Genomic DNA, 109,170 nt, shown 5'->3' with positions numbered 1-109,170 from the left:
CGAGAGCCAGGGTGGCGAACGCGACCGGAACGCGTCGTGCGATCACTACTCGTGCAGCCCCTCGTTCAACTTGGCAAACGTCGTGCTGTGGGCATCTTCGGTTTCGCGGTAGTTCTTGCGCGCGATCACCATGGCCTCGCGAGCCTGCTCGACACCGTCTCGCATCTTTTCGAGGTTGGGGATCAGCGACTCCGGATCGCCGTTGGCCACCTGCACGTTGAAGTCTGCGACAGCCTTGGCGTAGTTGCTGCCACCCATCTGGGCCGGATTGGCCAGCTTGTAGACGTTGGTGATCATGTCGGTGAAGCCGTCGATGAAGAAATCACAGGCTTTGATGTACGCCTGGAACCCCTCCTCGTTCACCGCGAACTGGCCGCTCTGCGCGAGGGACTTCAGGTGACGACCGCCTTCGCCGACCTGCTTGGCGGCCTGGTCGTCCACCTGTCCGGTGAGCAGCCCCGACAGGAAGTTCGAACCCGCGTCCCCCGCCGCGTCCGGTGGGGGTGTGAACGAGCCCGGTGCGCCGAACTGCGAACCGCTCATGACGCCCTCCCCGTCGTCCGGCACCACCCTGCGTGGTCCCTTCGCACTGTACTAGTGACGAACGGCCGACGTCAGTGGTTCCTGCCACGCTCCAGCAGCCACGTCCGCAGGTGAGAACCATCCGATGGGGTGAACGTGACCCGGGACGAACCGTCCGGTAGCGGCTCCGTCGACATCAAGAAGCGGCCGCCGTCGTTGTCGATGAACGTCACCGTTCCCGCGGGGCGCAGGGAGTCGTGGCGGATCGACAGCTCCACCGTGCCGTAGCGGTGCAGGGGCCACGCGGAGAACTCCGCTGCCAGCTCGGCGTCGGCGGGCGAGCCGGGGGTGACGAACGTCAGCTCCGCCAGCGGGACCGGGCCGTACGCCGGCAGCATGCCGACCACCAGGTCGACCAGGCGGTCCGGCCGCGTCTGCGCGAACAGGACCTCCTCGCCGGCCAGCTCCGAAAACACCCCGAGGCCGTGGCCGATCGCCGCGCGGTAGAAGACCTGGCGGGTGTCCTCCGCCGCTCTCACGACGATCAGCACGTCCGGCTGGGTCCACGCGCGGAGGGTCTGCTCCACCTCGATGTCCAGCTTGTCCGGGCCGGCCAGGCCGCGCGCCCGCATCGACTCCCAGGCCGCCGCCGCGATGCGCTCGTTCTCCGCCAGCGTGCGGCCCGGGCTGCGGATTTCGAACGGGTGCCAGCTCGCCGGGAGACCGGTGCGCCGGACCGCGGTGTCGACCTCCGTCAGGCCCAGTGAGAATTCCTCCGGCACGTCCCCGAGCGTAGCGGAATCGCCACCCGCCGCTTCAGATGTCGAGCTGGCGCACGCCCGTCTCGCGCAACGCCACCCGGCCGGCCGTCGCCCGTCCGCGCAGGCGGACGATCTCGTGCGGCTGCAAGCCGATCGCGATGCCGAACGCCTCCACGTCGGGGAAGCCGCCCTGCCGCTGACGCAGCTCCAACGCCGTCGTCACCCGCGACGGTGACAGCCCCGGCAACGACGCCAGCTCCGGGCCGGACGCCGTGTTCACGTCCACCGCCGCCGGAGCGGGCGCAGGCGGCGGGGCCAACGGGGCCAACGGGGCCAACGGAGCCACCGCAGCCGGTACGTAAGCCTCGATCAGGTCGTTCTCCCGCAGGTCCCGCGTCGCCAGCCCGACCGTGAACACCCGCGTCCCCGCGCTGGTCCGCACCGCCACGCCGTCCCGCGCCAGCGACAGGATCCGCAGGTCCGCGGAAACGACCGTGCTCCGCTCGTTGAACGTCGTCCCGATCGGCCGCAGCACCCGCGCCGGCGACCCGGTCGTGAACGCCGCGCCGCGCCCCTCCGGCACCTCGACCGCCGCCACCACCGAGCCGTTGCCCAGGTCGGTGACGCCGTGCACCACCACGGACCCCTCGCGCCGCTCCAGGAAGTCGTGCGCGGGCTCCTGGAACGCCACCAGTGCGTCGCCGGCCAGCGGCGGCACCTCGCACTGGAAGCCCAGCAACACGGTCCCCGGCGGCCCGGGCGGCAGCTCCTCGAGCGGGCCCGCCGGGCCGAACAGCCCGAGCACCCGCATCGGCTCGCCGGCCGGGCGCCCGCCCCGCACGAGCGAGACCAGCGCCCCGAAGCGCAGCACCCCTTCGCGAACGCCCACCGAAGCGTGGAACCCGGTCAGCTGGTCGAAACCCGGCGCCAGCACCGCACCGACGCCGTCCTGGCGGCTGGTGTCCGGGCCGACGGTGTCGTCGGTGTACAGCTCCAGCGAGTCGCCCTTCGCGAGGTCGCGCCGCCCGACGGCGACGAAGACGTCCTTGAGGAACCCGGCGTCCGTGACCGCCTCGACGTCGCTGGAGAAGAACTTCTTCCGCACCATGATCCCGAGGCGCAGGTTGTCCGCGAGGACGTGGTCGCCGCGCCGCAGCCGCGCGCGGGCGCCGCGGACCGCCCGGCCCGCGCTGACCTGGCCGCCCGGGAGCTCGCCGAGGCCGGGGAGGGTGACGGAGTCGTTGAGCGCCTTGCCGAACTCGATCAGCCCGACCCTGACCTCGGTCACGACGTGGCGGCCAGCGTGACGCTGATCGACTGGTCGGCGTTCACCCGCTCGGACTCGACGACCATCCCGGTCGACGCCGCGCGGGCCTTCAGCCGCGCGAGCACCGCCTGCTGCACCTGTGCGGCGTACGCCTCGTCGACCGACAGCACCAGCCGCTGCGCTTCGGCCTCGGCCAGCCCCGGTCCGTCGACGTGCGCCACCTGGACGCCTTCGGGGCCGTAGCCGAACGTGATCCGCCGTCCCTCCCACGCGGCGACGACGGAGTTGCCGTCGTCGGTGACCTGCGCCCGCAGCCCGGTGAGCGCGCGGGCGAGCAGGTCGCGGTGCCGCATCCGGGTCCGCACGGTGACGACGCCCGGCTGCGCCTGCGTGTGCGCGGCGATCGTCGCGGCGTTGAGCTGGGCCAGTGCCTCGCTGCGCAGTTTGAGCGTGACGCTCATCGGTAGTCCCCTTCGAGCAGCGCTTCCAGTACTTCGGTGGTGGCGAACCCGTTCACTTCGATCCCGCCGTCCACCCCGATCGTCAGTTCCAAGCGGTTCGGCGTCGTGAAGATCGATTCGTCGTAGCGGTCGGTCAGGAAGTGGAACCGCTGGTTGACCGACCCCACCCACGGCCGCGCGGTCTCCGGCCGGTCCGCCAGGAAAGGCCCGTCCACCAGCAGGTCCGTCGAGTCGAGCAGCTTCGAGGGCGGCAGGTCCTCCAGGACGTGCCCGGTGAACGTCATCACCGAAAGCCCGGCTTGGCGCACGGCGGAAGCGAAGTGACCCAGCGGCCCGGGCTGGTCGAACGGCTCGCCGCCGAGCAGCGTGACGCCCTCGATGCCGCGGATTGCCAGCACGTGCGAAACCAGGTCCGGCCAAGGCATGAGCGTCCCGCCGCGGGTCGTCCACGTCTGCGGGTTGAAGCAGCCCGGGCAGCGCACCGAGCACCCCTGCGTCCACACCGCGCACCGCACACCGGGACCTTCGGCCGCGGTGACGTCGACGATCCGGTGCAGGTTCAGGAGTTCCATTGCTGCTGCGACGCCGTGTTCTCGACCTCGGCGGACGTCCGGCGGTAGTCCTCGGTGAACTCCGACGACACCGTTTCCGCGCCGAGCAGGTCCTCGAGCAGCGGGATGTAGTCGAGGCACTTGGACCCGGTCACGCCGTGCGTCTCGGCGCTGATCGAGCCGTCCTTCGCGATGGTGACGGTCACCCGGTGCGTCATACGTCGATCGTCCTTCCCCTCGGGGACTCCGGCGGCGCCGGAACACGGGCCGCGGTGCCGGCTTCGGCCGTGGTGTCCGTCGCCGCGACGGCCCGGGTCTCGGCCCAGTTCCGGATGGCCAGGATCTCGTCGGCCTGGGTGACCGACAGCGGCACGGTCGACTTCACCGCGCGCACGAGGTCGTCGCGGCGCAGCGGCCGCTTCTCGGCGAACGCGTCGACCAGCCCGGACAGCACGGCCTGCTCGATCTCGGCGCCGCTGTAGCCGGCGCTGACCTCGGCGAGCTCGGCGAACAACGCGTCCTCAAGCCGCAGCTCACTGGCGACGAACGCGTCGGTGACGCGCTTGGCCAGGTGGATCCGCCAGATCGCGGCGCGCTCGGGCGCCGAAGGCAGGTCGACGAAGAAGATTTCGTCGAAGCGGCCCTTGCGCAGGAACTCCGGCGGCAGCGAGCCGACCTGGTTCGCGGTCGCCATCACGAACACCGGCGCCGACTTCTCCTGCATCCACGACAGGAACGTGCCGAACACGCGCCGCGCGGTGCCGCCGTCACCCCCGCCGCCCGCGCCCGCGAGGCCCTTCTCGATCTCGTCGACCCACAGCACGCAGGGCGCGATGCCTTCCGCGGTGCGGATGACCGTGCGGATGTTCTTCTCACTGGAGCCGACGAGCCCGGCGAAGACGCGCCCGAGGTCCAGCCGCAGCAGCGGCAGCCGCCACATGTTCGCGACGCAGACCGCGGACAGGCTCTTGCCGCAGCCGGGGACGCCGGTCAGCAGCAGGCCCTTCGGCGCCGCGAGGTTGTACGCCGACGCGGCGGGCGTCCACGTGCCGGTGCGCTTGGTCAGCCAGCGCTTGAGCCGGTCCAGCCCGCCGACGGCGTCGAAGCTCGTCTCGGCGGGCACGATGTCGAGCATCCCGGACCGCCGGACGGCCTGGCGCTTCTCGGCGAGGATCAGCTCGAGGTCGCTGGGGTCGAGCCCGCCGCCTTCGACGAGCGCCCTGGCGAACGCGTTCTCGGCCTCGGGCAGCGTGAGGCCCCGCGCGGCGGCGACGATCATGTCCCGGTCGTCGCGGTCGATGCTGATCCGCACGTTCTGCCGGTGCGCGGCGACCATGCCGTCCAGCAGCTCGCCGATCTGGCGCTGGTCGGGCAGCGGGAAGTCGACGACGGTCGCGTCGTGCTCCAGCTCCGGCGGCACCGGCAGGGACGGCGACACGAGGATCAGGCTCAGCGGCACGGGCCGGGTCTTGAACGTGGCCGCGAGCTCCCGCAGCCGCCGCACGACGTCCGGGTCGGGCCGGTGCCCGCCCTCGGAGACCAGCGACGGGTGCAGGTCGGCGAAGACGAAGACGGCGGGCTCGCTCCAGCCGTAGATCCGCTCGAGCGCGGCGGCCGCGGTGCGGGTGTCGCTGATCGGCGGCCCGCCCGCGGGCGCGAGCCCGGTGGTCGACGACCAGACGTACACCCGCCGCGGCGTCCGCAGCCGCTGCTGGTCTTCCGCGACCGCGCGGATCTCCCGCAGCACCCGCTGCTCTTCGTGCGTCTCGACGACCAGCAGCGGGTAGCGCGCCTGCAGCAACTGGGTCAGCTCGTCGCGAAACCCCTGGCCGGCCATCGATCGCCCCCTCGAAGTCCGTCCGGACCCTACCAGTCAGGCGCCGACGAGAAGGACCTCGTAGGTCGGGCTGGTGGGCGGGTAGCCGCTGAAGATGTGGGAGTTGACGACGGCGAGCCGGTCGCCGATCTTCACCGCCGAAACCGGCTGGTCGAACAGCGGATCGGTGATCGTGCCGGCCGCGGTGCCATGGCTCAGGTCGCCGTCGAGGCACCACCGGCTGATCGTGTCGTCGAGCTGCACCGCCCAGAGCCGGCGGCCTTCCAGCACGAGACTGACGACGCTGGGCGCGGCCACCCCCGCGACCTCCGCGCTGACCCCGGTGACCGGGTCGATCCGGTACACCTTGCCGGGCGTCGTGGCGGCCACGAGCAGGGTGTCGCCGGCCGGCGTGGCGATGATGTCGTTCATGAAGAAGGTGTCGGGTGAGCCGCCCGCGCCCGGCCCGCTCAGCGGCAGGGTGCGCGGCGCGCCGAGGACGCCGGCCACGACCGGCACGAAGAACAGTTGCGGGTGGTAGGAGTCGGTGAACCAGGCGCCCTGCGGGGTCACGGCCACGTCGTTGACGTAGGACGTCTGCGGGTCGCCGAAGGTGAAGTCCGCGACCTTCGCCTTCGTGCGCACGTTGTAGACGTAGGCTTTGCCGCCCATCCCGCCGGCGACGAACAGCAGGTCGTGGCGCCGGTCGAGGTCCACCCCGGCCGCCATCGCCCCGGGTGGCGCCTCGATGAAGCGCTCGGCGGTGCCGCGCTTGACGTCCTCGCGGAAGATCGTGCCGGCGACGAGGTCGCCGGTGTAGTAGGTGCCGCCGCCGGCCGGGGTGATCCCTTCGGCGGACCTGGCGCCGGGCAGCACGATCACGCGGGTCGCGGCCGACGCCGGCACGGCCGGCACGAGCAGCAGGATCGCCGCGGTCAGAGCCAGGATTCTTCGCATCGGGTTCCCTCCCTCTTCCGAGGGAAATCCTGCCACCGATCGGGGCCGCCGTAACGGAATTTCCCGGCGACTGGCTACCGGGTACGGCGGTTCTTAGACTCGGCGCCAGTCACCGCCGACCTCAGGAGGCACCATGCCTGACGCGCCCGCTCTGCCGAGCTATGCCTCGGGGACGTCCGAGGTCCCGCTGCTCGGGGACACGATCGGGGACAACTTCGACCGGACGGTGGCCGCGTTCGGGGACCGCGACGCCCTGGTCGACCGGGCCGCCGGGCGCCGGTGGACCTACCGCGAACTCGCCGCCGAGGTCGACGCGCTGGCGCTGGGGCTGGTCGCGCGGGGTATCGGCAAGGGTGACCGGGTGGGGATCTGGTCGCCGAACCGGGCGGAGTGGACGTTCCTGCAGTACGCGACGGCGAAGATCGGCGCGATCCTGGTCAACATCAACCCCGCCTACCGGTCTCACGAGCTGGAGTACGTGCTGAACCAGGCCGGGATCCGGCTGCTGGTGGCTTCGGACGCGTTCAAGACGTCCGACTACCCCGCGATGGTCGAGGAAGTCCGCGAGAAGTGCGCGGCGCTGGAGCACGTGGTGATCCTCGGCAGCGACACCTGGCAGGCGTTGCTGGAGGCGGGCCGCGGCGGCGATCGGGAGCGGCTGGCGCACCTGCAGGCGGGGTTGTCGGCGGATGATCCGATCAACATCCAGTACACCTCCGGGACCACGGGCTTCCCGAAGGGCGCGACACTGTCGCACCACAACATCCTCAACAACGGCTACTTCGTCGGCGAGCTCTGCAATTACACCGAAGCGGACCGGGTGTGCATCCCGGTGCCCTTCTACCACTGCTTCGGGATGGTGATGGGCAATCTGGCGTGCACCAGCCACGGCGCCTGCATGGTCATCCCCGCCCCGGCGTTCGACCCGAAGGCGACGCTGGAGGCGGTCGCGGCCGAGCGGTGCACCTCCCTCTACGGCGTGCCGACGATGTTCATCGCGGAACTGAACCACCCGGACTTCGGCGAGTTCGACCTGTCGTCGCTGCGGACCGGGATCATGGCCGGGTCGCCGTGTCCGGTCGAGGTGATGAAGCAGGTCATCGACCGGATGGGCATGGCCGAGGTGTCGATCTGTTACGGCATGACCGAAACGTCGCCGGTGTCGACGCAGACCCGTGCCGACGATTCGATCGAGCGCCGGGTCTCGACGGTGGGGCGGGTGGGGCCGCACCTGGAGGTGAAGGTCGTCGACCCGGAGACGGGGTTGACGGTGCCGCGCGGGGAGCCGGGGGAGCTGTGCACCCGGGGGTATTCGGTGATGCTCGGCTACTGGGAGCAGGCCGACAAGACGGCGGAGGCGATCGACGCCGCGCGGTGGATGCACACCGGCGACCTGGCGGTCATGGACGGCGACGGGTACGTCAACATCACCGGCCGGATCAAGGACATGGTGATCCGCGGCGGCGAAAACCTGTACCCGCGGGAGATCGAGGAGTTCCTCTACACCCACCCGGACGTCCTGGACGCGCAGGTGATCGGCGTCCCGGACGAGAAGTACGGCGAAGAGCTGATGGCGTGGGTCCGGATGCGGGACGGCGCCGAGCCGCTGACGACCGAGAAGGTGCGGGAGTTCTGCGAGGGCAAGCTGGCCCGGTACAAGATCCCGCGGTACGTCCACGTCGTCGAGGAGTTCCCGATGACCGTGACCGGGAAGGTCCGCAAGGTCGAGATGCGGGAGAAGTCGATCACCTTGCTGGGCTTGGAAAACGCGGCCGCCGCGAAGCACGCCTAAACCGGGCCGGGCGGCCGGGCGTGGTCCCGGCGCGGCGGAGGGGGCGCTTCCGGACGGGAGCGACGGGACACCGCCGCCGAGGGGGAGCCATGCCGTCCGGCTGGAAGAAAACGCTCACCGCGGGGACGCTGCTCGCGTCGGCCGCGCTCGGCCTGCCCGGGGTCGCCACCGCGGCCACCGGCGGGCCCGTCGACCTGGGCACCCTGCCGGGGGACGAGTACAGCTTCGTGGCCGCGATCAACGCCGGCGGCACGATGGTCGGCGACTCGTACCCGCGTGACGTGCGCCTGCGCTACCACGCGGCGAAGTGGGACGCCCAGGGCCGGATCAGCGCCCTGCCGACGCTCGGCGGCGAGCTGGGTGACGCGATCGCCGTCAACGACGCCGGTGTCGCCGTCGGCTGGGCGGAGGACGCGGCCGGCGACCGGCACGCGGTCCGGTGGGCGCCGGACGGCTCGGTCACCGCGCTGCAGTGGGCCGGGCCGTCCGACGCGGTCGCGATCAGCGGGACCGGCGTGGTCGCCGGCGGCGCCCTCGGCCCGCAGGGCACCCGCGTCGCGGTGCGCTGGGCCCCGGACGGGACGGTCACCGAACTCGCGTCGCTGCCGGGCGGCGGGCAGGTCACCGTCACCGGGATCACCGCGGACGGCACGCTGGTCAGCGGCACCGCCGAGGACTCCGCGGGCACCCGGCACGCGGTCCGCTGGAACGGCGCCACCGGCGTGGTCACCGATCTTTCGCCGGGCAACGCGGGTGCTTCGGCGGTCGCGATCAACGACTTCGGCGTGATCGCCGGGACCATCACCGAGGCCGGCCAGGAAGTCCCGGTCGCCTGGCAGCGCGACGGCCGCCTGGTGCGGCTCGGCTGGGCCGCCCCGCCGGCTTCGGCGCGGCCGCGGGCGATCAACCGCGCCGGGGTGGTCGTGGGCAGCGGGTACGTCGAGTTCGCCCAGGACCGGGCGGTGCGCTGGACCGACCGCGGCGCGACCGTGCTGGAAGACGCGCGGCGCTCGGAGGCCGTGGCGCTGAACGCCGCCGGCACGGCGGTCGGCACCGTCGACTCGGTGGCGGCCCGCTGGGCCCCCGACGGCACGCTGACGAACCTCGGCACCCTGCCGGACGGCTACTACAGCCAGGCCACCGGGATCGCACCCGGTGGCACGATCATCGGCCAGGCCACGACGTCCGGCGGCGCGGGCCAGCACGCGGTCTACTGGCCGGCGAGCTGACCGCGGCGAGTTCGTGACGGCCACCTCGAAGTTCGTCGAGGTGGCCGTCACGGACTCGGGTCAGCCGACGGCGGCCGCGGCCTCGGCGATCGCCTTCGCGTCTTCTTCGCCGAACGTCTCCTCGAGGTGCTCCGGCGAGTAGTCGAGGTCGATCTGCTCCACCGGCATCCCCCGCGCCGACTCGATCGCGCCCAGCCGGCGTTGGGCCCGGTCCGCCGCGTACTGGATGATCTCCTGCGGGTCGTTGTCGAACGGCAGTTCCTCGAACTGGTCCTGCACCCACTGGATCATGCTGAGCGCGTGCGGGAGCAGCTCGCCCATCCGCTGCTGCACCGCGTCCCACAGCGAGTCGTCCGCGGCGACGTGGCGGCGGCAGGTGAACGTGCCCCACGCCATGTGGCGGCGCTCGTCGTCGCCGATGCGGCGGACGAGTTCCTGCATGCCCGGCAGGATGTCGTGCTGGGTGCAGATCAGCTGCCACGAGTAGTAGCCCGTCAGTGCGAGACTGCCTTCGATCACGTGGTTGTACGTCACGCTCGCGCGGATCTGGTTGAGCGGGCTGGGATCGTCCTCCAGCGCGCGCAGCGACTGCGGGAGCTCCTCGTAGAACAGCTTGCGGTAGTGCGGGTTCTCCGCGACGTACGGGTGGAGGTCCTGCGTCAGCCCGACGGCGTCCATCCACCGCCGGAACACTTCCGTGTGTTTGGCTTCCTCGAAGCAGAACTGCGTCAGGTACATCTCGTCGCCGAAGCGGCCGGTCGCCGACATCGCGCGCATGAACGGCTGGATGTCCTCGGTGACGGCCTCTTCGCCGGCGATGAACTGCGCGACCAGGTACGTCGTGCTTCGCTGCTGCTCGGGGTTGAGCGTGTCCCAGCCTTCGCGCTCGCGGCTGAAGTCGATGTCGGCGGGGTTCCAGAACTTCTTGTTGCCCTTGACGAACAGCCGCAGCGGGAACGAGTCCCAGTTGAGCCCGCCCTTGCGCAGCGAGGAAAAGCCGGTCCGCAGCTCGGGCAGCGTTTCGGTCATCGTGTCACTCCATTGTGGACGAATTGGCGGATGGCGGGTTCCAGCACGGCGGTGACGGCGTCGGCCGCCTCCGTCGCCGAGTGCGTCGAGAGCACCAGGTGCGACAGCGAAAGCCGCACGACGGTCTCCGCGAGCAGGGCCGCGGACTCCGCCGAGAGGCCGGGCTCGAACTCCCGGTACTGCTCGGCGGCGAGGTCGGCGGCCGCGGTGAGGATGGGCTCGCCCCTGGTCGTGAGCAGCGGCAGCAGGTCCTCGCCCGCTTCGGTGCCGAGCGCCGCCGCGACCAGGCGGTTCTCCCGCGCGTGCTCGATCGTGTAGACGACGGCGTGGTGGATGCCCGCGAGGAGCCCGTCCGCCGTTTCGAACCGCCGCCGGATCCCGTCGAGGAACTCCGACGCGGTGCGCAGCGCCACCGCCTGGGTCAGCGCCGCCTTGTTGCCGAACTCGTTGTAGACGGTTTGCCTGCTCACCCCGGCCTTGGCCGCCACGTCGGCCATCCGCAGCCCCGCGTAGCCGGCCTCCGGCAGCAGGTCCGCGGCGGCGTCGAGCAGGGCTTCCCGGAGGGACGCCTTCGTCCGGTCAGTGAAGCTGGTCACACCTCACCTTGACACAGATCGCCTCGCTGTCAAGACGCTGTACATGATCAGCTGACGTGTAAAACTGTCGGTGGTCCCGGCTAACGTGTCGGTCGTGGGCATCACGGTGGGGTTCGACCTCGACATGACACTGATCGACGCGCGGCCGGGCATGGCCGCGGCGATGAACGCGCTCGGCGCCGAATCCGGCCTGCCGCTGGACGGTGCCGCGTTCGCGGCCAACCTCGGCCCGCCGCTCGACGACATCCTGCGCGGCTTCGAGGCGCCGGAGGAACGCATCCCGGGGCTCGTCGACCGGTTCCGCGCGCTGTACCCGGACATGGTGGTGCCCAGCACGGTCGCGCTGCCGGGCGCGGTCGAGTCGCTGCGCGCGGTGCGGGAAGCCGGTGGGCGCACGCTGGTCGTCACCGGCAAGTACGGGCCCAACGCACAACTGCACGTGGACGCGCTCGGCCTGGACGTCGACGAGGTCGTCGGCGAGCTGTGGTCGACGCAGAAGGCCGAAGCGCTTCTAGCGCACGACGCGCGCGTGTATGTCGGAGATCACGCCGGCGACATCCGCGGCGCGCTGGCCGCCGGCGCGATCGCCGTCGGCGTCACGACGGGGCCGTGTGACCGCGCGCTCCTGCTGAGCGAAGGAGCGGAGGTGGTGTTCGAGTCGCTGACGGAGTTCCCGGACTGGTTCGAGAAGACGTTCGCGGCCGTGTCCTAGTTCTTGGCGCGCGCCTCGCGGACCAGCGCGATCAGGGACAGCGCCAGCCCGAGCGAGGTGATGACCCCGGCGGCGGCGGAAAGCCAGACCGGCAGGTTCTCCAGGCCGGCGGCGAACATGATGAACACCGTCAGCACGGCGAGCATGCCGATGCCGAACAAGCCGATGCCGACGCGCATCAGGAACGGTTTGCCGGTGGCGGCCACGGCGGCCTCCTTCGTCGCCTCACTCATGACTGAGAGGGTATCCGCCGGTATCGACTTCTCCCCAGGGCATGTGGCGAGATACCCTTTACCCAGCGCGCCCTGGGTACGCCCCCGGGCGCGTTCGTCGTGAGCGGGACAGCAGAAGGATTGGTGAGGGAAGTGCCGACCGGCAAGGTCAAGTGGTACGACGCGGAGAAGGGGTTCGGGTTCGTCACGCAGGACGGTGGCGCCGACGTCTACATCCGCAAGGCCGCGCTGCCGCAGGGCGTCGAGGGGCTCAAGGCCGGTCAGCGGCTGGAGTTCGGCGTCGCCGACGGCCGCCGTGGTCCGCAAGCGCTTTCCGTCCGGCTGCTCGACCCGCCGCCGTCCGTCGTCGAGGCGCGCCGCCGTCCCGCCGAGGAACTGCACGGCCTGATCGAGGACATGATCAAGCTCCTCGAGCTGAAGGTGCAGCCGGACCTGCGGCGCAACCGCTACCCGGACCGCAAGCACACCAAGCAGATCGGCGAGATCATGCGCGCGGTGGCGCGGGACCTGGACCCCTAAGCCTCGAGCCGCAGGCCCCACACGTCGCTGGGCAGCAGCCCGGACTCACCGGTGCTGGAGTTCAGCACGGCCGTGTACTTCTGCACGTCGACCGCCGAGATGCGGTCGGCGGGCGTCGGCGGCGTGACCGTGTACGCGTAGCGGTCCAGCGACGTGAACGGGATCGGGTCGCTCTGCTTGTACTCGCCCTGCGGGGTGACGTACTCGTAGACGATCTGCCACGGCGCGTCGGCGACCTCGCCGGGCACGGAGATCTGCACGGGCTTGCCCGGGCGGACCTTCAGCGTCTTCGTGTCGCCCTTGGCGCTGCACGGCTGCGCGAGCTGCTGCGAGTAGTCGCAGGAGAGCACCGGCGCGGTGTTGACCGTGTGGCCGTCGGCGTAGAACGTGACCTCGGCCGGGCCGGGCGCCGAGCAGCCGGCCACCGCGAACCCACCGGCCGCAAGCAGGGCCACCACCCGGGAACGTCGCATGGGCTCAGACCCTACCGGCGGGGTGCCGCGTCCCTGGGCAGGCCCTGGGCCGGGAAGCTGCCGGTCGGTTCGGGGCGCAGCGGCCGGTCGCCGCCGAGGCCCGGCACGAGCGAACCGCCGCGGCGCACCAGGTACGTCTGCGTCAGGCCGACCGCGAGCACGACCGTGATGACCAGGAAGCCGATCCAGTACGTCGGCGGCAGCAGCAGGCCCGCGCCGCCACCGAGGCACCACGCCAGCTGCAGCACGGTCTCCGAGCGGCCGAACGCCGACGCGCGCGACTCTTCCGGCAGGTCTTCCTGGATGACGGCGTCGAGGCTGATCTTCGCGAGCGCGCTGGCCGTCGCGCCGACCAGGCCGACGATCGCGGCCGTGGCCAGGCCGGGCAGCACCGTCGCGACCAGCGCGGCCAGCACGCAGCTCGCCACGCACCCGACGATCACCTGGTCCGGGCTGCCGAAGTGCAGGCGCGAACCCAGCGCGTTGCCGAGGAAGCCGCCGGCCCCCGCCGCGGCGCCGATCACGCCGAGCAGGAGCAGCTGCATGAACGGCGTCTGCCCGGTGCCTTCGGTCTGCGCCTTGACCGCGAACGCGGCGAACATCATGAGGAAGCCGGTGAGCACGCGGACCGACCCGTTGCCCCACAGCGCGACGACGATGTGGCGCCCCATCGGCTGGCGGCGCTTCTTCTCGGTCGGGTGGGCGGAAAGCGACGTCGGGACCTCGCCCTCGGTCGCCTCGACCCAGGCCGGGATCCGCATCGACTGCACGGCGGCGGCGACGCAGATCAGCGCCGTGAACCACAGCGCGCCCGCGGAGCCGGAGATCGCGTTGATGCCGCTGGCCAGCGCGCCGAACGCGCCCGCGGCGACCAGGCCGAACGTCGTCAGCCGGGCGTTGGTCTTGGACAGCGTGATCTCGGACGGCAGCACCCGGGGCGTCACGGCGGCCTTGAGCACGGTGAACGACTTGGAGAGCACCATCATCCCGAGCGCGGCCGGGTAGAGCAGCCAGTCGTCGAAGTGCAGTGCCATCACCACGGCCATCAGGCCCTGGCCGACCGAAGACGCGCACATCGCGAGCCGGCGGCCGCGCTGCACCTTGTCGAGCGCGGGGCCGATCACCGGCGCGACCAGCGCGAACGGCGCGATCGTGATGAGCAGGTAGAGCGCGACCTTGCCCTTGCTCTCGCCGCTGGTGGCGGCGAAGAAGAGCGTGTTGGCCAGCGCGATCGCCATCGCCGCGTCGCTGGCGTAGTTCAGCATCACGGCGTAGGTCAGCGAGGTGAGGCCGGACTTCTCGGCGCCGTCGGCCTTCGTCGCGCGCTGGAAGGCGCCGACGGCCTGGCCGGTCAGCTGGCGGCTGCGCATCGCCGCCACCCGCGTGACGGTGATCTTCTTCGGCAGCTTCGGCGTGCCGCCCGGCGTCCGCGGTTCTTCGCGCGGCGGCAGCGGTTCGGCCTCCGGCGGCCGCGGCTCGCCGGCGTAGCCACCGGTGTCGTAGTGCTCGTACTCGCCGCTGCCGGGGTACCGCTCGCCCTGGTAGAAGCCGCCGGGCTCGCGGCGGACGGGCTCGGTGCGGTGCGGGTCGTGCGGCGGGTACGGCCGCGCCCCGCGTGGAGGAGGAGGCGGCGGCCGGTGGCCCGCCGGTGCGGCGGCGGTCGGTGCCTCGTTCGCGTCCGGCGCGCCGTAGTACCCGCCGCGCGGGGCCGCGGGCCGTTCGGCGCGGAGGGGCGGCGGCGCGCTGCGGTGCTCGACGCGGGTGTGCTCCGCGCGGCCGGCGGGCGGCGGCGGGCTCGGGGGAGGGTGCTCGACGCGGGTGGGCGGCGGCGGGTTGCGGGCGGCCTCGCGCCAGGACCGCGCTTCGGTGGCGCCCGGCTCCGGCGTCCAGCGTCGCTTCGACTTGCGGCCGCGCGGCTGCGAGCCGGAGCCGTCGGAGCGGGAGCCGAAGAGTGCCACGCCTCAATCCTGCCTTACCGGGGGCCGGTTCCGCCTGCTCATCCGTGCTTTCACGCCCGGACCGGGACGAACCTCACCCGGAACGTGACCGGCCACTGCTTCCCGGTGAGGAGGAAATCACCGGTCCCGGGGACGGCGGCGATACCGTTGAGCACGTCTTCGGCGCCGGCCGGGTTCACCTTGGCACGCAGCTGACCTGCGTCGATGGTCGCGGTGACGTGTCCGGTGGCGGCGTCGACGCGCAGGATCGTGTCGGTGTGCCAAACGTTTGCGTAGACGTCCCCGCCGACGCATTCGAGTTCGTTGAGCTGGTCGCGCCCGACGTCGACGCTCCCGGTCACGGCGAAGGTCTTCGGATCGCGGAAGGTCAGGCGCGCGGATCCGTCGCTCATGACGAGCCGCCCGTCGGCCTGGTGGCACAGCCCCCAGCCTTCGCCCTGGTAGGGCACCCGGCGCAGCTCGGCGAGGGTCTTGGCGTCGCGTTCGATGGCGACGCCGTCCTGCCAGGTGAGCTGCCAGAGCGTCGGCCCGAGCACGGTGACGCCTTCGCCGAACAACGGCGACGGCAGCGTGGCCTTCACGGACGGCGGCCCCCCGAGGGGCCCGGCGGTGAGCGTCGACTGGCCGGCGAGCCCGGTGCTTTCGTAGAGCGTGTCGCCGGCGAACTCGAGGCCTTCGGTGAACGCGGCGGGGTCGTGCGCCGAGGTCGAGACCACTTCGACGGTGAGCTGTGACGGGCCGGCCGGCTGTTCGGGAGCACCGGCGCAGCCGCCGAGCGCGGCGGCCAGCAGCAGGGTGGTGAGGATCGGCGTGCGCACGTTGAACAGCCTGGCACGGGCGCCGCGGATGCGTGCGGCACAATTGGCCGCATGACTCTGCTGCTGACCCTGGACGACGGTTCCGTGCAGCGCAAACTCGCCGACGCGGTGGAGTTCGCGCGAGCTGCGGTGCTGGACGAAGCGCCCGAGGACCAGCTCGGCGCCCACGTGGGGGTCACCCGCGAAGACGCGGTCACGGCGAGTCACCTGTTCGAGGCCCAGGTACCGGGCTACGGCGGCTGGCGCTGGTCGGTGACGGTCGCCTTGGCGGGCGACGAAGAGCCGGTGACGGTCAGCGAGGTCGTCCTGGTGCCCGGTCCGGACGCGCTGATCGCCCCGCCGTGGGTCCCGTGGGAGCGCCGGGTGCGCGCGGGCGACCTGGGCGTCGGCGACATCTTCCCGACGGACGAGAACGACCCCCGCCTGGCCCCGGCCTACCTCCAGTCCGACGACCCGGCGGTGGAGGAGGTCTCCCGCGACGCGGGCCTCGGCCGGGTCCACGTGCTGTCCCGCTACGGCCGCACGGAGGCGGCGACCCGCTGGCACAGCGGCGAGTTCGGCCCCAGGTCCGACATGGCGCGCAGCGCCCCGGACGTGTGCGGAACGTGCGGCTTCTTCGTCCAGCTGGCGGGTTCGCTGAGCGGCGTGTTCGGGGTGTGCAGCAACGACATCGCCCCGGCGGACGGCCACGTGGTCGACGTGGAGTACGGGTGCGGAGCGCACTCGGAGATCGAGGTCGAGGTGACGTCCTCGGTCCCGGTGGCAGAGCTGGTGTACGACGATTCGCTGCTGGACTTCACGCCGGCCCCGGAGCCGGTGGCGGAGACCCCGGAGACTGTGGCTGAGCCGGTTGAGCCGGTGGCGGAGACGTCGGCGGTGGATCCGGAGGCGGAGACCCCGGCGGAGGCAGAGCTGGCGGTGGCGGAGCCGGTGGTCGAGACGTCGGCGGCGGAGCCGGAGACGGCGGTCGCGGAGTCGGACGTGTCACCGGCGGAGGTCGAGCCGGAGGCGGCCGAGGCCGCGACGGTGGTCGAGGCTGAGGCGGCCGGTGCGGTCGCGGAGCCGGTCCAAGCCGACGTGACCGAGGCGGTTGCCGAGCCGGAGGAGGTGGCTGAGGGCGAGCCGGTGGTTGCCGAGGTTGCTGCCCCGGCGGAGGCGGAGCCGACTCAGGCTGAGGTGACGGATGCGGTTGTGGAGCCGGAAGCGGCTGACGCGGTCGCCGAGCCCACCCAGGCTGAGGTCCCCGATGCGGTTGCCGAACCGGCAGTCGCGGAGCCGGCTCAGGCCGAGGTGGCTGAGGGCGAGCCCGTGGTTGCCGAGGTTGCCGCTCCCGCGGAGGCGGAGCCGACCCAGGCCGAGGTGACGGATGCGGTTGCCGAGCCGGTGGCGGCGGAGGCCGAGCAGGCGGTTGCCGAGCCGGCCCAGGCCGAGGTGACTGGCGCTGCTGCCGAGCCGGTGGTTGAGGCTGACGTGACCGGTGCGGTTGCCGCGCCAAAGGCTGCTGCAGCGGAGCAGGCCGAGGCCGTCGAGGAAGTTGACCTGCCGGAAGCCGTGCTCGCCGACAATGTGGTCACCGAGGAGCCCGTGAGCCGGGCTCGGATCGATGGTGCTGGTGAGCAGTCTGAGCACTGAGCCGGGTGGGGACGATGCCTTCGGCACCGGGCGGCTTCGTGAGGCGACTTTGCGCGCTTGGCGGGACTCGCCGACTCGGCTGATCGAAGACACCAACGTCGAGTGCGACCTGCGGGTCGGGGCCTATCGGGATCGGCTCTTCGTCGAGCTCGCCCAGAACGCCGCCGATGCCGCCATGGCCGCTCAGCGGCCTGGGCGGGTTCGGGCGTCCCTTGTGGACGGACGGGAACTCCGGTTCGCCAACACCGGGGCGCCGCTTGACGCTCGGGGCGTTGCTTCGCTTGCCTCGCTGCGGGCTTCCGGGAAGACCGGCGAGACCGTCGGGCGGTTCGGGGTCGGCTTTGCCGCCGTGCGGACCGTTTCTGACGAACCTCGGGTCGTTTCCCGCACCGGTGGGGTTGCCTTTTCCGCTCAGCTGACCCGGGAAGCCGCCGGGATCGAGGGGGATGTTCCCGTTCTGCGGCTGCCGTGGCCGGTGGACGAAGAAGTTCCGGACGGCTTCGACACCGAAGTCCGGCTTCCGTTGCGGGACGACGTCGATGGTGGCGCTCTCCTCGAAGAGCTCGCGCGTGACGTCGCCGACCTGTTGCTCGCCTTGCCGTGGCTGGCCGAGTTCGAGGTCGGGGGTCGCGTTTGGACTCGGTCTGCCGAAGGGGACGTCGTCGAAATTCGGGGACCCGCGGGGGAAACTCGCTGGCTGACCCACCGTGGTGACGTCGTCTGGGCGGTTCCGGTCGGTCGGGACGGTGCGCCCGAGCCGCTGAAGGAAGACGTTCTGCGTGCTCCTACGCCCACCGATGACGCGTTGTCGTTGCCCGCGCGGCTGCTCGCTTCCGTTCCGGTCGAACCTTCGCGCCGCCGGGTGTTGCCCGGGCCTGAATTGACCGAGGCGCTGGAGAAGGCTGCTGCCGAGTACGTCGGGCTTGTGCGGTTGCTGCCGGCCGAGCACCGGTTCGCGCTCGTTCCGACGCCCGGGTTTCCGAAGTCCACTGTGGACGCCAAATTGAGTGACGAAGTGCTTTCCGTGCTCGGCAACGAAACTTGGGTGTCCACTCAGGACAAGAAGGAGATTTCCGGGCGGCAGGCGAGGGTTCTCGACGTCGATGTGCCCGGGCTGCCGGAACTGCTCGCCGACTTCGTGCCGGGTCTGGTCAAGGGGAACGTGCCGGCGCAAGCGCTGAAAGCTGTTTCCGGGCAGGTTGTCGGCATCGAAGAGGTGCTGGAAACGCTTACCGGCGTCAGCCGGGATCCCGGCTGGTGGCGCGAGGTCTACGCCGCGCTCGCGATCGCCGTCGACTCGCACGCCGTCGCCGCGGAGAAGCTGGACGGGTTGCCCGTTCCGCTGTCGGACGGCCGGACCTTGCCGGGCGCTCGGGGCTGCTTGCTCGTCGAGGGGTCGGCGGAGCTGCTCGAACTGCTGTCCGATGTGGACATCCCGGGACTCCGGCTGGTGCACCCCGCCGCGTCGCACCCGTTGCTGGAACGGTTGGGGGCCAAGCACGCCGACGCGCGGGAGCTGCTCAACGCCGATCAGCTGCGGGACGCCGTCGAGCGCAGTGTCGAGGACGTGCGGTCCGGATTGGACGGTACGACGCTCGCCGGTGCCGTGCTCCGGCTGATTGCCGACTGCGGGGACGACGCGCCGCGGTGGGTCGGGGCGCTTGCCTTGCCCGCCAACGATTCCTGGCGCCGCGCCGACGAACTCGTACTGCCGGCGTCGCCGCTGATCGACGTCTTCGACGAAGAGGTCTTCGAGGAGGACGGTGCGCTCGACGTCCTCGATGAGGACTTCGCCGAGGACTGGCCGGCCGACACGCTGAAGGCCGCGGGAGTGCTCGACTCGTTCGCGCTGGTCGTCGACGACGAGCCGCACGAACCCGACCACGACCTGCCCGACGAAGAATCCTGGTGGGACTCGCTGCCGGAGCCGCCGTCGACGCTCGTCGCGATCCGGGACCTCGACCTCGTCGCCGACGACTCCTGGCCCGCCGCGCTGCGGCTGCTCGCCGCGCGGCCCGAAACCTGGCACGCCCTGCGTGCGCCGCGGGGCCACGCTGCCTGGTGGATCGCGCAGTACGCCGTGCTCGACGGGTTCGCGCCGAACGAGTGGCGCCTGCCGGACGCCGACCTGGCCGGGCTCTACGACGTGGTGCCCGACCTCGGCCTCGGCGAGCAGCTCCTCGCGGCCGCCGGGGTGCGGGCGGACCTCGCGCTGTCCACAGTGGAGGAAGCGGACGACCTCCTTGGCCGGCTCGCCGACCCGGATCGCGTGGTCTCGGCCGGGCTGATCGCTCGCGCTTACGACGCCGTCGTCGAGTCGGGGCTCGAACCGCGGGCGCCGCGGGGTGTGCGGGCCGCGGACGGGACCGTCGTGACCGACGCGCTCGTGCTGGACGTGCCGTGGGTGGCCGGGGCGCTCGAACCCGATCAGTACGTGGTCGCCCCGGAAGACCCGGAGCGGCTCGCCGACCTGCTCGACCTGCCGCTCGCGAGCACCGCGGCCGCCGAGGTCACCAGCCGAGGTGAGTACGCGCCCTGGGCCGAGCTGCCCGCGTTGAAGCTCGTCGCCGACCAGCTCGGCGTGCGGCTGCCCGACGGCGGTGTCCTGGTGCACGACCCGCTGACCGTGTCGATCCAGGGCGCGGAGCACGACGTCCAGTGGTGGTCCGACGGCCGGCTGCACGCGGCCGACACGTCCGAGGGCCTGGCCCGCGCGTTCGCCTGGGCGGCCGGGCGCTGGCCCGACCGGCACCTGATCACCGCGCTGCTCGACGACCCGTCACCGCGGACGCTGCTCGCTTAGCCTCAGAGCCGCTGGGCCGACTTCGAGCCGCGGCGGGCGGCGGCGCGCTGCCAGCCGATGATCGCCATGCCGACGAAGCCGAGCGCGAAGCCGGACAGCGCCGTCTGCACCCACAGCCCCGGACTCGTGAAGAAGAGCACCACCAGCGCGACAGCCCAGATCGAGGTGCCTACGATCACCACCGGCGTCAGGTCGGTCAGCTTCTTGGGCAGCTCCGGCGTGTGCCGCAACGAGCCCGTAACCTCCGGTGGATTGATCGGTTCACTCACGAGGTGCAGGGTACTCCGCAGCAGCGAGAGAATGGGCAGGCGAATGGCGGAGCAGGAGACGACCCGCGAGGGGACGTCCACACTGGACCGGTTCTTCAAGATCACCGAGCGGGGTTCGACGGTGCCGCGCGAGCTGCGCGGCGGCTTGGTCACCTTCGTCACGATGGCCTACATCGTGGTGCTGAACCCGCTCATCATCGGCAGCTTCTCGGCCGACGACGCGGGCGCGCACAAGGACCTCCTCGGCGGCATCCTGCCCGTCTCGCAGGTGGCCGCGGTGACCGCGCTCGTCGCCGGCGTGATGACGATCCTGATGGGCCTGGTCGCGAACTACCCGTTCGCCATCGCGACCGGCCTCGGCATCAACAGCCTGGTCGCGGTCACCATCGCCCCGCAGATGACCTGGCCCGAGGCGATGGGCCTGGTGGTCATCGAGGGCGTGATCATCGTCCTGCTCGTGCTCACCGGGTTCCGCACCGCGGTGTTCAAGGCCGTGCCGGCCGCGCTGAAGTCCGCGATCGCCGTCGGCATCGGCGTGTTCATCTGCCTGATCGGCCTGGTCGACGCCGGGTTCGTGCGCCGGCTGCCGGACGCCGCGCACACCACCGTCCCGGTCGGCCTTGGCATCAACGGCTCGATCGCCTCCTGGCCGACCGCGGTGTTCGTCGTCGGCCTGCTGCTCACCGGCATCCTCGTGGTGCGGAAGGTCAAGGGCGCGATCCTCATCGGCGTGCTGGCGTCGACGGTGCTGGCCATCGTCGTCGAGGCGATCGTCAAGGCCGGGCCGTCGCAGGGCACGAACCCGAAGGGCTGGAACCTCGGCTACCCGGCGCTGCCGGACCAGGTGCTCGGCCTGCCCAACCTCTCGCTGGTCGGCGACGTCTCCTTCGGCGCCTGGACGCGGCTGCCGATCATCACCGTCTGCCTGCTGGTGTTCACCCTGGTGCTCGCCGACTTCTTCGACGCCATGGGCACCATGACCGGCCTCGCGAAGGAAGCCGACCTGCTGCCGAAGGACGGCCAGCTGCCCAACGTCGGCAAGGCGCTGTTCGTCGAGGGCCTCGCGGGCGCGGCCGGCGGGTTCGGCTCGGCCAGCTCGAACACGGTGTTCGTCGAGTCGGCGTCGGGCATCGCGGAGGGCGCGCGGACCGGCTTGGCCAACGTCGTCACCGGCGTGCTGTTCATCGCCGCCATGTTCCTGACCCCGCTCTACCAGGTCGTGCCGGTCGAAGCGGCCGCGCCGGCGCTGGTCGTGGTCGGCGCGATGCTGATGGCGCAGGTGCGCGACATCGACTTCACCGACTACTCGATCGCGCTGCCCGCGTTCCTGACCATCGTCGTCATGCCGTTCACGTACTCGATCGCGAACGGCATCGGCGCCGGCTTCGTCAGCTACGTCGTGATCCGCGCGGCCACCGGCAAGGCCCGCCAGGTGCACCCCCTCATGTGGGTGATCGCGCTGGCCTTCGTGGCGTACTTCGCGGTCGGGCCGATCCAGGCCGCGTTCAGTTCCTGATCTTCAGCGCTTCGTCGAAGACGCCCCGGTCGCGCTCGAAGTCGGCGGCCGGGGCGTCGAACCGGACGGTCACCAAGGCTTCGCCGGCGCCGAGGCCGACCACCGTCACCCGCCGCGGCGTGCCGTCGCGGTCGTAGGTGAAGTTCCATTCCGCGGCGTCGAAGTCGGCGATCGGGGCGTGCCCGGCGACCGTGCCACCCTGCCGGCCGGCGACCGCCTTGAGCCCGCTCAGCGCGTCTTCCTGCGTGATCGGCACCCGGTCGGTCTCGAGCAGGAGCTCACCCCGGCGGTAGCTCGCCCGCTCTCCGTCGCGGTTCACGGCCCAGTCCGCCGGCACCGGGATCTCGATCGCCTGGCCGGGACCGTCCGCGAGCCGGTAGACCTCCAGCCCGCCGGAGACGATCGAGGGTGCGGGCGATGGCGGCGGGGCGGCCGCCGGGGCGGCGTCCGGGCCGCTGCTCAGGAACTGCGCCGCCACGATCGCCAGTACCGCCGCGCCGACCACGGCCGAGCCCACCAGCTTCTTGTTCATCCGACCCCCCGGGGTTTCCCTCGTGAGGACGCGTGACCGTGTTCCAGGTTGCCGCTTGACGGAGATCACCCGTGCGGCCGAAGTTTCGTAAGGTATGCTAACTATATGTCCGGCGACACGCACGAACGCTCTTTGGCGAGCCGTCTGCGTCTCGCGGTGGTCCGGCTCAACCGCCGGCTGCGGGCACAGCGCGTCGGGGACGACCTCACGCTCACGCAGGTCGCTGCGCTGTCCACCTTGCACAAGTGCGGCGCGCTGACCCCGGGGCAGCTCGCCGCGAAGGAAGGCGTCCAGCCGCCCTCGATGACGAGGGTGATCGCCGCGCTCGAAGAGATGAAGTTCGTCGAGCGGCGCCCGCACCCGACCGATGGCAGGCAAGCCATCGTCGAGCTGTCCGAGAGCGGACTCGCCTACGTGCGGCGGGCCATCTCGGTGCGAGAGGCGTGGCTGGACCGGCAATTGGCGGAACTCGGCGACGAAGAGCGCGAAGTGCTCTCCAAAGCCGCCGAAATCATCGACAGGATGGCGGGGAACTAACCACGGTGACGGCCACGGGTAGCGAAACGAAGCGTTCCACCGAGACCACTGCTACCCGGGAGACGGCGCCACCGCCGTCCGCTTCGCCACCGTCCCCGTCCAAGCGCGGCAGCATGTTCGCCTCGCTGCGGGTCCGCAACTACCGGCTGTTCTTCACCGGCCAGGTCATCTCGAACATCGGCACCTGGATGCAGCGCATCGCCCAGGACTGGCTGGTGTTCACCCTCAGCGGCAACAACCCGATCGCCCTCGGCATGGCCGTCGCGCTGCAGTTCGCGCCGACGCTGTTCCTCTCGCTGTGGGCGGGCGTCCTCGCCGACCGCGTCGACAAGCGGCGGCTGCTCACCTGGATCCAAGTCGCCGCGTGCGCGCAGGCCGTCGTCCTCGGGGTGCTCGACATCAGCGGGATCGTCGCGCTGTGGCAGGTCTACGTCCTGTGCTTCACGCTCGGCATCACGGCGTCGCTCGAAGTGCCGACGCGGCAGTCGTTCGTCGCCGAGATGGTGGGCCGCGACCAGATCGCGAACGCCGTCGCGCTCAACTCGTCGATCTTCAACATGGCGCGGATCGTCGGCCCGGCCATCGCCGGCTTCGCGATCACCTGGATCGGCACCGGCTGGCTGTTCATCGCGAACGCGGTCAGCACGGTCGCGGTGATCATCGGCCTGGTCCTGATGAACCCGGACAAGCTGTTCCGCGTCGCGGCGGTGCCGCGCGAGAAGGGACAGCTCGTCGAGGGCCTCCGGTACGTCCGGCGGCGCTCCGACCTGATGACCGTGATGGTGCTGGTGCTGTTCGTCAGCACGTTCGGCATCACGTACTTCAGCTCGCTGCCGATCGTCGCCGCGAACGTGTTCCACACGGCCGCCGACGGCTACGGCCTCCTTTCCACGCTGGTCGCGGTCGGCACGTTCACCGGCGCGGTGATGTCCGCCCGGCGCGGCACCAAGGGACGGCCGCGGGTGCGGCTGATGCTGGTGTCGGCCTTCTTCCTGGGCGTGTTCGAACTGCTCACGGCGTTCATGCCGACGTACCTGACGTTCGGCCTCGGCCTGATCCCGCTCGGCTTCGCGACGATGACGTTCCTCAACACGGCGAACGCGCTGGTGCAGACGTCGGTCAGCCCGGAGATGCGGGGCCGGGTGATGGGCCTGTACGTGCTGGTCCTGATCGGCGGCAACCCGATCGGCGGACCGATGGTCGGCTGGATGGCGGACGCCTTCGGCGGGCGGTCTCCCTTCTACATCGGCGGCGCGGTTTCGGCGCTGGCCGCGGTCGTGTGCGCGGTGGTGCTGATCCGGCGGGGTGGCGTTTCGTGGCCGGTGCAGCGGGGGTTCGGGCTTCGAGTTTTGAAGCGGTCGAAGGTCTAGCTGCTGCGTTGGCTGGCCGGGGTGGGAGGTTGTGCTCCCGCCATTAGGCGGGCGAAGTGGACCCGGCAGCCTTCCGAGCGGTGGGCGGGCGGGGTTTCGCGTTTCCGGGATCAGACGACCTTGACGTCCGAGACGAATTCCGTCGCTCCTGCCTTCCAGGGGCCTCCTCTTTGCCGGCACCAGGCGAGCGCGTCAGGGATCGCGAGCATGGGCTCTTCGTGAGCGCGATGGTGGCGGTACTCCAGTGCCTCGCAGCCGTGCAGCCGGGTCGACCGCTGCCGCCTGCGCTCGTGTGCCGAGCCGTCGTAGATCGTGACCGCCGGATGCAACTCCGCGATGGGGTCGAGGATCTGCTTGCGTCGGTTGTCGCTCTTGTGGATGAAGTGCAACCGCCGCGCTTACTTTCGTCGACGGAGACATGAGCGGTCACCCCCGGCGTTAGCCGCAGTCGTGTGAAGCGGTCGAAGGTCTAGCTGCCGCGCAAGCGCGGTAGCAGGGACTCGGCCCAGGCTCGCAGTTCTTCGTCGGACTTCCTCGGGGACGGCCACGCGAGCTGCACCTGTTGTGGTGAGTCGCCGGTGAGCTGGATCGTCACCGATGGGTTCTCCACATCGGCGGGCCGGCCGCCGATCGTGTCCGGGAGCGACTCCGTGAGCCGCTCCTTGCTCGATGCCTGGACCTGGTATTCCTCGTCCGCCCGGTGTTCGCAGCGGCCGTCGTGCTTCGGGACGAACTCCTCGAGCGGGCGCCCGGTGGATTGCGAGAGCGCGGAGCACAGCTGCCAGGCGATCAGCGGCGTCGGCGCGTCGACGATGCCGGTGCCCGGGGCCGGGCCCGCCTCGCGGACCGGGATCGCGTCGCCGGTGCCGTCCGTCGGCAGTGCCGGCCCCGGTGTGGTGATGGCGCCGACGATGCGCTCCCCGATGTCGCGGACGAGGTTCGCCAGGTCCCGGGGTGTCCGGTCCCAGACGTCCTGCTCCAGGGAAACCTCCAGCACGGGCTTGGCCCAGCTCGGCGCACGCTGCCCGAGGAGCCGGACGACCACCGTCGAGTGCTTGCCGTAGGTCGACGAGGAGAGCCTGGCTTCGCGGCCGCCGATCGACGTCTGCTCCACCGGGCCGGGCGGGACGATCAGCTTGCCGTCGCTGAGCTCGGCTTTGAGCCGGAGGGTGGTGGTGACGACCGTGCAGCCGAAGACCACCGACACCTCGCGCCGGACCGGGCCGCCCAGCAGTCTCGCCCAGGTCGGTTCGGGCAGCGCCGAACAGAGCACGTGGCCCGACGTGTAGTCCGGCAGTGCCGCGGCCAGCTCGCCGGTGGGCATCGGCGCCTCCCGGACCGGGTGCGCGCCCGGTTCCGGCCACGGGCTCGGCAGTTCCTTCGGTGGTTCGGGCAGCGCGACGGGCTTGGCGAAGGTGTGTATGACCAGCCAGGCCGCGCCGCCGTGCACGGCCAAGAAGGCCAGCACGGCGACGACGATCAGCGCCGCGGTGCGGTTGGAGTTCCCCCTTGTGTTCACGCTGTGACCGTATCGACACGCACCGACAAAAACCGGGGGTTTCCGCGGGAAGGGTCACTCGAACGAGTGAGATCCGAGTCTCCTCGACCGGCCTCTTGTTCGGGAGATGAGGTTAGGCTAACCTCATGCATGTCCGCTTCGTGGTGGGAGCGGCAGTCAGTTCGGGAACGGACGGAGCCCCGGCCCTGGGAACCCCAGGCCGGGGCTTCGTTCACGTCACGGCAGTGTCGGGCTGAGCGTCCCGCTCGTCAAGGGGCTCCCACCCGGCGGAGTGGGCAGGCGCTTCAGCGGGAGCCCGAAGTAGACGCGGTAGGCCGCCCGGATCGCGGCTTCGGTCGGCAGCAGGACCTCGTTCCGGACCCCGTCGACGGTCTCGATCAGCTTGTCGCCCGACAGCGTCACGCGGCCCTGGGACGTCGGGCGGGAACAGGTCAGCGAGCGCGTGAAGTGCGACTCGGGGGACGTCGACTGCCACCACGCCATCGGGACGAAGTCGGCCAGCGGGCGCGGGCGGCGCTCCAGCCGGTACTGCGGCTTTCCGGCCAGCAGCACGTCGACGTCGCCGTCCGGGGTGTCCAGCAGCAGGAACTCGCCGTCCGGGTCGCGCTGGGCGTCCACACCGGACAGGCGCAGCGGGTGCCGCGCGAAGCGGCCGAAACCGACGTCCACCAGCCAGGGTTCGTCGAGTTCGACGACGATCGCCGCGTGGTCCAGCGGCGGGCCGAGGGTGCCGTCGGCGTGGAAGACCTGCGCCGCGTGCAGGGTCGCGGAGAAGCCGAGTTCGCGCAGCAACGCCGCGAAGAGGCCGTTCAGTTCGTAGCAGAACCCGCCCCGCCGGCGTCGCACGATCTTCGCGAACAGGGCCGCTTCGGTCAGCTCGACGGGCTCGCCGAGGTGGATGCTCAGGTTTTCGAACGGGACCGTGCTCAGGTGGCGCTCCTGCAGGTGGCGCAGGGTCGCGAGGTCGGCCGCGGCGGGCCGCCGCACCCCCAGCCGGTCCAGATACGCGTCGACGTCCATGCACCAAGCCAAACACCTGGACCACACTCGAGGTCAAGCGATTTCACCCGCCGACGAAAAAACGGGGCCCTCCGTGCAGGAGGACCCCGTTCCCGGACGAGCTCAGCCGAGCAGCAGGCCGTTGCCGCCGGCGACGGCGTTGTCGAAGCGCTTGGAGATCTCCGCCCAGTTGTAGATGTTCCACAGGGCCTCGACGTACTTCGGCTTCACGTTCTTGTAGTCCAGGTAGAACGCGTGCTCCCAGACGTCGACCAGCAGGATCGGGACGGTCGGCAGCACCAGGTTGTTGTGGTGGTCGCGCAGCTGCTGGGTGATCAGCGTCTTGCCGATCGGGTCCCAGGAAAGCGCGGCCCAGCCGTTGCCCTGGATCGTCGTCGCGACGGCGGTGAACTGCGCCTTGAACTTGTCGAAGGAGCCGAACGCCTCGTCGATCGCGGCGGCGAGCTCACCGGTCGGCTTGTCGCCGCCTTCCGGCGACAGGATCTTCCACCACACGACGTGGTTCGCGTGCCCGGCGAGGTGGAACGCGAGCGTCGTCTGCAGGCCGACGATGTCGCCGAAGTTGCCGGCGTCACGGGCTTCCGCGATCTTGTCGAGCGTGTCGTTCGCGCCCTTGACGTAGGTCGCGTGGTGCTTGCTGTGGTGCAGCTCGTTGATCTCGCCGGAGATGTGCGGCGCGAGGGCGCTGTAGTCGTAGTCGAGATCGGGGAGCTCGTAGCGGGCCATTGGCCCTCCTTCTGTCTTCGACACAAGTTTCCGGTATCGAACCTAGTAGCACACGCCTCTCCGCGGCGAGCGGGGGCGCGTCGTGGTCACCGCGTGGGATGACCGGCTCGTGAATGGCGTACCCGAGGGGCCGCCACCCGAAACCGAGCCTGCTACCTGGACTTAACTGGAGGTCAACGAGCTGTGACGACGATCATGCGGCCCCGGGTGCGGCAGCATCGACGGTCGCGGTCCGGGCTCAGGCGGTGCGGTATTCGTCGAGCCGGGTGGCCAGTTCGTCGAACACCGCGACGTTGCATTCGAACGCCACCAGCGTCTCGCCGATCACCCGCGCCCGCTCGGCTTCGTCCCACGGTGCGCTGTCCAGCTTCGCGCGGTACTGGTCGCGGAAGCGGGGAGCGCTGCCGATGCCGTCGAAGTGGTAGAAGAGCGTGCCCGCCTCGGCGACGTCGTACTGGCGCTCCAGCAGCCGGCGGATCGCCTGGCCGCCCGCGATGTCGCCCAGGTAGCGCGTGTAGTGGTGGGCCACGTAGCCGCCGGCCCACGAAGACGCTTCGCGCACCCGTGCCACGTACTCCCGCGTCGAAGCCAGCGGCGTGATCGTCGTGCGCCAGTCCGGGCTGACCAGGTGGGCCAGGTCGCGCTCCAGGTTGGGGAGCCGGCGCAGCTCGTCGAAGACGAACTCGCCCCCGACCGGGTGATCCGCCATCGCGTCGCTCGCCGCCTCGATGGCGCCGTAGATGAAGTAGTACTGGATCGCCAGCTGGGTGTAGCCCTCCTGGGACAGCTCGCCGCCGAGCAGGGCGCGCATGTACGTCGAGTAGTTCGCCTTCTCGTGCACCTCGAGCGTCGACGCGCGCAGCGTCGCCGAGAACGGGCGGGCGTCCGTGGTCACCGACATGGGCAGGCCTCCCGGCGATCGATCTGACACGCTGTCAGAAAGATCGTAGGGCACAATCCCGGCTTAGGCTACCCTAAATCGACGCGCCGACCGCCCGGAGCACGAACCGCACCGAGGCTTCGATGACGTCTTCCAGCTGCTCGGGCGGGCCGTCGACCAGGGTGCGGTTGCCCAGGGCCGCGGTGATCATCGGGATCAGCACGTCCGGGTCCTCGGCCGGCCAGCGCCCCAGGTCGACGCCGCCGAGGAGGATGGCTCGCAGCCGGTCGGTGATCGGGTCCGCGTGCGCGCTGATCCGCCGGTACGCCGCCGGCGCCAGCGCCGACGCGAGCGCCGTGCCCGGCGGCATGTGGTACTCCGCCAGCACCCGCAGCTGCAGCCGGACGAACGTGGCCAGCTGGTCGGCCGGATCGGCCTGGGCCTCGACGGCTTCGGTCAGCTTCGTGACGTACTGGGCGGCCTCGTCCTCGACGAAGGCGACCAGCAGGCTCTCCTTGTCGGGGAAGTGGTTGTACAGCGCCGTCCGGCCCACGCCGGCCGCGGCGGCGACCCCGGCGAGCGTGATCGCGTCGAAGCCGCGTTCGTAGAGCTGCGCGCGCAGGACGTCGAAGACCCGCGTCCGGACCTCGCGCCGGTGGGCCTCGAGCGACGCACCGAGAATCTTCGGCATCGGCTCAGGTTAGCGGTCAATCACTCAACGTCCAGGTGTGCACCGGCTCGCCCGACTCCGACAGCTCCAGGTAGCGGCCCAGCATCAGGCTCAGCGCCGCCTCCCGGTCCAGCCCGCGTTCCTGCGCGCGCAGGACGTAGTCGCGCTGCCAGGTCGCCCCGGTCCGCCGCGCGAGGCAGCGGCGTTCGATGATCCCGAGGTAGCGCTCGCGGGCTTCGTCGGAGACGTCGGAGCGGCGCAGGCCCTCGTGGGCGAGCGGCAGCAGCACGCGCAGCGCCAGCTCGTCCGGCGGGATCCAGCCGATGCCCGGCCAGTACAGCTGCGCGTCGAACCCGCGGCGCGCGCCCGCGTAGAGGTTTTCCTCCGCGGCCTGGAAGGACATCTGACTCCACACCGGGCGTTCCGCCTCGGCGAGCGCGCGCTGGGCGCCGTAGAAGAAGGCCGCGTTCGCCACGGTGTCGACGACCGTCGGCCCGGCGGGCAGGACGCGGTTTTCGATGCGCAGGTGCGGCAGGCCGTCGACGACGTCGTACACCGGGCGGTTCCAGCGCCAGATGGTGCCGTTGTGCATGCGCAGTTCGGTCAGCTTCGGCGCCTGGCCCGCGTCGAGCGCCTCGATCGGGTCCTCGGCGTCGGTTTCCGGCAGCAGGCCGGGGAAGTAGCGGACGTTCTCCTCGAACAGGTCGAAGATCGACGTGATCCAGCGCTCGCCGAACCACACGCGCGGCCGGACGCCCTGGTTCTTCAGCTCTTCCGGCCGGGTGTCGGTCGCCTGCAGGAACAGCGGGATGCGCGTTTCGTGCCACAGCGCCTTGCCCAGCAGGAACGGCGAGTTGGACGCCAGCGCGATCTGCAACCCGGCCAGGCACTGCGCCGCGTTCCAGTGCGCGGCGAACTCCTCGGGCGCGACCTGGAGGTGCAGCTGCACGCTGGTGCACGCGGCCTCGGGCAGGATCGATTCGGCGTAGCTGCGCAACCGCTCCGGCTGCTGGCCGGGCAGCGGCGCGCCCTCCATCGCGAGCACCGTGCGTTCGCCGCGCGCGGCGAAGATCTGGTCGTTCAGCGTGGAGTACCGGGTCTTGTTGGTGAGCCACTTCTGGTCGAAGTGCTCGTGCTTCAACGTCGGCAGGATGCCGATCATGGCCAGCGCCGACCCGGTGTCGCGCGCCTTGGAGGCCGCGGTGGCCAGGTACGCGCGGAGGTCGTCTTCGAGCTGCAGGGCCGAATCGCCGGCCAGCGGCCGCGGCGGCACGTTCAGCTCGATGTTGTGCTGGCCCAGCTCGGTGGTGAACGACGGGTCGTCCAGCGCCTCCAGCACGGCGGTGTTCGTCATCGACGGGCGCAGCTCGCGGTCGACCAGGTTCAGCTCGACCTCGAGACCGATGTTCTTGCGGGGGAACGAAAAGCTGCCGTCGGTGAGCATGCGGGCCAACGTGTCCAGGCAGCGCTGCACCTTGCGGCGGTACCTTCCGCGGTCCAGCGTGGTGAACGATCGAGCCGCGAGGTCCATCCCCATGACCATCCCTGCTTTGCGTCGGCGTGGAACTAGGACGTGTTTCAGGTCCTGGCGGACAACCGTTACACAGGCGATGCACCCGTGCTAGCGGCCAAACTGGTGCTCTCCGTCACGAGGGGTTAACCGAAAGCAAAATGGACCCGTTCGCAGCACCGGGGTGTCGACGTTCGGACCAGTCGGGTGCCCGGCAAGCGGGTGACACACTGGGCGGATGGGCGTGATCCACATCCACGATCGGGACGACCCGCGGGTCGACGATTTCCGCGAGCTGTCCACAGCGGACCGGCGCCCGGACCGGCCTGGTGGACGGGGGTTCGTCATCGCCGAAGGCACCGTCGTGGTGTCCCGGCTGCTGGCGTCCCGCTACCCGGTGCGCGCGCTGCTCGGGGTCGAACGGCGGTTCGCCGAACTGGCGGCCGAACTCGAAGGAATCGAGGCGCCGCAGTACGTCGCGTCCGCGGAGACGATGGCCGACGTGGTCGGGTTCCACCTCAACCGCGGGATCCTCGCCGTCGCCGACCGGCCGGCGCCGCTCACGGTTTCCGAAGTCGTCGACGGTGCCGCCACGATCGCCGTGCTGGAAGGCGTCGGCGACCACGAAAACCTCGGCTCGCTCTTCCGGAACGCGGCCGCGCTCGGCGTCGGCGGGGTGCTGCTCGGGCCCGGTTGTTCCGACCCGCTGTACCGGCGCAGCGTGCGCGTCTCGATGGGACACGTGCTGCGCGTGCCGTTCGGGCACCTCGAGGACTGGCCGGGCGGGCTCGACGACCTGCGGGCGCGCGGGTTCGCCGTCGCGGCGTTCACCCCGCGGCCGGGGTCGGTCTCCCTGCGTGAACTGCGCGCGCACGCGCCCGGTCGGGTGGCGTTGCTCTTCGGTGCCGAGGGTCCCGGGCTGACCGAAGCGGCGCTGGCTGCGGCTGATCACGCGGTCCGGATACCCATGCCGGCCGGAGTCGATTCACTGAACATCGCGACCGCTGCCGCCGTTGCCTTCTACGAACTGGCTCCGGGTGGCTAAAGTGATCCCCCAGTCTGGCGAAAGGACACCATGGAGCTGCGGATCCGCGGCGAGCGCGCCGTGCTGGCCGGCCCCGGCGGGGAGCACGCGCGCGAGGTGGACCCGCACAAGCTCGCGATCGGCGCCGACCTGGCGCAGGCCCTGCACGAATGGGCCCGCGTCGCGGCCGCCGTCTCGGCCGATTCCGGTGCCGAAGCGAGCGCGGTCGTTTCGCAGCGCGGCCGCCAGCTGGCGGGCCGGCTCGCGTCGGTGATGGGCACGACCGTCCGGTTCGTGGACCCGGTGACGGGTGCGGACACGGTCGTCGAGCCGCCGCCGCGCGAACCCGAACCCGGCCACCGGTTCGTCCGCGCCGTGCTGGGCCCGCCGGGACCGCCCGGCGAACCGACCCCGTGGCCGACCGGCCTGACGGTGTCGGCGTTCATCGCGGCCGTGGTCGTCGTGGCGATGCTGGCGCTGGCTTCGACGCTGGCGCGGGAGACCAGCGGGTGGCTGGCGCTGGTGGCGTCGGTCGTCGTGACGGGCGGGATCACGCCGTCGCTGTGGCTGGTGCGGCGCACGCCGATCCTGCGGTGGGCCGCGTACGGCGCCGCGGGCGGTGTGGTGATCGCGTGGATCGGCGTGCTGGTGATCGCCTTCGGCGGCGCCTGATGGGCGAGCCGCTGGACGAGCTGCGGAAGGTGTGCCTGGCCCTGCCGGAGGCGACCGAGCGGCTCAGCCACGGGTCGCCCGCCTGGTTCGTGCGCGGCAAGAAGACCTTCGTGATGTTCGCCGACGACCACCACGGCGACGGCAGGCTCGCGTTCTGGTGCCCGGCGCCGCCCGGGGTGCAGGAGGAGCTGGTGCGCGGGGAGCCCGAGCGCTTCTTCCGGCCGGCGTACGTCGGGCACCGCGGGTGGCTGGGCGTGCGGCTGGACGTCGACGTCGACTGGGCCGAGGTCGGCCGGATCGTGCGCGAGGCGTACCGGCAGGTGGCGCCGAAGACGCTCGCGGCGCGGGTGGACTAGCCGCGCTGCGAGCGGACCCCGAGGAGCACGTCCTCCCAGGACGGCACGATCGGGTGATTCTTCTTGGCCTTCGGCCGCGGCTGCTCGGCCGTGTCTTCTTCCGGGTCCGCCGGCACGCGCGGGATCTCGCGGGTGTCGTCGTCCGGGTCCGGCTCGGCCGACGGCAGTTCGGCGCGCTCCGGTGCCACCGAGTCCAGCGTCGGCTGGAACTCCGTTTCGCGGGCCGGGGCCAAGGCACGGACCGTCCGGGGCGGGCGGTAGGCGTTCGGGTCCAGCAGGACCTCGGCGTTCTCGTCGAGCGCCGTGACCGTGCCGCCGTGCGCGCCGGGGGAGAACGCCCAGTGCGCGCGGTTGTCCGACCGGCCGGCCTTCCACTGGAGCACGACGACCCAGCGGCCGTCGTCGCCCTTCCACGAGTCCCAGGTGGCCTGCGAGTAGTCGTGCCCGCGCACGCCGAAGCCGTACGCGACGACCTCGCCGAGCGTCTGCACGTCGGGGCCGTCTTCACGGACGGGGTGCGCGCTCTGCGCGAGCTCGGCGGTGCGCGACCGCTCGAGCAGGACGGGGTAGGCGTAGCGCTCGACGCGCTGTGTGCTGACACCGGCGCTCGCGGCGACTTGCTCGACGGACTCGCCGGCGCGGATGCGCTGCTGGATCTCGCGTGGCCGCATCTGGCTCTCCAACTCGATTTCGATCTGGCCGAGGCGGGTGATGTCCCCCCGCGCCGCCGCACGCAGTCGCTCATCAGCCGGGAGCAGGAAGCGAGTGCGGCTCGCCGGGTCTTCGAGCACGATGGACTTGCCGTCCTCGTGCAGCCCGACCACTCGCAGCGCCCGCATTGTTCTCGCCTCCCCGATCTCTTCTTCACCGTTGTGGGTGCCCACGTTAGAACGGCGCGTCGACTTGACGTGCGAGGCGCGCCGAGTCCGTGCCGAACTGCCCACTGTTCATTTCGCGACGCTCGCATCATGGGTCACCCAGGTCAGGGGTTGCTGTGTGACACGCCGGACACGGTCAGTCACGATCGAGTGGATCAAGCCGACGTGGATCGGCGGCAGCCGGATGCGGGGGCGGTGGCGGCTCGCGGGATGTCATGAACGGGTCGTTCAGCGCGCCGGACGTCATGAACGGGTCGTTCATGACAGCAGGCGCGCCGCCGCGGGGGTGCTGGTCGGTCGGCTGGCCCCGCCGCCGGCTGGACCCCGCCGCCGGCGGTGGCGGCTCGCTGGATGTCATGAACGGGTCGTTCAGCGCGTCGGACGTCATGAACGACTCGTTCATGACGTCCGAGCCGGCCGGCCGCTCAGCCTCCACCACTCACGAGGGCGGCAACCGGACCGTCACCGTGAGGCCGCCGCGCCGGCCGGGCTGGGCCTCCGTGTAGCCCGCGTGGGCCTGGGCCACCGAGCGGACGATCGACAACCCCAGTCCCGCGTTGCGCGTGTCGCCCGTCCGCTCCGACCCCACCCGGCGGAACGGCTCGAACAACGTCGGCACGGCGTCGGGCGGCACCACCGGACCCGAGTTGCGCACCTCCAGGGCCGGGTCGCCGCGGACCTCGACGTACACCCAGCCGCCCGAAGCGTTGTACGTGATCGCGTTGACCATTAGGTTCGTCACCAGCCGTTCCAGCAGGACCGGGTCGCCCGCCACCACCCGGGGGCGCAGGCGCGTCTCCACCGTCACCCCCGCCGTCGACGCCTGGGCGGCCGTCGCCCGGACCACCGAAGCCACTACGGCGTCCAGCCGGACCGGTGCGCGCGCGTGGAGGCCGCGGTCGCTGCGGGCGAGGACCAGCAGGCCCTCGATCATCCGTTCGCTGCGCTCGTTCGTGTGGAGCAGGTGCGTGCCGAGCTTCCGCAGCTCCGGCGTCACCTCCGGGTCGGCCATCGCCACTTCGATCAGCGTCCGTTGCACGGCCAGCGGCGTCCGCAGCTCGTGCGACGCGTTCGCGACGAACCGCTTCTGGCTGTCGAACGACTCCGCGAGCCGGTCGAGCATGCCGTCGAACGTGTCCGCCAGCTCCTTCAGCTCGTCGGGCGGGCCCTCCAGGTTGATGCGGCGGTCGAGCTTGCCCGCCTCGAGCCGGCGCGCGGTCGAGGTGATGTCGTGCAGGGGCCGCAGCGCGCGCCCGGCCATCAGCCAGCCGAACAGCACCGCCAGCCCGGCCGTCGCCACCAGCGCGATCGCCGAGCCGACGAGCAACGTCGAGAGCGTCGAGGAGCGGTACTCGTCGAGTGAGCCGCTGAGCAGCCGCACGGCGACGCCTTCGGACGGCAAGGGTGTGCCGGCCGCGATGCCGTAGGTGGCGTCGGCCGAGCCGATCGTCGTCGACGCGACCCGGGTCGGGTCCGGCAGCGTGCTCTGCACCAGCAGGTAGTTGATCACCACGAGCACCAGCCCGGCGAGCAGGAACAGCGCGCCGTACCAGGCGGTGAGCTTCGCGCGGACCGAAAAGCCGTTCACGGCGTGCCGAACCGGTAGCCGGCACCGGGCACGGTCTCGATCACCGGCGGGTCGCCGAGCTTGCGCCGCAACGTCATCACCGCGACGCGCACCGCGTTCGTGAACGGGTCCGCGTGCTCGTCCCACGCCTTGTCCAGCAGGTCCTCGGCGCTGACCACCGTGCCTTCCGCGCGCATCAAGACCTCGAGCACGGCGAACTCCTTCGGCGAGAGCAGCAGGAACCGGCCGTCGCGGGCGGCCTGGTGGCGCGGCAGGTCGAGGACGACACCGCCGCGTTCCAGCACCGGCGGCAACGCGGGCCGCGCGCGCCGCGACAGCGCCTGGACCCGGGCGACCAGCTCGGCGAACGCGAACGGCTTCGTCAGGTAGTCGTCGGCGCCGAGGCCCAGCCCGGCCACCCGGTCGGTGACGTCGGCGGCCGCGGTCAGCATCAGCACCCGCGCCTCGCCGCCCGCACGGACCACCGCGGCGCAGACGTCGTCGCCGTGCACCAGCGGCAGGTCGCGGTCCAGCACCACGACGTCGTAGCCGTGCACGCCGACCCGTTCCAGGGCCTGCGCGCCGTCGTAGCAGACGTCGACGGCCATCGAAAACCGCCGCAGCCCCTCCGCGACCGAGTCGGCCAAGAGCCGCTCGTCCTCCACCACCAGCACCCGCACCCGCCCAGTCTGCGCAGGCAGACCATAAGGACCGCATAAGCGACGTCGCTTAGCGCGCCCGAATCCCCGGATTCGTAGACCTGGCACCCGACCGGAGAAGAAAGGAGCGAGCCATGCGGACACGGATCGTCGTCGCGGCGCTCGGGGCGGCGCTGCTGCTCGGGGGCTGCGGCGCCAAGGGAGACGACGGCGGCAAGGTCGCCTCGATTTCGACGCCGCCGAAGCCGGGCGGGCCCACTGCGGCTGACACCAGCGGAAAGAGCGACGAAGACAAGATGCGCGAGTTCGCCAAGTGCATGCGCGAGCACGGCGTCGACATGCCCGACCCCAAACCGGCCGGTGACGGCGGGGGCATGGCGATCACCCTGGGCGGGGACGGCGCCGACGCCTCGAAGATCGAAGCCGCGCAGAAGGCGTGCAAGCACCTCATGCCCAACGGCGGCGAGATGAAGCCGCCGAGCGCCGAGGAGCTCGACAAGATGCGCAAGGACGCCAAGTGCATGCGCGACCACGGCGTCGACATGCCCGACCCCGACCCGAGCGGCAAGGGGACGATGCGCGTCGGCGGGCCGGGCGACGACCCGAAGAAGTTCGAAGCGGCCGCGAAGGCGTGCGGCATGGGCATGAGCGTGAAGGCGGCGCCGGCGCGATGAGTCACGTGACCGAACTCAAGCCCCGCCGGCGCGGCCGGACCCGGTGGTTCGTCGCCGCCGCGGTCCTCGTCGTGGTGCTGGGCACCGGCTCCGTCGTGATCCTGACGCGGGTGTCGAGCGCGACGCCGGTGAAGGAAGCCGCGCCGCCGCCGGTGGAGACCGCCGAGGTCGTCAAGACCGACCTCAGCGAGGAAGAGGAAGCCGACGGCACGCTCGGCTACGGCGATGAGGACACCGTCCAGGGCCGCAAGCCCGGCACGATCACGTCGCTGCCCGCGGCCGGCGCCGAGATCACCCGCTGCCAGGCGGTGTACGGAGTGGACGCGAAGCCGGTGCCGCTGTTCTACGGCACGCTCCCCTTCTACCGCGACCTCGCCGCCGGCGCGGCCGACGGCGCCGACGTCAAGCAGCTGGAGGAGAACCTCAAGGCGTGCGGCTTCGGCGGGTTCGGCACACCGGACAAGAAGTTCACGTCGGCGACGGCGGCCGCGCTGAAGAAGTGGCAGAAGTCGCTCGGCTTGGAGCAGACCGGCGCGTTCGGCCAGGGCGACGTCGTGCTCGCGGCGGGTGAGGTCCGGGTGTCGTCGCTCGCCGCCAAGCCCGGCTCGCCGGCACAGGGCGAGGTGCTCAAGACGACCGGGACCGTCCGGTCGGTGCAGGTGAAGCTCGAGGCGGCCAAGCAGGACCTCGCGCAGCAGGGCGCGAAGGCGACCGTGACGATCAACGGGAAGCCGACGACGGGCACGATCACCGACGTCGGGCGCTCGGCGGTAGAGGGCAAGGACGCGGCGGGCAACAACGACGGCAAGCCCACGATCACCGTCACCGTCCGGCTCGACGACCCGGCTGCGGGCGGCCCCCTCGACTCCTCGCCGGCGAGCGTCCGGTTCACCAAGGACGTCCACCAGGGCGTGCTGGCGGTCCCGGTCGGCACCCTGCTCGCGCTCGCCGAAGGCGGGTACGCGGTCGAAGTCGACGAAAACGGCAAGCGCCGGCTGGTGGCTGTCCGAACCGGACTGTTCAGCGGCGGCAAGGTCGAGGTCACCGGCGACGGCCTGACCGCGGGCATGCGGGTGGTGACGACGTCGTGACGCCCGTGCTGCGCGTGCACGAGGCCACGCGCACCTACCCCGGCGGCGTCGCCGCGCTCGACGGCGTCTCGCTTTCCCTGGAGGACGGCGAAATGGTCGCGATCGTCGGGCCGTCCGGGTCCGGCAAGTCGACGCTGCTGCACCTGATGGGCACGCTCGACCGGCCCTCGTCCGGGCGGATCGAGCTGCACGGCCACGACGTCGCCGCGCTGCCGGACCGCAAGGTCTCCGCGCTGCGGTCGCGCTGGATCGGGTTCGTGTTCCAGCAGTTCTTCCTCGACGAAGGGATGAGTGCGGTGGACAACGTGTGCACCGGGCTGCTCTACGCCGGGGTGCCGCGACGGCGGCGGCGCGACCGGGCGCTCGCCGCGCTCGACCGCGTCAAGCTGGGGCACCGGGCGTGGCACCGCCCCGGCGAGCTGTCCGGCGGGGAGCGCCAGCGCGTCGCGATCGCGCGGGCGGTGGTCAACGAGCCGTCGATCCTGCTGGCCGACGAGCCGACCGGCAACCTCGACACCGGCACCGGCGCGTCCGTGCTCGGGCTGCTCGGCGAGCTTTCGGCGGAGGGCACCACGATCGTCGTGATCACCCACGACCGCGAGATCGCGGCCGGCATGCCGCGCCGGATCGAGCTGCTCGACGGGCGGCTGCGGCTGGACACCGGTCTGGTGGGTGCGCGATGACCCTCGTGACGCTGCCGGAACCGGCCCGGCTCAAGCCGCCGGACGTCGTCGCGCTGGGCGCGCACGGCATGCGCACGCGGCCGGTGCGCGCGGTGCTTTCCGCGCTGGGCATCGCGATCGGCGTCGCGGCGATGGTCGCGGTGCTGGCGATCCCGGCGTCCGGCGCGCAGGCGCTGCACGACCGGCTGGCCGCGCTGGGCACCAACCTGCTGACGGCCGGGCCGGGGCAGACGTTGTTCGGGGCCGACGCGACCCTGCCCGACGACGCCGTCCCGATGGCGAAGCGGATCGGGCCGGTGCAGGCGGTCAGCGGCACCGGGACGACGTCGGCGAACGTGCGCCGCAGCGACAAGATCGCGCCGAACGACTCCTCCGGGCTGGCCGTGTACGCGGCGCGGCCGGACCTGCTGGGCGTGCTCGGCGGCAAGGTCCGGACCGGCAGGTTCCTGGCGGCGGGCGACCAGGACTACCCGGTGGTGGTGCTGGGTTCGCAGGCCGCGGCCCGCCTCGGCATCGACCACGTCGACCCGGCCCGCCCGCCGCAGGTGCTGATCGGGACGCAGTGGTTCACCGTGGCCGGGATCCTCGCGCCGATGCCGCTCGCGCCGGAGATCGAGCGGTCGGCGCTGGTCGGCTGGGACGTCGCGAAGCGGCTGCTCGGCTTCGACGGCCACCCGTCCACGGTGTACGCCCGCGCCGAGGAGTCCCAAGTGGACAGTGTGCGGTCGGTGCTGGCCGCGACGCTGAACCCGCAGGCGCCCAACGAGGTCGAGGTGCGCCGCCCGTCGGACGCGCTCGCCGCGCAGAAGCTGACGGACACGACGTACAGCGCGCTGTTCCTCGGGCTCGGCGGGGTCGCGCTGCTCGTCGGCGGGGTCGGGGTGGCGAACACGATGGTGATCTCGGTGCTGGAACGACGGCGCGAGATCGGCCTCCGCCGCGCGCTCGGCGCGACGAAGCGGCAGGTCCGCGGCCAGTTCCTGGCCGAGTCAGTGCTGCTGTCCGGGCTGGGCGGGCTCGCGGGCGTGCTGGCCGGGGTGCTGGTGACCGCGGGGTACGCGCTGAGCCAGGGGTGGCCGGCGGTGCTGCCGGCCGGGGCGCTGGCCGGCGGGGTGGGGGTCGCGGCCCTGGTGGGGGCGGTCGCGGGCGCCTACCCGGCGATGCGGGCGGCCCGGCTGCCGCCCACGCAGGCGCTGGCCTGACCCGGGGTGCGGTGAACGACTCGTTCATGTCGCCGGACGACATGAACGAGTCGTTCACGGCGTCGGGTGGGGGCGGCTGGGGCGGGGGCCGGGCGATGACACGGACGCCGGGTAACGGGTTACTCGCCGGCCGGGATTCAGCACGTTGGAAGATTTCGCGCTCGATCGCGCCCGCGTTGAATGGGCACCGGGGTCGTGAGCGAAGGGTGGGTGGGCTTGGTGCGAGTCGAGGCGAACCGGCGGGACTTCCTGCGGTGGCTGGCCACGGCGGGCGCGGGTCTGGCCGCCGCCGGGATCGCACCCGCGGTGTTCGCGCGGGAGGCCGCCGCGGCCGGCACCGACGTCGTCGTGGTGACCGGGGCGACCGTCGTCGACGGCACCGACGGCCCGGCCCGCCCGAACTCCGCGGTCGTGCTGGTCGGGGACCGGATCGCCTGGGTCGGCCCGGCCGCCGAAGTGCCGCGCTGGGGCACCGCCCGGGTGATCGACGGCCGCGGCCGCTGGCTCGTGCCGGGGCTCTGGGACATGCACGCCCACGGCATCGAGATGGAAGAGCTGTGGCCGCCACTGTTCCTGGCCAACGGCGTCACCGGCATCCGTGAGATGCAGGGTTACGCCGAGAACCGCGCCACCCGCGACAAGATCGTCCGCGGTGAGCTGCTCGGCCCGCGGGTCGTGCTGGCCAGCGCGATCATCGACGGGCCGGTGTCCCTGCTCGGCCCGCCGATCACCCAGGTCGCGAACGCCCAGGAAGCGCGGGCGGCGGTCCGGACCGCCGCGGCGCAGGGCGCGGACTTCGTCAAGGTCTACTTCTACCTGCCGCGCGAGTGCTTCACCGCGATCGCCGACGAGTGCGACCGGCTCGGCCTGACCTTCGCCGGGCACTGGCCGTACCGGATGGGGCAGCTGGAGGCCGCCCGCTACGGGCAGCGCAGCTTCGAGCACTCCTTCGGACTGCCGATCGCGACCTCGAGCCGGCGCGACGAGTTCCTCGCCCGCCTCGACGCGAAGCCGTTCGACCCGAAGGCCCCGCGCGACTTCTTCAACCTCGCCCGCGAACTCGACCGGCAGGCCGCCCAGGCCTACGACCCGAAAACGGCCGAACGCCACTTCGCCGGGCTCAACGCGCTCGGCAGCTGGCTGACGCCCACGTTCGCGGTCAACCGCGTCATTTCGAAGCCCGCCGACACCTTCGCGCACGACCCGCGGCTCAAGTACGTCTCCCAGGACATCCGCGACTACTGGGCCGACCGGCTCACGCTCTTCACGCCGGTCACACCGGATCAGGTCGCCCAGCAGGAGGACTACTTCCAGGCGCAGCTGCGGCTGACCGGCGAGGCGTACCGCAACGGCGTCGGGCTCCTCGGCGGGACCGACTGCCAGAACCCGTACGTCTTCCCGGGCTTCAGCCTGCACGACGAGCTCGACCACCTCGTCGAGGCCGGGCTGACGCCGAAACGGGCGCTGCAGACCGTCACCCGCGACGCGGCCGCGTTCCTCGGCCGCTCGGCGAGCGTCGGGACGATCGGCCCCGGCAAGGCCGCCGACCTGGTGCTGCTGGACGCCGACCCGCTCGCCGACATCCGCGCGGTCCGGCGGATCGACACCGTCGTCACCGCCGGCCGCGTGCTCGACCGGGCCGCGCGCGCCCGGCTGCTCGCCGACGCCGAAGCCGCGGCGAACCGGCCGCCCTCGGCGAAGGCCAGGTCAGTGCGGTTGCCGGTGCGCGGCTGCTGCTGAGCGCCCGGTAATCTCGGCCGGTCGGAGACCGGGTTCGAGGGGGACGCGTTGACTGGGCGGAAACTGCTGTGGTCCCTCGCGGTGCTCGAGGTCGCCGCGGTCGTCCTGGTCCTCGTCCTGAAGCGGTTCGACGGCCTCGACCTGGAGGTTTACCTGGGCGGCGCCCAGGCGCTGGCCCAGCAGGGCACGCCGTACGACGCCTGGGTGCCGACCACGCACCAGATCCTGCTGCCGTTCACGTACACGCCGTTCGCCGCGGCGGTGTTCCTGCCCGGCACGCTGCTGCCGTTCGCGGTGACGATGAAGCTGGTCAGCATCGCGTCGATCCTCGCGACCGGCGTCGTCGCCTACCTCTACGTCGCGACGCTCAACGGCTCGCTCACCGACACGTCGAAGGTCAACGGCCGCGCGGTGGCCGCGCTGGTCGCGATCGGCGCGCAGCTCGCCGGCGCCCTGCTGGAGCCGGTGCGCTCGACGCTCGGCTTCGGGCAGATCAACGCGCTGCTCATGGTGCTGGTGGTGCTCGACGTGCTGCTGCCCGGCGAGCGGAAGCGGACGAAGGGCCTGCTGATCGGCGTGGCCGCGGCGATCAAGCTGACGCCGGCCGTCTTCGTCGTCTACTTCCTGTTCCGCCGCGACTTCAAGTCGGCCGCGCGGGTGGTCGGCGGCTTCCTCGCGGCCGGGGCGCTGCTGTGGCTGGTCCGGCCGTCGGCGTCGGTCACGTACTGGACGAAGCTCGTCTTCGACGCGGGCCGCATCGGCGGCGTCGACTACGTCGGCAACCAGTCGCTGCACGGCCTGACCGTGCGCGCCGGCCTGCCGGAGTCCGTGTGGGTGCTGGCCGCGGTGGCCGTGATGGCCCTGGTCGCGGTGATCATCGTGCGGGCCGCCGAGCCGGTGCTCGGGCTCACCGCCTGTGCGCTCGGCGGGCTGCTCGTCTCGCCGATCTCGTGGACCCACCACTGGACGTGGTGCGTGCCGATCCTCGTCCTCGCCGGGTGGTACGCGTGGCGCTTCGACCGGGCGGTCCGGTGGGTGGCGGCCGCGGTCGTCGTCGCGGGAGTGGCGTTGTTCATCGCCGGCCCGATGTGGTTCGCCCCACGGCCGGCGCCGTCCGCGACCTGGTGGCTCGCCACCGAGTCCTACGAACTGTTCGGCCTGCTTCTGCTGGCCCTGGCCGCGTTCGGCGCCCGCCGCCTGAGCACGCAGAAGGGGACCTCCGCCGCCGAAGTGGCGAAGGTCCCCTCCGCGGAACCCCGGGTCAGCTGAGCCGCTCGACCACGTACTCGATGCTCTGCGTGAGCTTCGTGACGTCGTCCGGGTCGATGGCCGGGAACAGGCCGACGCGCAGCTGGTTGCGGCCCAGCTTGCGGTACGGCTCGGTGTCGACGATCCCGTTGGCGCGCAGCACCTTCGCCACCGCGGCGGCGTCGACGTCGTCGCTGAAGTCGACCGTGCCGACGACCTGCGAGCGCAGGTCCGCGTCCTTGACGAACGGCGTGGTGTAGCTGGTCTTCTCGGCCCACTCGTACAGCCGCGACGACGAGTCCTTCGTGCGCGCGGTCGTCCACTCGAGGCCGCCCTGGCCGTTCATCCACTCGATCTGCTCGGCGAGCAGGAACAGCGTGGCCACGGCCGGGGTGTTGTACGTCTGGTCCTTGCGGGAGTTGTCCAGCGCGGTGGTCAGCGACAGGAACTCGGGGATCCAGCGGTCGCCGCCGCCGATCTCGCCGATGCGCTCGACCGCGGCCGGGGAGGCCAGCGCGATCCACAGCCCGCCGTCCGCGGCGAACGACTTCTGCGGCGCGAAGTAGTAGACGTCGAAGTCCTCGGCCTTGACCGGGAGGCCGCCGGCACCGGAGGTGGCGTCGATCGCGACCAGCGCGCCTTCGGAGCCTTCCGGACGGCGAACGGGGACGGCGACACCGGTCGACGTCTCGTTGTGCGCCCAGCCGACCAGGTCCGCGCCGGCTTCGTAGGCGATGTCCGGCGCGCTGCCGGCGTCGGCCTTGACGACGATCGGGTCGGCCAGGAACGGCGCGCCCCTGGTCACGGAGGCGAACTTCGAGGAGAACTCGCCGTAGGTGAAGTGCTGCGAGCGCTCGCGGACCAGGCCGAACGCGGCCGCGTCCCAGAACGCCGTGGTGCCGCCGTTGCCGAGGATCACTTCGTAGCCCTCGGGCAGCGAGAAGAGCTCGGACAGGCCGGCCCGGACACGCCCGACGAGGGACTTGACCGGCTTCTGCCGGTGCGACGTGCCGAGGTAGGTGGAGCCGGACTCCGCCAGTGCGCTCAGCTGCTCGGCGCGGACCTTCGACGGTCCGCAGCCGAAGCGGCCGTCGGCCGGCTTGAGGTCTGCGGGGATGGTCAACTCAGCGTCGGTCATGTGGCCAGTCTCTCAGGTCGGGATGCAGCAGCTAACACAGGTGGCCAGGTGTCCGACATGTGGAATCGATGAAGCCTCGTTGGTACTTTTTCGCCTGGTTCGCGGTGGTGGCCGCGGTGCACCTCCTCGTCGAGGGGTGGACCGGCACCACCGCCATCGGCCTGCCCGTCGGGTTCGCGGCGACGCTGGCGCTGGTCTTCGTCCGGCGGCTGCCGTGGTGGGTGACCGGCGAGGAACGCCCGAGCCGTCGGGTCCGCTTGCGCCGTCGCTCCCGGGTCCGGTGGCGGCTCGCTGCCCGGACCGCGGCGGTCTGGACGGCCGCCGTCTTCGCCGTCGGCGCCGAAGCGGCGGCCATCGTCTTCGACGGCGGCTGGCTGCCGATGCTGGTGCCGGTCCCGGGCCTGCTGGTCGTGCTGGGCCTGGCCGGGTGGCGGTCCGAACTCGCCGAGATCGCGCGGTGCCTGGACGGCCGCTGGACGGAGGTCGCCGCCGCGGCGTTCGACGTGCGTCCGGGCGAGCCGGTCGACGGCTGGGCCGTGCTGCCCGGTGCCCACCGGATCAAGTTCCACCTGGCCGCGGCCCCGGCCGACGTCGCCGCCGAGCTGGCCGGCCGTCGCCGGGTGTGGCTGGCCGGGTGGCCTTCGGAGCACCTCGTCATCGGCCTTCCGGACGGGGACGGTTACGCCGTCGGCGAGCTCGGCGTCCACCGCCGTGACCGGAAAAACACGGTGCCCGCGGATCGCTCGGCCCGGTAGGTTGGCCCGCCATGACGACAGTGCAGCAGAGTTTCCCGGTGCCGCCGCAGGTGCTGTGGAACGCGCTCCCCGCCGGGGTCACGGCGATCGGCGGGCAGGGCCCGTTCTACGACGCCCAGCGCGGCTATGTCACCTGCCGCACCGGGATGACCTTCCTCAGCTGGGGTCAGGTCGTCACCGCGATGGTTTCGCCGGCGGCGCAGGGTTCGACGATCACCGTGCAGACCCAGCTGAAGTTCGGGGTGTTCGACTGGGGCGAAGGCAAGCGCATCGCCACCCGGTTCGCCGTGTCCGTCGCCTACGCGGCGGGCACGGCCGCACTGACCTGAGGGCCCCGCTCACCACCGCGCTGGGGGTGTGAGCGGGGCCCGGCCGGTCAGCGCCAGTCCTCGACGCCGCCCGGGACCGGTGCGGCGGGGTCGTACGGCGTGCGCGTGAAGATGAAGGTCGCCAGGTCGAGGTGGGTGGCCACGCCGTCGGCGCCGCGGCCCACTTCGAGCGTCTCGCCGGAGTAGTAGCCGTCGAGACCGACGTAGGTGTCCTTCCCGGTCGCGCGGAAGCGCGAGCTGCGCCCGGCGCCCTCGACCGGCGCCAGCAGGAGCACGCCCTCGGGCTGCATGCGCAGGTGGTACGGCGTCGGGCCCCAGTGCCAGAGCCCGGTCAGCGCAAGCAGCTCCGGGTCGACGGCGGTGGGCTCCCACTCGACGGGCAGGCGCGGCTCCCGCTCGTCGGTCATCGTGATGAGGTCCAGGCAGAGCTGGGTGATGCCGACGCCGGACGTCGAGTTGGTGAGCACCAGCGCGCCGGTCTGCGCGACCGGGTCGACCAGCGTGACGGCGAGGAAGCCGGGCATCGAGCCGGTGTGCCCGGCCAGCCGCCGGCCGCCGTAGCGCACGAGCATCAGGCCGAGCCCGAACCCGGTCGTCCAGACGTCGGTGTCGTCGACGGTGACCATGGTCCGCATTTCCTCGATGGTCTCCGGCGCCAGTACGCCGCCGCCGTGCCCGCCGAGGAACGCCGTCCAGCGCCCGAGGTCGGTCGCGGTGGACCACAGCTGCCCGGCGGGGGCCATCGCGCCGGCGTCCGGGCTCGGCTCGGGCAGCAGGATGTCGGCGAAGGGGTGCACGGCGAAGCCTTCGGCGTGCGCGCCGGTCGGGTGCGGCGTGGTGCGGGTCATCCCGAGCGGGCCGAGCACCTCCTCGTCGAGCACGGAGAGCCAGCCCTTGCCGCGGTGGCGCGAGACGAGCTCGCCGAGCACGCCGTAGCCGACGTTGGAGTAGTGGAACTTCGCGCCCGGCCGGTGCTTGGTGGCGCCCTCGGCGAGACTGCCGACGAGCGCGTCCCAGTCGGCGCCCGGCGTCCGCTCCCACCAGAGTCCCGGCGACTCGGACGTCAGCCCGGAGGTGTGCGACAGCAGCTGCGCGACGGTGGCGGCGCCGAACGGCGTGCCGGGGACGTGCTTTTCGAGCGGGTCGTTGAGGTCGAGCAGCCCTTCGTCGCGCAGGCGCATGACGGCGGTGGCGACGAGGGTCTTGGTGATCGAGCCCAGCCGGTACTGGGTGTCGGTCCCGGGCCGCGAGCCCCCGACCCGCCCGCGGCCACCGGACCAGACGATTTCGCCGTCCCGCACAACAGCGGCAACCAGCGACGGCGCCCGGCAGGCCGCCTGCTCGTGGGCGATCCGGCGGAGCAGGGCGTGTTCGGTCGACTCAAGCATGAGGGCATTCTGCCGCGCGGCGGCGGGGGAAGCAGGGCCCGGGGTTCAGCCGAGCGGGGTCGCGGTGGCCCGGGCCGGCTGGGCGGGTCGCGGCGCTGGGCGAGGTGCGGCGGGGTGGCGGCGTGCCGAGGTCAGCCCAGCGGGTCGCGGGCTGTGGTGGCGCGGGGCCGGTCCGGTGGGTTCCCACGCATGGCGGGTTGGGGTTGCGGCGCTGGGGCGAGGCTGGGGAAGCAGGTTCCGGGGTTCAGCCGAGTGGGGTGGCGGTGGCCCAGGCCGATGGGTTCCCCCGCATCGCGGGCCCGGGGTTCAGCCGAGCAGGTTCCTCGACATCGCCGTCGTCACCGCGGCCGTGCGGTCCGACACGCCGAGCTTGCCGAACACCCGCAGCAGGTGCGTCTTCACCGTCGCCTCGCTGATGTGCAGCGCGCGGCCGATGTCGGCGTTCGTGCCGCCCTTCGCGACCAGGTGCAGCACCTCCACTTCGCGCGCCGAAAGCGGTTGCGGCTCCGGGTTGCGCACCCGGTTGACGAGCTTGCCCGCCACCGAAGGCGCCAGCACCGTCTCGCCGCGGGCGGCCGCGCGGATCGCGTTCGCCAGTTCCGTGCGGGACGCGTCCTTCAGCAGGTAGCCGGACGCGCCCGCCTCGACCGCGCGCAGGATGTCGGCGTCCGTTTCGTACGTCGTGAGCACCACGATCCGCCTGGCCGGCTGCTCGCGCAGGATCCGCCGGGTCGCGCCGACGCCGTCGAGGCCCGGCATGCGCAGGTCCATCAGCACGACGTCGGGTTCGGTGACGCGGTCGAGCGCGACGGCTTCGTCGCCGGAGCCCGCTTCGCCGACCACCGTCAGGTCGGGCTCGGCTTCGAGCATGCCGCGGAGGCCTTCGCGGACGACCGGGTGGTCGTCGACCAGCATGACGCGGATCAAGCGGGCACCTCCAAGGTGAGTTCGGTGCCGCTGGGGCCGCTCCGGACGCTCAGTCTGCCACCGACCTGCTCCGCCCGGGAGCGCATGCCCCGCAGGCCGAACCCTTCGGCGCGGTCCGGGTCGAAGCCGGCGCCGTCGTCGCGGACGGACAGCCGGACGGCATCGTCCACAACGGACAGCGTGACCGACACCGCGGACGCCGCCGCGTGCCGCCGGACGTTGTTGAGCGCTTCCTGCGCGCCCCGCAGCAGGACGACCTCGCCGGCCATGGGCAGCGCGGGAAGCGCACTGTCCACTTCGTACCGGACGGACAGCCCCGCCTCGTCCGCCAGCCGGTCGGCCTGCCGCCGGACGGCGTCGACGAGCGAGCCCGACGTGAGGTCGGCCGGGGCCAGCGCGGCGACCATCGCGCGGGCCTCGGTGAGGTTGTCGCGCGCGGTCCGGGTGGCCAGCTCGGCGTGCCGCCGCGCCGCGACCGGGTCGGTGTCCACTTCGGACTCGATGGCCTGGGCGAGGGTGACGATGCTGGTGAACCCCTGGGCGAGGGTGTCGTGGATTTCCCGTGCGAGGCGCTCGCGTTCGGCGGCCGTGCCCGCCTCCCGGGAGAGGCGGGCGACCTCGGCCTGGCTCGCTTCCAGCTGCGCGATCAGGTCCGCCCGCGCCCGGCTTTCCTCGATGACGTGCAGGATGAACTTGCCGGACAGGATCCCGAACACGATCAGGATCGCGGTCATCGGCAGCAGGATGTGCAACGTCGGCCCGGCCAGCCCGTCGTTGATGACCGCCGACGCCGGGCTCAGCAGGATCGCGAACGTCGTCAGCGCCGCGGCCGGCCGGAACTCGAGCGTCGAGAACAGCAGCGGGCACACCATGAACAGGATGAAGCTGGTCGTCGTGTTGGCGAACATCGCGACCGCGACCAGCACCAGGACCACGAGCGCCAGCGCCCACCGCTGCCGGACGTGCCCTTCGTCGCGGACGACCCCGCGGCCCCACAGCAGGTAGGTCAGCGCGAGCGCGGTGAGCGCCCCGACCGCGACGGCGGTGCGCACCGGATCGGCTTCGTCCAGCACCACCAGCACCGTCGTGGCCAGGTACGCCACCGCGAAGAGGATTTCCCAGAGCCAGTTGAACCGGTCCCAGGCGTCCTTCACTTCGCGTCGGTCCACCGGAACGTCAGCCGCGCCAGCACCGCGCCCACCACGCACCAGATCCCCAGCACCAGCGCCACCCGCGGCAGCTCCCATGACCCGGCCATCTCCATCCGCACCGCGGCGTCCGGCAGGAACACCGACCGGAAGCCCTGGCAAATCCACTTGAGGGGGAAGAACGAAGCGATGTCCACCATAACTTTCGGCAGGTTGGTGATCGGCGAGACGAACACCCCCGAGATGAACTGCAGCACCAGGTACAGCATCTGCACGATGGCGACCGCGCCGTTGGTGGACTTGGCGAGCGCGCTGATCGCGATCCCGAGCAGCGTGCAGGAGACGATGCCGAGCGCGAACACCCACAGCAGAGTCAGCCACTTCGCCGGGTCGGACGGCAGTTCGAGCCCGAAGAGCAGCACCGCGACGCCGGCCATCAGCACGGTCTGGGCCAGGCTGGACACCGCGACCAGCACCACCTTGCCGATGAAGTAGGACGCGGGCGGCATCGGCGTGCCGCGCAGGCGCTTGAGCGCGCCGGATTCGCGGTCGCCGGAGACGCCGGTCGCGATGCTGTTGAACGACGTCGAGACGATGCCGGAGCCGATCATCCCGGCCGCGAGCAGCTGCCCGGACGTGACGCCTTCGAGCGCGGTCGGACCGTCCAGGATGGACCCGAGCAGGATCATCAGCACCGCGGGCAGGGAGAAGGTGAAGACCACCTGTTCCTTGTGGCGGAAGAACTGCCGCAGCTCGGTGCCGCCTCGGGCCAGCCCGAGCGTGAGCGGGCCGGGGAGTACGAGCGTGGTCATGCCTTTTCTCCGATCAGGTCCAGGTAGACGTCCTCCAGGCTGGGCCTGGTCACGGTGAGGCCGGCGAGCTCCCTACCCCCAGCAGAGAGCTCGGTCACGAGTTTCGTCGGGTACGCGGTGCGCTCGACGTGCTCACCGCGTTCGTCCACCCACCGCACGGTCGCCTCGGCGGCGGCCCGGCCCCCGAGGTCGCGCGGCGTGTCCTGCGCGACGATCTCGCCGCGCGCGATCACGGCGACGCGGTCGGCGAGCGCCTCGGCCTCGTCGAGGTAGTGGGTGGTGAGCAGGATCGTGGTGCCTTCGACGGCGAGGTCGCTGATCAGCGCCCAGAACTGGCGCCGCGCCTCGGGGTCGAAGCCGGTGGTCGGCTCGTCGAGGAAGAGCAGTTCGGGGCGCCCGACGATGCCGAGCGCGACGTCGACACGACGCCGCTGGCCGCCGGAGAGCGACTTGACCCGGGCGCCCGCCTTCGCGGTGAGCCCGACCTTGTCGATGACCTCGTCGGGGTCGCGCGGGTCCGGGTAGTACTTCGCGAAGTGCCGGACGGTCTCGGCGACGGTCAGCTCGGCGGCGTCGGTCGCGGTCTGCAGGACGACGCCGATGCGGGCCCGCCAGGCGCGGCCGGCCTTGCCGGGGTCCTCCCCGAGCACGGTGACCTCGCCGTCGGTGCGCCGGCGGTGGCCTTCGAGGATCTCGACGGTGGTGGTCTTCCCGGCACCGTTCGGCCCGAGCAGGGAGAACACCTCGCCCTGGGCGATGTCCAGGTCCAGCCCGGCCACGGCCAGGTGACCGGGGTACTGCTTGCGCAGGCCGCGCACGCTCACTGCTGTGGTCATGGCTCCAGCTTGGCTGCCCGGGGGCTTGATCGTGAGCAACGCTCAGCTGAATCCGGCTGTCCACCGTTCGGTGGACAAGGGTGTCCACCGGACCGCTTGGTTCCACGGGAAACCACGAAAACGCTGTCATACAAGCAAAAAACCGAACTTCCGGTCACGCGTAACCGCCGCGCGGGTGAACGCTGCTGTTGACAGGTTGTCTAACATGACAGAATGTCTCACAAGTGGGTGACCGCCAGCGACGGTGTCCGCCTCTCGGTCCACGTCGACGGCCGCGAAGACGGGCCCACGGTCGTGCTCGTGCACGGCTACCCGGACAACAGCTCGATGTGGGGCGGGGTGGCCGCCTCGCTCGGGGTGAAGCACCGCGTCGTCACCTACGACGTGCGCGGGGCCGGACAGTCGGACAAGCCGTCCGGACGCTCGTCCTACCGGCTGGACCAGCTGGCCGACGACCTGCGCGCGGTCGTCGAAGCGGTGCAGCCGGCCGGCAAGGTGCACCTGGTCGCCCACGACTGGGGCTCGATCCAGACGTGGCACGCCGTCACCGGTGACGGGCTGCGCGGCCGGATCGCGTCCTACACGTCGATCTCCGGGCCGAGCCTCGACCACGCGGGCGCCTGGTTCCGCGCGCAGCTCTCGCGGCCGACGCCGAAGCGACTGAAGAACGCGCTGAGCCAGTTCCTGCACTCGTGGTACATCCTCGCGTTCCAGTTCCCGCTCATCCCGGACCTGCTGTGGCGGACCGGCCTGCTGGGCAAGCAGATCCAGCGGATGGAACCGGACGCGGCGCCGCCGGAGAAGTCCGACGGGCTGCACGGGCTCGAGCTCTACCGCGCCAACATGTTCACCCGCCTTTCGCGACCGGCCCCGAAGCCCGCCGACGTCCCCGTGCAGGTGCTCGCCCCGACCGGCGACGCCTACGTCACGACGCCGCTGCAGACCGAGGTCGTCCGCTGGGTGCCGGACCTGCGGATCCGCCGGGTCGTCGGGACGCACTGGGTCACCCGCGCCAAGCCCGAGGTGGTCGCCCGGGCCGCCGCCGAGCTGATCGAGTACGCCGAGACCGGCGCCGAAAGCCGCGCGCTGCGCCAGGCGCGCGTGGGGGCCGGCCGGTTCGAGCACAAGCTGGTCGTCGTCACCGGCGCCGGCAGCGGCATCGGCCGGGCCACCGCGCTCGCCTTCGCCGCCGAGGGCGCCGACGTCGTCATCACCGACATCGATCCCGCCGCAGCCGCGGAAACCCTTAAGCTGCTGGAAGACCACGGCGTCGCCGAGTACACAGTGGACTCTTCGGACGGTCCCGCCGTGCACCGCTTCGCGCAGGACGTCCGGGAGAACCACGGTGTGCCGGACATCGTGGTCAACAACGCCGGCATCGGGATGTCCGGCCCGTTCCTCGACACGACCGTCGAGGACTGGGAGCGCGTCATCGACGTGAACCTGTGGGGCGTGATCCACGGCTGCCGCGCGTTCGCGCCGATGCTCGCCGAGCGCGCGGAAGGCGGTCAGATCGTCAACCTCGCCTCCGCGGCCGCCTACCTGCCGTCGAAGATCCTGACCGCGTACGCCACGACGAAGTCCGCCGTGCTGGCGTTGAGCGTCGGCCTGCGCGCCGAGCTGGCCGCGCACCACATCGGCGTCACGGCGGTGTGCCCCGGCATCGTGAAGACGAACATCACGAACACGACGACGTTCGTCGGGGTGTCCGACGAGGAGCAACGACGGCGTCAGCAGGCCAGCTCGAAGCTTTACGCGCGAAGGGGTTTCGGGCCCGAGGGGGTCGCCAAGGACATCCTGCGGGCCGTCGAGAAGGACACCGCGATCGCACCGTCCACACCGGAGGCGAAGGTGGCCTTGGTCCTTTCGCGGCTGACGCCCGGACTGCTGCGCGCGGCGGCGAAGCTGGACATGACGCCGTGAGCCGCCCGCGGCGGATGTCACCGCAGGCCCGCCGCGACGACCTGATCGGCGCGGCGCTCGACCTGTTCGGGTCACGGGCACCGGAACTGGTCACCGTGGACGACATCGTCGCGCGCGCCGAGGTGTCGCGGCCGCTGTTCTACCGGTACTTCTCCAGCCTGCGCGAACTGCAGGTGCAGGCGTTGCGCACGGTCACCGACGGGCTCATCGACGGACTCGCCGGGCTCGAGGAGGGGCCGCCCGAAACCCGCCTCCGGGCGGCCGTCCGCGGCCTGATCGACGTCGCCGACCACTACCGGGCCGGGTACATCGCGTTGCTGCGCAGCGGTTCGGTGATCGCGACGTCGGACACGGACGCGGCGATCGACGAGGTCCGCAACCGCGCGGTGGCCCTGATCCTGGACGCGCTGTCCGTCACGGACCCCTCGCCGCTGCTCTCCCTGACCCTCCGCTGCTGGACCGCGGTCGTCGAGGGCGCCCTGCTGAGCTGGCTCCAGGAACGCACGATCGCCCGCGAAGACCTCGACACGTGGCTGGTCGCCCAGCTCACGGCGATGCTCGCCGCCACCGCCACCCACGACCAAAGCGTCACTTTCATATAGAAAGTGTTCCGGAGGTAACTCCTCCGGAACACTTTCGTACCGAAAGTGGCGCGTGGGGTCAGTGCTTGGTGACCAGTTCCCAGCCCTCGACGTCCTCGGGGGTGCGGGGCGCCGGGCCGACGTACTTGGCCGACGGGCGCACCAGACGTCCGGTGCGCTTCTGCTCCAGGATGTGCGCGGCCCAGCCGGCGGTGCGGGCCGAGCTGAACATCGCGGGCATCATGTGCGGCGGGACCTGGGCGAAGTCCAGGATGACCGCGGCCCAGAACTCGACGTTCGTCTCGATCGGGTGATCCGGGCGCCGCTCGCGCAGCTCCTTCAGCGCCGCCTGCTCCAGCGCGGCGGCCGCCTCGTAGCGGGTCGCGCCGAGCTCCTTGCACGTCCGGCGCAGCACCCGCGCCCGCGGGTCCTCGGCGCGGTAGACGCGGTGGCCGAAGCCCATCAGGCGTTCCTTGCGGTCGAGGATGCCCTTGACCAGGCCCGCCGGGTCGCCGGAGCGTTCGACTTCTTCGATCATCGGCAGCACGCGCGCCGGGGCGCCGCCGTGCAGCGGGCCCGACATCGCGCCGATCGCGCCGGACATGGCCGCCGCGACGTCCGCCCCGGTGGAGGCGATGACGCGCGCGGTGAAGGTCGAGGCGTTGAGGCCGTGCTCGGCGGCCGACACCCAGTAGGCGTCGAGCGCCCGGACGTGCGCCGGGTCCGGCTCGCCGCGCCAGCGGATCAGGAACCGCTCGGTGATCGAGTGGGCCTCGTCGACCCGGGCCTGCGGCACGGCAGGCTGGCCGATGCCGCGCGCCGACTGCGCGACGTAGGACAGGGCCATCACCGAGGCGCGGGCCAGCTGCTCACGGGCCTCTTCGTCGGTGATGTCGAGCAGCGGGCGGTAGCCCCAGATCGGCGCGAGCATGGCCAGCGCGGCCTGGACGTCCACCCGGACGTCGCCGGTGTGCACCGGCAGCGGGAAGGGCTCGGCGGGCGGGAGGCCGTGCCCGAACCGGCCGTCGACGAGGAGGCCCCACACGTCCCCGAAGGTCACCTTTCCGGCGAGGTCCTCGATGTCGACGCCGCGGTAGCGCAGCGCACCGCCGTCCCGGTCGGGTTCGGCGATTTCGGTGTGGAAGGCGACGACGCCCTCCAGACCCGGTCGGAAGCCGTCGTCGGGTTGGCCGGACGGCTGTGGCTTGCTGATCGTGGAGGTAGTCACTGTTTCGCGGAACCTTTCGGTGCGCTTTTTTCCCCGTCTTGGTGGTGGTGCACGCGCGGACGGAAATGCGCACGGAACGCGCGCGCCATCGCACGGATGGATAGACCTTGCTCCCTCGATCGCCGGGGGGCAATCGAAAGAAGCGGTGGTTTCGGTCACGATTACGAGAACGATTCAGTCACCGAAGCCGTCCGACCGGAGAATTTTCGCCACGGACTGTGACGAAGTCCAGGTTAAAGGTATGTTTCCGAACCAGGCGACGTCGTGGTCCGGGTGATAGACCTAGCGGATGCACCTCAGTCCGCAGGAGCGCGACAAGCTGCTCGTCCACGTGGCGGCGGACGTCGCGCGGAAGCGGCTGGACCGCGGCGTCCGGCTGAACTACCCCGAGGCGGTCGCGCTGATCACCGACCACGTCCTCGAAGGGGCCCGCGACGGGCGCACGGTCAGCGAGCTGGTCGCGAGCGGCCGGAGCGTGCTCTCGCGGGCGCAGGTGCTCGACGGCGTGCCCGAGATGGTCGACTCCGTGCAGGTCGAGGCCACGTTCCCGGACGGCACCAAGCTCGTCACCGTGCATGACCCGATCGTGTGAATGAGGGGATCCATGCGCCCAGGTGAAATCATTCCCGGCGACGAGCCGGTCGAGCTGAACCCCGGCCGTCCGCGGGTCCGGCTCCTGGTCCGCAACCTCGGCGACCGGCCGGTGCAGGTCGGTTCGCACTACCACTTCGCCGCGGTCAACCCGGGCCTCGAATTCGACCGGGACGCCGCCCGCGGCCACCGGCTCGACGTCCCGGCGGGGACGTCGGTGCGGTTCGAGCCCGGCGTCGAGCGCGAAGTCGACCTCGTGCCGCTCGCCGGCGCGCGCCGTGTTCCGGGCCTGCGGTCCGAATTCGCCGGGGAGTTCTGAAATGCCGCAGATCGACCGCGAGCGCTACGCCGAGCTGTTCGGCCCGACCACCGGCGACCGGATCCGGCTCGCCGACACCGACCTGCTGATCGAGGTCACCGAGGACCGCTCGATGGGCCCCGGCGGCTCCGGCGACGAGGTGCTGTTCGGCGGCGGCAAGGTCATCCGCGAGTCCATGGGCCAGGGGACGGCGACCCGGGCCGAGGGCGCCCCCGACCTGATCATCACCGGCGCGGTCATCCTCGACCACTGGGGTGTCGTCAAGGCCGACGTCGGCGTGCGCGACGGCCGGATCGTCGGCATCGGCAAGGCGGGCAACCCGGACACGATGGACGGCGTCGATCCGGCGCTGGTGATCGGGCCGTCGACGGAAGTCCTGGCTGGCAACGGGAAGATCCTCACCGCGGGCGGCATCGACTGCCACGTCCACTTCATCTGCCCGCAGCTCGTCGACACCGCGCTGGCCGCCGGGCTGACCACGTTGGTCGGTGGCGGCACCGGTCCCAACGAGGGCACGAAGGCCACGACCGTCACGCCCGGCGCGTGGAACCTCGGCCGGATGCTGTCCGCCATGGACGGTTACCCGGTCAACGTCCTGTTGCTGGGCAAGGGGAACACGGTCCGGCACGACGCATTGCGCGAGCAGCTCGCGGCCGGCGCGGGCGGCTTCAAGCTGCACGAGGACTGGGGCACCACCCCGGCCGCCATCGACGCCTGCCTGACCGTGGCCGACGAAGCCGGCGTCCAGGTGGCGATCCACACCGACACGCTCAACGAGGCCGGCTTCCTGGAGTCCACTGTGGACGCCATCGGCGGGCGTTCGATCAACGCGTACCACACCGAGGGTGCCGGTGGCGGCCACGCGCCGGACATCATCGAGGTCGTCTCGCTGCCGAACGTGCTGCCGTCGTCGACCAACCCGACCCGGCCGCACACGGCCAACACCCTCGACGAGCACCTCGACATGCTGGTGGTCTGCCACCACCTCAACCCGTCGGTGCCGGAGGACCTCGCGTTCGCCGAGAGCCGCATCCGGCCGTCGACCATCGCCGCCGAAGACGTACTGCACGACCTGGGCGCCATTTCGATGATGAGCTCGGATTCGCAGGCGATGGGCCGGATCGGCGAGGTGATCATCCGGACCTGGCAGACAGCGCACGTGATGAAACGCCGTCGCGGCGCCCTGCCCGGCGACGGCGCGGCCGACAACCTGCGCGCACGTCGTTATGTCGCCAAGTACACGATCAACCCGGCCATCGCGCACGGCATGGAGACCGAAATCGGCTCGGTCGAGGTCGGCAAGCTCGCGGACCTCGTGTTGTGGGAGCCGAAGTTCTTCGGCGTCCGCCCGCACGTGGTGCTGAAGGGCGGCTTCCCGGCGTGGGCGGCGATGGGCGACGCGAACGCGTCCATCCCGACGCCGCAGCCGGTCATGGCGCGCCCCATGTTCGGGACGAACATCGGTGGCGCCTTGAGCCTGCACTTCGTCGCACCGTCCGCTTTGGACAGCGGGTTGCGCGAGACGTTCGGCATCACGCGTCCGCTCGTCGCCGTCTCGAACATGCGGGCGCGGACGAAGGCGGACATGGTGCTCAACGACGCCACCCCGGACGTCCGCGTCGAGCCGGACAGCTTCGCCGTGCACGTCGACGGCGAGCTGATCGAGCCGCAGCCGGTGACGGAACTGCCGATGGCCCAACGGTACTTCCTCTTCTGATGGACCTTTCGGCGCTGATCCTCGCGGACTCCCGTTTCCCCGGCGGCGGGCACGTCCACAGTGGCGGGATGGAGGAAGTCGTCTCCCGCCGGCTGGTGACGTCCGTGCGTGATCTGCCGGGATTCCTTTCCGGACGGTTGCGGACGGCGGGGTTCCTGGCGGCCGTTTTCGCCGCTGCCTCGGCACAAGCGGCCGCCGCGGGCGGGAACTGGTCACTTTTGGACAGTGAGCTGGACGCGCGCACCCCGTCGCTCGCGCAGCGTGAGGCATCGCGGGCGCAGGGCCGCGGTACCGCTCGGGCCGGCCGGATCGCTTGGCCGTCTCCCGTTCTGGACGCGTTGCTGACCGAAACCCCGCGTCCCCACCACCCCATCGTGCTGGGCGCGTTGGTCGGCGTCGCGGGCGGCTCGCCGTACGACGCCGCGATGGCGGCCGCGTACCTGGCGGTGAGCGGTCCGGCGAGCGCGGTGGTGCGGCTGCTGGGTCTGGATCCCTTCGCCGTCAACGCCGTCGTGGCTCGGTTGGACCTCGCCCCGGTTTGTGCGGAAGCGGCGGCCGTGGCCGGGGACGATCCGGCGTCGCTGCCTTCGCCGGGATCGCCGGCGTTGGATCTGTTCGCCGAGGCGCACGCCCGGCACCACCAGGAAGAGGTGCGTCTCTTTGCCAGCTGAAGGTCACGGTCACGGTCACGTCCACGAGGTCAGCTTCGACCCGACGGCCGCCGATCCCGACCACTACGACCCGGCGCCGACGGCCGGCCGCGCGTACCGGATCGGCATCGGCGGCCCGGTGGGTTCGGGCAAGACGGCGCTCACCGCGGCCCTGTGCCGCGCTTTGGGTGACGAGATCAACCTCGCGGTGGTGACGAACGACATCTACACGACCGAGGACGCGGACTTCCTGCGCCGTGCGGGCGTTCTGGACCCGGCGCGCATCGAGGCGGTGCAGACGGGCGCGTGCCCGCACACGGCGATCCGCGACGACATCACGGCGAACCTGGACGCGGTCGAGCGCCTGGAGGAGAAGTTCCCGGGCCTGGACCTGGTGATCATCGAAAGCGGCGGCGACAACCTGACGGCGGTGTTCAGCCGCGGCCTGGCCGACAGCCAGATCTTCGTGGTCGACGTGGCGGGCGGCGACAAGGTCCCGCGCAAGGGCGGCCCCGGCGTGACGACGGCGGACCTGCTGGTGATCAACAAGACCGACATCGCGCACCTGGTGGGCGCGGACATGAACGTGATGACGTCGGACGCGCACCGGATGCGCGGCGAGCTGCCGGTCATCACGCAGTCCCTGGTGGACACCCCGGACGCCCCGGCGGTGGCCGGCTGGGTCCGTTCCCTGCTGTGAAGGCCCACGCCCGGCTGACGGCGTGCTTCGACGGCTCGCGAACGGTGCTGCGAGAGCTGCGTTCGATGGCGCCGCTGACGTTGTTCCCTCGCCGTGGCCGCGGTCCGGCGGCGGTGGTCCACCTGGTGAATTCGGCGACGTCCCCGCTCGGTGGCGACGAGCTGCTGCTCACCGTCCGGGTGGGGCCGGGAGCGTCCCTGCGCTTGTCCGGCGTGGCGGCGACCCTCGCCCTGCCCGGCCTCCACGGCGAGCCGTCGTTGTCCACTGTGGACGTCGTCGTGGAGCCGGGCGGTTCGCTGGAGTACCTCCCGGAGCCGACGGTGATCACGGCCCGGGCCCGGCACACGGCGGTTTTCCGCGCCGAGGTGGCTTCGGACGCCTACCTGCACACGCGGGAGGTGCTGGTGCTCGGCCGGGCGGGGGAGTCCCCGGGTTCGTTGACGACTTCGTCGTCGGTCGTGCGGGGTTCGGTGCCGGTGCTGCGGCAGACGTTGCCGATCGGATCGGCCTTGGACGGCAGCCTGGCGGTGCTGGCGGGCCGCCGGGTCCTGGCGACAGATCTGGTGGTGGGCGGCGCGGACCTCCCCGCGGCCTCGGGCGAGTGGTGGTCCCGCACCCCGCTGGCCGCGGGCGGCACCCTCACGACGTCCCTGGCCTCAGACGCCGTTACCGCTCTTCGTCCCTTCGCGAGTTCGTAAGGCTCAGAGGCAGGTTGGCGCCGCCGTTTCCGAAAAGGTGGTAATCAAAATTTTCACAAAGTAGCCGACCCGGTAGGATCTGGCAATCCCTCAGAAGGAGGAGACAACCGGTGGCTCGCACCTACGGCGGCGTCGCACCCGAACAACGCCGTGCCGACCGCCGTGAGCGGTTGCTCGCGGCCGGGCTGGAGCTGTTCACCTCCGCCGGGTTCCGGCACACCAAGATCACCGAAGTGTGCGGGCGCGCGGGGGTCTCGACGCGGAACTTCTACGAGGAGTTCGCCGGCAAGGAGGACGTGCTCCGCATCCTCCACGACCAGATCAACACCCTCGCGCTCGAGCACGTCACCGACGCGCTCGACAAGGTCGCCGGCGCCGATGCCATGACCCGGATCGCCACGCTGCTCGACGTCTTCATCGACACCGTCACCGTCGATCCCCGGCTGCCGCGGCTCAACTACGTCGAAGCGGTCGGTGTCAGCCCGGAGCTCGAAGCGCAGCACCAGATCTGGGTCGACCGGTGGGCGACCTTCATCGCGACCGAGGCCCGCCGCGCGGCCGAACACGGTGTCGCGCCCGATCGCGACTACCGGCTGACGGCGATCGCGCTGGTCGGCGCGGCCACCGGGCTGCTGCGCGAGTGGCAGGCGCACGAGCCGCCGCTGCCGGTCGAGGACGTCGGCGCGGAGCTGCGCGCGCTGATGCTGGCGGCCATCATGCGGCCGGAAAAGATCTTGGAAATCCCGGGCAACCCCGGCGCCGCCTCGGACGTGAAGGAGTCGAGCCGGGAGGGGGACCCGGGGGGAACCCGGCCAACGTGAAGGCCCGTCACCTGCAGCGGACGCAGGTGACGGGCCTTTGCGGACTCTACGGGGTCCGGACCGCCGGCAGCCCGAGCGACACCGGACCGGTCGTCTGGCACACGTCGTGGCAGGTGCTGTCGAGCGTGCAGCACAGCGAGCAGATCGGGCCGTCCTGCTTCGCGCAGTCCGCGACGTCCGGCAGCTCGTACGGGTCGCCGCAGACCGAGCAGGTGTGCGTCGCGCGCAGGTCGGCCCCCGCGGTCATGACCGTGTTCTCCCTGGCCAGGTAGTACTTCCCCTTCGTCGCGACGGCCAGTGTCGGCACCAGGACGATGGCGATGACCAGCGCGAGCAGGGGGCTGAACGCGGCCAGGAACGGCCCGAACGCGCCGAAGTACGCCACGATCGACACCGCCGACGCGACCAGCATCGAGCCGAACCCGACCGGGTTGATCTTGTGCAGGTAGGCCCGCTTGAACTCGATGTAGCGCGGGGAGAGCCCGAGCGGCTTCGCGATCACCAGGTCCGCGCACACCGCGCCGATCCACGCGATCGCGACGTTCGAGTAGAAGCCCAGGATCTTGTTCAGGAAGCCGAACGCGCCGAACTCCATCAGCGCGAGCGCGATCCCGCAGTTGACCAGCACGTACCAGACGCGGCCGGGGTGCTTGTGCAGCACGCGGGAGAAGAAGTTGGCGAACGACAGCGAGCCCGAGTACGCGTTCGTCGTGTTGATCTTGATCTGCGAGACGACGACGAACAGCGCGGCGAACGTCAGCGCGACCGGGCCCAGCGCCGGCTTCACCGCCTCCAGGTACGGCGCGATCGGCTCGAGCGCGTGCGTCTTCCCGACGACGCCGAGCGCGAGGAACGCCAGGAGCGCCCCGCCGATCTGCTTCGCGGCGCCGAGGATCACCCAGCCGGGGCCGGCCGCGAGCACCGCGGCCCACCACGACCGCTTGTTCTCCGCCGTCTTCTCGGGCATGAACCGCAGGTAGTCGGCCTGCTCGCCGATCTGCCCGATCAGCGACAGCGCGACGCCCATGCCGAGGCCGAACCCGATCGCGGAGAACCCGGAGCCGGCGCCCTCGGTGCCGCCGAAGTGCGCGAACTCGGCGAACTTGCCCGGCTCGCGGACCAGCACGACGACGAACGGCAGCACCAGGCCGGCGATCCACAGCGGCTGCGTCCACGTCTGCATCTTCGCGACCGCGCCCATGCCGTAGAGCGCGAACGGCAGCACGATCAGCGTGGCGAGCAGGTAGCCGACCGGCAGCGGGATGCCGAGGGCCAGCTCGAAGGCCTGGCCCATGATCGAGCCTTCGAGGGAGAAGAAGATGACGGTGAAGCTCGCGTAGACGAGCGACGTCAGCGTCGACCCGAAGTAGCCGAAGCCGGCCCCGCGGGTCAGCAGGTCCATGTCCACTCCGGACTTCGCGCAGGCGGCCGCGATGGGCACGCCGGTCACGAAGATCACGACGGCCGCGGCGAGGATCGCGAGGACCCCGGACGTGAAGCCGTAGGAAAGGACGATGCTGGCGCCGATCGCGAAGTCGGCGAGATAGGCGATGCCGCCGAGCGCGGTCGTCGCGACCACGAACGGTGACCATTTCCGGAACGAATGCGCGGCGAAGCGCAGTGAGTAGTCTTCGCGGTTTTCGTTGGCGGCGAGCGGCGCGTAGCGGCGTTTCGGCGGGGCGCTTTCTTCGGCGCTGGACAGGGTCTCGGTCATGCCTGCCTCCGGGGTGGTGGGGAACGGGCCGAAGGTAGGTGCGTCCTGTATCGATCCTGGTCCAGCGGGTAACGCGGGGGTTACGGCTTGCTGTCCTGCGGTTACGGGCCGATGGCGCGGACGTCGTGTCGGGTGTCACCGTTCAGTGGGTTCCGCTGCAGCTCGCGAGGCCTTAACGTGCCTAGAGCCGAAGTCGACTGATGCCCCGACCGGGCGTGGAGGTTTGGCCATGATGCCGGGAATCGAGGACCAGGTGGAAGACGCCGTAGTACGGCTTCCGGGAATGCGGGTGGCCTACGACGGCGCCGCGTTCGACGAATCCGCGCTCGCCGCCACTTGGACCGACCAGTTGCAGGGCTGGCTGAACCAGGCCGTCGCCGCCGGCATCGCCGAGCCGAACGCGATGGTCCTCGCGACGGCGGACGCCGAAGGCCGCCCCTCGTCGCGGACCGTGTTGTGCAAGGGCCTCGACGACCGCGGTGTCGTGTTCTACACGAACTACACGTCGACCAAGAGCCACGACCTGACCGCGACCCGGTACGCGTCGGTCACCTTCCCCTGGTACCCGCTGCAGCGCCAGGTCCACGTCCGCGGCGAGGTGGAGAAGGTCGGCACCAAGGAGACGGCGGAGTACTGGGCGAAGCGCCCGCGCGGCTCGCAGCTGGGGGCGTGGGCGTCCCCGCAGTCCCGGGTGGTCGACGGCCGGCGCGCGCTGGACAACGCGTTGAGCGGGATCGAGCGCCGCTTCGCCGACGTCGAGCACATCCCGGCCCCGCCCCACTGGGGCGGCTGGCGGATCCGGCCCGACCTGGTGGAGTTCTGGCAGGGCCGCGAGGACCGCATGCACGACCGGCTGCGGTACATGCGGACGCACGACGGGTGGCACGTGGAGCGCGTCGCTCCCTGAGTCGCGCCGGTCGGCGGGGTCACTCGATCGCGGGCGACGTAAATCACGCGCCCCGAGATAGTTAGCCGAGCTAAGCTCGTCGGTTGTGACTGGTGAACGGGGGACCCTGCCGCCCCGCTCGGGTGTGCGCAAGGTGCTCGGGCGCATCATCGTCGACACCCGGCCGCTGAAGATCCCGGCTTTCCGGCGGCTCTGGCTGTCCACTGTGGTCACCGCCGTGGGCACCCAGCTGACCGCCGTCGCCGTGCCGAAGCAGGTTTTCGACCTCACCGGGTCGTCCGCCTACGTCGGGCTCACCGGCCTCGTCGCGCTCGTGCCGCTGCTGGTCTTCGGGCTCTGGGGCGGGGCCGTCGCCGATGCCGTCGACCGGCGGAAGCTGCTCTTCGTCACCAACGTCGGGGTCGCGATCACCTCCGCGCTGCTCTGGCTGCAGGCGTTCGCGAACTTCGGGTCCGTCTGGCTGGTGCTCGGCCTCCTCGCCCTCAACCAGGCGTTCTTCGCGATCAACATGCCGACGCGCGGCGCCGTCGTCGCCCGGCTCGTGCCCGCCGAGCTGCTGCCGTCGGCGAACGCGCTGAACACCACCATGTCCACCTTCGGAGCGGTCTTCGGGCCGCTGCTCGCCGGCGCGCTGATCCCCGTCCTCGGCCTCTCGACGCTCTACCTGATCGACGTCGTCGCCCTCGCGATCACGCTCATCGCGGTCTGGCGGCTGCCGTCGATCCCGCCGCTCAACGGGCCGTCGCGCCGGGCCGGGCTCAGCGACGTCGTCGACGGCTTCAGGTACCTCGCCGGGCAGAAGATCCTGCTGGCCTCGTTCGTCGCCGACATCATCGCGATGGTCTTCGGCATGCCGCGCGCGCTGATCCCGGAGATGGCCGAGCGCACGTTCGGCGACCCGCCCGGCGGCGGGCCCGCGCTCGGCTGGCTCTACGCCGCCCTGCCGCTGGGCGCGATGCTGATCGGGCTGTTCAGCGGCTGGCTGACGCGCATCCACCGCCAGGGCGTCGCGGTCGTCGTGTCGATCTGCGCGTGGGGCGCCGCGGTCGCCGGGTTCGGGCTCGCGCACTCGCTGTGGCTCGCCGTCGTCTTCATGGCGCTCGCCGGCGCCGCGGACATGGTCAGCGCGGTCTACCGGATGGCGATCCTGCAGGTCGCGACCACCGACGAAATGCGCGGACGGCTTCAGGGCGTCTTCACCGTCGTGGTCGCGGGCGGCCCGCGGATCGCCGACCTCACGCACGGCTGGGGCGCCGCCGCGTTCGGCACGTCGGCGGCCGCGACCGGCGGTGGCCTGCTGGTCATCGTGCTGGTCTGCGCCGCGATGTTCGTGCTCCCGGCGTTCTGGCGATACCGGGCTCCCACGGCCTAGCCGCCCGAGCTAGGGTGCGAACATGCGTACCCTCGCCGTCGTTTTGGTCGCTTTCGCCGCTTTGACCGCCTGCTCCTCGGGGGACGAACCCACCAAGGCGACGTCGTCGTCCGCGGCCCCGAAGCCGGCGCCGAGCTCGAACGCCGCGGCCGCGTCGCTCGACCCGTGCAAGCTGCTGCCCGCGGCGGCCGTGTCGAAGGCGCTGTTCCTGGACAACCTGACGGCGGTCCCGGGCCCGGTGCAGGACAACGCGGCCAACGGCGGCAAGGCGCGCAGCTGCGAGTACCAGCTGGACGGCAAGGCCGCGGGCGCGCTCGCGGTCACCCGCTACGAGGGAAAGCAGGGCAAGCCCGCCGAGATGGTGGCGTCGATCAAGAAGGCGAAGGCGGGCGCGAAGGACGTCGCCGGCTTCCCGGACGGCGCCGTCTACTACGTCGACGAGCAGAAGACGGCCACCCTCGCCACGGCGGAGCTGGTCGCGGGTACGCCGGTGCTGGTCAACTACACCGGCCCGGCGAAGATGACGGCCGAGCAGATCGCGCCGCTGGTCAAGCAGGCCGTCGACGCCAGCTGACGCTCACCGCCTCAGCGCGGCCAGCTCGACCGGGCTGTGCGCGGAGAACACCTTGACCTCGTCGTGGTGGTCCCGCGCGAGTTCGTGCAGCCGCGCCAGGTTCTCCAGCCGCGGCTTGCGCAGGGTCTGGACGATGTTCTGGAACGCCGTCAGACCCGGTGGGCAGTGCGGGGCGACCGGGTCCAGCTGGCCGTGGAAGAAGTACGCGTCGCCCGCGTGCAGGAGCCAGCCGTCGCCGGTGTCGACCGCGACGCCGGTGTGGCCGCGCGTGTGGCCGGTGAGCGGGACCAGCAGGATCTCCGGCGGCAGGCCCTTCAGCGAGCGGACCGCTTCGAAGCCGAACCACGGCTCACCCGTCTCGTCGTAGGTGCTCCACAGGGGGCGGTGCGCGAACTGGGCCGCCCGGTAGCGGTTCTTCTCCGCCGCGTTCGCCGGGGACGTCGCCGCGCGGTGCTCCTCGGCGCGGACGTGCACGACGGCGTTCGGGAAGTCGGCCAGGCCGCCCGCGTGGTCGACGTCGAGGTGGGTCATCACGATGTGGCGGACGTCGGCCGGGTCCAGGCCGAGCGCGCGGATCTGGGCGATCGCCGTCTCCGCGGCCTCGACGCGCGCGCCGACCATCGCCATGAACGGACGGCCGAGCCACTCGCCGGGGCGGGCCACGGCGTGCGCGCCGAAGCCGGTGTCGACCAGCACCAGGCCGTCGCCGGTCTCGATCAGCAGGCAGTGCGCGACCAGCTCGGCCCGCCGCAGCAGGCCCGGCTCGCCGTCGAGCAGCTTGCCGCCCGCCGGGCGCATCGATCCGCAGTTCAGGTGGTGCACCTTCATACGCTGCTCCTGGTGCTCAGCCGGAGGAACTCGGTCTCGTCGTGCGCGGCGAAGACGGTGACCTCGTCGCCGTGCTCCTGAACAAGCTGGCGCAGGCGGCGGTGATTGTCCAGCCGGGCGCCCTTCGCCGTCTCCATGCGGCCCTCGAACCACTTGAGCCCGGGCGGGCAGCTCGGCCCGGCCGGGTCGACCTGGCCGTGGAAGAAGTACGAGTCGCCGGCGTTGAGCAGCCAGCCGCTCCCGGTGTCGACGGCGACCCCGGCGTGCCCGCGCGTGTGCCCGGAGAGCGGGACCAGCAGGATCTCCGGTCCCACGCCGTCGAGCTGCCGGACGGCGTCGAAGCCGAACCACGGCTCGCCGGTGTCCGCATAGGACGTCCACTGTGGACCGTGCGCGAACTGGATCCGGCGGTAGCGCCCGCGTTCGGCGGCATCGCGCGGATCGGTGAACGCCCGCAGCTCTTCGGCGTAGACGTGCACGCGCGCCCACGGGAAGTCGATCAGCCCGCCCGCGTGGTCGAGGTCGAGGTGGGTCAGCACGATGTCGCGGACGTCCGCGGGGTCGAACCCGAGCGCGCGGATCTGCGCGATCGCGGTCTGCGCCGGGTCCGGGACGGGGTTGGACTGGCGGACGAAGCCGGCGCCGAGCCAGGCGGTGCGGTCGACCGCGGCCGGCGTGCCCATGCCGGTTTCGACGAGCACGAGACCCGTGTCCGTCTCGAGCAGCAGGCAGTGGCAGACCATGGTGGCGCGCCGGAACAAGCCCGGCCGGCCGTCGATCAGCTTTCCGCCGAGCGGGCGCATGGTGCCGCAGTCGAGGTGGTGGACGCGCATCAGGAGAACTCCCGCTCGAGGGTGGTGTGCAGGTGAGTGGCGACGGCGCGCAGCGGCGCGAGGTCGCGGCGGGTGCGGGCCAGCAGCAGCCCGCCTTCGACCGCGGCGAGCACGACGGTGGCCAGCTCGTCCGCGCGTCCGGCGGAAAGACCTTGCCCGGCGAGGTAATCCGTGAAGATCGCGTGCCAGGCCGAGTAGCCGTCGGCACAGGCTTCGCGGATCGGCTCGCTCGTCGCGGCGGCGTCCAATGCGACCGTCGCGAGTGGACACCCGCGCTGGAAGTCCGACTGGGTCAGGAAAGCCGCCAGCGCATCGATGGCCCGGCTGATCGCGGTCGGCGCGTCGGGTGCGTCGCGGAGGATCGCTTCGAGCAGCGCGCCGGTGCGTTCGCCGGAAAGGCGGACGGCTTCGGCGGCGAGTTGTTCCTTGCCGCCGGGGAAGTGGAAGTAGAGCGACCCCTTGGGCGCGCCGCCCGCCGTCGTCAGCTGGGTGAGGCCGGTGGCGTGGTAGCCCTGGGTCTGGAACAGGTCGGCGGCGGTGTCGAGCATCCGCTGCCGCGTGTCGGTGCGACGGACCATGGTGTGACCGTAGCGCAAACTATGACGACCGGTCTAGTGAGTTCGCGAATCGGTAAGGTCGTGCCATGGGCAACCCGACCGGTCAGCAGTTCGAGATCACCCGCGGCAACGCGCGCGCCGTCGTCACCGAAATCGGCGCCGGGCTGCGCGCTTTCGAGGTCGGCGGAGTGCCGTACGTCGAGGAGTTCGGCGAAGACGAGAAGCCGCCGAAGGGTGCCGGCCAGGTGCTGCTGCCGTGGCCGAACCGGACCAAGGCCGGGAAGTGGACGTTCCAGGGCGAGGAGCAGCAGCTCGAGATCACCGAGGAGGCGCGCGGCAACGCCATCCACGGCCTGACCCGCCACCTCGAGTGGGAGCTGCTGGAGCACGCCGAGTCGTCGATCACCCTGGCCGTCGACGTCGAGGTGCAGCCGGGCTGGCCGGTGCCGCTGCGCGCGACGGTGACGTACGAGCTCGCGCCGCGCGAACTGACCATTACGCACGAGATCCGCAACGAGGGCGAGCAGCCGATCGGAGTCGGCGTCGGCACGCACCCGTACTTCCGGATCGGCGACGTCCCGACCGACGAGCTGACCCTGACCCTGCCGGCGAGCCGCGTGCGCCCGTACCTCGGTGACGAGCAGATGCCGTACGCGCCGGAGCAGGACGTCGAGGGCACGGAGTACGACTTCCGTGCCGGGCGCGTGCTCGAAGGCGTCAACCTGGACACGGCGTTCGGCGGCCTCGCGGCGGCCGCGGACGGCACGCACCACGTGGTGCTGGCCCACGGCGACCAGGAATTGGTGGTCTGGACCGGCCCCGACTTCCACTGGGCACAGGTCTTCACCCCGGACGACCTGGTCGGCCGCGGCCGGGCCGTCGCGATCGAGCCGATGACCTGCCCGGCCGACGCGCTCAACACGGGCACCGACCTGATCGAGCTCGAGCCGTCGGCCTCGTGGTCGGGCAGCTGGGGCATCCGGGTCCGGTGAACCGCCTGGGCCCCGCCGACGCGGGCGAGGTGCTGACGCTCCAGCGCGCGGCGTACGTGACCGAGGCCCGCGCGCACGGCGACCTCGACCTGCCACCGCTGCTGGAGACGCTCGACGAGACGCGGGCGGCGTTGACGGGCCTCTCCTGGGGCATCAGGGAGAACGGGCGCCTGGTCGCGTCGGTCCGGCTGACGGTGACCGGGCCGGTCGGGGTGATCGGCCGGCTGGTCGTCGCGCCGGACCGGCAGGGGTTCGGGCTGGGCAGCGGGCTGCTGCGGTTCGCGGAGTCTTCGGCGCCGGCGGAGGTGACGGTTTTCCGGCTCTTCACGGGCTCGAACAGCGTGGGGCCGCTGCGGCTGTACGCCAAGCACGGGTACCGCGAGACGCACCGGACGCCGGAGAACAACCACGAACTGGTGCACTTGGAGAAGGCCCGCGTGCGCGTGCCCGGACGAGTTCGTTAGCGTGGCGAACTATGGCGAAGGCAATTGTCGGGGGCTACGTCGTCCCCATCGACGGTGAACCCATCGACGGCGGCACGGTCCTCATCGACGGCGGCAAGATCGTCGCGATCGGTGCCGAGGCCGACGTCGACATCCCGGAGGACGCCGAGCTCGTCGACGCGGCCGGCACCTGGGTGCTGCCCGGCTTCATCGACGCCCACGCGCACCTCGGCGTGCACGAGGACGGCGAGGGCTGGTCCGGCAACGACACCAACGAGATGACCGACCCGAACGGCGCCCGCTTCCGCGCGATCGACGGCATCGACCCGTACGAGCCGGGCTTCGACGACGCGCTGGCCGGCGGCGTCACGAGCGTCGTCATCAAGCCCGGGTCGGGCAACCCGATCGGCGGGCAGACGATCGGCGTCAAGACCTGGGGCCGCAGCATCCTCGACATGGTCTTCGCGGAGCACGTCAGCGTGAAGAGCGCGCTCGGCGAGAACCCGAAGCGCGTGTACGGCGAGAAGAAGCAGACGCCGTCGACCCGGCTGGGCGTCGCCGCGATCCTGCGCGAGGCCTTCACCAAGGCCCGCAACTACCAGGCCAAGCGCGCGCACGCCGAGGCCGAGGGCAAGCCGCACGAGGTCGACCTGACGCTGGAGACGCTGTCGAAGGTCCTCGACGGCGAGCTGTACTGGGACCAGCACGTCCACCGCGCCGACGACATCGTGACGGCGCTGCGGCTGGCCGACGAGTTCGGCTACAAGCTGGTCATCAACCACGGCACCGAAGGCCACCTGATCGCGGACCTGCTGGCCGAGCGCGACGTGCCGGTGATCCTCGGCCCGCTGTTCACCACGAAGTCCAAGGTGGAGCTGCGCAACCGCACCCTGCGCTCGGCCGGCATCCTGGCCCGCGCCGGTGTGCGGATCGCGATCACGACCGACCACCCGGTGATCCCGATCAACTTCCTGGTCTACCAGGCCGCCCTGGCGGTCAAGGACGGCCTCGACCCGGCGACGGCGCTGAAGTCGCTGACCGTCAACCCGGCGGCCATGCTGGGCCTGGACGGGCAGATCGGCTCGCTGAAGCCGGGCCTGGACGCCGACGTCGTGCTGTGGTCCGGCGACCCACTCGATGTGATGAACCGCGCGCTTCGCGTGTTCGTGCGCGGCGATGAGGTGTACCACTTCGACGAGGAACTGGGCGAAGGCGTCTCGAAGGACCGCAGGTACCGCGAGACCCGCTGAGTTTCGGGCGGCACGCCGGTTACCGGGCGGTTCCGGCGTGCTGCCCGATCAACGCGTCCAGGTCGAGCTCGACGGCGAAGGGTTCACCGGTCGCGAAGGTGCCGGTGACGGCCGGCGCGTCTCGGTAGCCCTGGCAGGCGACGAGGGTGACCGGCTCGGTGATGTCGACGATCCAGTAGTGCGGGATGCCGGCGTCGGCGTACTCGTCGTGCTTCACGCGGTAGTCCGTGCGCCGGGAGCCCGTTGTCGCGATCTCGACGACCACCGCCACGTCCTGGGCGCGGATCGGGTCGTGGGCAGTCCGTTCGAAGACCAGCAGGTCCGGACGGCGGGCGAAGCCGGGCTCGCCGGGTGACGCCAGGCCGAGGTCCAGGTCGGTGCCGAGGACGAACGCGAGGCCGCGCGGCAGCTGGCGTTCGAGCTGCGCGGCGAGCCGGCAGGCGGCGAGGTTGTGCGCGCGGCCGGCGCCGGGCGAGGGGACTACGCGGCCTTCGACCAGCTCGGTGAAGCCGCGGTCGGACTCCCCGAGCGCTCGGTACTCCTCGATGCTCAGCAGCTGGTCGGGCATGCGGAAACGGTATCCGTCCCGGGGGTGGGACAGCGTTCGCTCGACCGGGTCGGGTCAGTCGAGGAGGGTGTCGAGGTCGATCTTGACCGGGAACGGCACGTCGGTGGTGAAGGTGCCGGTGACCGCGGAGGCATCGAGGTAGCCCTGGCAAGCGACCAGGGAGACCGGCTCCTCGAGGTCGACGATCCAGTGGTGCGGGATGCCCGCGTCGGCGTATTCGTCGTGCTTGACGTGGTAGTCGGTGCGCTTCGAGCCCGGCGAAACGATCTCCGCGACCACGGCCGCCTCGTCGGCCCGAAGCATGTCTTCGTCCGCGCGAACGCGGACGATCGCGGCCTTTTCGACGATCATCAAGTCAGGCCGCCGGGAGAAGCCGGGCCGGCCGGGCGGTGCCCGGGCTCGGGGCTGGGGGACAGCACGACTCGGCCTTCGACCAGTTCGGTGAAGCCGCGGTCGGTCTCTCCGAGGGCTCGGTACTCCTCGACGGTCAGCAGATGACCTGGCATTCCGCAACCGTAGGTGTCTCAGTCGCGTGACAGAACTCGCTCGATCAGGCCTTCTTCAGCTCCCGCGCGATCACCATCCGCTGGATCTGGTTCGTGCCCTCGAAGATCTGCGGCACCTTCGCCTCCCGCATGTACCGCTCCACCGGGAAGTCCCGCGTGTACCCCGCCCCGCCGAGGACCTGGACCGCGTCCGTCGTCACCTTCATCGCGCCGTCCGTGGCCACCAGCTTCGCGATCGACGCCTGGCGCTGGAACGGCAGTCCGCGGTCGCGCCGCCGCGCCGCCTCCAGGTAGCAAGCCCGCGAAGACTCCACCGTCGCCGCCATGTCGGCCAACAGGAACTCCACGCCCTGGAAGTCGATGATCGCGCGGCCGAACTGCGAACGACCCTTCGCGTACGCCACGGCCTCGTCCAGCGCCGCCTGGGCCAGCCCGACCGCGCACGCCGCGATCCCGAGCCGCCCCGAGCTGAGCGACGACAGTGCGATGCGGAGCCCGTCACCCGCCGAACCCAGCAGCCGCGACGCCGGTACGCGGGCGCCGTCGAAGATCATCTGGGCGGTCGGGGAGCCGGTGAGGCCCATCTTCCGCTCGCGCGGTGCCGCCGACAGGCCTTCGGTGGCCCCGTCGACCAGCAGGCACGAGATCTCGTCGGAGCCGGTGCGGACCATCGTCGTGTAGAAGTCGGCCACGCCCGCGTGCGTGATCCACGCCTTCGTGCCGTTGACGACGTAGTCCGCGCCGTCCAGCCGGGCGCGGGTCGTCAGGGCCGCCGCGTCCGAGCCGGCCTGGGTCTCCGAGAGCGCGTACGCGCCCAGCAGCGAGCCTTCGAGCATGTCCGGGAACCACTCGTCGCGCTGCGCATCGGACCCGTACTCCGCCAGCGCGTAGCAGGACATCGTGTGCACCGACAGGCCGACGCCGACCGTCATCCACGCGGTCGCCAGCTCCTCCAGGACCTGCAGGTAGACCTCGTACCGGACGTCGCCGCCGCCCCAGCGCTCCGGGTACGGCAGGCCCAGCAGGCCGGACTTGCCCAGCAGGCGGAACTGCTCGCGCGGGAACTCCTCCGCTTCCTCGGCCGCTGCCGCGCGCGGGGCGAGCTCGTCGCGCGCGATCTCCGTGGCCAGGGCGACCAGGTCCTCGGCGTCCGAGTCGGGCAGCAGGCGTTCGGCGGGCATCGTTGTCCTCCAAGCCGGTGTCTTTCGGGGGCTCCGGGTGGCGGAAGCCCCCGGCCCGGGGCGGAGCTCCGGAGTGTCACGGTACTGAAAACAGTACTGTGGGCCCGCTCAGAGTACAGTACGAGGAGCCTGGGGTGGCCGGATGACGTAGGAGATAGTGAGCCGATGCGCCCCGAACCCCGCCGACGGCCGACCGCGCGCCAGCGCGCCCTGCTCGCCGATCTGGAGGCGCTCTTCCTGGCCGAGGGCTTCGTGGCCTTCACCCTCGACGACCTCGCCGGGCGCCTGCGCTGCTCGAAGTCGACGCTCTACGCGCTCGCACCGAGCAAGGAGCAGCTCGCGGTCAGGGTCGTCACCCACTTCTTCCGGGGCGCCGCGGAGCGGATCGAGGAGCGGATCGCCGGGATCGACGACGCGCGCAAGCTGATCGGGGAGTACCTGGCCGGCGTCGCCGAGCACCTGAACCGGGCGTCGCCCGCGTTCATGCGCGACCTCGCCGAGTTCGGCCCGGCGCGCGAGGCCTACCAGGTGAACAGCCGGTTCGCGGCCCAGCGGCTCCGGCGGTTCATCGACAAGGGCGTCGCCGAAGGGGTGTTCCGCGACGTCCACGCCCGGCTCGTCGCCGAGATGACCGGGCTGATCATCGAAGGCATCCAGACCGGGGAACTCGGCCGGCGCACGGACGTTTCCGACGCCGAAGCGTTCACCGCTCTGGGTGAACTGCTGCTCGGCGGGCTGAACAAATAGCGGACAGGAATTGTCAGCCTGAACTCCACTAAACTCCCGGCGTGATCGTCGTAGGCGGAGAAGCTCTGGTCGACCTGGTTCCCGGCGACCCCTTGGATTCCACTGTGGACGGTGGGCTGCGCGCGCTGCTGCCCCGGCTGGGCGGTGGTCCGTACAACGTCGCACTGGCGGCCGGACGGCTCGGCGTGCCGGCCTCGTTCCTCTCGCGCGTGTCGACCGACCGCTTCGGCGACGCGATGGTCGAGCGCCTGCACGCTTCCGGCGTCGACACCTCGCTGCTGCAGCGCGGCGACGAGCCGACGACGCTCGCCGTCGTGGCGCTCGACGCGAAGGGAGCCGCGCGCTACACCTTCTACGTCGAGGGCACCGCCGACCGGCTCGTCGCCGACCCGGGACCGCTTCCGGAGCGGGTGACCGCGCTCTCGCTGGGCACCCTCGGGATGGTTCTCGAACCCGGCGCGTCGGCGTACGAAGCGATGTTGCGGCGCGAGGCCGCGCGGGGCGTGCTGACCGTCCTCGACCCGAACATCCGCGAAGCGCTCATCACCGATCCGGCCGCCTACCGCGCCCGGTTCACGTCCTGGCTGCCGGACGTCCGGCTGCTCAAGATCTCCGACGACGACGCCGCGTGGCTCACCGGCGGCGCCGACCCGCTCGCCGCCGCGAAGACGTGGGTCGAGTCCGGTGTGGACGCCGTGGTGCTCACCCGGGGCGCCGACGGCGTCGCGGTGATCACCGCCGCAGGTGAGCTGGCCCACGTGCCCGCACGGAAAGTCACCGTGGTCGACACCATCGGCGCGGGCGACACCGTCCAGGGCGCGCTGCTGGCCTGGCTGCACACCCGGGAGGTCACCGACCTGGCTTCTCTCGACGCCGAGGCGTGGCGCGAGGCGCTGGGGTTCGCGGCGAAAGCGGCGTCCATCACCGTTTCGCGGAGCGGGGCCGAGCCGCCGACTTCGGCCGATATGGCGTCCGGCGTGTGAACCTGGTCCCAAAGGGGCCCCCAGGAGCAACGCCACCGCTGCGCGAACACCAGTTCCTCGACTAGCGTAGAGAGGCATTCTTCATACCCCAGCGGGGCGGTGTGCAGCGAGGCGCCAGTGTTTCCTCGCGTGAACACGTGGCTACCTGTGAAACGTACAGGCGCCGCCGCTCCGTGCCGAACGTGAGAGGGACTTGCATGTCCGACGCGACGACTGCGGGGCAGTCCGGCGGCGAAACCGCGAAGCTGACCCTGCCGAGTGGCGAGCACGAGTTCAAGATCGTCCACCCGGTCGAGGGCGCGCCCGGGATCGAACTGGGGAAGCTGCTGGCGCAGACGGGGTACATCACCTACGACCCCGGCTTCGTCAACACCGGCGCCGCGTCGTCCGCCATCGCCTACATCGACGGTGACGCCGGGATCCTCCGCTACCGCGGCTACCCGATCGAGCAGCTGGCCGAGAAGTCGACCTTCGTCGAGGTCTCGTACCTGCTGATCTACGGCGAGCTGCCGACCCAGACCCAGCTGGCCGACTTCACCGAGAAGATCCAGCGCCACACCCTGCTGCACGAAGACCTCAAGGCGTTCTTCAGCGGCTTCCCGCGCGACGCGCACCCGATGCCGGTCCTGTCCAGCGCGGTGTCGGCGCTGTCGACCTTCTACCAGGACTCGCTCGACCCGTTCGACGAGCCGAACGTGGAGCTGTCGACCATCCGGCTGCTGGCCAAGGTCCCGACCTTGGCCGCGTACGCGTACAAGAAGTCCGTCGGCCAGCCGCTGCTGTACCCGGACAACTCGCTCGGCCTGGTCGAGAACTTCCTGCGGATGACGTTCGGCTTCCCGGCCGAGCCGTACGAGGTCGACCCGGACGTCGCGAAGGCGCTCGACCTGCTGTTCATCCTGCACGCCGACCACGAGCAGAACTGCTCGACCTCGACCGTGCGCCTGGTCGGCTCGTCCGAGGCGAACCTGTTCGCCTCGATTTCGGCCGGCATCAACGCGCTGTTCGGCCCGCTGCACGGCGGTGCGAACGCCGCGGTGCTCGACATGCTCGAGGGCATCAAGAACGACGGCGGCGACGTCGCCAAGTTCGTCGAGCGGGTGAAGAACAAGGAAAAGGGCGTGAAGCTGATGGGCTTCGGGCACCGGGTCTACAAGAACTACGACCCGCGCGCGAAGATCATCAAGAACACCGCCGACGAGATCCTCGGCAAGCTGAAGGGCGGCGACCAGCTGCTCGACATCGCCAAGAAGCTCGAGGAAACCGCGCTTTCCGACGATTACTTCATCGAGCGCAAGCTGTACCCGAACGTGGACTTCTACACCGGCCTGATCTACCGGGCGCTGGGCTTCCCGACGAAGTTCTTCACGGTGCTGTTCGCGCTCGGCCGCCTGCCGGGCTGGATCGCGCACTGGCGCGAGATGATCAACGACCCGGCCACCAAGATCGGCCGCCCGCGGCAGATCTACACCGGCCACGCCTCGCGGGACTACACCCCGATGTCGGAGCGCTGACCCGACCGGCTCGAACCGAGCGCCCCGTCGTGCACCGGCACGGCGGGGCGCTTATCGTTTCCCGTCGTGACCAAAGAAGCACCCGTCGTCCTGTGGTTCCGCCGCGACCTGCGGCTGGGCGACCACGCCGCCCTGCTCGAAGCGTCGAAGCACAGCAAGCACGTGCTCGCGCTGTACGTCCTCGACGAGGCGCTCATCAAGCCGTCCGGCGCCGCCCGCGAGGCCTTCATGTACGGCTGCCTGGAGAAGCTGGACGAGCAGCTCGGCGGCCGGCTGATGCTCGTGCGCGGCGAGCCGGCGACCGAGGTCGTGAAGGCGGCGAAGAAGATCGGCGCGGCCGCGGTGCACGTCAGCGCCGACACCGGTCCGTACGGCCGCCGCCGGGACGCCGAGGTCGCGAAAGCGTTGGCGGAGAACGACATCGAGTGGGTCGAGACCGGTTCGCCGTATGCGGTGACACCCGGCCGCGTCACGAAGCCGGACGGCGATCCCTACCGCGTCTTCACGCCGTTCCACCGCGCGTGGACCGCGCACGGCTGGCACTCGCCCGCGGACACCGGACCGTCCCTTGTGGACTGGGTGGAACCGCCGCGCTCACTGAAGATTCCCAAGCCGCCCAAGGTTTCCGCGACGCTGCCCGAACCGGGCGAGCAGGCCGCACTCGACGTCTGGCACGAGTTCCTCGACGACGGCATCGAGACCTACGACTCCGATCGCGACCGCCCGGACCGCGAGGGCACGACCCGGCTTTCGCCCTACCTGCGCTGGGGCTGCGTCCACCCGCGGACGCTGCTGGCGGACCTGGCGGGCGACGACCGCGTCGGCGCGAAGTCGTTGCGCAGTGAGATCTGCTGGCGCGAATTCCACGCCGACGTCCTGTGGAACCGGCCGGAAACCGCGCGGAAGAACTACGACAAGCGGTTCGACGGGATGAAGCACGACGACGATCCCGAAGCCTTCGAGCGGTGGTGCGCGGGCAAGACCGGCTACCCGATCGTCGACGCGGGGATGCGGCAGCTGCTGGCCGAGGGCTGGATGCACAACCGCGTCCGGATGGTCGTCGCGAGCTTCCTGGTGAAGGACCTGCACCTGCCGTGGTGGCTGGGCGCCCGCCACTTCATGAAGCACCTCGTGGACGGCGACCTGGCGTCCAACCAGCTGAACTGGCAGTGGGTCGCGGGCTGCGGCACGGACGCGGCGCCGTACTTCCGGATCTTCAACCCGACGACGCAGGGCGAGAAGTTCGACCCGAACGGCGACTACGTCCGGAAGTACGTGCCGGAGCTGCGCTCGGTTCCGGGCAAGGCGGTGCACAAGCTGAAGGAGCGGCCGGCGGAGTACCCGGAGCCCATGGTCGACCACGCCCAGGAGCGCCAGGTGTCCTTGGAGCGGTACGGCAAGATCACGTCGTGAGCGTCAGCCGCGCAGGGCCTCCGAAAGCTTGATGCGGCTGCCGATGCGCAGGACGCTGTTGCCGTAGATCCTGCCGCCCAGCCAGGTCAGCAGCGCGACCGTCCCGAGCGTCAGCACCAGCGACAGCCCGATCTCCCACGCCGATGCCGCGCCGGTCGAAATGCGGGCCGGCATCAGGATCGGGGACAGCAGCGGGATCAGCGAAACGACCTTCGCCGCCGTGCCCGAAGGGTCCTGCAGCAGCAGGTTGAAGCCCGCGACGAAGCCGACGATCAAGATGATGTTCAGCGGCCCGACCACCGACTGCGTGTCCTCCTGCCGCGACACGAGCGAACCGAGCGCGCCGTAGATCGTGGCGTACAACAGGAAACCGAGCAGGTACCAGAGCAGACCCCACAGCACCGCGCCGGTCGCGAAGCCGGACAGGGTGAACACGCCCGTCACCGTGGCCGCCAGCAGGCCCACCGCGCCGAGGATCACCAGCTGGGTCAGGCCGACCAGGCCGATCCCGATCACCTTGCCCAGCAACAGCTGCCACGGCCGGACGCTGGCGAGCAGCAGCTCCACGACCCGGCTCGACTTCTCCTCGACCACGCCCTGGGCGACCATCATCCCGTAGGTGATGATGCTCATGTACAGCAGGAACGCGACGATCAGGCCGAGGACCAGCCGCTGCGTGTGGTCGGCGGGCTCGGGCGAGAGGGCGTCGTCCTGCACGTGGGTGCTGTTCACCTGTGCCATCACGGCGGCCGGTTCGAGCTGCGCGGACGACAGGACGCCGTCGAGCACCTGCTGCTGGGCGACCTGGTCGAGCACCCGGCGCAGCTGGTTGTCCAAAGCGGACTCGTAGGTGGCGGTCAGCTTCGCCGCGCTACCGGAGACGAGCGCGTCGAGGTCGCCGTCCTCGACCTTCTCGCGGCCCTCGGCCGGATCCGTCACGGTGACCGTCTCGACCTGGCGCCCGGCCTGCGCGGCGGCGACCTGCAGCTGCTTGGCGATCCCGGTCGCCTGCCCGGTCAGCCCCACCACGCTCTTGTCCGCCGAGCCGGCCAGCGCGGTCTGGAACCCGACGTAGCCGAGCAGCAGCACCAGCAGCACCGCGGTGCCGATCACGAACGAGCGCGTGCGCAGCCGCGTGTTCAGCTCGCGCTTCAGCACCAGCCAGACGGCCCGCCGTCCGCTCAACGTCTTCATCGTTCCCCCTCTTCGGCCACCGCGTCGCGGAACAGCTCGGTCAGCGAGCGGCGACGGCGGCTGAACTCGGTGACCGGCCCGGTCCCCAGCGCCGCGGCGAGCACGGCCTGGTCGTCGGCGCCCGGGTCGAGGTCGAGCACGGTCGTGGTGCCGGTGGTCTCGACCACGCGCACCCCGGGCAGGCCCGCGGCCCAGCCGGGCCGCGCGTCCGGCGCGGTGACCACGAGCTTGCTGCTCGCGCCCGCGGTCAGCTCCCCGACCGTGCCGACGGCGACCATCCGGCCCGCGCGGATGATCCCGACCCGGTCGCAGAGCCGCTCGACGAGGTCGAGCTGGTGGCTGGAGAACACCACGGGCACGCCGGCCGCGGCCTTTTCCCGCAGCACCCCGCTCATCACGTCGACGGCGAGCGGGTCGAGACCGGAGAACGGCTCGTCGAGCACCAGCACGGCCGGGTCGTGCACCAGGGCGGCGGCCAGCTGGACGCGTTGCTGGTTGCCGAGGCTCAGCTTCTGCACCTCGTCCTTGCGGCGCTCGGCCAGCCCGAGCCGGGTGATCCACGCTTCGGCGTTGCGGTGGGCTTCGTTGGTGCTGAGCCCGTGCAGCTCGGCGAGGTAGACGAGCTGGTCCAGCACCTTCATCTTCGGGTACAGGCCGCGTTCCTCCGGCATGTACCCGATGTGCGTGCGCGTCTCGTGCGTGACCGGCCTGCCGTCGAAGCGCACCTCACCGCCGTCGGCGGCGAGCACCCCCAGCGCGATCCGCATCGTCGTGGTCTTCCCGGCCCCGTTGCTGCCCACGAAGCCGAACAGCTCCCCGGCGCGGACGTCGAAGGTGACGCCGTCCAGCGCCGTCTTCGCGCCGTAGCGCTTGGAGATCCCGTCGATCTCCAGCATCCCGTCGGTCATGCTCCCCCCTCGCGGTACACCCGGGTGGACAGCGGCGTGAACGGCTCACGGCTGAAGACCGCCTCGACGGGCAGGTCGAACACCGCACAGATCCGGAACGCCAGGTCCAGGCTCGGGTAGTGGTCGCCGCGCTCGAGCGCACCGATGGTCTGCGGGTTGACTTCGACGGCACTCGCGAGCGTGGCCCGGGTCATCCCGCGCTCGGCCCGGAGCACGGGAAGCCGGTTGTGGATCGGCAGTTCTTTGCCGCGTCTGACCGGGCTCATGGCGTACTGTTGCAAAAACCCAATGACCCGTCAAGTCAATCGAACGTCACGCGAGTCCGGCCAGCGACTTGCCGACCAGCTCCGCGACCCGGGCGCGCGCGGATTCCGCGTCCGCCGGGATCAACGCCAGCCGCGTGCGGCGCTCCAGCACGTCGTCGACGTCCAGCGCGCCTTCGTTCCGGACCGCCCACACGACTTCCGCCGCCGTGATCCCGGTGTCCGGGGTCAGCGGGGCGGCGAACTCGGTGTCCAGCTCGCCCAGCGCCGCCACGCGCGGGGCTTCGGTCCCGTACCGCGCCACCAGCCGGGCCGGAGCGTCCACAAGGGACAGTTCGGCGCGCGGAGCCGCGCCCAGCAGCGGCAACCGTGCCGTCCGGCACGGGGAAACGGGCAGGCCGGCCAGCCGGATCGCCGCGTCGACGGCGTCCTCGGCCATCCGGCGGTACGTCGTGAGCTTCCCGCCGACGACGGTCAGCAGCCCGTCGGAACCGGCCAGCACCGCGTGCTTCCGGGACAGGTCGGCCGACCGGCCGCCGCTGCCTTCGACGAGCGGGCGCAGGCCCGCGTACGACCCGGCGACGTCCGCGCGGGTCAGCGGTCGAGAAAGGACCGAAGAAGCCAGCGACAGCAGGAAGTCCACATCGGACTCGGGAACCGCCGGCACGTCGGGGATCGAGCCCGGCACCGGCTCGTCCGTGAGTCCCAGGTAGACGCGGCCGTCCGGCTGGGGGAGCAGGAAGACGAACCGGTTGGTCTCGCCGGGCACCCCGATGTTGACCGACGTCGTGCCCATCGGCACCGTTCCCGGCGCGAGCACCAGGTGCGAGCCGAGCGACGGCCGCAGCCGGACCGAGCCCGTCAGCGTGCCCGCCCACACGCCCGTCGCGTTGATCACCTGGCGCGCGCGGATGTCGAACGAGTCGCCCGAAACGCCGTCGACGACCGAGACCCGGTCCGCCGAAACCGCCGAAGCCGAGAGCCGCGTCAGGATCCGCGCGCCGAACGAAGCCGCCGTGCGGGCCAGGGAAACGACCAGCCTCGCGTCGTCGACCAAGGCGCCGTCGTAGGCCAGCAGGGCGCCGCGCAACCGGTGCGGGGAAAGGCCGGGCGCGAGCGCCAGCGCCTCCGCCGCGGGGATCGACCGCGGCCGAGGCAGCACCGACGACGGCGTCCGCGCCGCCCGGCGGAGCGCGTCGCCCGCCCGGAGACCGGCCGCCACGAGGGCCTGCTGGGCTCGGGAAGTGCTGGGGTACAACGGGAACAGCTGCGGCATCGCGCGCGTCAGGTGCGGCGCGGTCCGCGTCATCATGATGCCGCGCTCGACAGCGCTTTCATGGGCCAGGCCCAGTTCCCCGTGGGCCAGGTAGCGGAGTCCGCCGTGGACGAGCTTCGAAGACCAGCGTGACGTCCCGAACGCGAGGTCGTGCGCCTCCACCAGCGCCACCGAAAGCCCGCGTGAAGCGGCGTCCAGCGCGATGCCCGTGCCGGTGACGCCGCCACCGACCACGACGACGTCGACGCGCTCGCCCGCGGCCAGCTCGGCGAGTTCGCGTTCGCGGCGCCGCGCGTTGAGGGAGCCGGACGTCACGGTTTCAGCGCCGCGTCGAGCACGTGCGTGAACTCCGCCAGCAGCGCCGCTTCGTCGACGTCCGCGGTGGCCGGGCGCAGCGAGAACGCGAACGACTGGACCACCAGCAGCACCGCCCGCGACTGCGCCGCGACCGGCGCGCGCCGGATCGAGCCGTCCTGGTGGCCGGCCGCCAGGAGCTGGTGCATCGCCTGCTCGGCGAACTTCTGCGTCGCGCCGAGCCGCTCCACGATGTAGGGCAGTACGAGTTCGGGGTCGACGTCGAGCAGCGTGCGGAACAGCGGGTCGGCCGCCAGCGCGCGGACGCCGGCCGAGGCGATGAGCACGAGCCGCTCGCGGCTGTCCGCGGCGTCGGCACCGCGTTCGCTCGCCGTGCGCAGCAGCCCGCTGAATTCGCGGGTCATCAGCGCCGCGAGCACGCTGCGGACGTCGGGGAAGCGGCGGTAGACCGTCATCCGGCTGACGCGGGCGGTTCGGGCGATTTCGGCGAGTGTGGTGCGGCGCACACCGACGGCCAGCACGCACGAGCGCGCGGCGTCGAGCAGCACGTCATCGGCCACTCGGGTCGCCGTCTGACGGCTGCGGGTGTCCGCGAGCGCGGAGGGTCCAGCCGGCTGCGTGGTGTGACGTTTCACGTCCATATGTCACACTGTAGTCGTGAACGCGCTCATTGACCACCGCCTCCGCCGGTCCTGGACCGCGGACGCCGCCGACGCCGCCCAGCTGCCCGCGCGAGCGGCCAAGTGGCTTGAACAGCGTATCGGCCGAACGGCCCCCGGTGCTGCCCCGGCGGGCGAATTGCCGGTGGAAATACCGTCACGGAAACTGGACGAGTCTGCTGCTGCCGCGTTGTCGGAAGTGGTCGGCGCGGAGAACGTGCTGGTCGACGACGCGGCGCGGCTCGCGCGGGCGACCGGGCTGTCCTACCTCGACCTGCTGCGGCGCCGGTCGCCGTCGGTGGAGTTCCCGGTGCCCGACGCGGTCGTGCTCCCGGCCGACGCCGACGAGGTCCAGGCGGTGCTCGACGCGTGCGTGCGGCACGACATCGGCGTCGTCCCCTTCGGCGGCGGCACGTCGGTGGTCGGCGGCGTCGCGGCGCTGCGCGGCGACAAGGCGTCGGTGATCGCGCTCGACCTCGTCCGGCTCGACGCGCTGGTGTCGGTCGACGCCGAGTCGCGCATCGCCGTGCTGCAGGCCGGCGTCCGCGGCCCCGAGGCCGAGCGCCTCCTCGGCGAGCACGGGCTGACGCTCGGGCACGTCCCGCAGTCGTGGGAGCGGGCGACGATCGGCGGCTTCGCGGCGACGCGCTCGGCCGGGCAGGCGTCGTCCGGCTACGGGCGTTTCGAGGACATGGTCACCGGTGTGCGGCTGGCGACCCCGCGCGGCGAGTGGAAGCTCGGCGTGGCGCCGGCGTCGGCCGCCGGGCCGGACCTGCGCCAGCTCGCGGTCGGCAGCGAGGGTGCGCTCGGCGTGATCACCGAGGTCGCGCTGCGGGTGCGGCCGGCGCCGGCGGTCCGCCGCTACGAGGGGTACGCCCTGCCCGGCTGGGAAGCTGGCCGCGAGGCGGTCCGCGACCTGGCCCAGCACCACGCGCTCGCCGACGTCACCCGGCTGTCCGATGTGGACGAAACCGGGGTTTCCCTGGCGCTGAACGCGGGCCTCAAGACGGCGGCGCTGCGCCGCTACCTCGCCGCACGCGGGGTGCGGCGGCCGTGCTTCCTCATCGTCGGCTGGGAAGGCACCGCGCACGAAGTCGCGGTGCGCCGCCGCGAAACCACGCGCCGGCTGAAGGCGCTGGGCGCGGTGCGCGTCGGCAAGGCGCTCGGCGAGTCCTGGCGACACGGCCGGTTCAGCGGACCCCGGCAGCGCGACGCGTTGCTGGACCGGGGGATCTGTGTCGAGACGCTGGAGACCGCGGCGTACTGGTCCAATGTGGACGAACTGCGTGACGACGTCCGCGCGGCGCTGACGGCGTCGCTGGGCCGGGCGATCGTGATGTGCCACATTTCCCACGCGTACGAAACCGGTGCGTCGCTGTACTTCACGGTGCTGACGGCCCGCGACGAAGCCGACCCGGTCGGGCAGTGGCAGCGCGCGAAAGCGGCGGCGTGCGAGGCGATCACCGGGCTCGGCACGATCTCCCACCACCACGCGGTCGGCGTCGACCACGCGCCTTACCTGAGCGCGGAGATCGGTTCGCTGGGCGTGGAAGTGTTGCGGGCGGCGAAGTCCGCGGTCGACCCGAGCGGGATCCTCAACCCCGGGAAGCTGATCTAGGGGAAGGTGCGCCCGTCCGGCGGTTCGACGACCTCGCAGGCGACGCCGGGACCGTCGGCCGGCTCGCCTTCGAGCTCGGCGGCCCGCGCCTGCGGGACGTCGGCCACGCGCACCGGCTTGCCGTCGACCAGCAGCGGGTACCGGATCGGCACCGCGCCGATGTAGGCGAGCACGTCGGTCACCCGGCTGCCGTCTTCGAGCGTGATGTCCGGGTCCGTCAGCCGCACCAGGTGGTAGCGGTTGCCGCGGCCCTCGCAGACGTCCAGCACCGCGAGCTGGTCCGGCGTCACGAACCAGACGGCGTGCTCCTCGACGCCCGGCAGCGCGGTGAGCGTGGCCGGGCGCTGGCCGTCGCGGAACCGCAGGCCGGCCGCCCAGACCGCGGCGAGACCGTCGCAGCGCGCGTGCGCCACGACGACCGGGCCCGCGAGCCCGAGCTCGGCCCGCATCCAGCTGATCTTCGACGGGTTCGCGTTGGAGCCGTACGCGAGCACGGCCTGCCTGTCCCGCCAGCCGGCCGGCGCCGTGGCCAGCGGGTGGCCGGCACCCTCGGTGTGGACGAAGGAGAAGCCCGGCCGGGTCCCCGGGTAGGGGTCGGCCGGGTAGTCCTCGTCGGCGAAGAGGGTCAGAACGTCACCACGCTGCGCAGGACCTCGCCGCGGTGCATCCGCTCGAAGGCCTGCTCGACGCCGTCCACGCCGATCCGCTCGGTGACGAACTTGTCCAGCGGCAGGCGGCCCTGCAGGTAGAGGTCGACGAGCATCGGGAAGTCCCGGCTGGGCAGGCAGTCGCCGTACCAGGACGACTTGAGCGAGCCGCCGCGCGAGAAGAAGTCGATCAGCGGCAGGTCGTTCAGCCGCATTTCCGGCGTCGGCACGCCGACGAGCACGACGGTGCCGGCGAGGTCGCGCCCGTAGAACGCCTGCCGCCAGGTCTCGGGGCGGCCGACCGCGTCGATGACGACGTCCGGGCCGAAGGAATTGGTCGCGTCCTGCATGGCCTCGACGACCTGCTCCTCGGAGAGGCCCCGGCTGTTGACGGTGTGGGTGGCGCCGAAGTCCTTGGCCCACGCCAGTTTCCGGTCGTCCATGTCGATCGCGACGATCGTGGTGGCGCCGGCGAGCTTCGCACCCGCGATGGCGGCGTCCCCGACCCCGCCGCACCCGATGACGGCGACCGAGTCGCCCCGGGTGACGGCCCCGGTGTTGATGGCGGCCCCGAGCCCGGCCATGACCCCGCACCCGAGCAGCCCGGCGACGGCGGGTTCGGCCTCGCGGTTCACCTTGGTGCACTGTCCGCTGTGGACGAGCGTCTTCTCGAGGAAGGCGCCGACGCCGAGCGCGGGCGAGAGCTTGGTGCCGTCTTGGAGCGTCATCGGCTGCGTGGCGTTGAAGGTGGAGAAGCAGTACCACGGCTTGCCGCGCTTGCAGGCCCGGCAGGTGCCGCAGACCGCGCGCCAGTTGAGGATGACGTAGTCACCGGGCGCGATGTCGGTGACCCCGGCCCCGACGGCCTCCACGACGCCGGCGGCTTCGTGGCCGAGCAGGAACGGGAAGTCGTCGTTGATCCCGCCTTCGCGGTAGTGCAGATCGGTGTGGCAGACCCCGCAGGCCTGCACGTTCACGACGGCCTCGCCGGGCCCGGGATCGGGCACGAGCACGGTCTCGAGCGACACGGGCTCGCCCTTCGCCCGCGAAACGACCCCCTGCACCTCGTACGGCATGTCAATCCACCTTCCGGCTCCTGGTCCTGCCCGCAGCTAATCACGGATCACGCGGAGATGGCGACATCCGCATGAGTGAGCTTCGGTGGCGAAAGCGCAACGGGTTGCGTCATCCGCAACTGGCCAGCCAGGTGGTGATGGCGGCCAGGTCGACGTCGGTGAGCCCGGCGTCCGCCGCGACGGTGTGGAGCAGCGCGGGACCCGGGTGGTGGTTCGCGACCCAAGCCCGGTCGGCGCCGGTGGTTTCGTCGTCGATCCAGACGAACGGAGACCCCGCCGCCCGCTCGACGATCCGCTCGGTTTTCCAGTGCCGCCCGCCGGCCGCGAGCTCGTCGGGGAAGTCGAGCACCGGGAGCGGCGGCAGGCCCAGCAGCGGGGCGACGCACTCGTTGGCGTCCTCGAACCAGGTGGTGGCCCAGACGAGGTCGCACCCGAGGGCGAGCAGCCGCGGGCCGAGGGCCGGATCGACCCTCCCCAGCAACGGGTTGCCCAGGTCGGCGTCGATGAAGGTCCGGTAGTCGCCGGTACGCCGCCCGAACGGGATCAGGGGACCGTCGACGTCGAGGAACAGCAGCGGCCGGGCCATGGTGACGGCAGTGTGGCACGGGGTGTGCCTCCGGCCCCCGGTTTCCACGCTACCGGCAGGGACCGACAGTTCACTCCGGCTTCGGCAGGTCCATCGACGCCAGCCGTGCCGGGTCGGCCACCGCGGCGATGCGCGCGACCCGGCCGTCCGCCACCACGAACGCCATCACCGACAGCGGCGAGCCGTCGCCGCGCCACGCCACCACGCCCGGCAAGCCGCCGACCAGGACCGTGCGGCCGCCGGAAGCCGCGCCGAACTGGGCTCCCGCCGCCACCTTCGTCGCTCCCAGTACCACCACCACGCCGCCCGGGGTGTCCACCGTCAGCTGGACGTCCGGGTCGAGGACCCGCAGCAGGCCCTCGAAGTCGCCGTCATGGGCCGCGCGCAAGAACGCCTGGACCACTTCGCGCTGCGAGGAACCTCCCGCCGCCGGAGTCCGGTCCGCGGCCCGGACCTTGCGGCGGGCGCGGCTGGCCAGCATCTTCGTCGCTCCCGACGACTTGCCCAGGATGCGGCCGAGCTCCTCGAACGGGACCGCGAACAGGTCGTGCAGCACGAACGCCAGCCGCTCGGCCGGGCCCAGCGACTCGAGGACCACCAGCAGCGCCAGGCCCACCGAGTCCGCGCGGGCGACGTCCTCGGTGCCGTCGTCGATCGCCACCAAGATCTCGTCGTACGGCGACTCGGGGCGTGACTTGCGCGAGCGCAGGACGTCCAGGCTGATCCGGCCGACCACCGTGGTCAGCCAGCCGTCGAGGTTGCCGATGGCCGCCGCGTCCTGGCGGGACAGGCGCAGCCACGCCTCCTGGACCGCGTCTTCGGCATCGGCGTGCGAGCCGAGCAGGCGGTGCGCCACCGCGAGCAGGCGCTCGCGCCGGGCTTCGAACGCTTCGGCCAGCGTGTCGGGCATGTCGTTACCGTGGAAGCACGGCACGCGGGTGTCACGTCGGCGAAGCGGCAGGGGGAGACCGACGACCGGCTGCACAACGTCGTCATCTGGCGCGAGACGCCGTTCTTCACCGAGCCGGAGCGGACGGCGCTCGCCCTGACCGAGGCCGCGACCCGGATCCAGGACGGCCGGCCCGGCGTCACCGACGAAATCTGGGCGGCCGCCGCCGCGCACTTCGACGAGCCGCAGCTGTCGGCGATCGTCCTGAACATCGCGCTCACCGGCTTCTTCAACCGGATCAACCGCGCGATCCGCGAGCAGGCGGGCAAGGCCTGGTAAAGCCGTGAAGGCCACATCCCCGGGGATGTGGCCTTCACGGACTACGCCGGGGTGATGATGTACGCGACGCCGCCGGGGCCGCCCGCCACCGTGCCGTCCGCGCGGTAGCGCTTCGTCCGCTGCCAGATCTTCTCGAACTGGTCGCGCTTGTAGACGTTCCGGACGCGGTCGTTGCTGCTGGCCGCCGGGTCGTTGGCGATCACGTCGCCGTCCTTCGTGAACCCGACGACGACCATGATGTGCCCCGCCGTCCCGTAGCCGGCGCCGTCCAGCTCCGAAGCCAGGAACGACTGCGACGTGATCACCGGGATGCCGCGGGCGATGTAGTTCTCCAGCTCGTTCAGCGAGTGCAGCCGCGTGATGTGCCCCTTGAGGCCGCGCGACGCCGCGTAGGCGGTGTTGAACGGCCAGTTCCCGGTGCCGTCGTAGGCGTGGTCGTAGGTGTAGCGCGCCGCGAACGCCACCTGCGGGTCGACGTAGTCGGCCGGGATCCACGACATCTCTTCGGCGGACGGCTTCTTGCCCCAGTACTCGGCCACCATCTCGGTCGACGTCGGGCTGCACCAGGCTTCGCCGCCCCCGCCGTACTGCGGGAACTGTCCCTTGTGGAGGTTCTGCGCGTACGCGGGCACCTTCAGCTCGATCCCGGTGGCGCGCCCCGGCTTGGTCGGCTGCACCTCGAAGCGGTCCGGCACGGCGGACGTCATCGCGCCCAGCAGCGACACCGACGGCGTCGCGCCCGAGCCGGCTTCGCGGTAGAGGCTGATCCGCAGCTTGTACGACTTCAGCGTCACCCCGGCCTTCGTGACCAGCGTGTCGACGTCGACCAGCGCGTTCGCGTCGTCCTGGCCGTCGACGCTGGTGCGCAGGATGTCGGCGTCCCCGCCGGCCCAGCGGCCCATCACGTACCAGCCGGTCTGGGCGCCCGCCGACGTCCGGCCCTGCGCTTCGACCTGCAGCCACGTCTTGGCCGGCGTCTTCGCGTTCCAGGACGCGACCAGCTGCGTCGCGCCGAAGCCCTGCCGGTACGAGGGCGACGTCCACTGGCTGTACTCGTACGTCCGCGTGGTGCCGAGCTCCGGCTCGGTGTGCTGCACCGAGCCGATCGGGCGCGTGATGCGCAGGCCGTCGCGGGTCAGCGCGAGCCCGGCGAAGTCGCCTTCGTGGAAGCGGCCGCCGGTCCACTCGTGGTAGTCGACGGCTTCGTCGTCGCGCGGCCCCGCTTCGGCGACCTGAACGGTTACGGCTGTCAGCACGACAACCGACAGTAATGTGAACAGACTGCGTACCCGCATCGCGGCTCCTCGCTCGACCCACCCAGTAGGCGAGGATTTTCGCCGGTCCGGCGAGGTATGTAAACAGGTACCTACAGGACGGCCTGGGTCTGTGTCACTTTCGCGACCAACTTGCCGTCGTCACCGTGGATTTCCGTCTCCACCACGACGAACTTGCGCCCGGCGTGCAGTGGTCTGGACGACGCAACGGCGTAGCCCGAACGCACCGCGCGCAGGAAGTTCGTCTTCGACTCGACGGTGGTCGTGCCCTGTCCGCCCTCGGGCAGGTTGAGGAACGCGCACACGGCGCCGGTCGAGTCGGCCAGCGCCATGAGCGCGCCCCCGTGCAGCGCACCGCCGAGCGTGCAGAGGCTCTCGTCCCACTTCAGCCGGCTGCGGACGAGCGCGGGCCCGTGCTCCAGCACCTCGACGCCGAGGCGTTCGGAGAACGGCATGGAGCGGTGGAAGAGCTGCGTGCCCTCGGGATCGGTCATGCGGCCCAGCCTGCCGGAACCCCCCGCCGCCGGTCGATTACCCCGCAAGTAGTCGTCAGGCGAGCGGGTTGACCAGGAGCAGCTCGGTGTTGTGGTCCGCGGCCGCGCCCACGCGGCCCGGGTCGGTGTGGATGTCGTTGTAGGACAGTTCGCGGTACAGCGACGCAAGCGCTTGCGGCGTCCGGTCCCCGTAGTCGACGGCGTACGGCGCCTCCGCCTCGATCAACGTCGTGAACAACGACAACGTGCCGTCCGCGTTGTCCGCGACCTCGACGATCCGCGCGTGCTGCGGGAAGTCGACGTGCGACGCGGTGTTGATCTCCCAGAAGCCCTGCTTCGGGGTGCCGCCGGCGTGCGCCGTGATCTGGTTGCGGTGCGTGTGACCGTTGACCCAGGCCAGCACGTTCGGGAACCGCTTGAGCAGCGCCACGAACGCGTTGCCGTCCAGGCGCGGGTCGAGCAGGTGGCGCGAGTCCGGCAGGAGGTTGCCCATCGAGCCGCTCGTGTGGTGGCTGAACAGGATGAACAGCTCGTCGGTGACCGAATGGGTGACCTTGCGGCCGAAGAAGTCGTAGTACGCCGAGCTGTTGCGCTTGAGCGTCGACTCCACCCAGTTGTACTGCGCGAGCCCGATCGAGCCGTCCGCGAACCCGGCGTCCGTGGTCGTGTCGAGGCTGATCCCGGTGATGCCCGGGGCGATCCGGAACGTGTAGTAGACGTTCTTGCCGTCCGCGTTGGCGCTGCTGAAGCCGTGACCGACCGGGCCGGGGCCGGTGTTGGCCGCGTCGAGGTGCGCGCGGACGAACTCGCCGGTCGTGAACGGGCGGCGCCGCGCGTCCGGCGTGATCTCGCGGATCGTGCCGGAGCCGCCGAACAGCTCCGCGACCGGAATGCTCGAACCGGGCTTCTGGATGGCCGCCGCGAGCTTCTTCGCGGTCGTCTTGTCCTTGCCGATCACCTTGTACCTGCCGGTGTACCAGGCATCGATGCCGGGGATCTGGGCCGGCAGCGAGCCGACGATGCTGTCGTCGTGGTTGCCGAAGGTGCAGAACCACGGCACGTCCAGGCCTGGCGCGGTGAACGTCTTCAGCGCCGCTTCGAGCAGGCCCGGCAGCTGCGGGAAGCCCTTGGCCGAGTAGTCGTCACCGACGCCCGGGATCGACGGGTTCCAGTACTCCTTGTTGCCCGAGCTCTGGACGCCTTCGTACGCGTTCGCGTCGCCGGAGTTCGGCGTGACGCTGCCGCCGTTGAGGACCTTGAGGAACCAGTCGAGCTCGATCAGCTCGTGGTTGTCGGTGTTGTCGCCGGTGGTGACCATGAGGTCGAACGGCCGCCCGGTGAACGGGCCCTGCCGCACGCTGTTGACGCGCTCGACCAGCGCGCTGGTGGCGACGGTGCCGAGCGCCTCCTGCGGCCGGTGCGCGGAGCCGATGAACGGGTGCAGGTACTCGAACCGCGCGGGGCTCTCGGTGTCGGTGATGTGCAGGTCGGTGAACTGCACGAACGCGCTGAGCGCGCGGCGGCGGTCGTCGCGCCCGGTCTGCGGCGCGGCGAGGTCGCTCCGGACGACCAGCGGCCAGCCGGGGCCCGCGGACAGCCGCGAGTAGCCGGTGCCCGACGCGGTCGCGACCTGCTCGAGCGTGGTGCCGGTGGTGCTGACCGACCGCGTGCCGGTCAGCCGCAGCGCGCGGTCGAGGGCGTTCGCGGTGGGCGTGCAGAGCAGGAGCCCGAGACCGGCGGCGCCCGCGGTGGCGACGGTGCGCCGGGTGAGTTCGGCCATGGTTGTTCGCTCCCCAGTCTTCTCGGTTGCCAGCACCGTGCCGGACGTCGATGACCGGACGGTGAACGTGACATTTCGAGCTACCCTGTCACGGGCGTCGGGGTGGGTGTACCGCCGAAGGTCGTGGTCATTTCAGCCGCGCGGCGAGACCGTCGAGGACGACTTCGGCGTCCGGTGCGAAGAGGTCGTCGGCGGTGGTGCGGGCGAACGCCGGGCCGAGCGCCTTGACGGCGGGGAAGCCGTCCCGTCGATCTCGAACGCGTCCTCGCAGACGGCTTCGGCGAGCAGGTCGAGGAGCTGCGCCTTGTCCTTGACGTGCCAGTACGACGACCTGGCGGCGCGCGCGGCTTTCCTGGCCGGCGCGCCGCTGCCCGACGGCTTCTCGACCGGGCTCAGGCTGGTGGGTTCAGCCCGTCAACCCGGACTCGGTCACGCCGCGCACCAGGTACCGCTGCAGGAACGCGAACAGCAGCACGATCGGCAGGATCGACACCGCCGCCGCCAGGAACAGCAGGTTCAGCTGCGGGTTCTGCGCCGTCAGCAAGCCCGACAGCGCCACCTGGACCGTCCACGAATCGGGGGACTGGGCGATGATCAGCGGCCACAGGAACGCGTTCCAGCTGCCGATCACCGTGATGACCGCGATCGCCGCGAAGAACCCCTTCGAATTCGGCACGACGACCCGCCAGAACACGCCCCAGCGGCTCAGCCCGTCCATCCGCCCGGCCTCCTCCAGCTCGCGCGGGAAGTCCAGGAAGTACTGGCGGAACAGGAACACGCTGAACGCGCTGAACAGCCCGGGGATCACCAGGCCGCGGAAGTCCGACAGCCAGCCCAGCGACGAGACCACCACGAAGCTCGGCACGAACGTCACCGACGTCGGGATCATCAGCGTCGCCAAAACCGCGTAGAACACGATCTTGGTGTGCCGGTACGGGATCCGGGCCAGGCCGTAGCCGGCCAGGGAGCAGAGCACCAGCAGGCCGACCGTCTGCAGTGCCGCCACGATCGCCGAATTGAGCAGGCTGCGCGCGAACGGGACGTCCTCCGAGGAGAACAGCTTCGAGAAGTTCTCCCAGTGCACTGTGGACGGGAAGAACGTCCACCCGGGAGCGGTGATTTCCGCCCGTGACGCCAAACCGTTGCGCAGCAGCAGGTAGAACGGCAGCAGGAACAGGATCGCCGCGACGCTCAGGAAAATCCACCGGAGTACCGCCCTCATGCCGGCCTCCCGAAGCGCAGGACGCGGCCCTGCAGCAAGGTCACGAGCGCGATGATCAGCGCCAGGATCACCGCGCCCGCGCTGCCGCGGCCGAGGTCCTGGCCGCCCGAACCCAGCGACGTGTAGTAGAGGTAGACCAGGGGTGGCCGGGCGAAGGGCGGATAACCGCGGCTGTCGCCCATGATGTTGTAGAACTCGTCGAACGCCTGGTACGCGTTGATCAGGTTCAGCAGCAGCACCGCCACCGCCGTCGACCGCAGCTGCGGGAGCGTCACGTACCGGAACACCTGCCAGCCCGGCTTCGCGCCGTCGAGCCAGGCCGCCTCGTAGAGGTGCTGCGGGATCCGTTGCAGTGCCGCGATGAACAAGATCATGTAGAAGCCCAGCTGCAGCCACAGCCGGGCGGTCACCAGCACGATCCAGTACAGCGGCGGGTGCACCGTCCCGGTCCACGCCACCGGGTCCACGCCGAAGACCGACAGCACCGAGTTCGCCAGTCCGTACCGGACACCGGAGAACAACGACGTCTTCCAGATCAGCGACGCCACGACGTACGAGCACGCGAACGGCAGGAAGAACACCGACCGGAAGAACGCCCGCGCGAACCGCAGCCGGTTGACGCCGAGCGCCAGCGCCAGCGACAGCACGAACGTCAGCGGCACGATGAACACCGCGAACACGCTGAACGTGCCCAGGCTCGACAGGAACGGCTCGTCGGTGAGCATGTGCCCGTAGTTGTCCAGCCCGACGAAGTCCGTCGGGGTCACGGTGTTCCGCGCGTCGAAGAACGACAGGTACGCGCTCCAGCCGATCGGGAGGTACGCGAAGACCGCGAGCCCGAGCAGGAACGGACCGACGAAGAGCCAGAAGGCGCGCGCGTCGCGCCGCTTCATCCGAACAGGCGCTTCAGCTCGGACTGGACCACCCCGACGGCCGTCTTGACCTGCGCCGCCGGGTCCGCGCCCTCCTTCGCGATCTTCGCGGCCGCGTCGGACAGCGCCGTGTTCGCCTGCTGGGTCCACACGGGACCGCCGACGAGGTGGCTGTTCTCCTTGACGAACCGGGCCGCGTCGGCGGCCGGGCCGTTCTTGAGGTTGTCCGCGCGGTCGATCAGGCTTTGGCGGGCCGGCACGTGGAAGCCGAACTTCGTCGCGAACTCCAGCTGGTCGTCGGTCTTGTCGACCCACAGCCACTTCACGAACGCCTTGGCCTCGGCGACGTGCGCGCTCTTGGCGTTGACCATCGCGCCGTACGCGCCGACCGGCACCGACGGCGCCCCGCTGCCGTCGAGCTTGGGGAAGGGGAGCACGCCGAAGTCGTCGTCGAACGCCGAGCGGATCTTCGGCACGTTCCACAGCCCGGTCCACTGCATCGCGGCGAGCCCGTCGACGAACGCACCGGGGTCCGACCAGTCGGCCGGCGCGCCGAGCAGCAAGGATCCGTTGGTGTTGAGCGTGTGCAGCTTGCCCAAGGCGGTCGCGGCGCGCGGGTCGTCGAAGCCGACCTCGCGGTTGCCGCTCTTCAGGTAGTCGAGGCCCGCCGACCACAGCAGCGGGCCGGTGAGCACGCCGACGCCGCCGTCGTTGCCCGCGAAGAAGCCCTTGACGCCGTCCTTCGTGAGCTTTGCGGCCGCGTCGATCAGCTCGTCGACCGTCTGCGGCGGCTGCACGCCGGCCGCCTGCAGCAGGCTCTTGCGGTAGAAGAGCACCTGCGTGTCGGTGGCCTGCGGGATGCCGTAGACCTTGCCTTCGACGGTCTGCGCGGCGAGCACGGCCGGGCTGAAGTCGGCCTTCACCGGCGCGATGACGTCGTCGAGCGAGACGACCTGGTTCTGCCGCACCCAGTCGATCTTGACCTGCGCCTCGAAGACGTCCGGCACCTTGCTGTTCTGCAGCGCGGTGACGATCTTGGAGTCGTAGTCGCCGGGGTTCCACTGCACGTTCACGCTCGCGCCGGGGTAGCTCGCCGCGTAGCGCTTCACGGCTTCCTGGACGCCGTCCTCACCGTACGCGTGGTACCACTGCTGGAGCGCGACCTTGGGTGCGTCCGACGGCGGCGGCCCGGCCGAGTAGGCCGTCGAGGGCGGCGGGTCGCCCTGCCGCCCGGTGTTCGACCCGCACGCCGCCGTCAGCGCGCCGACGCCCGCCAGTGCCATGAACCTGCGCCTGTTATGCATCCCCAGAACCCCTTCGTGAAGTCCGTGAAGGCCACCTTGAGGAAGACAGAGTTCCTCAAGGTGGCCTTCGCGAACATGAAGACTCGCCGGAGATTTACCCGTTAGAGCTGGGCGATGTCGAGCTTTCCCTCGGAGTAGGACGCGCGGATGCGCTTCTTGTCGAACTTGCCGACGCTCGTCTTGGGGACTTCGTCCACGAACGTCCAGTTCTCCGGCAGCTGCCACTTCGCGACCTTGTCGCTCAGGAACTCGCGCAGCTCCTCGGGCGTGGCGGTCTGTCCCTCCTTGAGCACGACGGCGACCAGCGGCCGCTCGTCCCACTTCTCGTCGGGGATGCCGACGACCGCGGCTTCGGCGACGGCCGGGTGGCCCATGACCTGGTTCTCCAGGTCGACCGAGGAGATCCACTCGCCGCCGGACTTGATGACGTCCTTGGCGCGGTCGGTCAGCGTCAGGTAGCCGTCGGCGCTGATCTTGCCGACGTCGCCGGTGCGCAGCCAGCCGTCGTGGAACTTGTCCGGGTCGACCTGCGAGCCGCCGAAGTACGAGCCGGCGATCCACGGCCCCTGGACCTCGAGCTCGCCGACGGCCTCGTTGTCCCAGGGGAGCACCGTGCCGTCGTCGTCGAGCAGCCGCGCCCGCACGGACGCCGGGAAGCGGCCCTGCGTGTAGCGGTAGCGCCAGGCCTCGTCGCCGGTCGCGGCCGCGGGCGGGCGCGCGACGCTGCCCAGCGGCGACGTCTCCGTCATGCCCCAGGCGTGCAGGATCGAGACCTTGTGCTTCTCCTGGAACGCGTGCATCAGCGACGGCGGCACCGCCGACCCGCCGACCACGACTTCGCGCAGGTGGGAGATGTCCTGCGGGTGGGCTTCGAGGTGGGCGAGCAGGCCCTGCCAGACGGTCGGGACCGCGCCGGCGAACGTCGGCTTCTCGGCGGCGAGCAGCGCGGCGAGCGGGGCCGGCTGGAGGAAGCGGTCCGGCATGACCAGGGACGCGCCGACCATCAGCGCCGCGTACGGCAGGCCCCACGCCATGGCGTGGAACTGCGGCACGATGGCCAGCGCCTTGTCGCTCTGCGCGAGGTTCATGCTGTCGCTCATGCAGACCTGCATCGAGTGCAGCCAGATCGAGCGGTGTGAATAGGCGACGCCCTTGGGGTCACCCGTCGTGCCCGACGTGTAACACATCGCGGCCGCGGAGCGCTCGTCCACCTCCGGCCAGTCGAAGGTGTCCGGCTGGGCGGCCAGCAGCTCGGCGTAGGCGTGCACCTGGACGCCGTCCGGGGCCTGCAGGGCCGCCGCGTCGCCGTTGGCCACGATGACGTGCCGGACGGTCTTGAACTCGGGCAGCTGCTTGGCCAGCAGCGGGACGAGCGTGCCGTCGACGATGACGACCTGGTCCTCGGCGTGGTTGGCGACGAACGTCAGCTGCTCGGGGAAGAGCCGGATGTTCAGGGTGTGCAGCACGGCACCCATCGCCGGGACGGCCAGGTAGGCGGCCAGGTGCTCGGCGTTGTTCCACATGAACGTGCCGACGCGCTGGTCGCCGGTGACGCCGAGGCTCCGCAGCGCGTTCGCGAGGCGGGCGGCGTGGCGGCCGAGCTCGCCGTAGCTCTCGCGACGGGCTTCTGAACCGGTCCAGGTGATGACTTCGCTCGCCGAGTGCACCGACGTGCCGTGGCGGAGCAGGTTCGCCAGCGACAGCTGGCCGTCCTGCATGGTGCTCAACATGGTCGCTCCCGGGGGTTGTTCGCCGGTGAACTGGGGTTGGGCCGACTCTAGTGCGGATCGGGTGAAGCGGGCATGGTCAACAACGGCTCCGTTCGGTCACGGTCGTCGCGCGATCGGGGGACGACCGGACGATGATCAAGATCATCAATTTCCCGCCTTTTCCTTGCGGACAAGGAAATGCGCCGGGTAACGGAGGCTCCACTTCCGGGTGAGTTGTGCCACGCGGACCGCTGATTGGGAGCGTTTCCGCAGGCCGGAGCGGGTTGCCCGGTATCACCTCCGGGGGTAATAAGTGCGTGTCGGTTGCACGGCCGCGAAGCCGGTGGCGTTTACTGGGGCCGTGGCAAGAGACGGCTGAGCAGCGCTTGCAGGAGCAAGCACTCAGAAAAGCTGTCGGCCGCGAAAGCGGAGACCTGAGAGGAAAGGACACTACGTTGGCTCTGCCTACGTTGACTCCGGAGCAGCGCGCTGACGCCTTGGCCAAGGCCGCCGAGGCTCGCAAGGCGCGTTCGGAACTGCTCGCGTCGATCAAGTCCGGCAAGGAGAGCATCGAAAAGGTGCTCAAGCAGGCCAAGGAGAACAAGACCATCGGGAAGACGAAGGTCACCCAGCTGCTGAAGGCCGTCCCCGGCCTCGGCGCGGTGAAGGTCGCCGCCCTGCTCGAGCAGGCCGGCATCGACCCGGACCGGCGGGCCGCCGGCCTGGGCGAGCGCCAGCGCGAGGCGCTCATCGACGCGCTCAAGTAGCCGTCACCAGGAGCTCCCGCGAGGGGAGTGTCGCTCGCGACACTTCCCTCGCGGATCTCCCGAAGCCTGGGACGCTGGAGTGGTGAGTTCTCAGTCTTCTGGGGCCGAGCCCCAGGCCCCGGCCGGGGGACAAGCCCCCCTGGACCCCCCGAAAGCGGTCGGTCCGGCCACCCCGGTTGACCTCGCCGCCCGCTACCAGCGTGGCGACTTCCTCTTCACGACGGCCCAGCGCGCACTCCTCGCGCAGGGCAAGATCCGGACGGTCACCGAAACGGACCCCCGGCGGCTCGCTTCGGCGATCCCCGGCGTCCTGGCCGAGACCGGAGCCCCACTGGCCGTCGGCGTCCTGCCGTTCGACACCGGGCCCGACACGAAGGTGCCGGGCCACCTCGTCGTGCCCCGGACCGTCCACCGCGCCGAAGGGGCACCTTCGCTGCCGCGTGAGGTCCTGCCGGCGCCCGTCCGGGTGCGCGCCGTGCCGTCACCCGAGCAGCACATGGCCGGCGTGCGGGCGGCGGTGGACGCGTTGGCTTCGCGGGACCTGCGCAAAGTCGTCCTGGCCCGCGCGCTGGACCTCGAGTTTTCGGTACCGGTGCCCGCCGAGCGCATCGTGCGCAACCTGGCGGTCGGCAACCCGCGCCACTTCACGTACGCGGCCGAGCTGCCCGGCGGCCGGTCCCTGGTCGGCGCCACCCCCGAGCTGCTGCTGCGCCGCACCGGCCGCACGGTGTTCTCGTCCCCGCACGCGGGCTCCATGCCGCGTTCGCCCGACCCGGCGACCGACCGCGCCAACGGCGAGGCGCTGCGGACGTCCCGCAAGGACCAGCTCGAGCACGCGGTGGTCATCGACTACGTCGTCGAGGCCCTGCGGCCGTTCTGCCGCACGCTGGACGTCCCGGCGGGCCCGGAGCTGGTCACGACGCCGGCGATCTGGCACCTGCGCACCCCGATCACGGGCGAGCTGATCGACCCGGAGGTGACGGCCCTCGACCTGGCGGCCGCCCTCCACCCGACCCCGGCGATCTGCGGCACCCCGACGGAGGGGGCCCGCGAGCTGGTCCAGGAACTGGAGCCGTTCGACCGCGACTACTACGCGGGAGCGGTCGGCTGGGTCGACGCAACGGGCGACGGCGAGTGGGCGGTGGCGATCCGCTGCGCGGAGATCGCGTCGACATCGATGCGGCTGTACGCGGGCGGCGGCATCGTGGCGGCCTCGGACCCGCAGTCGGAACTGGACGAGACGACGGCGAAGTTCCGGACGCTGCTGGCGGCGATGGGCCTGGAGGACTCGCTCGGCTAGCCGGCCGGCGGGATCCAGGGGGTCGTCGCTGGGCGGTCGCCTGGCGTAGCCACTGCTACCGGCGCGCGCCGGATCGCCGACGACGATGGGTCTCGCGGGTGTCGCTTAGGGAACCCAGTGCTCCTCGGTCACCGAGAGCTCCTCGGTCGTCAGCACCGCGATGGCCGCCCGGTAGCCGTCCGCCGCCTTCAGGTCCACCAGTCGCGTACGCGCCGGGTCAAGCGCCGCGTCCCCGGAAGACACCAGCTGGGCCGGTTCGTCGTAGCGGGAGAACGTGATGCTCTGCAGTGGGATGCGCAGGCCCTTGCCCGTGGCCTTCATCACCGCTTCCTTGCGCGTCCAGTAGACGAAGAACGCCGCCGCCTTCTCGTCCGGCGCGAGGCCCGCCAGGTGGGCTGCCTCGGCCGGGCTCAGCGCGTACTCGATCAGGCCGTCGTCCGCGCGGCGGTTCGCCGTCTCGACGTCCAGGCCGACCGGGACCGACGGGGTTGCCGCGAGGCCGATCAGGTCGCCCGAGTGGGAGATCGACAGCGTCAGGTCCGCGCCCGGGACCCGGGGCCTGCCGTGGGGCTTGCCGCAGTCTTCGCAGGTCGCGTCGAACTTCACCGTCTCGGGGGTCAGGCCGAGGCGCTCCGCCGCCACCGTCTTCGCCAGCACGCGGCCGGTCAGGAAGCGGCGCTTGTCGGCGTCCTGGCGGTACGCCCCGAAGCGGTCCTGCTCGACTTCGTCCAGCAGGCGCAGGAAGCGCTCTTCGGCGGGCAGCGGCGACGACCAGCGGACCACGATCTCCATCACCCCTCCGATCCTTCCGGGCGCCCGGGCGCTTGTCACGAATTCGGGCGCAGGTCTGGGGTAATCCACCTCTCACGGGGTACCCTGAGGTAAGCAAGCGCTTAGCCAGTGTCGGAGGAGCAGCTCACCCATGGATTTCTCTCTCAGCACCGAAGAACGTGAAGTGCGCGACTGGGTCCGCACGTTCGTCCAGCGGGAGCTGATCCCGCTCGAGCAGGAAGTCCTCCGCCGCGAGCGCGCGCACCAGCCCGGCCTCACCGGCGAGGAGCTGAAGGACCTCCAGCTGAAGGCGAAGGAGTCCGGCTTCTGGGGCGTCTTCACGCCCGAGGAGTACGGCGGCATGGGGCTCTCCGCCGTGATGGCCGCGCTGCTGGAGGCCGAGCTCGGCCGCACCTTCGTGCCGTTCCGCTTCGGCGGCGCCGCGGACAACATCCTGTTCCACGCCAACGACGAGCAGAAGCAGACCTACCTGCTGCCGACCATCTCGGGCGAGCGCAAGTCGTGCTTCGCGATCACCGAGCCGGGTGCCGGGTCGGACGCGAAGGCCATCCGCACCACCGCCCGCAAGGACGGCACCGACTGGATCATCAACGGCGAGAAGACCTTCATCACCGGCGGCAACGAAGCCGACTTCACCATGGTCTTCGCGATCACCGACCCGGAGAAGGGCGCCAACGGCGGCGTCACCTGCTTCCTCGTCGACCGCGAGGCCGGCTGGAAGTCCGAATACATCGACACCATGGGCGAGTGGGGCCCGGCGTCGCTGATCTTCCAGGACGTCCGCGTGCCCGAGACGCAGATCCTCGGCGAAGAGGGCCGCGGCTTCGAACTCGCGATGCAGTGGATCGGGCAGGGCCGCTACCTCCTGCCGGCCCGCGCGATCGGTTCGTGCGAGCGGCTGATCTCCATGGCCATCGAGCACGCCAACACGCGCGAGACGTTCGGGCAGAAGATCGCCGAACGCCAGGCCATCCAGTGGATGATCGCCGACTCCGGTGTCGAGCTCGAAGCGCTGCGGTGGCTGGTGTTGAACGCCGCCTGGCAGGTCGACCAGGGCATCGATTCGCGGCACGCGCAGTCGATGGCGAAGCTGTACGGCGGCCAGAAGGCCAACGAAATCGTCGACCGCGTCCTGCAGATCCACGGTGGCATGGGCTACACGCGGGAGCTGCCGATCGAGCGGTGGTACCGCGAGCTGCGGCTGCTGCGCATCTACGAAGGCACCGACGAGATCCAGCGCCGCACCATCGCGCGCAACCTCCTCAAGGGGCACGTGAAGGTCGGCGGCGTCCTGGGCTGAGCCGCCAAGCGCGTGAAGCCGTCAAGGCCGCCGATTCCCGGCGGCCTTGACGGCTGTTCGGCTGCGTACTGCTTACTGCTTGTTGCGAATGGCGATCGGGACGCCGGCGAGGTCCTCTTCGTTGCACAGGAGCTTGACGTCGTAGTACGGCGAGCCCTGGCGGTCGTCGTAGTCGAGGTGGATGGCCAGGACGTCGAGGGGTTCGCCCAGCCACTCCTGCGCCTGCCGGAGCCAGGTGGAGCACCGCTCGAGGGCGGTGGGGAGATCGTCATCGCGGAACTCGACGGGGCGATAGGGCACATCCTGCACCTGATCGCGGGGGTGTGCCGGCGCCGGGAGGCCCGGCGCGAGACCCGAGTCGTCCAGTTCCAGTTGGATCGTTTCCTCAGTCACCCTTCGAGCGTCCCCCACGCACGCCGTCTGGGCAAGGCGTACACAGGTAAAAGCGCCGCTAAACGGACACCCCCCACTCTTTCGCGACGATTTCCCGGCACCGCCGGAAGTCGGTCCGGCCCGGCGTGGACGGGCAGCCCAGCGCCCTCGACACCAGCTCCGCGTAGTGCTCCGCGAGCTGGTCCAGCGCCAGCGGGCCGCGCGGGGAGTACCAGCGGGCCACGCCACTGCACATCTCCAGCAGTGCGAGCCGCGTCACTGCCGGGTGTTCGGTGTGGAACACCCCCGCCGCGACGCCTTCGTCGATCGCCGCCGCCCACAGGCGTTCGTACGCGTCCCGCAACGCCACCACCGGCTCGCGCGCGGCCGGCGACAGGACGTCGACTTCGTTGTCCACCACGCGGGTTTCCGCCGGACCGACCGCGTGCGCGAGCACGTGCAGCGCGACCAGCGTGCGCAGCCGGTGCACGGGATCGCCGCCGCCCGCCGTAGCTTCGCGGGCCGCGTCCAGCAAGCGGTTCAGCGCGGTGTGCATGATCTCGGCGAGAAGATCCTCTTTGGTGCCCATGTAGTGGTACAGGCTCGCCGACGAGAGTTCCGCCTCCTGCGCCAGATCCCGGATGCCGGTGCCGTGGAAGCCCTTGGTGGCGAACAGCTTCACCGCCGCCGCGCGGACGCGCTCCCGGCTGCTCACAGCCATGTTCCCGCCTTCGCGTCCCACGACCCGGCGCGCGGGTCGGCCACCTTCCGCAGCTCGCCCTTGGCGACCCGCTCGGAAGGCGTCATCGGCAGCGCGTCGGCGAACGCCCAGAACCGCGGAACCTTGAAGTAGGCGAGCTTTCCCGCGCAGAACTCGGCCAGTGCGGCCGGTTCGGGCCGCTCGCCGTCGCACACGACGTACGCCTTGATCTCCTCGCCGCGCAGTTCGTCGGGCACCGCGACGACGGCCGCCAGCTTGATCGAGGGGTGCAGCAGCAGCGCGCGCTCGACCTCGTCCGCGGAGACGTTTTCGCCGCTGCGGCGGATCATGTCCTTGGTGCGGCCGACGTAGTAGACGCGGCCGGCGTCGTCCAGCCGCGCGAGGTCGCCGGTGTGGAACCAGCCGTTCTCGAACGCTTTCGCCGTCGCTGCGGGATCGTCGTGGTAGCCGTGCATCAGCCCGATGCCGCGGATCAGCAGCTGTCCGGTTTCGCCGCGCGGCAACGGCTTCCCGTCGTCCCCGGCGACCATCACCTCGCGGTCGCGGCTCGGCCGCCCGATGCAGCCGGTGCCGACGGTCTCGTCGTGGTCGGCGGCGGTCATCCGGATGTCGCCGCCGGTTTCGGTCATCCCGAACGCCTCGTACCACGGCACGCCCCAGCGCGCCTCCAGCTCGGCGTGCAGCTCCCGCGGGATCGCCGACGCGCAGATCGCGCGGACGCGGTGGTCGCGATCGGCGGCCGACGGTTCCTGGCGCAGCAGCAGCGTCGGCATCAGGCCGAGGCAGTAGAACCAGGTGACGCCGTGCTCGCGGACCTTCGCCCAGAACGTGCTGGGGTGGAACCGGTCCAGCACGACGAGCGTGGCGCCGCCGGCCAGCCCGAGCGCGACGTTCCACTGTGGATCGATGTAGTGGAACGGCTGCGCGGTCAGGAGCACGTCGTCTTCGCCGACGGCGGGGAAGTCGGTGGCCAGGCCGACGGCGAGCGTCGTCCAGTAGCGGTTCGGCAGGACGCAGCCCTTGGGCGCGCCGGTGGTGCCCGAGGTGTACTGGATGTTCACCGGCAGTTCGGGCACGGGGGTGAAGGCCGCACTTTCACGTGAAAGTGCGGGCCCCAGGTGCGCACTTTCACGTGAAAGTGCGGCTGGGGTGATGACCTCGGTGAGGCCGATCCGGTTGAGGAGGCCGGTGAACTCCGGCGCGGCGATGGCCAGCTTCGCGCCGGAATGGCGGAGGACGTGGGCGCCGTCGAACTCCTGGTAGTTCGTGTTGACCGGCACCAGCAGCGCGCCGATCTTCGCCAGCGCCAGCCAGAGCAGCGGGAACTCCGGCTGGTTGCGCAGCATCACGGCGACCCGGTCGCCCGGGCCGATCCCGCGTTCGGCCAGTGCCGCGGCGATCCGCGAGCTTTCGCGGTCGACGTCGGCGAAGGTGAAGCGCCGGTCGTGCTCGTCGAACACCCACGCCGTGCGCTCCGGCCACAGCGCGGCGGCGCGCGTGACGAGCTGGGCCAGCGTGCCGAGCTCGGCGAGCGGCGTCACGTCCGGCTCCGGAAGGCCTCCGTGGACGCGGCGACCGCGGCCGAGGTTTCGGTGATGAGCGCGTGGCTGACCTCGAGTTCGAGCGCCGGCTCGATGTCCGTGCTCGCGTCGAGGACGCGCTTCGCCATGGCCGCGGCCGCCGGCGGGTGCTCGGCGATCCGCTTCGCCCAGCTCAGCGCCTCGGCCTGGAGCTGCTCGGCGGGCACGGCGGCGTTGACCATGCCCAGCTCAGCGGCCTTGCGGCCGTCGAAGCGCTCGCCGAGCAGCAGGAGCTCCTTCGCCTTGAGCGGGCCGACGAGCAGCGGCAGCAGCCGCGACGCCGCGCCGGTGACGCTCAGGCCCAGCGAGACCTCGGGAAACGCGAACACGGCGTCCTCGGCGGCCAGGATCAGGTCGCAGCCCAGCGCGAACTCCGCGCCGGCGCCGATCGCGTAGCCGTGCACCGCCGCGATCACCGGCTGGCGCAGCCCTCGCAGCCGCCGCGTGACGTCCTGGAGCCGGTCCAGCCGCGTCCGTGAGTCACCCGCGGGGGTGGGTTCCTTGAGGTCGTGGCCCGCACAGAACGCGCGCCCGTTCCCGGACAGCACGACGACGCGGGCGTCGCTGCGGGCGGCCGCGTCGAGGGCGGCGAGGAAGTCGTCGACCAGGACGGCGGCGACCGCGTTGAGCCGCTCGGGCCGGTTCAGCCGGATCTGCGCGATGCCGTCCTCGACGGCGAAGTCCACGGTGGGCATGAGGGCGATGCTAGACGTTCGATCGATCGATCGATAGCCTTCGAATGTCCAGCGGCGCGGAGCGCCTCCGTTGAGGGTGGCGGTGGGGAGGAAGGCGGAGATGCGGGTCGACACGGTCTTCGAAAACGCCACGGTGTGGACGGGCGCGGGCGTCACCAGCGCACTCGCCGTGTTGCACGGCCGGGTGGTCGCCCTCGGCGACGACGCCGTTTCGCTGTCGGCGCGTTCGCGGGTCGACCTCGGCGGCGGGTTCGTCGTGCCCGGCTTCCACGATGCCCACAACCACATGGCGTGGTTCGGGATGGGCCTCGACGACGTCCCGCTCGGCGGCTGCCGCAGCGTCGAGGAGGTCTACGACGCCGTCGCCGCGCGCGCCGCGACGCTGCCGGCCGGGAGCTGGGTGGTCGGCAGCGGGTACGACCAGAACAAGCTCGCCGGCGGGCACCCCGACCGGCACGGCCTCGACCGCGCCGCGCCCGGGATGCTCGTGCGGCTCAAGCACACGTCAGGGCACATGACCGTGGTCAACTCGGCCGTGCTCGACCAGCTCGACCTCGCGCACGTCCCGGTCGGCGGCGACGTCGTGCACGCCGACGGCTCGCCGACCGGCCTGCTGCGCGAGCAGGCCCAGCTGCTCCTGCGGCCGCTGACGTACCCGACGCCGGTCGCGCGGGTCGTGCGCGGGCTCGCCCGGGCGTCCGAGCAGTACCTGGCCGAGGGCATCACCAGCGTCCAGGAAGCCGGGATCGGCGGCGGCCTGGTCGGCGAGACACCCGCCGAGCTGGCCGCCTACCAGCAGGCGCGCGACTCCGGCGTGCTGCGCGTGCGCAGCACGGTGATGGTCGCCGCGAGCGTGCTGCACGACCTGCCCGACGACGCCGGCTTCGGCCTCGACCTCGGCCTGCGCACCGGCCTCGGCGACGAGTGGCTGCGCGTCGGCCCGATGAAGTTGTTCGCCGACGGCTCCCTGGTCGGGCGCACCTGCGCGATGCACGACCCGTTCGACGGCGAGCCGGACAACGTCGGCTACTTCCAGGTGCCCGAGGACGAGCTCGCCCGCACGATCCGCCGCGCCCACGAGGCGGGCTGGCAGATCGCGACGCACGCGATCGGCGACCGCGCGATCACCGTCGTCCTCGACGCCTACGAAGCCGCGTTGGCCGCTTCGCCGCGCACGGACCACCGGCACCGCATCGAGCACTGCGCGGTGCTTCAGCCCGCGGAGCTGACCCGGCTCGCCTCGCTCGGGCTGCTCGCCTCCCCACAGGGACGGTTCGTCAACGAGCTCGGCGACGGCATGCGCGCCGCGCTCGGTGAGTCCCGCGTGCCGTGGTGCTACCGGCTGCGCAGCGTGCTCGACGCCGGCTGCGTGCTCCCCGCGTCCTCGGACCGGCCGGTCGTGAACGGCGCGCCGTTGCTCGCGCTCGCCGACATGGTTCGGCGGCGCACGGCGTCAGGCGTCCCCTTCGCGCCCGAAGAGGCGTTGACGCCGGAGCAGGCGTTGCGCGCGTACACGTACGGCTCGGCCTACGCGACCTTCGCCGAGCGTGACCTGGGCACGCTCGAGCCCGGGAAGCTCGCCGACTTCGCCGTGCTGTCCGGATCGCCGCTGGCGGAGTCCGCTTTGGACGGGCTCAGCGTGCGGGGCACCGCCGTCGGCGGCGAACTGCGTTATCAAGCGTGATGACTCACTTCCTTCCCACGAACTCGAGTGCTTCTTCCGCCAGCGCGGACCACGGCTGTGGTGACGCCGCGCCCAGCGCCAGCCACTCCTTCATCGGCGTGCCCTTGTTCGCGTCGAACCGCACGCCGTGGCCGCCCTCGACCAGCTCGTCCACCCTGGCCTCGGGCAGCTTCAGCACCAGCTGCCCGCGGACGAACATCGCGAAGATCCGCCCGTGGGTGCGCAGCGCCGTGCGCCCGAACCCGCCGGTCGCGCCCGGTGGCGTGATGCCCGGGCGTCCGGTGAACTCGTCGACCAGGTCCTCGAACCTGCCTTCTGGTGACATCGACCACCTCCGAGCCCGACAGTAACGACCACCACCGACAGAAACGGGAGGCGAGATGCCCGTCCGCGACGCCGTCTTCGAAGACATCGAGGAAATCTGCGCGCTCATCGAGGAGCACGCCGTCTACGAGGACAACCACGACCTGAAGCTCGACCGCGCCGAGATGAGCGGGCACCTGTTCGGGCCGGACCCGAAGGCGTGGGTGCTGCTCGCGACCCCGCCCGGCGAGCCCGGGACCGTCGCCGGCTTCGCCTTCTGCAGCTGGAACTTCTCGACGTGGGAGGCCCGGCCGGGCATTTGGCTGGACGACCTGTTCGTCCGCCCGGCCCACCGCCGCCACGGCCTCGGCGGCGAGCTGCTGGACGAACTGCGCAACCGCACGACCGGCCGCGTCGAGTGGGACATGCAGGAGGGCAACGAAAAGGGGCAGGCGTTCTACGCCCAGCTGGGCGCCGAGCCGGTCCCCGGCTGGATCCGCTACCGCTGGCGGCCGTGAACTTTCACGAGAAAGAACCCCGCACCGTAAAGTATGCGGCATGGGAGATGGTTCGGTCCGGAGGTCCTCGTCGGTCGAGGACTACGTCCGGGTGATCTACGGCCTGGTCGAGCGGGGTGAGGCGGTCACCAACACGTCACTCGCCGGCCGGCTGGAGGTCAGCCCGTCCTCGGCGTCGGGGATGGTCACGAAGCTGTCCCAGCTCGGCCTGGTCACGCACGTGCCGTACCGCGGCATCGAGCTGACCGCCGACGGCAGGCTCCTGGCGCGCTCGGTGCTGCGCCGGCACCGGCTGATCGAGACGTACCTGGTCTCGGAGCTCGGCTACACGTGGGACGAGGTCCACGCGGAGGCGGACGCGCTGGAGCACGCGGTGTCCGACCGGCTGGTGGAGCGCATCGCGGCGAAGCTCGGCAACCCGGTGCGCGACCCCCACGGCGACCCGATCCCGGCGCCCGACGGGAGCGTGGAGGAGCTGTCGGTCCGGATCCTGGACGACCTCGAGCCGGGCGCGGTCGGCGAGATCGTCCGGGTGTGGGACACGGACCCGGAACTGCTGAGGTACCTGACGGAACACGCGATCAACCTGGGCGAACGCATCGAGGTGGTGGAGCGGCAGCCGTTCGGCGGCCCGATGGTGGTGAAGGTGGGTTCGCCTCCGGATGCGGCTACGCACGCGATCGGCAAGGAGATCGCGCAGGCGTTGTCGGTCACGCTGCGCTAGCTCCCGATCGAGAGCTGGAATCCCGCGCGCTCGGCTTCGCCGGCGTCCTTCCACAGGGTGCCGCGGTTGCTGTTCCCGACGTGCACGCCGTAGCGGTCCGCGCTCGGCACGTCGGCGAACGTTTCACGAGGGTGACCTGGGAGCCGGCGCTGAGCCGTTGACCGAGGTGCCAGCGGTGTGAAGACAACAGTCAGACCGGTGGTGGGCGCGGCGGCGAGCAAGGCGCCGGTTCGTGACCAAGCGTTATGACGTCGAAGCGCGTACGCGCGGGTGACGCCCTGAAGCGGATGTGGTGACCCACCCCCACCCACGACCATGGGCCGCATGAAACCCTTCCGCTTCGGTATCGTCGCCGGCTTCGCGCCCGACCTCACCGCCTGGACCGCCCAGGCGCGGCGGGTCGAAGAGCTCGGGTACGACACCCTCCTCGCCACCGATCCCGTCGGGACCTCCGATCCCTTCGTCCTCCTCGGTGCCGCCGCCGCGGTCACCACGCGGCTGAGGCTCGGCACCTTCGTCCTCGCCGATCCCTTCCGGGACGCGCGGGCTCTCGGCTGGCAGGCGCAGACGCTCCACCGGCAGACCGGCGGTCGCTTCGAACTCGGGCTCGGTGTCGGGCGGCCCGGCGCCGAAGAGCAAACCCAGAGCCTCGGGCGGGAATTCCCCTCAGCGGGTGAGCGCGTCACACGGATGGCGGAAACCATCGCGTACCTCAAGCGGACCGCCGACCGGCCGCCGTTGGTACTTGCCGGCGGGGGGCCGAAAATGCTCGCGCTCGCCGCGCAAGAAGCCGACACCGTCACCTTCACCTGGGCGCCGAAAACGACCGAAGCCGAAGCCGGGTCCATTGTGGATCGATTCCGTGCGCTCGCCGGGTCCCGGCTGCCGGACATCGAGCTGGGGCTGAACCTGATGGCCGTCGGTGACGAGCCGTCGCCGGGGATCGCGCGCTGGGCCGGGGTGGACGTGCCCGAACTCGTCGCGGCCGATGCCGTCACCGTACTGCCCGAAGACCCTCGCCTGGCAACGGAAAAGCTTCTCCGGTGGCGGGAGCGGTGGGGGATTTCCTACGTCACGATCAACTCCGGCTACGCGGAACCGTTCGCCCCCATCGCCGCGGAGGCGCGCACGGCAGGTGGGTGAGTGGTCTTCCGATCTTGCGGACCTGAGCCTACGCTCCAATGTTCGTATTCGGGAGTGCTTCGGAGCGTTGTGATGACCGGTCAGCGAACACGCACGATCGACCGGGGGGAACAGGCAGAGCTGAGCCAGCTGCTCGCCGCGGGCCCGTTCGACGTGGCCTTGCGAGCGGCGATCCGGGCCCGTGGGCTCGGGCTCGATCGGATCCGCTATCGCTTGCGTGGCAGGGGAACCGTGGTCAGCCTGGCCACCCTCAGCCACTGGCAGTCCGGGCGGTGCCGCCCGGAACGCGCGGAATCCTTGGAGGCCTTGCGGAATCTCGAGGACATCCTGAACGTGCCGGACGGCTCGCTCAGCAGGCTCCTCGGGCCACCGCGGGGGAGAACGCGGTTCCACGCGCAGCCGCCGCCGCTCAACTGAGCGACCGCAAGGGAAACACGTAGGCTCGCGGCCATGCGAGCTGTCGTGATCGAAGAGTTCTGCGCTCCGCCCGTCGTGCGGGACGTGCCGGAGCCGGTGGCGCCGCCGGGTGGTGCCGTGATCGAGGTCGACGCGACCGGCGTGTGCCGCAGCGACTGGCACACCTGGCAGGGTCACGACACCGCCGTGACGCTGCCGCACGTGGCCGGGCACGAGCTCGCCGGCCGGGTCGTCGCGCTCGGCGAAGGCGTGCGCGGGTGGGCCCTCGGCGCGCGCGTCACCGTACCGTTCGTCTGCGCGTGCGGGACCTGCGCCCAGTGCGCGCGCGGCGACCAGCAGATCTGCGACCGCGAGTTCCAGCCCGGCGCGACGCACTGGGGTTCCTTCGCCGAGCGCGTCGCCATCGGGCACGCCGAGACGAACCTGGTGGCGCTGCCGGACTCGATGGGCGCCGCCGAAGCCGCCGCCCTCGGCTGCCGGTTCGGCACGGCGTTCCGCGCGGTGCTGCGGCAGGGCCGGGTCACCGCCGGGCAGTGGGTTTCGGTGTACGGCTGCGGCGGCGTCGGGATCTCCGCCGTCCTGCTGGCGGTCGCCGCGGGCGCCGAGGTGGTCGCCGTCGACGTCTCGCCGGCGGCGCTTGAGCTCGCCGCGAAGTCGGGTGCGGTGCTGACCGTCGACGCGTCGGCGTTCGACGGCCCGGAAGCCGTCGCGGCGCACGTGCGCGAGCTGACCGGCGGCGGCACGCACGTCTCGCTCGACTGCCTCGGGTCGCCCTCGACCTGCGCCGCGTCCGTCGGCAGCCTCCGCAAGCGCGGGCGCCACGTCCAGGCCGGCCTGATGCCGCCGTCGCAGGGCGTCGCGCCGATCCCGATGCACCGGGTCATCGGCGGCGAGCTGGAGCTGGTCGGCATCCACGGGCTCCAGGCCCACGAATACCCGGAGCTGCTGCGGGTCGTCGAGACGGCCGGGATCGACCTCACCGCGCTGATCGGGCGCCGGATCGGGCTCGACGACGTCCCGGCCGCGCTGGCCGGGATGAACGACCCCGTGCCGGCGCGGGCGGGCGTCACGGTCGTGACGTTCGGTGACTGATCCGCGGCGCCCTGGTCAAGTGACCCGTTCGTAGCTGATCCACGCTGGCGTTGTGACATTCAGGTGTGGGAACGTCTTTTCCATGGTGGCCCAGGGCGAGGGGATTCGGCCGCAGGAGCGTCCCGTTGGTCCGTTGGGACGGCTCCTGCGGCAGCTCATCACCGCGGACGTCACGTTCCGCGGTCACCACCTCGTGCCCTCGATGATCACCGAACGTGCGCGACGGGAGCTTCCGGCACAATCGAGGTGATGGACGCCCTCCTGCCGCGCCCGCGCGCCGAGATCGCGCCCGGCGCGGTGCACCTGCCCGACTGGCTCGGTTTCGACGAGCAGCGCGAGTTCGTCGCGGCCTGCCGCGGCTGGTCCGGCTACCGCCACACCCGCCTGCCGAACGGCGGCCTGATGTCGGTGAAGTCCGTCTGCCTCGGCTGGCACTGGTACCCGTACGGCTACTCGCGCACCACCGGCGAGGGCGAGCCGGTGCTGCCGTTCCCGGACTGGCTGGGCGACCTCGGCCGCCGCGCGCTGGCGGCCGCGACCGGTGAGCAGGCGTACGAGCCGGACGTCGCGCTGGTCAACTTCTACGACGCCGCCGCGAAGATGGGGCTGCACCAGGACAAGGACGAGCGCAGCCTGGCGCCGGTGGTCTCGTTCAGCCTCGGCGACGCGTGCGTGTTCCGCTTCGGCAACACCGAAACGCGCGGCAAGCCGTACACCGACGTCGAACTCCGCTCGGGCGACGTCTTCGTGTTCGGCGGCCCGTCCCGGCTCGCGTACCACGGCGTCCCGAAGACGCTGCCCGGCACGGCCGACCCGGCGCTCGGCCTGACCGGGCGGCTGAACATCACGCTGCGGGTGTCCGGGCTCTAACCTTCGTCTTCCTCCGGCACGACGATGAGCCGGACGGCGATGGCGCGCGAACCCTCCGGGTGCTGCCCCGGCTCGCTGACGTACTTCCAGACCAGGTTCTGGTACTCCTCGACGAACGAGGCGGCCTGCTCCTTCGTCAGGGTCAGCCCTGAGCGGTGGATCTGGTTCCAGCCGTCCGCGCTGTCGTAGCCGGCGTACGCGCGCGTGACCAGGCCCAGGTCGTGGCTCAGCTTCAGCGCGCCCAGCTTCATCGCGGCCTCGCGCTCGTCCGGCGTCATCTCGAGGCCCGGCGGGGTGTGGATGTCCTTCGCCAGCGACTTCCACCAGCGCTCGCGGCCGTCGCCGCGGTCCTCGATCTCCGCGATCAGGTCGAGGTCGGCGAGTTTGCGCAGGTGGTAGCTCGTCGTCCCAGTGCTTTCGCCGAGGGCCTTGGCGACGCTCGTCGAGTTCGCTTCGCCGTGTTTGCCCAGGTAGGACAGGATGTCGCGGCGCACCGGGTTCGCGAAAGCCTTGTAGAAGGCCTTGAGATCCGCGCCGGTGAGCACGCGCTTCTCGGGACGTTGGACCATGGCCGGAGCGTACTACAGAGACTGTTTGCAAAAAATCTCTGCAATCGGCTACCTTGGATCGGGAGATCGGGGGTCACGATGAAGAAGCTGTTCTGGGCGGCGGGGTTGTGCCTGCTGGCCACGGCCTGGCTGCTCGGCCGCGAGGATCCGCGGACGCCGTTCGCCGCGATCGGTACGGCGACGCTGCTGCTCACCAACGCCTGGTTCGACGTCGTCACGGCCGGCGGTGCCCGCCCATGTCTGAGCTGAGCCCGCGGCTGCGCGACGAGATCGACGACCAGGTCGCGGAAGCCCTCGACGCTTACCTCGCCGAGCGGGGCGACGTCCACCGGGCCCGCCGCGTGTGGCCGCTGTGGCTCGCGATCGCCCTCACCAACCTCACCTGGCTGGTGGTCGTGAGTGTTCTGGGGGGGGGTGAGCGGCCAGGAGCCCCCACCAATATTGAAGTTCACACAGTGTAAAGAAATGAAAAAAAAAAGAGAG

At 71.2% G+C, this 109,170-nt stretch carries 117 protein-coding genes and 1 pseudogene (1 of these 118 only partly in view); 53 read left to right on the top strand and 65 right to left on the bottom strand.

Annotation, left to right across the window (positions count from 1 at the left end; translation table 11 throughout):
• From AB0B33_RS35435 to AB0B33_RS35395, 9 genes are all read right to left on the bottom strand, one after another.
• A protein-coding gene (locus tag AB0B33_RS35435) for a hypothetical protein (RefSeq protein WP_360780006.1) crosses the window boundary here: on the bottom strand, window positions 1-46 show its 5' end (the start). Its footprint begins 506 nt before the window's first position; 46 of the gene's 552 nt are visible here — the first part of the coding sequence; the start codon lies at window positions 44-46; the stop codon falls past the left edge of the window.
• Complete coding sequence (locus AB0B33_RS35430) at window positions 46-543, bottom strand: hypothetical protein (RefSeq protein ID WP_247017906.1); 498 nt, start codon at window positions 541-543, stop codon at window positions 46-48. Before AB0B33_RS35430 ends, AB0B33_RS35435 begins: the two co-directional genes overlap by 1 nt.
• Window positions 544-614: 71 nt before the next feature.
• Window positions 615-1,304, bottom strand: a complete 690-nt coding sequence (locus AB0B33_RS35425; protein WP_360780002.1) for an ESX secretion-associated protein EspG — start codon at window positions 1,302-1,304, stop codon at window positions 615-617.
• A gap of 34 nt (window positions 1,305-1,338) precedes the next feature.
• Window positions 1,339-2,571: a helix-hairpin-helix domain-containing protein gene (locus tag AB0B33_RS35420; RefSeq protein ID WP_360779999.1), complete on the bottom strand. Its 1,233-nt coding sequence runs from the start codon at window positions 2,569-2,571 to the stop codon at window positions 1,339-1,341.
• Window positions 2,568-3,011 carry a hypothetical protein gene (locus tag AB0B33_RS35415; RefSeq protein ID WP_247017913.1) on the bottom strand — a complete coding sequence of 148 codons (444 nt, stop codon included), beginning with the start codon at window positions 3,009-3,011 and terminating at the stop codon, window positions 2,568-2,570. The genes AB0B33_RS35420 and AB0B33_RS35415 overlap by 4 nt, the downstream gene beginning before the upstream one ends.
• A complete protein-coding gene (locus tag AB0B33_RS35410) occupies window positions 3,008-3,583 on the bottom strand; it encodes a 4Fe-4S single cluster domain-containing protein (protein ID WP_360779997.1) in 576 nt (191 codons plus the stop codon). Before AB0B33_RS35410 ends, AB0B33_RS35415 begins: the two co-directional genes overlap by 4 nt.
• On the bottom strand, window positions 3,571-3,780 hold the full coding sequence (locus tag AB0B33_RS35405) for a DUF2997 domain-containing protein (protein WP_125308001.1): 210 nt from the start codon (window positions 3,778-3,780) through the stop codon (window positions 3,571-3,573). Before AB0B33_RS35405 ends, AB0B33_RS35410 begins: the two co-directional genes overlap by 13 nt.
• Window positions 3,777-5,399: an AAA family ATPase gene (locus tag AB0B33_RS35400; RefSeq protein ID WP_360779994.1), complete on the bottom strand. Its 1,623-nt coding sequence runs from the start codon at window positions 5,397-5,399 to the stop codon at window positions 3,777-3,779. Before AB0B33_RS35400 ends, AB0B33_RS35405 begins: the two co-directional genes overlap by 4 nt.
• A 36-nt stretch (window positions 5,400-5,435) precedes the next feature.
• Window positions 5,436-6,335 (bottom strand): hypothetical protein, encoded by a 900-nt coding sequence (locus AB0B33_RS35395; RefSeq protein ID WP_360779991.1) that lies wholly within the window; start codon window positions 6,333-6,335, stop codon window positions 5,436-5,438.
• A gap of 133 nt (window positions 6,336-6,468) precedes the next feature.
• On the opposite strand from AB0B33_RS35395, the gene AB0B33_RS35390 reads away from it, so the two are divergent.
• Window positions 6,469-8,127 (top strand): AMP-binding protein, encoded by a 1,659-nt coding sequence (locus AB0B33_RS35390; RefSeq protein WP_360779988.1) that lies wholly within the window; start codon window positions 6,469-6,471, stop codon window positions 8,125-8,127.
• An 89-nt stretch (window positions 8,128-8,216) separates the two neighbouring features.
• Window positions 8,217-9,356: a hypothetical protein gene (locus tag AB0B33_RS35385; RefSeq protein ID WP_360779985.1), complete on the top strand. Its 1,140-nt coding sequence runs from the start codon at window positions 8,217-8,219 to the stop codon at window positions 9,354-9,356.
• A gap of 60 nt (window positions 9,357-9,416) precedes the next feature.
• Here AB0B33_RS35385 and AB0B33_RS35380 read toward each other — a convergent pair whose 3' ends face one another.
• Window positions 9,417-10,385 carry a R2-like ligand-binding oxidase gene (locus AB0B33_RS35380; RefSeq protein ID WP_360779981.1) on the bottom strand — a complete coding sequence of 323 codons (969 nt, stop codon included), beginning with the start codon at window positions 10,383-10,385 and terminating at the stop codon, window positions 9,417-9,419.
• A complete protein-coding gene (locus AB0B33_RS35375) occupies window positions 10,382-10,981 on the bottom strand; it encodes a TetR family transcriptional regulator (RefSeq protein ID WP_360779978.1) in 600 nt (199 codons plus the stop codon). Before AB0B33_RS35375 ends, AB0B33_RS35380 begins: the two co-directional genes overlap by 4 nt.
• Before the next feature lie 94 nt (window positions 10,982-11,075).
• Here AB0B33_RS35375 and AB0B33_RS35370 point away from each other — a divergent pair, with 94 nt between their 5' ends.
• The gene (locus AB0B33_RS35370; protein ID WP_360779975.1) at window positions 11,076-11,693 is read left to right on the top strand and encodes an HAD family hydrolase; all 618 of its coding nucleotides are present in this window, start codon (window positions 11,076-11,078) and stop codon (window positions 11,691-11,693) included.
• Here the strand turns inward: AB0B33_RS35370 and AB0B33_RS35365 are convergent.
• A complete protein-coding gene (locus AB0B33_RS35365; protein ID WP_360779972.1) occupies window positions 11,690-11,926 on the bottom strand; it encodes a hypothetical protein in 237 nt (78 codons plus the stop codon). The two genes, AB0B33_RS35370 and AB0B33_RS35365, sit on opposite strands and share 4 nt — an antisense overlap.
• Before the next feature lie 132 nt (window positions 11,927-12,058).
• On the opposite strand from AB0B33_RS35365, the gene AB0B33_RS35360 reads away from it, so the two are divergent.
• Window positions 12,059-12,445, top strand: a complete 387-nt coding sequence (locus tag AB0B33_RS35360; RefSeq protein WP_247025487.1) for a cold-shock protein — start codon at window positions 12,059-12,061, stop codon at window positions 12,443-12,445.
• Here the strand turns inward: AB0B33_RS35360 and AB0B33_RS35355 are convergent.
• Genes AB0B33_RS35355 through AB0B33_RS35345 form a run of 3 tightly spaced genes read right to left on the bottom strand, consistent with a single transcriptional unit; the run spans window position 12,442 to window position 15,694 of the window.
• Window positions 12,442-12,918 (bottom strand): DUF2771 family protein, encoded by a 477-nt coding sequence (locus AB0B33_RS35355; RefSeq protein WP_247017934.1) that lies wholly within the window; start codon window positions 12,916-12,918, stop codon window positions 12,442-12,444. The genes AB0B33_RS35360 and AB0B33_RS35355 overlap by 4 nt on opposite strands.
• Before the next feature lie 11 nt (window positions 12,919-12,929).
• A complete protein-coding gene (locus AB0B33_RS35350; protein WP_247017936.1) occupies window positions 12,930-14,876 on the bottom strand; it encodes an MFS transporter in 1,947 nt (648 codons plus the stop codon).
• A 50-nt stretch (window positions 14,877-14,926) separates the two neighbouring features.
• On the bottom strand, window positions 14,927-15,694 hold the full coding sequence (locus AB0B33_RS35345; protein WP_360779968.1) for a glutaminyl-peptide cyclotransferase: 768 nt from the start codon (window positions 15,692-15,694) through the stop codon (window positions 14,927-14,929).
• A 51-nt stretch (window positions 15,695-15,745) separates the two neighbouring features.
• Between AB0B33_RS35345 and AB0B33_RS35340 the strand changes: the two genes are divergently transcribed.
• Both AB0B33_RS35340 and AB0B33_RS35335 read left to right on the top strand, forming a co-directional pair.
• Window positions 15,746-17,326: a DUF3027 domain-containing protein gene (locus tag AB0B33_RS35340; RefSeq protein ID WP_360779965.1), complete on the top strand. Its 1,581-nt coding sequence runs from the start codon at window positions 15,746-15,748 to the stop codon at window positions 17,324-17,326.
• Window positions 17,298-20,129: a molecular chaperone Hsp90 gene (locus tag AB0B33_RS35335; RefSeq protein WP_360779963.1), complete on the top strand. Its 2,832-nt coding sequence runs from the start codon at window positions 17,298-17,300 to the stop codon at window positions 20,127-20,129. Before AB0B33_RS35340 ends, AB0B33_RS35335 begins: the two co-directional genes overlap by 29 nt.
• A gap of 2 nt (window positions 20,130-20,131) precedes the next feature.
• Here AB0B33_RS35335 and AB0B33_RS35330 read toward each other — a convergent pair whose 3' ends face one another.
• Window positions 20,132-20,359 (bottom strand): DUF2530 domain-containing protein, encoded by a 228-nt coding sequence (locus AB0B33_RS35330; RefSeq protein WP_247025488.1) that lies wholly within the window; start codon window positions 20,357-20,359, stop codon window positions 20,132-20,134.
• Window positions 20,360-20,441: 82 nt separating this feature from the next.
• Here AB0B33_RS35330 and AB0B33_RS35325 point away from each other — a divergent pair, with 82 nt between their 5' ends.
• Entirely contained in the window at window positions 20,442-21,914 is a 1,473-nt protein-coding gene (locus AB0B33_RS35325) for an NCS2 family permease (protein ID WP_247025489.1), read from the top strand.
• Here AB0B33_RS35325 and AB0B33_RS35320 read toward each other — a convergent pair.
• Window positions 21,904-22,446 carry a hypothetical protein gene (locus tag AB0B33_RS35320; RefSeq protein WP_360779961.1) on the bottom strand — a complete coding sequence of 181 codons (543 nt, stop codon included), beginning with the start codon at window positions 22,444-22,446 and terminating at the stop codon, window positions 21,904-21,906. The genes AB0B33_RS35325 and AB0B33_RS35320 overlap by 11 nt on opposite strands.
• 105 nt (window positions 22,447-22,551) lie before the next feature.
• Between AB0B33_RS35320 and AB0B33_RS35315 the strand changes: the two genes are divergently transcribed.
• Entirely contained in the window at window positions 22,552-22,983 is a 432-nt protein-coding gene (locus AB0B33_RS35315; protein WP_247017945.1) for a MarR family transcriptional regulator, read from the top strand.
• Between the two features lie 113 nt (window positions 22,984-23,096).
• Window positions 23,097-24,353, top strand: a complete 1,257-nt coding sequence (locus AB0B33_RS35310) for an MFS transporter (RefSeq protein ID WP_247017946.1) — start codon at window positions 23,097-23,099, stop codon at window positions 24,351-24,353.
• Window positions 24,354-24,463: 110 nt separating this feature from the next.
• Here AB0B33_RS35310 and AB0B33_RS35305 read toward each other — a convergent pair whose 3' ends face one another.
• The 7 genes from AB0B33_RS35305 to AB0B33_RS35275 form a co-directional block, all read right to left on the bottom strand.
• Window positions 24,464-24,742, bottom strand: a complete 279-nt coding sequence (locus AB0B33_RS35305) for a hypothetical protein (protein ID WP_360779956.1) — start codon at window positions 24,740-24,742, stop codon at window positions 24,464-24,466.
• A gap of 80 nt (window positions 24,743-24,822) precedes the next feature.
• Entirely contained in the window at window positions 24,823-25,872 is a 1,050-nt protein-coding gene (locus AB0B33_RS35300; RefSeq protein ID WP_360779954.1) for a hypothetical protein, read from the bottom strand.
• 216 nt (window positions 25,873-26,088) lie between these two features.
• The gene (locus tag AB0B33_RS35295) at window positions 26,089-26,892 is read right to left on the bottom strand and encodes an arylamine N-acetyltransferase (RefSeq protein WP_360779950.1); all 804 of its coding nucleotides are present in this window, start codon (window positions 26,890-26,892) and stop codon (window positions 26,089-26,091) included.
• A 102-nt stretch (window positions 26,893-26,994) separates the two neighbouring features.
• Window positions 26,995-27,618 carry a superoxide dismutase gene (locus AB0B33_RS35290; protein WP_247017949.1) on the bottom strand — a complete coding sequence of 208 codons (624 nt, stop codon included), beginning with the start codon at window positions 27,616-27,618 and terminating at the stop codon, window positions 26,995-26,997.
• 238 nt (window positions 27,619-27,856) lie between these two features.
• Entirely contained in the window at window positions 27,857-28,519 is a 663-nt protein-coding gene (locus AB0B33_RS35285) for a biliverdin-producing heme oxygenase (protein ID WP_360779946.1), read from the bottom strand.
• Between the two features lie 73 nt (window positions 28,520-28,592).
• Window positions 28,593-29,189 (bottom strand): TetR/AcrR family transcriptional regulator, encoded by a 597-nt coding sequence (locus AB0B33_RS35280; RefSeq protein WP_360779943.1) that lies wholly within the window; start codon window positions 29,187-29,189, stop codon window positions 28,593-28,595.
• Window positions 29,190-29,205: 16 nt separating this feature from the next.
• Window positions 29,206-30,705, bottom strand: a complete 1,500-nt coding sequence (locus AB0B33_RS35275) for a glutamate-cysteine ligase family protein (protein WP_247017954.1) — start codon at window positions 30,703-30,705, stop codon at window positions 29,206-29,208.
• Window positions 30,706-30,916: 211 nt separating this feature from the next.
• Between AB0B33_RS35275 and AB0B33_RS35270 the strand changes: the two genes are divergently transcribed.
• Genes AB0B33_RS35270 through AB0B33_RS35260 form a run of 3 tightly spaced genes read left to right on the top strand, consistent with a single transcriptional unit; the run spans window position 30,917 to window position 32,730 of the window.
• Window positions 30,917-31,723: an RNA methyltransferase gene (locus AB0B33_RS35270; protein ID WP_247017955.1), complete on the top strand. Its 807-nt coding sequence runs from the start codon at window positions 30,917-30,919 to the stop codon at window positions 31,721-31,723.
• Window positions 31,724-31,753: 30 nt separating this feature from the next.
• On the top strand, window positions 31,754-32,374 hold the full coding sequence (locus AB0B33_RS35265) for a DUF2537 domain-containing protein (RefSeq protein WP_360779938.1): 621 nt from the start codon (window positions 31,754-31,756) through the stop codon (window positions 32,372-32,374).
• Entirely contained in the window at window positions 32,374-32,730 is a 357-nt protein-coding gene (locus tag AB0B33_RS35260; RefSeq protein WP_247017957.1) for an MmcQ/YjbR family DNA-binding protein, read from the top strand. The genes AB0B33_RS35265 and AB0B33_RS35260 overlap by 1 nt, the downstream gene beginning before the upstream one ends.
• Here the strand turns inward: AB0B33_RS35260 and sepH are convergent.
• The 4 genes from sepH to AB0B33_RS35240 all read right to left on the bottom strand — a co-directional run bounded on the left by sepH (window position 32,727) and on the right by AB0B33_RS35240 (window position 35,855).
• Complete coding sequence (gene sepH / locus AB0B33_RS35255; protein ID WP_247017958.1) at window positions 32,727-33,569, bottom strand: septation protein SepH; 843 nt, start codon at window positions 33,567-33,569, stop codon at window positions 32,727-32,729. The genes AB0B33_RS35260 and sepH overlap by 4 nt on opposite strands.
• A 175-nt stretch (window positions 33,570-33,744) precedes the next feature.
• On the bottom strand, window positions 33,745-33,996 hold the full coding sequence (locus AB0B33_RS35250) for a hypothetical protein (RefSeq protein WP_360779934.1): 252 nt from the start codon (window positions 33,994-33,996) through the stop codon (window positions 33,745-33,747).
• 51 nt (window positions 33,997-34,047) lie between these two features.
• Window positions 34,048-35,196 (bottom strand): ATP-binding protein, encoded by a 1,149-nt coding sequence (locus AB0B33_RS35245; protein ID WP_360779931.1) that lies wholly within the window; start codon window positions 35,194-35,196, stop codon window positions 34,048-34,050.
• Window positions 35,193-35,855, bottom strand: a complete 663-nt coding sequence (locus AB0B33_RS35240) for a response regulator transcription factor (protein ID WP_247017961.1) — start codon at window positions 35,853-35,855, stop codon at window positions 35,193-35,195. Before AB0B33_RS35240 ends, AB0B33_RS35245 begins: the two co-directional genes overlap by 4 nt.
• Window positions 35,856-35,968: 113 nt before the next feature.
• Here AB0B33_RS35240 and AB0B33_RS35235 point away from each other — a divergent pair, with 113 nt between their 5' ends.
• The 6 genes from AB0B33_RS35235 (at window position 35,969) to AB0B33_RS35210 (ending at window position 42,493) form a co-directional block, all read left to right on the top strand.
• The gene (locus tag AB0B33_RS35235; RefSeq protein ID WP_247017963.1) at window positions 35,969-36,508 is read left to right on the top strand and encodes a hypothetical protein; all 540 of its coding nucleotides are present in this window, start codon (window positions 35,969-35,971) and stop codon (window positions 36,506-36,508) included.
• On the top strand, window positions 36,505-37,599 hold the full coding sequence (locus AB0B33_RS35230; RefSeq protein WP_360779927.1) for a peptidoglycan-binding protein: 1,095 nt from the start codon (window positions 36,505-36,507) through the stop codon (window positions 37,597-37,599). The genes AB0B33_RS35235 and AB0B33_RS35230 overlap by 4 nt, the downstream gene beginning before the upstream one ends.
• Complete coding sequence (locus AB0B33_RS35225) at window positions 37,596-38,282, top strand: ABC transporter ATP-binding protein (RefSeq protein ID WP_360779924.1); 687 nt, start codon at window positions 37,596-37,598, stop codon at window positions 38,280-38,282. The genes AB0B33_RS35230 and AB0B33_RS35225 overlap by 4 nt, the downstream gene beginning before the upstream one ends.
• Window positions 38,279-39,484: an ABC transporter permease gene (locus AB0B33_RS35220; protein WP_360779921.1), complete on the top strand. Its 1,206-nt coding sequence runs from the start codon at window positions 38,279-38,281 to the stop codon at window positions 39,482-39,484. The genes AB0B33_RS35225 and AB0B33_RS35220 overlap by 4 nt, the downstream gene beginning before the upstream one ends.
• A gap of 219 nt (window positions 39,485-39,703) precedes the next feature.
• Window positions 39,704-41,224 carry an amidohydrolase family protein gene (locus tag AB0B33_RS35215; protein ID WP_360780237.1) on the top strand — a complete coding sequence of 507 codons (1,521 nt, stop codon included), beginning with the start codon at window positions 39,704-39,706 and terminating at the stop codon, window positions 41,222-41,224.
• A 48-nt stretch (window positions 41,225-41,272) separates the two neighbouring features.
• Window positions 41,273-42,493: a glycosyltransferase 87 family protein gene (locus tag AB0B33_RS35210; protein ID WP_360779918.1), complete on the top strand. Its 1,221-nt coding sequence runs from the start codon at window positions 41,273-41,275 to the stop codon at window positions 42,491-42,493.
• Here the strand turns inward: AB0B33_RS35210 and serC are convergent.
• Window positions 42,486-43,610 carry a phosphoserine transaminase gene (gene serC, locus AB0B33_RS35205; protein ID WP_360779915.1) on the bottom strand — a complete coding sequence of 375 codons (1,125 nt, stop codon included), beginning with the start codon at window positions 43,608-43,610 and terminating at the stop codon, window positions 42,486-42,488. The genes AB0B33_RS35210 and serC overlap by 8 nt on opposite strands.
• Window positions 43,611-43,678: 68 nt before the next feature.
• Between serC and AB0B33_RS35200 the strand changes: the two genes are divergently transcribed.
• Window positions 43,679-44,365 (top strand): hypothetical protein, encoded by a 687-nt coding sequence (locus tag AB0B33_RS35200; RefSeq protein ID WP_360779912.1) that lies wholly within the window; start codon window positions 43,679-43,681, stop codon window positions 44,363-44,365.
• 11 nt (window positions 44,366-44,376) lie between these two features.
• A complete protein-coding gene (locus AB0B33_RS35195; protein WP_247017975.1) occupies window positions 44,377-44,694 on the top strand; it encodes a hypothetical protein in 318 nt (105 codons plus the stop codon).
• A 47-nt stretch (window positions 44,695-44,741) separates the two neighbouring features.
• On the opposite strand, the gene AB0B33_RS35190 is transcribed toward AB0B33_RS35195, so the two are convergent.
• The 5 genes from AB0B33_RS35190 to AB0B33_RS35170 all read right to left on the bottom strand — a co-directional run bounded on the left by AB0B33_RS35190 (window position 44,742) and on the right by AB0B33_RS35170 (window position 49,805).
• Window positions 44,742-46,082, bottom strand: coding sequence for a serine hydrolase domain-containing protein (locus AB0B33_RS35190; protein WP_360779909.1), 1,341 nt, complete (start codon window positions 46,080-46,082; stop codon window positions 44,742-44,744).
• A 306-nt stretch (window positions 46,083-46,388) separates the two neighbouring features.
• A complete protein-coding gene (locus tag AB0B33_RS35185; protein ID WP_247017979.1) occupies window positions 46,389-47,009 on the bottom strand; it encodes a response regulator transcription factor in 621 nt (206 codons plus the stop codon).
• On the bottom strand, window positions 47,006-48,163 hold the full coding sequence (locus tag AB0B33_RS35180; RefSeq protein WP_360780234.1) for a sensor histidine kinase: 1,158 nt from the start codon (window positions 48,161-48,163) through the stop codon (window positions 47,006-47,008). Before AB0B33_RS35180 ends, AB0B33_RS35185 begins: the two co-directional genes overlap by 4 nt.
• Entirely contained in the window at window positions 48,160-48,969 is an 810-nt protein-coding gene (locus tag AB0B33_RS35175; protein ID WP_360779906.1) for an ABC transporter permease, read from the bottom strand. The genes AB0B33_RS35180 and AB0B33_RS35175 overlap by 4 nt, the downstream gene beginning before the upstream one ends.
• A complete protein-coding gene (locus tag AB0B33_RS35170; protein ID WP_360779903.1) occupies window positions 48,966-49,805 on the bottom strand; it encodes an ABC transporter ATP-binding protein in 840 nt (279 codons plus the stop codon). Before AB0B33_RS35170 ends, AB0B33_RS35175 begins: the two co-directional genes overlap by 4 nt.
• Window positions 49,806-50,033: 228 nt before the next feature.
• Between AB0B33_RS35170 and AB0B33_RS35165 the strand changes: the two genes are divergently transcribed.
• Both AB0B33_RS35165 and AB0B33_RS35160 read left to right on the top strand, forming a co-directional pair.
• Window positions 50,034-51,728, top strand: a complete 1,695-nt coding sequence (locus AB0B33_RS35165; protein ID WP_360780232.1) for an SDR family oxidoreductase — start codon at window positions 50,034-50,036, stop codon at window positions 51,726-51,728.
• Between the two features lie 14 nt (window positions 51,729-51,742).
• The gene (locus tag AB0B33_RS35160; RefSeq protein WP_360780229.1) at window positions 51,743-52,330 is read left to right on the top strand and encodes a TetR/AcrR family transcriptional regulator; all 588 of its coding nucleotides are present in this window, start codon (window positions 51,743-51,745) and stop codon (window positions 52,328-52,330) included.
• A 58-nt stretch (window positions 52,331-52,388) separates the two neighbouring features.
• On the opposite strand, the gene AB0B33_RS35155 is transcribed toward AB0B33_RS35160, so the two are convergent.
• Entirely contained in the window at window positions 52,389-53,537 is a 1,149-nt protein-coding gene (locus AB0B33_RS35155; RefSeq protein WP_247017984.1) for a citrate synthase 2, read from the bottom strand.
• A 289-nt stretch (window positions 53,538-53,826) separates the two neighbouring features.
• Between AB0B33_RS35155 and AB0B33_RS35150 the strand changes: the two genes are divergently transcribed.
• The 7 genes from AB0B33_RS35150 (at window position 53,827) to AB0B33_RS35120 (ending at window position 59,033) form a co-directional block, all read left to right on the top strand.
• Window positions 53,827-54,129: an urease subunit gamma gene (locus AB0B33_RS35150; RefSeq protein WP_155540714.1), complete on the top strand. Its 303-nt coding sequence runs from the start codon at window positions 53,827-53,829 to the stop codon at window positions 54,127-54,129.
• A gap of 12 nt (window positions 54,130-54,141) precedes the next feature.
• Window positions 54,142-54,447, top strand: a complete 306-nt coding sequence (locus AB0B33_RS35145) for an urease subunit beta (protein ID WP_247017986.1) — start codon at window positions 54,142-54,144, stop codon at window positions 54,445-54,447.
• Between the two features lies 1 nt (window position 54,448).
• Window positions 54,449-56,164: an urease subunit alpha gene (locus AB0B33_RS35140; RefSeq protein ID WP_360779899.1), complete on the top strand. Its 1,716-nt coding sequence runs from the start codon at window positions 54,449-54,451 to the stop codon at window positions 56,162-56,164.
• Complete coding sequence (locus tag AB0B33_RS35135) at window positions 56,164-56,835, top strand: urease accessory UreF family protein (RefSeq protein WP_360779896.1); 672 nt, start codon at window positions 56,164-56,166, stop codon at window positions 56,833-56,835. Before AB0B33_RS35140 ends, AB0B33_RS35135 begins: the two co-directional genes overlap by 1 nt.
• Window positions 56,825-57,514 (top strand): urease accessory protein UreG, encoded by a 690-nt coding sequence (gene ureG, locus AB0B33_RS35130; RefSeq protein ID WP_360779892.1) that lies wholly within the window; start codon window positions 56,825-56,827, stop codon window positions 57,512-57,514. Before AB0B33_RS35135 ends, ureG begins: the two co-directional genes overlap by 11 nt.
• Entirely contained in the window at window positions 57,511-58,212 is a 702-nt protein-coding gene (locus tag AB0B33_RS35125; protein ID WP_360779889.1) for an urease accessory protein UreD, read from the top strand. The genes ureG and AB0B33_RS35125 overlap by 4 nt, the downstream gene beginning before the upstream one ends.
• A gap of 110 nt (window positions 58,213-58,322) precedes the next feature.
• On the top strand, window positions 58,323-59,033 hold the full coding sequence (locus AB0B33_RS35120; RefSeq protein WP_360779886.1) for a TetR/AcrR family transcriptional regulator: 711 nt from the start codon (window positions 58,323-58,325) through the stop codon (window positions 59,031-59,033).
• A gap of 46 nt (window positions 59,034-59,079) precedes the next feature.
• Here the strand turns inward: AB0B33_RS35120 and AB0B33_RS35115 are convergent, their stop codons facing one another.
• On the bottom strand, window positions 59,080-60,747 hold the full coding sequence (locus tag AB0B33_RS35115; protein WP_360779883.1) for a hypothetical protein: 1,668 nt from the start codon (window positions 60,745-60,747) through the stop codon (window positions 59,080-59,082).
• Between the two features lie 229 nt (window positions 60,748-60,976).
• Here AB0B33_RS35115 and pdxH point away from each other — a divergent pair, with 229 nt between their 5' ends.
• The 3 genes from pdxH to AB0B33_RS35100 all read left to right on the top strand — a co-directional run bounded on the left by pdxH (window position 60,977) and on the right by AB0B33_RS35100 (window position 63,600).
• The gene (gene pdxH, locus AB0B33_RS35110) at window positions 60,977-61,654 is read left to right on the top strand and encodes a pyridoxamine 5'-phosphate oxidase (RefSeq protein ID WP_247017995.1); all 678 of its coding nucleotides are present in this window, start codon (window positions 60,977-60,979) and stop codon (window positions 61,652-61,654) included.
• An 85-nt stretch (window positions 61,655-61,739) separates the two neighbouring features.
• The gene (locus AB0B33_RS35105) at window positions 61,740-63,026 is read left to right on the top strand and encodes an MFS transporter (protein ID WP_360779878.1); all 1,287 of its coding nucleotides are present in this window, start codon (window positions 61,740-61,742) and stop codon (window positions 63,024-63,026) included.
• A 22-nt stretch (window positions 63,027-63,048) separates the two neighbouring features.
• Window positions 63,049-63,600: a DUF3558 family protein gene (locus tag AB0B33_RS35100; protein WP_360779875.1), complete on the top strand. Its 552-nt coding sequence runs from the start codon at window positions 63,049-63,051 to the stop codon at window positions 63,598-63,600.
• Window positions 63,601-63,603: 3 nt separating this feature from the next.
• Here AB0B33_RS35100 and AB0B33_RS35095 read toward each other — a convergent pair whose 3' ends face one another.
• The 3 genes from AB0B33_RS35095 to AB0B33_RS35085 are packed head-to-tail and all read right to left on the bottom strand — an operon-like array spanning window position 63,604 to window position 65,839.
• A complete protein-coding gene (locus tag AB0B33_RS35095; RefSeq protein ID WP_360779872.1) occupies window positions 63,604-64,428 on the bottom strand; it encodes an MBL fold metallo-hydrolase in 825 nt (274 codons plus the stop codon).
• Window positions 64,425-65,261: an MBL fold metallo-hydrolase gene (locus tag AB0B33_RS35090; protein WP_360779870.1), complete on the bottom strand. Its 837-nt coding sequence runs from the start codon at window positions 65,259-65,261 to the stop codon at window positions 64,425-64,427. The genes AB0B33_RS35095 and AB0B33_RS35090 overlap by 4 nt, the downstream gene beginning before the upstream one ends.
• Complete coding sequence (locus AB0B33_RS35085) at window positions 65,261-65,839, bottom strand: TetR/AcrR family transcriptional regulator (protein WP_360779867.1); 579 nt, start codon at window positions 65,837-65,839, stop codon at window positions 65,261-65,263. Before AB0B33_RS35085 ends, AB0B33_RS35090 begins: the two co-directional genes overlap by 1 nt.
• 65 nt (window positions 65,840-65,904) lie before the next feature.
• Here AB0B33_RS35085 and AB0B33_RS35080 point away from each other — a divergent pair, with 65 nt between their 5' ends.
• From AB0B33_RS35080 to AB0B33_RS35070, 3 genes are read left to right on the top strand one after another with little or no spacing between them, the layout of a single operon-like run.
• A complete protein-coding gene (locus tag AB0B33_RS35080; RefSeq protein ID WP_360779864.1) occupies window positions 65,905-66,810 on the top strand; it encodes an aldose 1-epimerase family protein in 906 nt (301 codons plus the stop codon).
• Window positions 66,777-67,274, top strand: a complete 498-nt coding sequence (locus tag AB0B33_RS35075; RefSeq protein WP_247018005.1) for a GNAT family N-acetyltransferase — start codon at window positions 66,777-66,779, stop codon at window positions 67,272-67,274. Before AB0B33_RS35080 ends, AB0B33_RS35075 begins: the two co-directional genes overlap by 34 nt.
• 11 nt (window positions 67,275-67,285) lie before the next feature.
• Window positions 67,286-68,503: an amidohydrolase gene (locus AB0B33_RS35070; RefSeq protein WP_360779860.1), complete on the top strand. Its 1,218-nt coding sequence runs from the start codon at window positions 67,286-67,288 to the stop codon at window positions 68,501-68,503.
• A 19-nt stretch (window positions 68,504-68,522) separates the two neighbouring features.
• Here the strand turns inward: AB0B33_RS35070 and AB0B33_RS35065 are convergent, their stop codons facing one another.
• From AB0B33_RS35065 to AB0B33_RS35055, 3 genes and pseudogenes are all read right to left on the bottom strand, one after another.
• Window positions 68,523-69,071 carry a Uma2 family endonuclease gene (locus AB0B33_RS35065; protein ID WP_360779857.1) on the bottom strand — a complete coding sequence of 183 codons (549 nt, stop codon included), beginning with the start codon at window positions 69,069-69,071 and terminating at the stop codon, window positions 68,523-68,525.
• 54 nt (window positions 69,072-69,125) lie between these two features.
• Window positions 69,126-69,577, bottom strand: a pseudogene (locus AB0B33_RS35060) (Uma2 family endonuclease).
• A gap of 44 nt (window positions 69,578-69,621) precedes the next feature.
• Window positions 69,622-70,758: an acyl-CoA dehydrogenase family protein gene (locus AB0B33_RS35055; protein WP_360779854.1), complete on the bottom strand. Its 1,137-nt coding sequence runs from the start codon at window positions 70,756-70,758 to the stop codon at window positions 69,622-69,624.
• A gap of 165 nt (window positions 70,759-70,923) precedes the next feature.
• Here AB0B33_RS35055 and AB0B33_RS35050 point away from each other — a divergent pair, with 165 nt between their 5' ends.
• From AB0B33_RS35050 to AB0B33_RS35035, 4 genes are all read left to right on the top strand, one after another.
• Window positions 70,924-71,505: a TetR/AcrR family transcriptional regulator gene (locus tag AB0B33_RS35050; protein ID WP_360779852.1), complete on the top strand. Its 582-nt coding sequence runs from the start codon at window positions 70,924-70,926 to the stop codon at window positions 71,503-71,505.
• Between the two features lie 41 nt (window positions 71,506-71,546).
• Entirely contained in the window at window positions 71,547-72,488 is a 942-nt protein-coding gene (locus AB0B33_RS35045) for a carbohydrate kinase (protein WP_360779849.1), read from the top strand.
• 197 nt (window positions 72,489-72,685) lie between these two features.
• A complete protein-coding gene (locus AB0B33_RS35040) occupies window positions 72,686-74,002 on the top strand; it encodes a citrate synthase (protein WP_360779845.1) in 1,317 nt (438 codons plus the stop codon).
• 66 nt (window positions 74,003-74,068) lie between these two features.
• Window positions 74,069-75,415: a deoxyribodipyrimidine photo-lyase gene (locus AB0B33_RS35035; protein WP_360779841.1), complete on the top strand. Its 1,347-nt coding sequence runs from the start codon at window positions 74,069-74,071 to the stop codon at window positions 75,413-75,415.
• 3 nt (window positions 75,416-75,418) lie between these two features.
• Here AB0B33_RS35035 and AB0B33_RS35030 read toward each other — a convergent pair whose 3' ends face one another.
• From AB0B33_RS35030 to AB0B33_RS35010, 5 genes are read right to left on the bottom strand one after another with little or no spacing between them, the layout of a single operon-like run.
• A complete protein-coding gene (locus tag AB0B33_RS35030; protein WP_360779839.1) occupies window positions 75,419-76,609 on the bottom strand; it encodes an ABC transporter permease in 1,191 nt (396 codons plus the stop codon).
• The gene (locus AB0B33_RS35025) at window positions 76,606-77,517 is read right to left on the bottom strand and encodes an ATP-binding cassette domain-containing protein (protein ID WP_360779836.1); all 912 of its coding nucleotides are present in this window, start codon (window positions 77,515-77,517) and stop codon (window positions 76,606-76,608) included. The genes AB0B33_RS35030 and AB0B33_RS35025 overlap by 4 nt, the downstream gene beginning before the upstream one ends.
• Window positions 77,514-77,783, bottom strand: coding sequence for a helix-turn-helix transcriptional regulator (locus AB0B33_RS35020; protein WP_360779832.1), 270 nt, complete (start codon window positions 77,781-77,783; stop codon window positions 77,514-77,516). Before AB0B33_RS35020 ends, AB0B33_RS35025 begins: the two co-directional genes overlap by 4 nt.
• Before the next feature lie 46 nt (window positions 77,784-77,829).
• Window positions 77,830-79,371 carry a glycerol-3-phosphate dehydrogenase/oxidase gene (locus tag AB0B33_RS35015; RefSeq protein WP_360779829.1) on the bottom strand — a complete coding sequence of 514 codons (1,542 nt, stop codon included), beginning with the start codon at window positions 79,369-79,371 and terminating at the stop codon, window positions 77,830-77,832.
• Window positions 79,368-79,931: a TetR/AcrR family transcriptional regulator gene (locus tag AB0B33_RS35010; protein ID WP_247025495.1), complete on the bottom strand. Its 564-nt coding sequence runs from the start codon at window positions 79,929-79,931 to the stop codon at window positions 79,368-79,370. Before AB0B33_RS35010 ends, AB0B33_RS35015 begins: the two co-directional genes overlap by 4 nt.
• A gap of 298 nt (window positions 79,932-80,229) precedes the next feature.
• Between AB0B33_RS35010 and AB0B33_RS35005 the strand changes: the two genes are divergently transcribed.
• The gene (locus AB0B33_RS35005; RefSeq protein WP_360780225.1) at window positions 80,230-81,648 is read left to right on the top strand and encodes an FAD-binding oxidoreductase; all 1,419 of its coding nucleotides are present in this window, start codon (window positions 80,230-80,232) and stop codon (window positions 81,646-81,648) included.
• Here the strand turns inward: AB0B33_RS35005 and AB0B33_RS35000 are convergent.
• From AB0B33_RS35000 to AB0B33_RS34985, 4 genes are all read right to left on the bottom strand, one after another.
• A complete protein-coding gene (locus tag AB0B33_RS35000) occupies window positions 81,645-82,181 on the bottom strand; it encodes a gamma-glutamylcyclotransferase family protein (protein ID WP_247025497.1) in 537 nt (178 codons plus the stop codon). The genes AB0B33_RS35005 and AB0B33_RS35000 overlap by 4 nt on opposite strands.
• 92 nt (window positions 82,182-82,273) lie before the next feature.
• Window positions 82,274-83,371, bottom strand: a complete 1,098-nt coding sequence (locus tag AB0B33_RS34995) for an S-(hydroxymethyl)mycothiol dehydrogenase (protein ID WP_247018020.1) — start codon at window positions 83,369-83,371, stop codon at window positions 82,274-82,276.
• A 109-nt stretch (window positions 83,372-83,480) separates the two neighbouring features.
• Window positions 83,481-83,957 (bottom strand): HAD domain-containing protein, encoded by a 477-nt coding sequence (locus tag AB0B33_RS34990; RefSeq protein WP_360779826.1) that lies wholly within the window; start codon window positions 83,955-83,957, stop codon window positions 83,481-83,483.
• A gap of 70 nt (window positions 83,958-84,027) precedes the next feature.
• On the bottom strand, window positions 84,028-84,867 hold the full coding sequence (locus tag AB0B33_RS34985; RefSeq protein WP_360779823.1) for a sigma-70 family RNA polymerase sigma factor: 840 nt from the start codon (window positions 84,865-84,867) through the stop codon (window positions 84,028-84,030).
• 9 nt (window positions 84,868-84,876) lie between these two features.
• Between AB0B33_RS34985 and AB0B33_RS34980 the strand changes: the two genes are divergently transcribed.
• Entirely contained in the window at window positions 84,877-85,185 is a 309-nt protein-coding gene (locus AB0B33_RS34980) for a hypothetical protein (RefSeq protein WP_360779820.1), read from the top strand.
• Between the two features lie 41 nt (window positions 85,186-85,226).
• Here the strand turns inward: AB0B33_RS34980 and AB0B33_RS34975 are convergent, their stop codons facing one another.
• From AB0B33_RS34975 to AB0B33_RS34945, 7 genes are all read right to left on the bottom strand, one after another.
• On the bottom strand, window positions 85,227-86,480 hold the full coding sequence (locus tag AB0B33_RS34975; protein ID WP_360779817.1) for a peptidase C39 family protein: 1,254 nt from the start codon (window positions 86,478-86,480) through the stop codon (window positions 85,227-85,229).
• 71 nt (window positions 86,481-86,551) lie between these two features.
• On the bottom strand, window positions 86,552-86,953 hold the full coding sequence (locus AB0B33_RS34970; RefSeq protein ID WP_360779814.1) for a PaaI family thioesterase: 402 nt from the start codon (window positions 86,951-86,953) through the stop codon (window positions 86,552-86,554).
• A 55-nt stretch (window positions 86,954-87,008) separates the two neighbouring features.
• Window positions 87,009-88,733 (bottom strand): TIGR03767 family metallophosphoesterase, encoded by a 1,725-nt coding sequence (locus AB0B33_RS34965; protein WP_360779811.1) that lies wholly within the window; start codon window positions 88,731-88,733, stop codon window positions 87,009-87,011.
• A 406-nt stretch (window positions 88,734-89,139) separates the two neighbouring features.
• Window positions 89,140-89,955, bottom strand: a complete 816-nt coding sequence (locus AB0B33_RS34960) for a carbohydrate ABC transporter permease (protein WP_360779808.1) — start codon at window positions 89,953-89,955, stop codon at window positions 89,140-89,142.
• Window positions 89,952-90,848, bottom strand: coding sequence for a sugar ABC transporter permease (locus AB0B33_RS34955; protein WP_247018034.1), 897 nt, complete (start codon window positions 90,846-90,848; stop codon window positions 89,952-89,954). The genes AB0B33_RS34960 and AB0B33_RS34955 overlap by 4 nt, the downstream gene beginning before the upstream one ends.
• Window positions 90,845-92,110, bottom strand: a complete 1,266-nt coding sequence (locus tag AB0B33_RS34950) for a sugar ABC transporter substrate-binding protein (protein ID WP_360779805.1) — start codon at window positions 92,108-92,110, stop codon at window positions 90,845-90,847. Before AB0B33_RS34950 ends, AB0B33_RS34955 begins: the two co-directional genes overlap by 4 nt.
• A gap of 122 nt (window positions 92,111-92,232) precedes the next feature.
• Window positions 92,233-93,861: a long-chain fatty acid--CoA ligase gene (locus tag AB0B33_RS34945; RefSeq protein ID WP_360779802.1), complete on the bottom strand. Its 1,629-nt coding sequence runs from the start codon at window positions 93,859-93,861 to the stop codon at window positions 92,233-92,235.
• A gap of 434 nt (window positions 93,862-94,295) precedes the next feature.
• Between AB0B33_RS34945 and mihF the strand changes: the two genes are divergently transcribed.
• On the top strand, window positions 94,296-94,607 hold the full coding sequence (mihF, locus tag AB0B33_RS34940) for an integration host factor, actinobacterial type (protein WP_026468624.1): 312 nt from the start codon (window positions 94,296-94,298) through the stop codon (window positions 94,605-94,607).
• Between the two features lie 82 nt (window positions 94,608-94,689).
• Complete coding sequence (locus AB0B33_RS34935) at window positions 94,690-95,907, top strand: isochorismate synthase (protein ID WP_360779799.1); 1,218 nt, start codon at window positions 94,690-94,692, stop codon at window positions 95,905-95,907.
• Window positions 95,908-96,012: 105 nt separating this feature from the next.
• On the opposite strand, the gene AB0B33_RS34930 is transcribed toward AB0B33_RS34935, so the two are convergent.
• Window positions 96,013-96,699 (bottom strand): 4'-phosphopantetheinyl transferase superfamily protein, encoded by a 687-nt coding sequence (locus AB0B33_RS34930; protein WP_360779796.1) that lies wholly within the window; start codon window positions 96,697-96,699, stop codon window positions 96,013-96,015.
• Between the two features lie 130 nt (window positions 96,700-96,829).
• Here AB0B33_RS34930 and AB0B33_RS34925 point away from each other — a divergent pair, with 130 nt between their 5' ends.
• Window positions 96,830-97,999: an acyl-CoA dehydrogenase family protein gene (locus AB0B33_RS34925; RefSeq protein ID WP_247018045.1), complete on the top strand. Its 1,170-nt coding sequence runs from the start codon at window positions 96,830-96,832 to the stop codon at window positions 97,997-97,999.
• Window positions 98,000-98,071: 72 nt separating this feature from the next.
• On the opposite strand, the gene AB0B33_RS34920 is transcribed toward AB0B33_RS34925, so the two are convergent.
• Genes AB0B33_RS34920 through AB0B33_RS34905 form a run of 4 tightly spaced genes read right to left on the bottom strand, consistent with a single transcriptional unit; the run spans window position 98,072 to window position 101,367 of the window.
• On the bottom strand, window positions 98,072-98,392 hold the full coding sequence (locus AB0B33_RS34920; RefSeq protein WP_247018046.1) for a hypothetical protein: 321 nt from the start codon (window positions 98,390-98,392) through the stop codon (window positions 98,072-98,074).
• A 58-nt stretch (window positions 98,393-98,450) separates the two neighbouring features.
• Window positions 98,451-99,086: a TetR/AcrR family transcriptional regulator gene (locus tag AB0B33_RS34915; protein WP_247025498.1), complete on the bottom strand. Its 636-nt coding sequence runs from the start codon at window positions 99,084-99,086 to the stop codon at window positions 98,451-98,453.
• Window positions 99,083-100,633, bottom strand: a complete 1,551-nt coding sequence (locus AB0B33_RS34910) for an ATP-dependent acyl-CoA ligase (protein ID WP_360779792.1) — start codon at window positions 100,631-100,633, stop codon at window positions 99,083-99,085. The genes AB0B33_RS34915 and AB0B33_RS34910 overlap by 4 nt, the downstream gene beginning before the upstream one ends.
• Complete coding sequence (locus AB0B33_RS34905; RefSeq protein WP_360779789.1) at window positions 100,630-101,367, bottom strand: enoyl-CoA hydratase/isomerase family protein; 738 nt, start codon at window positions 101,365-101,367, stop codon at window positions 100,630-100,632. Before AB0B33_RS34905 ends, AB0B33_RS34910 begins: the two co-directional genes overlap by 4 nt.
• 100 nt (window positions 101,368-101,467) lie before the next feature.
• Between AB0B33_RS34905 and AB0B33_RS34900 the strand changes: the two genes are divergently transcribed.
• Entirely contained in the window at window positions 101,468-103,051 is a 1,584-nt protein-coding gene (locus AB0B33_RS34900; protein ID WP_360779786.1) for an amidohydrolase, read from the top strand.
• Window positions 103,052-103,055: 4 nt separating this feature from the next.
• Here AB0B33_RS34900 and AB0B33_RS34895 read toward each other — a convergent pair whose 3' ends face one another.
• Window positions 103,056-103,376 (bottom strand): hypothetical protein, encoded by a 321-nt coding sequence (locus AB0B33_RS34895; protein WP_360779783.1) that lies wholly within the window; start codon window positions 103,374-103,376, stop codon window positions 103,056-103,058.
• 55 nt (window positions 103,377-103,431) lie between these two features.
• Between AB0B33_RS34895 and AB0B33_RS34890 the strand changes: the two genes are divergently transcribed.
• From AB0B33_RS34890 to AB0B33_RS34865, 6 genes are all read left to right on the top strand, one after another.
• On the top strand, window positions 103,432-103,872 hold the full coding sequence (locus AB0B33_RS34890) for a GNAT family N-acetyltransferase (RefSeq protein ID WP_247018052.1): 441 nt from the start codon (window positions 103,432-103,434) through the stop codon (window positions 103,870-103,872).
• Window positions 103,873-103,912: 40 nt separating this feature from the next.
• Window positions 103,913-104,596, top strand: a complete 684-nt coding sequence (locus AB0B33_RS34885; RefSeq protein WP_247018054.1) for a metal-dependent transcriptional regulator — start codon at window positions 103,913-103,915, stop codon at window positions 104,594-104,596.
• A 324-nt stretch (window positions 104,597-104,920) separates the two neighbouring features.
• Window positions 104,921-105,739: an LLM class flavin-dependent oxidoreductase gene (locus AB0B33_RS34880; protein ID WP_360779778.1), complete on the top strand. Its 819-nt coding sequence runs from the start codon at window positions 104,921-104,923 to the stop codon at window positions 105,737-105,739.
• A gap of 72 nt (window positions 105,740-105,811) precedes the next feature.
• Window positions 105,812-106,156, top strand: coding sequence for a transcriptional regulator (locus tag AB0B33_RS34875; RefSeq protein WP_247018059.1), 345 nt, complete (start codon window positions 105,812-105,814; stop codon window positions 106,154-106,156).
• Between the two features lie 33 nt (window positions 106,157-106,189).
• On the top strand, window positions 106,190-107,248 hold the full coding sequence (locus AB0B33_RS34870) for an alcohol dehydrogenase catalytic domain-containing protein (protein ID WP_360779775.1): 1,059 nt from the start codon (window positions 106,190-106,192) through the stop codon (window positions 107,246-107,248).
• 249 nt (window positions 107,249-107,497) lie between these two features.
• A complete protein-coding gene (locus AB0B33_RS34865) occupies window positions 107,498-108,118 on the top strand; it encodes an alpha-ketoglutarate-dependent dioxygenase AlkB (protein ID WP_360779772.1) in 621 nt (206 codons plus the stop codon).
• On the opposite strand, the gene AB0B33_RS34860 is transcribed toward AB0B33_RS34865, so the two are convergent.
• Window positions 108,115-108,687 (bottom strand): helix-turn-helix domain-containing protein, encoded by a 573-nt coding sequence (locus tag AB0B33_RS34860; protein ID WP_360779769.1) that lies wholly within the window; start codon window positions 108,685-108,687, stop codon window positions 108,115-108,117. The genes AB0B33_RS34865 and AB0B33_RS34860 overlap by 4 nt on opposite strands.
• Before the next feature lie 78 nt (window positions 108,688-108,765).
• On the opposite strand from AB0B33_RS34860, the gene AB0B33_RS34855 reads away from it, so the two are divergent.
• Complete coding sequence (locus tag AB0B33_RS34855; RefSeq protein ID WP_360779765.1) at window positions 108,766-108,936, top strand: hypothetical protein; 171 nt, start codon at window positions 108,766-108,768, stop codon at window positions 108,934-108,936.
• Entirely contained in the window at window positions 108,924-109,148 is a 225-nt protein-coding gene (locus tag AB0B33_RS34850; protein ID WP_360779762.1) for a hypothetical protein, read from the top strand. The genes AB0B33_RS34855 and AB0B33_RS34850 overlap by 13 nt, the downstream gene beginning before the upstream one ends.
• The last annotated feature ends 22 nt before the right edge of the window (window positions 109,149-109,170 follow it).

The organism is Amycolatopsis sp. NPDC049159 (assembly GCF_040648295.1).
Lineage (GTDB): Bacteria > Actinomycetota > Actinomycetes > Mycobacteriales > Pseudonocardiaceae > Amycolatopsis > Amycolatopsis pretoriensis_A.
This window is presented reverse-complemented; position numbering and strand designations above follow the sequence as displayed.

Bases quoted from the DNA above. Each gene is read 5' to 3' on its own strand.
- AB0B33_RS35430 (WP_247017906.1), bottom strand. From the start codon at position 543: ATGAGCGGTTCGCAGTTCGGCGCACCGGGCTCGTTCACACCCCCACCG.
- AB0B33_RS35415 (WP_247017913.1), bottom strand. From the start codon at position 3,011: ATGAGCGTCACGCTCAAACTGCGCAGCGAGGCACTGGCCCAGCTCAAC.
- AB0B33_RS35410 (WP_360779997.1), bottom strand. From the start codon at position 3,583: ATGGAACTCCTGAACCTGCACCGGATCGTCGACGTCACCGCGGCCGAA.
- AB0B33_RS35405 (WP_125308001.1), bottom strand. From the start codon at position 3,780: ATGACGCACCGGGTGACCGTCACCATCGCGAAGGACGGCTCGATCAGC.
- AB0B33_RS35400 (WP_360779994.1), bottom strand. From the start codon at position 5,399: ATGGCCGGCCAGGGGTTTCGCGACGAGCTGACCCAGTTGCTGCAGGCG.
- AB0B33_RS35395 (WP_360779991.1), bottom strand. From the start codon at position 6,335: ATGCGAAGAATCCTGGCTCTGACCGCGGCGATCCTGCTGCTCGTGCCG.
- AB0B33_RS35390 (WP_360779988.1), top strand. From the start codon at position 6,469: ATGCCTGACGCGCCCGCTCTGCCGAGCTATGCCTCGGGGACGTCCGAG.
- AB0B33_RS35385 (WP_360779985.1), top strand. From the start codon at position 8,217: ATGCCGTCCGGCTGGAAGAAAACGCTCACCGCGGGGACGCTGCTCGCG.
- AB0B33_RS35380 (WP_360779981.1), bottom strand. From the start codon at position 10,385: ATGACCGAAACGCTGCCCGAGCTGCGGACCGGCTTTTCCTCGCTGCGC.
- AB0B33_RS35365 (WP_360779972.1), bottom strand. From the start codon at position 11,926: ATGAGTGAGGCGACGAAGGAGGCCGCCGTGGCCGCCACCGGCAAACCG.
- AB0B33_RS35355 (WP_247017934.1), bottom strand. From the start codon at position 12,918: ATGCGACGTTCCCGGGTGGTGGCCCTGCTTGCGGCCGGTGGGTTCGCG.
- AB0B33_RS35340 (WP_360779965.1), top strand. From the start codon at position 15,746: ATGACTCTGCTGCTGACCCTGGACGACGGTTCCGTGCAGCGCAAACTC.
- AB0B33_RS35335 (WP_360779963.1), top strand. From the start codon at position 17,298: ATGGTGCTGGTGAGCAGTCTGAGCACTGAGCCGGGTGGGGACGATGCC.
- AB0B33_RS35325 (WP_247025489.1), top strand. From the start codon at position 20,442: ATGGCGGAGCAGGAGACGACCCGCGAGGGGACGTCCACACTGGACCGG.
- AB0B33_RS35320 (WP_360779961.1), bottom strand. From the start codon at position 22,446: ATGAACAAGAAGCTGGTGGGCTCGGCCGTGGTCGGCGCGGCGGTACTG.
- AB0B33_RS35315 (WP_247017945.1), top strand. From the start codon at position 22,552: ATGTCCGGCGACACGCACGAACGCTCTTTGGCGAGCCGTCTGCGTCTC.
- AB0B33_RS35310 (WP_247017946.1), top strand. From the start codon at position 23,097: ATGTTCGCCTCGCTGCGGGTCCGCAACTACCGGCTGTTCTTCACCGGC.
- AB0B33_RS35295 (WP_360779950.1), bottom strand. From the start codon at position 26,892: ATGGACGTCGACGCGTATCTGGACCGGCTGGGGGTGCGGCGGCCCGCC.
- AB0B33_RS35290 (WP_247017949.1), bottom strand. From the start codon at position 27,618: ATGGCCCGCTACGAGCTCCCCGATCTCGACTACGACTACAGCGCCCTC.
- AB0B33_RS35285 (WP_360779946.1), bottom strand. From the start codon at position 28,519: ATGTCGGTGACCACGGACGCCCGCCCGTTCTCGGCGACGCTGCGCGCG.
- AB0B33_RS35280 (WP_360779943.1), bottom strand. From the start codon at position 29,189: ATGCCGAAGATTCTCGGTGCGTCGCTCGAGGCCCACCGGCGCGAGGTC.
- AB0B33_RS35275 (WP_247017954.1), bottom strand. From the start codon at position 30,705: ATGGGGATGGACCTCGCGGCTCGATCGTTCACCACGCTGGACCGCGGA.
- AB0B33_RS35270 (WP_247017955.1), top strand. From the start codon at position 30,917: ATGGGCGTGATCCACATCCACGATCGGGACGACCCGCGGGTCGACGAT.
- AB0B33_RS35265 (WP_360779938.1), top strand. From the start codon at position 31,754: ATGGAGCTGCGGATCCGCGGCGAGCGCGCCGTGCTGGCCGGCCCCGGC.
- AB0B33_RS35260 (WP_247017957.1), top strand. From the start codon at position 32,374: ATGGGCGAGCCGCTGGACGAGCTGCGGAAGGTGTGCCTGGCCCTGCCG.
- sepH (WP_247017958.1), bottom strand. From the start codon at position 33,569: ATGCGGGCGCTGCGAGTGGTCGGGCTGCACGAGGACGGCAAGTCCATC.
- AB0B33_RS35250 (WP_360779934.1), bottom strand. From the start codon at position 33,996: ATGACGTCCGACGCGCTGAACGACCCGTTCATGACATCCAGCGAGCCG.
- AB0B33_RS35235 (WP_247017963.1), top strand. From the start codon at position 35,969: ATGCGGACACGGATCGTCGTCGCGGCGCTCGGGGCGGCGCTGCTGCTC.
- AB0B33_RS35230 (WP_360779927.1), top strand. From the start codon at position 36,505: ATGAGTCACGTGACCGAACTCAAGCCCCGCCGGCGCGGCCGGACCCGG.
- AB0B33_RS35220 (WP_360779921.1), top strand. From the start codon at position 38,279: ATGACCCTCGTGACGCTGCCGGAACCGGCCCGGCTCAAGCCGCCGGAC.
- serC (WP_360779915.1), bottom strand. From the start codon at position 43,610: ATGACCGACGCTGAGTTGACCATCCCCGCAGACCTCAAGCCGGCCGAC.
- AB0B33_RS35200 (WP_360779912.1), top strand. From the start codon at position 43,679: ATGAAGCCTCGTTGGTACTTTTTCGCCTGGTTCGCGGTGGTGGCCGCG.
- AB0B33_RS35195 (WP_247017975.1), top strand. From the start codon at position 44,377: ATGACGACAGTGCAGCAGAGTTTCCCGGTGCCGCCGCAGGTGCTGTGG.
- AB0B33_RS35190 (WP_360779909.1), bottom strand. From the start codon at position 46,082: ATGCTTGAGTCGACCGAACACGCCCTGCTCCGCCGGATCGCCCACGAG.
- AB0B33_RS35175 (WP_360779906.1), bottom strand. From the start codon at position 48,969: ATGACCACGCTCGTACTCCCCGGCCCGCTCACGCTCGGGCTGGCCCGA.
- AB0B33_RS35170 (WP_360779903.1), bottom strand. From the start codon at position 49,805: ATGACCACAGCAGTGAGCGTGCGCGGCCTGCGCAAGCAGTACCCCGGT.
- AB0B33_RS35160 (WP_360780229.1), top strand. From the start codon at position 51,743: ATGTCACCGCAGGCCCGCCGCGACGACCTGATCGGCGCGGCGCTCGAC.
- AB0B33_RS35150 (WP_155540714.1), top strand. From the start codon at position 53,827: ATGCACCTCAGTCCGCAGGAGCGCGACAAGCTGCTCGTCCACGTGGCG.
- AB0B33_RS35145 (WP_247017986.1), top strand. From the start codon at position 54,142: ATGCGCCCAGGTGAAATCATTCCCGGCGACGAGCCGGTCGAGCTGAAC.
- AB0B33_RS35140 (WP_360779899.1), top strand. From the start codon at position 54,449: ATGCCGCAGATCGACCGCGAGCGCTACGCCGAGCTGTTCGGCCCGACC.
- AB0B33_RS35135 (WP_360779896.1), top strand. From the start codon at position 56,164: ATGGACCTTTCGGCGCTGATCCTCGCGGACTCCCGTTTCCCCGGCGGC.
- AB0B33_RS35115 (WP_360779883.1), bottom strand. From the start codon at position 60,747: ATGACCGAGACCCTGTCCAGCGCCGAAGAAAGCGCCCCGCCGAAACGC.
- pdxH (WP_247017995.1), top strand. From the start codon at position 60,977: ATGATGCCGGGAATCGAGGACCAGGTGGAAGACGCCGTAGTACGGCTT.
- AB0B33_RS35100 (WP_360779875.1), top strand. From the start codon at position 63,049: ATGCGTACCCTCGCCGTCGTTTTGGTCGCTTTCGCCGCTTTGACCGCC.
- AB0B33_RS35095 (WP_360779872.1), bottom strand. From the start codon at position 64,428: ATGAAGGTGCACCACCTGAACTGCGGATCGATGCGCCCGGCGGGCGGC.
- AB0B33_RS35090 (WP_360779870.1), bottom strand. From the start codon at position 65,261: ATGCGCGTCCACCACCTCGACTGCGGCACCATGCGCCCGCTCGGCGGA.
- AB0B33_RS35085 (WP_360779867.1), bottom strand. From the start codon at position 65,839: ATGGTCCGTCGCACCGACACGCGGCAGCGGATGCTCGACACCGCCGCC.
- AB0B33_RS35080 (WP_360779864.1), top strand. From the start codon at position 65,905: ATGGGCAACCCGACCGGTCAGCAGTTCGAGATCACCCGCGGCAACGCG.
- AB0B33_RS35070 (WP_360779860.1), top strand. From the start codon at position 67,286: ATGGCGAAGGCAATTGTCGGGGGCTACGTCGTCCCCATCGACGGTGAA.
- AB0B33_RS35065 (WP_360779857.1), bottom strand. From the start codon at position 69,071: ATGCCCGACCAGCTGCTGAGCATCGAGGAGTACCGAGCGCTCGGGGAG.
- AB0B33_RS35055 (WP_360779854.1), bottom strand. From the start codon at position 70,758: ATGCCCGCCGAACGCCTGCTGCCCGACTCGGACGCCGAGGACCTGGTC.
- AB0B33_RS35050 (WP_360779852.1), top strand. From the start codon at position 70,924: ATGCGCCCCGAACCCCGCCGACGGCCGACCGCGCGCCAGCGCGCCCTG.
- AB0B33_RS35040 (WP_360779845.1), top strand. From the start codon at position 72,686: ATGTCCGACGCGACGACTGCGGGGCAGTCCGGCGGCGAAACCGCGAAG.
- AB0B33_RS35030 (WP_360779839.1), bottom strand. From the start codon at position 76,609: ATGAAGACGTTGAGCGGACGGCGGGCCGTCTGGCTGGTGCTGAAGCGC.
- AB0B33_RS35025 (WP_360779836.1), bottom strand. From the start codon at position 77,517: ATGACCGACGGGATGCTGGAGATCGACGGGATCTCCAAGCGCTACGGC.
- AB0B33_RS35020 (WP_360779832.1), bottom strand. From the start codon at position 77,783: ATGAGCCCGGTCAGACGCGGCAAAGAACTGCCGATCCACAACCGGCTT.
- AB0B33_RS34995 (WP_247018020.1), bottom strand. From the start codon at position 83,371: ATGCCGTACGAGGTGCAGGGGGTCGTTTCGCGGGCGAAGGGCGAGCCC.
- AB0B33_RS34990 (WP_360779826.1), bottom strand. From the start codon at position 83,957: ATGGCCCGGCCGCTGCTGTTCCTCGACGTCGACGGTCCCCTGATCCCG.
- AB0B33_RS34985 (WP_360779823.1), bottom strand. From the start codon at position 84,867: ATGCCCGACACGCTGGCCGAAGCGTTCGAAGCCCGGCGCGAGCGCCTG.
- AB0B33_RS34975 (WP_360779817.1), bottom strand. From the start codon at position 86,480: ATGCGGGTACGCAGTCTGTTCACATTACTGTCGGTTGTCGTGCTGACA.
- AB0B33_RS34970 (WP_360779814.1), bottom strand. From the start codon at position 86,953: ATGACCGATCCCGAGGGCACGCAGCTCTTCCACCGCTCCATGCCGTTC.
- AB0B33_RS34965 (WP_360779811.1), bottom strand. From the start codon at position 88,733: ATGGCCGAACTCACCCGGCGCACCGTCGCCACCGCGGGCGCCGCCGGT.
- AB0B33_RS34960 (WP_360779808.1), bottom strand. From the start codon at position 89,955: ATGAGGGCGGTACTCCGGTGGATTTTCCTGAGCGTCGCGGCGATCCTG.
- AB0B33_RS34955 (WP_247018034.1), bottom strand. From the start codon at position 90,848: ATGAAGCGGCGCGACGCGCGCGCCTTCTGGCTCTTCGTCGGTCCGTTC.
- AB0B33_RS34950 (WP_360779805.1), bottom strand. From the start codon at position 92,110: ATGGCACTGGCGGGCGTCGGCGCGCTGACGGCGGCGTGCGGGTCGAAC.
- AB0B33_RS34945 (WP_360779802.1), bottom strand. From the start codon at position 93,861: ATGTTGAGCACCATGCAGGACGGCCAGCTGTCGCTGGCGAACCTGCTC.
- AB0B33_RS34930 (WP_360779796.1), bottom strand. From the start codon at position 96,699: ATGGAGATCGTGGTCCGCTGGTCGTCGCCGCTGCCCGCCGAAGAGCGC.
- AB0B33_RS34925 (WP_247018045.1), top strand. From the start codon at position 96,830: ATGGATTTCTCTCTCAGCACCGAAGAACGTGAAGTGCGCGACTGGGTC.
- AB0B33_RS34905 (WP_360779789.1), bottom strand. From the start codon at position 101,367: ATGCCCACCGTGGACTTCGCCGTCGAGGACGGCATCGCGCAGATCCGG.
- AB0B33_RS34900 (WP_360779786.1), top strand. From the start codon at position 101,468: ATGCGGGTCGACACGGTCTTCGAAAACGCCACGGTGTGGACGGGCGCG.
- AB0B33_RS34895 (WP_360779783.1), bottom strand. From the start codon at position 103,376: ATGTCACCAGAAGGCAGGTTCGAGGACCTGGTCGACGAGTTCACCGGA.
- AB0B33_RS34890 (WP_247018052.1), top strand. From the start codon at position 103,432: ATGCCCGTCCGCGACGCCGTCTTCGAAGACATCGAGGAAATCTGCGCG.
- AB0B33_RS34885 (WP_247018054.1), top strand. From the start codon at position 103,913: ATGGGAGATGGTTCGGTCCGGAGGTCCTCGTCGGTCGAGGACTACGTC.
- AB0B33_RS34880 (WP_360779778.1), top strand. From the start codon at position 104,921: ATGAAACCCTTCCGCTTCGGTATCGTCGCCGGCTTCGCGCCCGACCTC.
- AB0B33_RS34875 (WP_247018059.1), top strand. From the start codon at position 105,812: ATGACCGGTCAGCGAACACGCACGATCGACCGGGGGGAACAGGCAGAG.
- AB0B33_RS34870 (WP_360779775.1), top strand. From the start codon at position 106,190: ATGCGAGCTGTCGTGATCGAAGAGTTCTGCGCTCCGCCCGTCGTGCGG.
- AB0B33_RS34865 (WP_360779772.1), top strand. From the start codon at position 107,498: ATGGACGCCCTCCTGCCGCGCCCGCGCGCCGAGATCGCGCCCGGCGCG.
- AB0B33_RS34860 (WP_360779769.1), bottom strand. From the start codon at position 108,687: ATGGTCCAACGTCCCGAGAAGCGCGTGCTCACCGGCGCGGATCTCAAG.
- AB0B33_RS34855 (WP_360779765.1), top strand. From the start codon at position 108,766: ATGAAGAAGCTGTTCTGGGCGGCGGGGTTGTGCCTGCTGGCCACGGCC.
- AB0B33_RS34850 (WP_360779762.1), top strand. From the start codon at position 108,924: ATGTCTGAGCTGAGCCCGCGGCTGCGCGACGAGATCGACGACCAGGTC.